This is a genomic window from Nonomuraea typhae, assembly GCF_009760925.1.
In the GTDB taxonomy this organism is placed as follows: Bacteria; Actinomycetota; Actinomycetes; order Streptosporangiales; family Streptosporangiaceae; genus Nonomuraea; species Nonomuraea typhae.
Genome location: NZ_VRLV01000002.1, coordinates 55,907 through 167,522, shown reverse-complemented (window position 1 = coordinate 167,522; position 111,616 = coordinate 55,907). Strand labels below are relative to the sequence as shown.

The 111,616-nt window shown below is 70.9% G+C and carries 107 protein-coding genes, 4 tRNA genes and 1 riboswitch (2 of these 112 cut by a window edge); of the genes, 50 read left to right on the top strand and 61 right to left on the bottom strand.

Annotated elements, in window-relative coordinates; translation table 11 throughout:
* Positions 1-606: the 3' portion of a hypothetical protein gene (locus tag FVE25_RS07345; RefSeq protein WP_157245684.1), read on the top strand. 159 nt of this gene lie to the left of the window's left edge; the window shows 606 of its 765 coding nt (coding positions 160-765); its start codon lies beyond the left edge, outside the window; its stop codon occupies positions 604-606.
* Here the strand turns inward: FVE25_RS07345 and FVE25_RS07340 are convergent.
* The 3 genes from FVE25_RS07340 to FVE25_RS07330 are packed head-to-tail and all read right to left on the bottom strand — an operon-like array spanning position 593 to position 4,082.
* A complete protein-coding gene (locus FVE25_RS07340; RefSeq protein ID WP_157245683.1) occupies positions 593-1,549 on the bottom strand; it encodes an LLM class F420-dependent oxidoreductase in 957 nt (318 codons plus the stop codon). The two genes, FVE25_RS07345 and FVE25_RS07340, sit on opposite strands and share 14 nt — an antisense overlap.
* Positions 1,546-2,652, bottom strand: a complete 1,107-nt coding sequence (locus FVE25_RS07335) for an acetyl-CoA C-acyltransferase (RefSeq protein ID WP_157245682.1) — start codon at positions 2,650-2,652, stop codon at positions 1,546-1,548. The genes FVE25_RS07340 and FVE25_RS07335 overlap by 4 nt, the downstream gene beginning before the upstream one ends.
* Positions 2,649-4,082, bottom strand: a complete 1,434-nt coding sequence (locus FVE25_RS07330) for a carotenoid oxygenase family protein (RefSeq protein WP_157245681.1) — start codon at positions 4,080-4,082, stop codon at positions 2,649-2,651. The genes FVE25_RS07335 and FVE25_RS07330 overlap by 4 nt, the downstream gene beginning before the upstream one ends.
* Positions 4,083-4,186: 104 nt before the next feature.
* Between FVE25_RS07330 and FVE25_RS07325 the strand changes: the two genes are divergently transcribed.
* The 5 genes from FVE25_RS07325 (at position 4,187) to FVE25_RS07305 (ending at position 8,945) form a co-directional block, all read left to right on the top strand.
* On the top strand, positions 4,187-5,692 hold the full coding sequence (locus FVE25_RS07325; protein WP_157245680.1) for a class I adenylate-forming enzyme family protein: 1,506 nt from the start codon (positions 4,187-4,189) through the stop codon (positions 5,690-5,692).
* Positions 5,689-6,915 carry an acetyl-CoA acetyltransferase gene (locus FVE25_RS07320; protein ID WP_157245679.1) on the top strand — a complete coding sequence of 409 codons (1,227 nt, stop codon included), beginning with the start codon at positions 5,689-5,691 and terminating at the stop codon, positions 6,913-6,915. Before FVE25_RS07325 ends, FVE25_RS07320 begins: the two co-directional genes overlap by 4 nt.
* Positions 6,916-6,924: 9 nt before the next feature.
* Positions 6,925-7,521: a dihydrofolate reductase family protein gene (locus FVE25_RS07315; RefSeq protein ID WP_157245678.1), complete on the top strand. Its 597-nt coding sequence runs from the start codon at positions 6,925-6,927 to the stop codon at positions 7,519-7,521.
* 99 nt (positions 7,522-7,620) lie between these two features.
* On the top strand, positions 7,621-8,547 hold the full coding sequence (locus FVE25_RS07310) for a sulfite exporter TauE/SafE family protein (RefSeq protein ID WP_157245677.1): 927 nt from the start codon (positions 7,621-7,623) through the stop codon (positions 8,545-8,547).
* Positions 8,547-8,945 carry an RrF2 family transcriptional regulator gene (locus tag FVE25_RS07305; protein WP_181019494.1) on the top strand — a complete coding sequence of 133 codons (399 nt, stop codon included), beginning with the start codon at positions 8,547-8,549 and terminating at the stop codon, positions 8,943-8,945. The genes FVE25_RS07310 and FVE25_RS07305 overlap by 1 nt, the downstream gene beginning before the upstream one ends.
* Here FVE25_RS07305 and FVE25_RS07300 read toward each other — a convergent pair.
* Both FVE25_RS07300 and FVE25_RS07295 read right to left on the bottom strand, forming a co-directional pair.
* On the bottom strand, positions 8,935-10,146 hold the full coding sequence (locus tag FVE25_RS07300; protein ID WP_157245676.1) for a hypothetical protein: 1,212 nt from the start codon (positions 10,144-10,146) through the stop codon (positions 8,935-8,937). The genes FVE25_RS07305 and FVE25_RS07300 overlap by 11 nt on opposite strands.
* A gap of 62 nt (positions 10,147-10,208) precedes the next feature.
* A complete protein-coding gene (locus FVE25_RS07295; RefSeq protein ID WP_157245675.1) occupies positions 10,209-10,673 on the bottom strand; it encodes a hypothetical protein in 465 nt (154 codons plus the stop codon).
* Between the two features lie 107 nt (positions 10,674-10,780).
* On the opposite strand from FVE25_RS07295, the gene FVE25_RS07290 reads away from it, so the two are divergent.
* Positions 10,781-12,619: a preprotein translocase subunit SecA gene (locus FVE25_RS07290; protein WP_181019493.1), complete on the top strand. Its 1,839-nt coding sequence runs from the start codon at positions 10,781-10,783 to the stop codon at positions 12,617-12,619.
* Here FVE25_RS07290 and polX read toward each other — a convergent pair.
* Positions 12,616-14,304 (bottom strand): DNA polymerase/3'-5' exonuclease PolX, encoded by a 1,689-nt coding sequence (gene polX / locus FVE25_RS07285; RefSeq protein WP_157245673.1) that lies wholly within the window; start codon positions 14,302-14,304, stop codon positions 12,616-12,618. The genes FVE25_RS07290 and polX overlap by 4 nt on opposite strands.
* Before the next feature lie 69 nt (positions 14,305-14,373).
* On the opposite strand from polX, the gene FVE25_RS07280 reads away from it, so the two are divergent.
* Positions 14,374-16,815: a M14 family zinc carboxypeptidase gene (locus FVE25_RS07280; protein ID WP_157245672.1), complete on the top strand. Its 2,442-nt coding sequence runs from the start codon at positions 14,374-14,376 to the stop codon at positions 16,813-16,815.
* 230 nt (positions 16,816-17,045) lie between these two features.
* On the opposite strand, the gene FVE25_RS07275 is transcribed toward FVE25_RS07280, so the two are convergent.
* Together FVE25_RS07275 and FVE25_RS07270 are read right to left on the bottom strand one after the other, a co-directional pair.
* Entirely contained in the window at positions 17,046-18,014 is a 969-nt protein-coding gene (locus tag FVE25_RS07275) for an aldo/keto reductase (protein WP_157245671.1), read from the bottom strand.
* 160 nt (positions 18,015-18,174) lie between these two features.
* Positions 18,175-18,918, bottom strand: a complete 744-nt coding sequence (locus FVE25_RS07270; protein ID WP_157245670.1) for an SDR family oxidoreductase — start codon at positions 18,916-18,918, stop codon at positions 18,175-18,177.
* A 59-nt stretch (positions 18,919-18,977) separates the two neighbouring features.
* On the opposite strand from FVE25_RS07270, the gene FVE25_RS07265 reads away from it, so the two are divergent.
* Both FVE25_RS07265 and FVE25_RS07260 read left to right on the top strand, forming a co-directional pair.
* The gene (locus FVE25_RS07265; protein ID WP_157245669.1) at positions 18,978-19,442 is read left to right on the top strand and encodes an RrF2 family transcriptional regulator; all 465 of its coding nucleotides are present in this window, start codon (positions 18,978-18,980) and stop codon (positions 19,440-19,442) included.
* A gap of 72 nt (positions 19,443-19,514) precedes the next feature.
* Positions 19,515-20,153, top strand: coding sequence for a maleylpyruvate isomerase family mycothiol-dependent enzyme (locus FVE25_RS07260; protein WP_157245668.1), 639 nt, complete (start codon positions 19,515-19,517; stop codon positions 20,151-20,153).
* Here FVE25_RS07260 and FVE25_RS07255 read toward each other — a convergent pair.
* Positions 20,150-21,364 carry a M20/M25/M40 family metallo-hydrolase gene (locus tag FVE25_RS07255; protein ID WP_157245667.1) on the bottom strand — a complete coding sequence of 405 codons (1,215 nt, stop codon included), beginning with the start codon at positions 21,362-21,364 and terminating at the stop codon, positions 20,150-20,152. The two genes, FVE25_RS07260 and FVE25_RS07255, sit on opposite strands and share 4 nt — an antisense overlap.
* Before the next feature lie 125 nt (positions 21,365-21,489).
* On the opposite strand from FVE25_RS07255, the gene FVE25_RS07250 reads away from it, so the two are divergent.
* Positions 21,490-21,948, top strand: coding sequence for an Lrp/AsnC family transcriptional regulator (locus FVE25_RS07250; protein ID WP_157245666.1), 459 nt, complete (start codon positions 21,490-21,492; stop codon positions 21,946-21,948).
* On the opposite strand, the gene FVE25_RS07245 is transcribed toward FVE25_RS07250, so the two are convergent.
* Entirely contained in the window at positions 21,945-22,970 is a 1,026-nt protein-coding gene (locus FVE25_RS07245) for a zinc-dependent alcohol dehydrogenase family protein (RefSeq protein WP_157245665.1), read from the bottom strand. The two genes, FVE25_RS07250 and FVE25_RS07245, sit on opposite strands and share 4 nt — an antisense overlap.
* A 1-nt stretch (position 22,971) precedes the next feature.
* Positions 22,972-23,802: a helix-turn-helix transcriptional regulator gene (locus FVE25_RS07240; protein ID WP_157245664.1), complete on the bottom strand. Its 831-nt coding sequence runs from the start codon at positions 23,800-23,802 to the stop codon at positions 22,972-22,974.
* 103 nt (positions 23,803-23,905) lie between these two features.
* Between FVE25_RS07240 and FVE25_RS07235 the strand changes: the two genes are divergently transcribed.
* From FVE25_RS07235 to FVE25_RS07225, 3 genes are all read left to right on the top strand, one after another.
* Positions 23,906-24,613: an SDR family oxidoreductase gene (locus FVE25_RS07235; RefSeq protein WP_157245663.1), complete on the top strand. Its 708-nt coding sequence runs from the start codon at positions 23,906-23,908 to the stop codon at positions 24,611-24,613.
* 34 nt (positions 24,614-24,647) lie between these two features.
* The gene (locus FVE25_RS07230; protein WP_157245662.1) at positions 24,648-26,036 is read left to right on the top strand and encodes a glutamate-cysteine ligase family protein; all 1,389 of its coding nucleotides are present in this window, start codon (positions 24,648-24,650) and stop codon (positions 26,034-26,036) included.
* A gap of 78 nt (positions 26,037-26,114) precedes the next feature.
* Positions 26,115-27,137 (top strand): hypothetical protein, encoded by a 1,023-nt coding sequence (locus tag FVE25_RS07225; RefSeq protein ID WP_157245661.1) that lies wholly within the window; start codon positions 26,115-26,117, stop codon positions 27,135-27,137.
* On the opposite strand, the gene FVE25_RS07220 is transcribed toward FVE25_RS07225, so the two are convergent.
* Positions 27,127-27,846 carry a PaaX family transcriptional regulator C-terminal domain-containing protein gene (locus FVE25_RS07220; protein WP_246266764.1) on the bottom strand — a complete coding sequence of 240 codons (720 nt, stop codon included), beginning with the start codon at positions 27,844-27,846 and terminating at the stop codon, positions 27,127-27,129. The two genes, FVE25_RS07225 and FVE25_RS07220, sit on opposite strands and share 11 nt — an antisense overlap.
* A 28-nt stretch (positions 27,847-27,874) precedes the next feature.
* Here FVE25_RS07220 and FVE25_RS07215 point away from each other — a divergent pair, with 28 nt between their 5' ends.
* The 3 genes from FVE25_RS07215 (at position 27,875) to FVE25_RS07205 (ending at position 31,566) form a co-directional block, all read left to right on the top strand.
* Positions 27,875-29,515 carry an acyl-CoA dehydrogenase family protein gene (locus FVE25_RS07215; RefSeq protein ID WP_157245659.1) on the top strand — a complete coding sequence of 547 codons (1,641 nt, stop codon included), beginning with the start codon at positions 27,875-27,877 and terminating at the stop codon, positions 29,513-29,515.
* 66 nt (positions 29,516-29,581) lie between these two features.
* Complete coding sequence (locus FVE25_RS07210) at positions 29,582-30,322, top strand: crotonase/enoyl-CoA hydratase family protein (protein WP_157245658.1); 741 nt, start codon at positions 29,582-29,584, stop codon at positions 30,320-30,322.
* A gap of 32 nt (positions 30,323-30,354) precedes the next feature.
* Entirely contained in the window at positions 30,355-31,566 is a 1,212-nt protein-coding gene (locus FVE25_RS07205) for a DNA polymerase domain-containing protein (RefSeq protein ID WP_181019492.1), read from the top strand.
* A gap of 19 nt (positions 31,567-31,585) precedes the next feature.
* On the opposite strand, the gene FVE25_RS07200 is transcribed toward FVE25_RS07205, so the two are convergent.
* The 5 genes from FVE25_RS07200 to FVE25_RS07180 all read right to left on the bottom strand — a co-directional run bounded on the left by FVE25_RS07200 (position 31,586) and on the right by FVE25_RS07180 (position 37,205).
* The gene (locus tag FVE25_RS07200; RefSeq protein ID WP_157245657.1) at positions 31,586-33,001 is read right to left on the bottom strand and encodes an NAD(P)/FAD-dependent oxidoreductase; all 1,416 of its coding nucleotides are present in this window, start codon (positions 32,999-33,001) and stop codon (positions 31,586-31,588) included.
* A gap of 46 nt (positions 33,002-33,047) precedes the next feature.
* Positions 33,048-34,190: a galactonate dehydratase gene (dgoD, locus tag FVE25_RS07195; protein WP_157245656.1), complete on the bottom strand. Its 1,143-nt coding sequence runs from the start codon at positions 34,188-34,190 to the stop codon at positions 33,048-33,050.
* Positions 34,187-35,245, bottom strand: a complete 1,059-nt coding sequence (locus FVE25_RS07190) for a Gfo/Idh/MocA family protein (protein ID WP_246266762.1) — start codon at positions 35,243-35,245, stop codon at positions 34,187-34,189. Before FVE25_RS07190 ends, dgoD begins: the two co-directional genes overlap by 4 nt.
* A 75-nt stretch (positions 35,246-35,320) precedes the next feature.
* Positions 35,321-36,172: a polysaccharide deacetylase family protein gene (locus FVE25_RS07185; protein WP_157245655.1), complete on the bottom strand. Its 852-nt coding sequence runs from the start codon at positions 36,170-36,172 to the stop codon at positions 35,321-35,323.
* Positions 36,173-36,206: 34 nt separating this feature from the next.
* Positions 36,207-37,205, bottom strand: coding sequence for an iron-siderophore ABC transporter substrate-binding protein (locus FVE25_RS07180; protein ID WP_157245654.1), 999 nt, complete (start codon positions 37,203-37,205; stop codon positions 36,207-36,209).
* Between the two features lie 56 nt (positions 37,206-37,261).
* Here FVE25_RS07180 and FVE25_RS07175 point away from each other — a divergent pair, with 56 nt between their 5' ends.
* Positions 37,262-38,293 carry a FecCD family ABC transporter permease gene (locus tag FVE25_RS07175; protein WP_246266760.1) on the top strand — a complete coding sequence of 344 codons (1,032 nt, stop codon included), beginning with the start codon at positions 37,262-37,264 and terminating at the stop codon, positions 38,291-38,293.
* Between the two features lie 158 nt (positions 38,294-38,451).
* Positions 38,452-39,663: a FecCD family ABC transporter permease gene (locus tag FVE25_RS07170; RefSeq protein ID WP_246266758.1), complete on the top strand. Its 1,212-nt coding sequence runs from the start codon at positions 38,452-38,454 to the stop codon at positions 39,661-39,663.
* On the opposite strand, the gene FVE25_RS07165 is transcribed toward FVE25_RS07170, so the two are convergent.
* The 24 genes from FVE25_RS07165 to FVE25_RS07060 all read right to left on the bottom strand — a co-directional run bounded on the left by FVE25_RS07165 (position 39,660) and on the right by FVE25_RS07060 (position 55,487).
* On the bottom strand, positions 39,660-40,334 hold the full coding sequence (locus tag FVE25_RS07165; protein WP_157245652.1) for an endonuclease V: 675 nt from the start codon (positions 40,332-40,334) through the stop codon (positions 39,660-39,662). The genes FVE25_RS07170 and FVE25_RS07165 overlap by 4 nt on opposite strands.
* Before the next feature lie 22 nt (positions 40,335-40,356).
* Positions 40,357-41,172 (bottom strand): MFS transporter, encoded by an 816-nt coding sequence (locus tag FVE25_RS07160; protein ID WP_157245651.1) that lies wholly within the window; start codon positions 41,170-41,172, stop codon positions 40,357-40,359.
* Positions 41,173-41,346: 174 nt separating this feature from the next.
* A complete protein-coding gene (locus FVE25_RS07155; RefSeq protein ID WP_157245650.1) occupies positions 41,347-42,027 on the bottom strand; it encodes an HAD family hydrolase in 681 nt (226 codons plus the stop codon).
* Positions 42,028-42,228: 201 nt separating this feature from the next.
* Positions 42,229-42,471 carry a site-specific integrase gene (locus tag FVE25_RS07150; protein ID WP_157245649.1) on the bottom strand — a complete coding sequence of 81 codons (243 nt, stop codon included), beginning with the start codon at positions 42,469-42,471 and terminating at the stop codon, positions 42,229-42,231.
* A 107-nt stretch (positions 42,472-42,578) separates the two neighbouring features.
* Positions 42,579-43,229 (bottom strand): HAD family hydrolase, encoded by a 651-nt coding sequence (locus tag FVE25_RS07145; RefSeq protein ID WP_157245648.1) that lies wholly within the window; start codon positions 43,227-43,229, stop codon positions 42,579-42,581.
* Positions 43,230-43,261: 32 nt separating this feature from the next.
* Positions 43,262-43,726, bottom strand: coding sequence for a hypothetical protein (locus FVE25_RS07140; protein WP_157245647.1), 465 nt, complete (start codon positions 43,724-43,726; stop codon positions 43,262-43,264).
* A complete protein-coding gene (locus FVE25_RS54310) occupies positions 43,723-44,931 on the bottom strand; it encodes a site-specific integrase (RefSeq protein WP_219825370.1) in 1,209 nt (402 codons plus the stop codon). The genes FVE25_RS07140 and FVE25_RS54310 overlap by 4 nt, the downstream gene beginning before the upstream one ends.
* Positions 44,932-45,921: 990 nt before the next feature.
* Positions 45,922-46,122, bottom strand: a complete 201-nt coding sequence (locus FVE25_RS54305; protein ID WP_219825369.1) for a hypothetical protein — start codon at positions 46,120-46,122, stop codon at positions 45,922-45,924.
* Positions 46,123-46,124: 2 nt separating this feature from the next.
* A complete protein-coding gene (locus FVE25_RS54300; protein WP_219825368.1) occupies positions 46,125-47,090 on the bottom strand; it encodes a hypothetical protein in 966 nt (321 codons plus the stop codon).
* A 101-nt stretch (positions 47,091-47,191) separates the two neighbouring features.
* On the bottom strand, positions 47,192-47,644 hold the full coding sequence (locus tag FVE25_RS54295; protein ID WP_219825367.1) for a hypothetical protein: 453 nt from the start codon (positions 47,642-47,644) through the stop codon (positions 47,192-47,194).
* Positions 47,644-49,143, bottom strand: a complete 1,500-nt coding sequence (locus FVE25_RS07125) for a site-specific integrase (protein WP_219825366.1) — start codon at positions 49,141-49,143, stop codon at positions 47,644-47,646. Before FVE25_RS07125 ends, FVE25_RS54295 begins: the two co-directional genes overlap by 1 nt.
* A 67-nt stretch (positions 49,144-49,210) precedes the next feature.
* The gene (locus FVE25_RS07120) at positions 49,211-49,768 is read right to left on the bottom strand and encodes a tyrosine-type recombinase/integrase (RefSeq protein ID WP_157245646.1); all 558 of its coding nucleotides are present in this window, start codon (positions 49,766-49,768) and stop codon (positions 49,211-49,213) included.
* A gap of 96 nt (positions 49,769-49,864) precedes the next feature.
* Positions 49,865-50,257 (bottom strand): hypothetical protein, encoded by a 393-nt coding sequence (locus FVE25_RS07115; RefSeq protein ID WP_157245645.1) that lies wholly within the window; start codon positions 50,255-50,257, stop codon positions 49,865-49,867.
* Between the two features lie 78 nt (positions 50,258-50,335).
* Entirely contained in the window at positions 50,336-50,557 is a 222-nt protein-coding gene (locus tag FVE25_RS07110) for a DUF397 domain-containing protein (protein ID WP_157245644.1), read from the bottom strand.
* Between the two features lie 211 nt (positions 50,558-50,768).
* Positions 50,769-50,972, bottom strand: a complete 204-nt coding sequence (locus tag FVE25_RS07105; RefSeq protein WP_157245643.1) for a hypothetical protein — start codon at positions 50,970-50,972, stop codon at positions 50,769-50,771.
* A gap of 64 nt (positions 50,973-51,036) precedes the next feature.
* Positions 51,037-51,261: a hypothetical protein gene (locus tag FVE25_RS07100; RefSeq protein ID WP_157245642.1), complete on the bottom strand. Its 225-nt coding sequence runs from the start codon at positions 51,259-51,261 to the stop codon at positions 51,037-51,039.
* Between the two features lie 64 nt (positions 51,262-51,325).
* A complete protein-coding gene (locus FVE25_RS07095; RefSeq protein ID WP_157245641.1) occupies positions 51,326-52,174 on the bottom strand; it encodes a helix-turn-helix domain-containing protein in 849 nt (282 codons plus the stop codon).
* A 24-nt stretch (positions 52,175-52,198) separates the two neighbouring features.
* Positions 52,199-52,645 (bottom strand): DUF6879 family protein, encoded by a 447-nt coding sequence (locus FVE25_RS07090; RefSeq protein ID WP_219825365.1) that lies wholly within the window; start codon positions 52,643-52,645, stop codon positions 52,199-52,201.
* A 40-nt stretch (positions 52,646-52,685) separates the two neighbouring features.
* The gene (locus FVE25_RS07085; RefSeq protein ID WP_157245640.1) at positions 52,686-52,934 is read right to left on the bottom strand and encodes a hypothetical protein; all 249 of its coding nucleotides are present in this window, start codon (positions 52,932-52,934) and stop codon (positions 52,686-52,688) included.
* Positions 52,935-53,176: 242 nt separating this feature from the next.
* Positions 53,177-53,251 (bottom strand) — tRNA-Val (locus FVE25_RS07080).
* A 20-nt stretch (positions 53,252-53,271) separates the two neighbouring features.
* Positions 53,272-53,343 (bottom strand) — tRNA-Gly (locus tag FVE25_RS07075).
* Between the two features lie 49 nt (positions 53,344-53,392).
* Positions 53,393-53,463, bottom strand: a tRNA-Cys gene (locus FVE25_RS07070).
* A 15-nt stretch (positions 53,464-53,478) separates the two neighbouring features.
* Positions 53,479-53,550, bottom strand: a tRNA-Gly gene (locus FVE25_RS07065).
* Between the two features lie 89 nt (positions 53,551-53,639).
* Entirely contained in the window at positions 53,640-55,487 is a 1,848-nt protein-coding gene (locus FVE25_RS07060) for an N-acetylmuramoyl-L-alanine amidase (RefSeq protein ID WP_157245639.1), read from the bottom strand.
* Positions 55,488-55,694: 207 nt separating this feature from the next.
* Here FVE25_RS07060 and FVE25_RS07055 point away from each other — a divergent pair, with 207 nt between their 5' ends.
* The 3 genes from FVE25_RS07055 (at position 55,695) to FVE25_RS07045 (ending at position 58,274) form a co-directional block, all read left to right on the top strand.
* On the top strand, positions 55,695-55,964 hold the full coding sequence (locus tag FVE25_RS07055; RefSeq protein ID WP_246266752.1) for a hypothetical protein: 270 nt from the start codon (positions 55,695-55,697) through the stop codon (positions 55,962-55,964).
* Positions 55,965-55,979: 15 nt separating this feature from the next.
* On the top strand, positions 55,980-57,800 hold the full coding sequence (gene glmS / locus FVE25_RS07050) for a glutamine--fructose-6-phosphate transaminase (isomerizing) (RefSeq protein WP_157245637.1): 1,821 nt from the start codon (positions 55,980-55,982) through the stop codon (positions 57,798-57,800).
* 69 nt (positions 57,801-57,869) lie between these two features.
* Positions 57,870-58,274: an SAM-dependent methyltransferase gene (locus tag FVE25_RS07045; RefSeq protein ID WP_246266750.1), complete on the top strand. Its 405-nt coding sequence runs from the start codon at positions 57,870-57,872 to the stop codon at positions 58,272-58,274.
* 7 nt (positions 58,275-58,281) lie between these two features.
* On the opposite strand, the gene FVE25_RS07040 is transcribed toward FVE25_RS07045, so the two are convergent.
* Complete coding sequence (locus tag FVE25_RS07040) at positions 58,282-59,658, bottom strand: alpha/beta hydrolase family protein (RefSeq protein WP_157245635.1); 1,377 nt, start codon at positions 59,656-59,658, stop codon at positions 58,282-58,284.
* A gap of 79 nt (positions 59,659-59,737) precedes the next feature.
* Between FVE25_RS07040 and FVE25_RS07035 the strand changes: the two genes are divergently transcribed.
* The 7 genes from FVE25_RS07035 (at position 59,738) to FVE25_RS07005 (ending at position 67,667) form a co-directional block, all read left to right on the top strand.
* Positions 59,738-60,307: an ArsR/SmtB family transcription factor gene (locus tag FVE25_RS07035; RefSeq protein ID WP_157245634.1), complete on the top strand. Its 570-nt coding sequence runs from the start codon at positions 59,738-59,740 to the stop codon at positions 60,305-60,307.
* Between the two features lie 99 nt (positions 60,308-60,406).
* Positions 60,407-61,333, top strand: a complete 927-nt coding sequence (locus tag FVE25_RS07030; protein WP_157245633.1) for a tripartite tricarboxylate transporter substrate-binding protein — start codon at positions 60,407-60,409, stop codon at positions 61,331-61,333.
* A gap of 24 nt (positions 61,334-61,357) precedes the next feature.
* Positions 61,358-61,559, top strand: a riboswitch (cobalamin riboswitch).
* Between the two features lie 110 nt (positions 61,560-61,669).
* Positions 61,670-63,826, top strand: coding sequence for a ribonucleoside-diphosphate reductase subunit alpha (locus FVE25_RS07025; RefSeq protein WP_246266749.1), 2,157 nt, complete (start codon positions 61,670-61,672; stop codon positions 63,824-63,826).
* A gap of 38 nt (positions 63,827-63,864) precedes the next feature.
* The gene (locus FVE25_RS07020; protein WP_246266747.1) at positions 63,865-64,821 is read left to right on the top strand and encodes a ribonucleotide-diphosphate reductase subunit beta; all 957 of its coding nucleotides are present in this window, start codon (positions 63,865-63,867) and stop codon (positions 64,819-64,821) included.
* 62 nt (positions 64,822-64,883) lie between these two features.
* A complete protein-coding gene (locus FVE25_RS07015; protein WP_157246539.1) occupies positions 64,884-65,969 on the top strand; it encodes a mechanosensitive ion channel family protein in 1,086 nt (361 codons plus the stop codon).
* A 307-nt stretch (positions 65,970-66,276) separates the two neighbouring features.
* Complete coding sequence (locus tag FVE25_RS07010; protein ID WP_157245630.1) at positions 66,277-67,065, top strand: alpha/beta fold hydrolase; 789 nt, start codon at positions 66,277-66,279, stop codon at positions 67,063-67,065.
* A gap of 38 nt (positions 67,066-67,103) precedes the next feature.
* Positions 67,104-67,667, top strand: coding sequence for a helix-turn-helix domain-containing protein (locus FVE25_RS07005; protein WP_157245629.1), 564 nt, complete (start codon positions 67,104-67,106; stop codon positions 67,665-67,667).
* A gap of 5 nt (positions 67,668-67,672) precedes the next feature.
* Here FVE25_RS07005 and FVE25_RS07000 read toward each other — a convergent pair whose 3' ends face one another.
* Positions 67,673-68,455 carry a DeoR/GlpR family DNA-binding transcription regulator gene (locus FVE25_RS07000; RefSeq protein ID WP_157245628.1) on the bottom strand — a complete coding sequence of 261 codons (783 nt, stop codon included), beginning with the start codon at positions 68,453-68,455 and terminating at the stop codon, positions 67,673-67,675.
* Between the two features lie 49 nt (positions 68,456-68,504).
* Here FVE25_RS07000 and FVE25_RS06995 point away from each other — a divergent pair, with 49 nt between their 5' ends.
* From FVE25_RS06995 to FVE25_RS06965, 7 genes are all read left to right on the top strand, one after another.
* Positions 68,505-70,433, top strand: a complete 1,929-nt coding sequence (locus FVE25_RS06995) for a DUF5107 domain-containing protein (RefSeq protein ID WP_219825363.1) — start codon at positions 68,505-68,507, stop codon at positions 70,431-70,433.
* Positions 70,434-70,624: 191 nt separating this feature from the next.
* The gene (locus FVE25_RS06990) at positions 70,625-71,911 is read left to right on the top strand and encodes an ABC transporter substrate-binding protein (RefSeq protein ID WP_157245626.1); all 1,287 of its coding nucleotides are present in this window, start codon (positions 70,625-70,627) and stop codon (positions 71,909-71,911) included.
* Positions 71,911-72,852, top strand: coding sequence for a carbohydrate ABC transporter permease (locus FVE25_RS06985; protein WP_181019490.1), 942 nt, complete (start codon positions 71,911-71,913; stop codon positions 72,850-72,852). Before FVE25_RS06990 ends, FVE25_RS06985 begins: the two co-directional genes overlap by 1 nt.
* Entirely contained in the window at positions 72,849-73,679 is an 831-nt protein-coding gene (locus FVE25_RS06980; RefSeq protein ID WP_157245625.1) for a carbohydrate ABC transporter permease, read from the top strand. The genes FVE25_RS06985 and FVE25_RS06980 overlap by 4 nt, the downstream gene beginning before the upstream one ends.
* 22 nt (positions 73,680-73,701) lie before the next feature.
* Complete coding sequence (locus FVE25_RS06975; RefSeq protein WP_157245624.1) at positions 73,702-75,165, top strand: right-handed parallel beta-helix repeat-containing protein; 1,464 nt, start codon at positions 73,702-73,704, stop codon at positions 75,163-75,165.
* A 26-nt stretch (positions 75,166-75,191) separates the two neighbouring features.
* A complete protein-coding gene (locus tag FVE25_RS06970; protein ID WP_157245623.1) occupies positions 75,192-77,144 on the top strand; it encodes a DUF5107 domain-containing protein in 1,953 nt (650 codons plus the stop codon).
* A complete protein-coding gene (locus FVE25_RS06965) occupies positions 77,141-78,091 on the top strand; it encodes a Gfo/Idh/MocA family protein (RefSeq protein WP_157245622.1) in 951 nt (316 codons plus the stop codon). The genes FVE25_RS06970 and FVE25_RS06965 overlap by 4 nt, the downstream gene beginning before the upstream one ends.
* Here the strand turns inward: FVE25_RS06965 and FVE25_RS06960 are convergent.
* The 4 genes from FVE25_RS06960 to FVE25_RS06945 all read right to left on the bottom strand — a co-directional run bounded on the left by FVE25_RS06960 (position 78,045) and on the right by FVE25_RS06945 (position 82,675).
* Positions 78,045-79,043, bottom strand: coding sequence for a hypothetical protein (locus FVE25_RS06960; RefSeq protein WP_157245621.1), 999 nt, complete (start codon positions 79,041-79,043; stop codon positions 78,045-78,047). The genes FVE25_RS06965 and FVE25_RS06960 overlap by 47 nt on opposite strands.
* A 127-nt stretch (positions 79,044-79,170) precedes the next feature.
* Positions 79,171-80,793, bottom strand: coding sequence for a type 2 periplasmic-binding domain-containing protein (locus FVE25_RS06955; RefSeq protein WP_157245620.1), 1,623 nt, complete (start codon positions 80,791-80,793; stop codon positions 79,171-79,173).
* A gap of 14 nt (positions 80,794-80,807) precedes the next feature.
* Positions 80,808-81,707, bottom strand: coding sequence for a carbohydrate ABC transporter permease (locus FVE25_RS06950; protein ID WP_246266745.1), 900 nt, complete (start codon positions 81,705-81,707; stop codon positions 80,808-80,810).
* Positions 81,704-82,675 (bottom strand): ABC transporter permease, encoded by a 972-nt coding sequence (locus tag FVE25_RS06945; protein WP_157245619.1) that lies wholly within the window; start codon positions 82,673-82,675, stop codon positions 81,704-81,706. The genes FVE25_RS06950 and FVE25_RS06945 overlap by 4 nt, the downstream gene beginning before the upstream one ends.
* A 136-nt stretch (positions 82,676-82,811) precedes the next feature.
* Here FVE25_RS06945 and FVE25_RS06940 point away from each other — a divergent pair, with 136 nt between their 5' ends.
* Positions 82,812-85,562, top strand: coding sequence for a glycoside hydrolase domain-containing protein (locus FVE25_RS06940; RefSeq protein WP_157245618.1), 2,751 nt, complete (start codon positions 82,812-82,814; stop codon positions 85,560-85,562).
* Here FVE25_RS06940 and glgC read toward each other — a convergent pair.
* The gene (glgC, locus tag FVE25_RS06935; RefSeq protein ID WP_157245617.1) at positions 85,531-86,766 is read right to left on the bottom strand and encodes a glucose-1-phosphate adenylyltransferase; all 1,236 of its coding nucleotides are present in this window, start codon (positions 86,764-86,766) and stop codon (positions 85,531-85,533) included. The two genes, FVE25_RS06940 and glgC, sit on opposite strands and share 32 nt — an antisense overlap.
* 88 nt (positions 86,767-86,854) lie before the next feature.
* Between glgC and glgA the strand changes: the two genes are divergently transcribed.
* Positions 86,855-88,030 carry a glycogen synthase gene (gene glgA / locus FVE25_RS06930; RefSeq protein WP_181019489.1) on the top strand — a complete coding sequence of 392 codons (1,176 nt, stop codon included), beginning with the start codon at positions 86,855-86,857 and terminating at the stop codon, positions 88,028-88,030.
* Here the strand turns inward: glgA and FVE25_RS06925 are convergent.
* Positions 88,027-88,395, bottom strand: coding sequence for a PH domain-containing protein (locus FVE25_RS06925; protein ID WP_157245615.1), 369 nt, complete (start codon positions 88,393-88,395; stop codon positions 88,027-88,029). The genes glgA and FVE25_RS06925 overlap by 4 nt on opposite strands.
* A 104-nt stretch (positions 88,396-88,499) precedes the next feature.
* On the opposite strand from FVE25_RS06925, the gene FVE25_RS06920 reads away from it, so the two are divergent.
* Complete coding sequence (locus FVE25_RS06920) at positions 88,500-89,978, top strand: Nramp family divalent metal transporter (RefSeq protein ID WP_157245614.1); 1,479 nt, start codon at positions 88,500-88,502, stop codon at positions 89,976-89,978.
* Between the two features lie 94 nt (positions 89,979-90,072).
* Here FVE25_RS06920 and FVE25_RS06915 read toward each other — a convergent pair whose 3' ends face one another.
* Positions 90,073-90,477: a nitroreductase family deazaflavin-dependent oxidoreductase gene (locus FVE25_RS06915; RefSeq protein WP_157246536.1), complete on the bottom strand. Its 405-nt coding sequence runs from the start codon at positions 90,475-90,477 to the stop codon at positions 90,073-90,075.
* Between the two features lie 141 nt (positions 90,478-90,618).
* Here FVE25_RS06915 and FVE25_RS06910 point away from each other — a divergent pair, with 141 nt between their 5' ends.
* The 6 genes from FVE25_RS06910 to FVE25_RS06885 are packed head-to-tail and all read left to right on the top strand — an operon-like array spanning position 90,619 to position 97,908.
* The gene (locus FVE25_RS06910; protein ID WP_157245613.1) at positions 90,619-91,614 is read left to right on the top strand and encodes a LacI family DNA-binding transcriptional regulator; all 996 of its coding nucleotides are present in this window, start codon (positions 90,619-90,621) and stop codon (positions 91,612-91,614) included.
* On the top strand, positions 91,611-92,873 hold the full coding sequence (locus tag FVE25_RS06905; RefSeq protein WP_157245612.1) for an extracellular solute-binding protein: 1,263 nt from the start codon (positions 91,611-91,613) through the stop codon (positions 92,871-92,873). The genes FVE25_RS06910 and FVE25_RS06905 overlap by 4 nt, the downstream gene beginning before the upstream one ends.
* 2 nt (positions 92,874-92,875) lie before the next feature.
* A complete protein-coding gene (locus FVE25_RS06900) occupies positions 92,876-93,754 on the top strand; it encodes a carbohydrate ABC transporter permease (RefSeq protein ID WP_219825362.1) in 879 nt (292 codons plus the stop codon).
* Positions 93,751-94,572 (top strand): carbohydrate ABC transporter permease, encoded by an 822-nt coding sequence (locus FVE25_RS06895; RefSeq protein WP_157245611.1) that lies wholly within the window; start codon positions 93,751-93,753, stop codon positions 94,570-94,572. The genes FVE25_RS06900 and FVE25_RS06895 overlap by 4 nt, the downstream gene beginning before the upstream one ends.
* Before the next feature lie 12 nt (positions 94,573-94,584).
* Complete coding sequence (locus FVE25_RS06890) at positions 94,585-96,093, top strand: glucoamylase family protein (protein WP_157245610.1); 1,509 nt, start codon at positions 94,585-94,587, stop codon at positions 96,091-96,093.
* Positions 96,094-96,111: 18 nt separating this feature from the next.
* On the top strand, positions 96,112-97,908 hold the full coding sequence (locus FVE25_RS06885; protein ID WP_157245609.1) for a GH39 family glycosyl hydrolase: 1,797 nt from the start codon (positions 96,112-96,114) through the stop codon (positions 97,906-97,908).
* 94 nt (positions 97,909-98,002) lie between these two features.
* Here FVE25_RS06885 and gnd read toward each other — a convergent pair whose 3' ends face one another.
* Both gnd and FVE25_RS06875 read right to left on the bottom strand, forming a co-directional pair.
* The gene (gene gnd, locus FVE25_RS06880; protein WP_157245608.1) at positions 98,003-99,016 is read right to left on the bottom strand and encodes a phosphogluconate dehydrogenase (NAD(+)-dependent, decarboxylating); all 1,014 of its coding nucleotides are present in this window, start codon (positions 99,014-99,016) and stop codon (positions 98,003-98,005) included.
* A gap of 36 nt (positions 99,017-99,052) precedes the next feature.
* On the bottom strand, positions 99,053-99,667 hold the full coding sequence (locus FVE25_RS06875; RefSeq protein WP_157245607.1) for a TetR/AcrR family transcriptional regulator: 615 nt from the start codon (positions 99,665-99,667) through the stop codon (positions 99,053-99,055).
* Between the two features lie 41 nt (positions 99,668-99,708).
* On the opposite strand from FVE25_RS06875, the gene FVE25_RS06870 reads away from it, so the two are divergent.
* A complete protein-coding gene (locus FVE25_RS06870; RefSeq protein ID WP_157245606.1) occupies positions 99,709-100,116 on the top strand; it encodes a RidA family protein in 408 nt (135 codons plus the stop codon).
* A 188-nt stretch (positions 100,117-100,304) separates the two neighbouring features.
* Here FVE25_RS06870 and FVE25_RS06865 read toward each other — a convergent pair whose 3' ends face one another.
* From FVE25_RS06865 to FVE25_RS06850, 4 genes are all read right to left on the bottom strand, one after another.
* Entirely contained in the window at positions 100,305-100,745 is a 441-nt protein-coding gene (locus tag FVE25_RS06865; protein WP_157245605.1) for a hypothetical protein, read from the bottom strand.
* A 77-nt stretch (positions 100,746-100,822) separates the two neighbouring features.
* The gene (locus FVE25_RS06860; protein WP_246266743.1) at positions 100,823-101,398 is read right to left on the bottom strand and encodes a class I SAM-dependent methyltransferase; all 576 of its coding nucleotides are present in this window, start codon (positions 101,396-101,398) and stop codon (positions 100,823-100,825) included.
* A gap of 19 nt (positions 101,399-101,417) precedes the next feature.
* A complete protein-coding gene (locus FVE25_RS06855; RefSeq protein WP_157245604.1) occupies positions 101,418-101,972 on the bottom strand; it encodes a GNAT family N-acetyltransferase in 555 nt (184 codons plus the stop codon).
* Positions 101,973-102,014: 42 nt separating this feature from the next.
* Positions 102,015-102,785 (bottom strand): sirohydrochlorin chelatase, encoded by a 771-nt coding sequence (locus FVE25_RS06850; protein WP_425489477.1) that lies wholly within the window; start codon positions 102,783-102,785, stop codon positions 102,015-102,017.
* A gap of 179 nt (positions 102,786-102,964) precedes the next feature.
* Here FVE25_RS06850 and FVE25_RS06845 point away from each other — a divergent pair, with 179 nt between their 5' ends.
* Positions 102,965-104,269 (top strand): MFS transporter, encoded by a 1,305-nt coding sequence (locus FVE25_RS06845; RefSeq protein ID WP_157245603.1) that lies wholly within the window; start codon positions 102,965-102,967, stop codon positions 104,267-104,269.
* A 171-nt stretch (positions 104,270-104,440) separates the two neighbouring features.
* Here FVE25_RS06845 and FVE25_RS06840 read toward each other — a convergent pair whose 3' ends face one another.
* On the bottom strand, positions 104,441-104,851 hold the full coding sequence (locus FVE25_RS06840; RefSeq protein WP_157245602.1) for a helix-turn-helix domain-containing protein: 411 nt from the start codon (positions 104,849-104,851) through the stop codon (positions 104,441-104,443).
* Between the two features lie 82 nt (positions 104,852-104,933).
* Here FVE25_RS06840 and FVE25_RS06835 point away from each other — a divergent pair, with 82 nt between their 5' ends.
* Positions 104,934-105,821, top strand: coding sequence for an SAM-dependent methyltransferase (locus tag FVE25_RS06835; protein WP_157245601.1), 888 nt, complete (start codon positions 104,934-104,936; stop codon positions 105,819-105,821).
* On the opposite strand, the gene FVE25_RS06830 is transcribed toward FVE25_RS06835, so the two are convergent.
* Together FVE25_RS06830 and FVE25_RS06825 are read right to left on the bottom strand one after the other, a co-directional pair.
* Positions 105,796-106,353, bottom strand: a complete 558-nt coding sequence (locus tag FVE25_RS06830) for a GNAT family N-acetyltransferase (RefSeq protein ID WP_157245600.1) — start codon at positions 106,351-106,353, stop codon at positions 105,796-105,798. The genes FVE25_RS06835 and FVE25_RS06830 overlap by 26 nt on opposite strands.
* 104 nt (positions 106,354-106,457) lie before the next feature.
* Positions 106,458-107,756 (bottom strand): MFS transporter, encoded by a 1,299-nt coding sequence (locus FVE25_RS06825; RefSeq protein ID WP_181019487.1) that lies wholly within the window; start codon positions 107,754-107,756, stop codon positions 106,458-106,460.
* 85 nt (positions 107,757-107,841) lie between these two features.
* Between FVE25_RS06825 and FVE25_RS06820 the strand changes: the two genes are divergently transcribed.
* Positions 107,842-108,522: a GntR family transcriptional regulator gene (locus tag FVE25_RS06820; protein ID WP_219825361.1), complete on the top strand. Its 681-nt coding sequence runs from the start codon at positions 107,842-107,844 to the stop codon at positions 108,520-108,522.
* Between the two features lie 9 nt (positions 108,523-108,531).
* The gene (locus tag FVE25_RS06815) at positions 108,532-108,891 is read left to right on the top strand and encodes a DUF2203 domain-containing protein (protein WP_157245599.1); all 360 of its coding nucleotides are present in this window, start codon (positions 108,532-108,534) and stop codon (positions 108,889-108,891) included.
* Between the two features lie 578 nt (positions 108,892-109,469).
* On the opposite strand, the gene FVE25_RS06810 is transcribed toward FVE25_RS06815, so the two are convergent.
* Together FVE25_RS06810 and FVE25_RS06805 are read right to left on the bottom strand one after the other, a co-directional pair.
* Positions 109,470-111,119 (bottom strand): M28 family metallopeptidase, encoded by a 1,650-nt coding sequence (locus FVE25_RS06810; RefSeq protein WP_246266739.1) that lies wholly within the window; start codon positions 111,117-111,119, stop codon positions 109,470-109,472.
* A 158-nt stretch (positions 111,120-111,277) separates the two neighbouring features.
* Positions 111,278-111,616, bottom strand: partial view of an IS110 family RNA-guided transposase gene (locus FVE25_RS06805; protein WP_157245598.1) — the 3' portion only. The gene runs 888 nt beyond the window's last position; the window shows 339 of its 1,227 coding nt (coding positions 889-1,227); the start codon falls outside the window, past its right edge; its stop codon occupies positions 111,278-111,280.

The following is a 111,616-nucleotide window of genomic DNA, read 5'->3' as shown; positions in this document are numbered from 1 at the left end:
GGCTCCCAGGTGGACCTGGTGAGCCGTAAGGGCGCCTTCGCGCTCGGCAGGAAGAGCGTCGCCGCCTCCGACCTGACCACCAAGCCGATCTCCCCGACGCTGCGGCTGAAGGACGACCGCAAGCCCGAGCGGGTGATCAGCATCGGCAAGGACATCTACGTCGGCGGCGGGCTGTGGGCGGGGGAGCTGCCGAAGGGCAAGTCCTGGGTGAAGACCAGGGCCACGTTCCTCAAGGGCGGCGTCTACGGCAGGTACGGCCAGCCGATCAACCCGGCCGAGCCCGCCACGCTGGCCGCCCTCCTCAAGCGGGCCGAGCAGGCCGGCGGCGCCTACACCGGCACGGTCACGCTCCGGGAGCTCGCCAAGATCTCGCCGTGGTTCTCCGGCACGAGCCAGATCGGCCGCGACGAGACCCAGCTCACCTACAGGATCACCGTCACGTCCGCGGGCGTGGTGAGCAAGGTGAGCAGCACCATGCCCGCGGACAGGGTCACCGGGCAGCCCGGCTTCGACGACGAGACGGTCACCGTGGTCAGCGCCTTCACCGGCTGGGGCAAGAAGGTGTCGATCAAGGCGCCGGACCCGTCGACGGTCACGACCAAGTAGCAGGGCCGAGCGCCTTGAGCGTGGCGGCGCCGGCGGGGTCGCGATCGGTGCTGACGGGCACCAGCGCGACCTCGTCCACCCCCGCCGCCGCGTAGGCGGCCAGCCGCGCCCGGACCGCGGCGGCGTCGCCGAGCAGCGAGACCGAGGCGGCCAGCTCGTCCGGCACCGCGGCGAGCAGGTCGCGGGGATGCGGCCCGGTCCGGGCGAACGCGACCACCTCGCCGAACCCGGCCTCGGCGAACATCTCCCCGTAACCGGGCGCGGCGAGATAGCCGGTGACGGCCCGCCGGATCCGCTCCAGGGCCTCGCGATCGGGGTCCACGGCGGCGATGACCCAGGCGGCCACGGTGACCTCGGGATTCAGCGCGCGCACCGCGCCGGCCAGGCGGGCGGCGGAGGCGGGGGTGACCAGGTTGAGCACCATCCGGCCGGCCCCCGCCGCGGCGCGCACGGCCGCCGCGCCGAACGCCGCCACCGTCAGCCGCGAGCGCGGCGCGGGCAGCCGCAGCCGGTAGCCGTTGCTCGCCAGGCACTCCCCGGTGAACGCCGACCGCTCGCCGTCGAGCAGCGGACGCAACGCGGTGACCGCCTCACGCAGCGCGCGGGCCGGGCGGGCGCGCGGGCGCCCGTGCCAGCCCTCCACGACGAGCGGGCTGGAGGTCCCCACGGCCACGTCCACCCGCCGTCCGGTGAGCGCGGCCACGGAGGCCGCCCCCATCGCGATCGTCATCGGATCCCGTACGGCTACCGCCAGCGGCCCCACGGTCAGCCCGATCCGCCGGGTGGCCGCGCCGATCGCCGTGGCCAGCGCGAAGGCGTCATACGTGGCCATCTCCCCCACCCAGAGCTCGGGGTAGCCCAGGTCGTCGGCGGCCCGCGCGGTGTCCAGGGCCTCCTCGGCGGGCCGGTCCTGCCACAGCCCGAGCGACACGCTGAGCCTCATGGCCGCTCCAGGAGGATCGCCGACCCCGACCCGGCGGCACCGCTGACCGCGGCCACCCCGTAGCGCGCGCCGCGCCGGTGCATCTCCCCGGCGCAGGCGGCGACGAGCAGCGCCCCGGTGGCGCCGAAGGCGTGGCCCATGGCGATGGTGCCGCCGTTGACGTTGAAGCGGTCGTCGCCGACCCCGAGATCGCGCTGGAACTTCAGGCACAGCGCCGCGAACGCCTCGGCGAACTCGTACACCTCCACGTCCGCGGCGCTCAGCCCGGCCTGCGCCAGGACCTTCTCCACGGCCGCCTGCCCGGCGGTGAGCATGGTGACCGGGTCGGCGGCGGCGGTCGCGCTCCCGGCGACGCGGGCCAGCGGTTCCAGGGGGAGGCCGCTGCCGACGAGGACCAGACCGGCGGCGTCGCACAGGCTGGGCGAGGTGCCCCGCGTGTGCAGGTGCCGGACCCCGGGGACGAGCGGGTGTCCTTCGGGGAAGGCGGGTTCGAGGGCGGCCAGCGCCTGCAGGGTGAGGCCGGGCCGTACGTGCTCGTCGTGGCCGAGGCCGTTCAGCGGGACGAGGAAGCGGGTGTAGCGGCCTGCGGCCCAGGCTTCGGCGGCGAGGGTCTGGGTACGCAGGCCGTACCTGTCGAGCTCCTCGCGCGAGAAGCCCTCGGCCGTGGCGACGGCGTCGGCGGCCACACCCATGTGCAGGGAACCGGCGGGCAGCGACCACAGCGGGCCGCGGTCGGAGAACATCGGCACCCGCGAGACCGACTCCACCCCGCCCGCGACCACCGCGCGGGCCCCGGTGGCGACCAGCGCGGCGGCGGTGCGCACGGCGTCGATGCCGGAGGCGCAGTAGCGGTTGAGCGTCATGCCGGGCGCGTCGAAGCCGGTGGTGAGGGCGGCGGTGCGGGCGAGGTTGCCGCCCTGCTCGGCGTGCTGGGTGGCGCAGCCGACGATGAGGTCGTCGGCCCCGCTCAGCCCGGTGCGCCGCCCGAGCGCGCCGAGCAGGGTTTCGAGCATGGCCAGCGGGGTGACGCCGGCCAGGCCGCCGCCGGGGCGGGCCTTGCCGCGCGGGGTCCTGACGCAGTCGTAGACGTAGACGCCGGTCATCGCAGCTGCTCCGCGCGCACCCAGGTGGCGTGGAAGCCGAGCGGCACCCGCTGCGGCAGCAGCACGCGGGCGACCGGGCCGTCGGCGATCCGGGAGGCGTCCAGGATCTGCACCTCGGAGCGGTCCTCGCGCTCGTCGGTGACGAAGCTGACGAGGTAGCCGTCGTCCTCGCCGGTGGAGCCGTCGCGGGGGGCGAAGGGGGCCTCGCTGCCGTAGACGCCGGGGCCGTAGCGGTAGGTCTCCTTGCTTCCGGTGACGTTGTCGTAGCGGACCAGGCCGTCGAAGAGGTTGGTCTCGGCGTCGGCCACGGAGACGTTGTAGGCGTAGCGGGTGCGGTACCCGGTGGCGCGGGCGTCGATCGAGGGGAACTCGGTGTTGTGACCGGCGTCCACGTACGCCTCGGAGGTGGCCCCGGTGCGCAGGTCGAAGCGGTAGCGGTACATGCGGGCGTCGAGCTTGAGGTAGGAGATCATCCGCGACAGCGGCGAGCCGTTGCCCGCCGGCGCCGGGCGCGAGACCCGGCAGACGTCCATGACGATCTCCTCGCCCTCCTCCCAGGCGTTGACGACGTGGTAGATGTAGCAGGGCCTGGCCTCGAACCAGCGCGCCTCGTGCCCCCGGCGCGGGATCACGCCGAAGCGGGCGGGCAGCTCCCTGTTGAAGGTGAGCTTGTAGCGCCCCTGCCGCGCCGCGTCCGGGTCCTGGTAGAGCGGCAGGTCCATGAGGATCGCGTGGTTCTCGGTGATGGCCATGTCGTGCGGCAGCCGGGCCCCGGGCAGGTCCAGCTCCACGCAGTGCTCGACCCGCCCCGAGGCGCCGACCACCCCGTAGCGCAGGTACGGCGGGCGCGGCCCGTAGTCGAACCAGAACAGCTCCCCGGTCCGCTCGTCCACCTTGGGATGGGCCATGAAGTCGCCGTTGAGCGTGCCGAGGAAGGTTTCGGCGCCGAGCGTCTCCAGCGACAGCGGGTCCAGCCGGTACGGCGAGCCGCACAGGTACCAGGAGGCCAGCACCCGCCCCCGGTGGAAGATCAGGTCGGTGTTGGCCGTGTCCTTGAACGGCAGGCCGCGGGCGTTGCCGAAGGGGTTGGCCTTGGGGCTCTCCATGACGCCGCTCCACAGCGCCCGCCCGGCGGCGGACTCGGCGTCGAAGGCCCGGGTGCGCACCCAGCGGTTGCGGTAACGGGCGCGGCCGTTCTCGAAGTGCATGGCGTGCACCATGCCGTCGCCGTCGAACCAGTGGTAGCGGCCCTTCATCGGGAAGCGGGCGTTGGGCCCGTTGCGGAGGTAGACGCCGTTGAGGTCGGCGGGGATGCGCCCGATCACCGTCAGCTCGCCGGCGGTGATCTCGTCGTGGACGGGCGCGTAGAGGCCCAGCAGGTAGGGGTTGCGCTCGCCCGACTCGTCCATGATCACGACACGTTCGGCCATGCCTGGAAACTACGATAGGCGAAGTCAGGCAGTCAACACCCGGGCCGTTGACGACCTGACTTCTGCTTTCGTAGTGTTGCGGCCATCCCCCTCTAGGAGTCGCGATGACGCATATCGGCCAGCTCCTCAGGACCCACGTTGACACCCGCCCCGGCGACCTCGCCATCGTGGACCCGGCCAACAAGGCAGACCACCTCGACGGCCCGGTCAAGCGGCTGACCTGGGCACAGCTCGACGCCGAGATCTCCAGGACGGCGGGCGTGCTGCACGCCCACGGGATCGGGCCCGGCGACGTGGCGGCCGTCCAGCTGCCCAACAGCGTCGAGCTGGCCGTCACCTTCCTGGCGATCCTGCGCCTCGGGGCGGTGGTGACGCCCTTCCCCGTGCAGTACCGCGCGTACGAGCTGGGCCTGCTCCTGCCGCTGTCGGGCGCCAAGCTGCTCGTCTCGGGGCGTGAGTCGCGGGCGCCCGCGGGCACCCCCGTGCTGACCTGGCCCGGCGACCTCGGGACGGCCACGGCCGCGCCCGCCCCGCCGTACCGGGCCGATCCCGGCGACCGCGTCACCATCTGCTGGACCTCCGGCACCGAGGCCACCCCCAAAGGCGTCCCGCGCTGCCACCACGACTGGCTCGCGGTCGAGGAGCTGTGCACCGCCGCGCCCGCCCTCACCCGCGACGACGTCATCCTCAACCCGTTCCCCATGGTCAACATGGCCGGGATCGGCGGCGTCTTCCTGCCGTGGCTGCGCTCCGGAGCGGTGCTGGTCCAGCACCACCCCTTCGACCTGCCCACCTACCTCGGCCAGATCGCCGCCGAGAACGTCACCTACACCCTCGCCCCGCCCGCCCTCCTCACGCTCCTGCTGCACAAGGAGGTGCCCATCCCGCCCTCGCTCACCAGGATCGGCTCCGGCTCGGCGCCGCTGCCGCCGTCCATGGTCCGCGGCTGGCAGGAGCGGCACGGCATCGCCATCATCAACTTCTTCGGCTCCAACGAGGGCATCACGCTGCTGTCGGACCCCGAGCACATGCCCGACCCGGAGATCCGCGCCCGCTACTTCCCCCGCCCCGGCGCCCCGGGCGCGCCCGCCCTGCTCGACCGCGTGCGCACCAAGCTCGTCGCCCACGGCGGCGAGGAGATCACCGAACCCGGCGTCCCCGGCGAGCTGCGCATCAGCGGCCCCACGGTCTTCGCCGGATACCTGCCGGGCACCGCCGCCGCCGACCCCTTCGACGAGGACGGCTACCTCAGGACCGGCGACCTGTTCGAGCTGGCCGGAGAGCACGGCCAGTACCTGCGCTACGTGGACCGGGCCAAGGACCTCGTCATCCGCGGCGGCATGAACATCGCCCCCGCCGAGCTGGAGGCGCTCCTGGCCGGGCACCCGTCCGTGGCCGAGGTGGCGGTGGCCGGGTACCCCGACGAGGTGCTCGGCGAGAAGGTCTGCGCGGTCGTCGTGCCCAAGGGCGCGATCACGCTGGAGTCGGTCGTCGCCTTCCTGCGGGACAAGGGCATCGCCTCCTACAAGCTGCCCGAACGCCTGGAGGTCGTCGAGGCGCTGCCCCGCAACCCCGTCGGGAAGATCCTGAAAAGGGAGCTGAAGCTGTGATCCGCATCCTGGGCGGCTACCAGACCGACTTCGCCCGCACCGGCTCGAGCCTGTTCGCCATGCTCGAGGAGGCGTCGCTCGGCGCGCTGGAGGACGCCGGCGTGCCCGCCCGGGACGTCCAGGTCGCGCACGTCGGCAACCTGGCGGGCGAGCTGTTCGCCGGTCAGGCCCACCTCGGCGGCATGATCGCCACCCTCGACCCCGCCTGGGCCATGCTTCCCGCCTCGCGCCACGAGGCCGCGTGCGCCTCCGGGTCCATGGCGATCCTCGCCGCCATGGCCGACCTGGAAGCCGGGCGCTACGACGTCGCGCTCGTCGCCGGCGTCGAGCTGATGCGCAACGTCGGCGCCAAGGAGGCCGCCGGGCACCTCGGCTGCGCCGCCTGGGCCGGGCGCGAGGCGCAGGGCGCCGACTTCCCCTGGCCCGCGTTGTTCGCCGAGATCGCCGACGAAGTGGACCGCAGGTACGGCCTGGCCCACGAGCACCTGGCCCGCATCGCCGAGATCAACCACGGCAACGCCCTGCGCAACCCGCTGGCCCAGACGCGGGCGTGGAGCTTCCCCGAGGGCTGCTTCGGCGCCGACGACACCCTCAACCCGGTCGTCGCGGGCCGCCTGCGCACGTACGACTGCGGCCGCATCACCGACGGCGCCGCCGCCGTCGTCCTCGCCTCCAGCCGGTACGGCGGGCCCGGCCCGGCCATCTCCGGCTGGGGGCACCGGACCGCCCCGATGCTCCTGGAGACGAAGCTGGCCGGGCGGGAGCCGTACCTCTTCCCGCACCTGCGGCGGGCCGCCCTCGACACCTACGCGCGCGCCGGACTCGGCGGGCCCGGGGACGTGGACGTGATCGAGACCCACGACTGCTTCACGATCACCGAGTACGTCGCCCTGGACCACCTCGGGCTGACCGCGCCCGGCAGGTCGTGGGAGGCGATCGAGTCCGGCACGATCGAGCCAGGCGGGCGGCTTCCGGTCAACCCGTCCGGAGGGCTGATCGGGCTCGGGCACCCGGTCGGGGCCACGGGGGTGCGCATGCTGCTCGACGCCGCCCGCCAGGTGGCGGGGACGGCGGGGGAGTGCCAGGTGGAGGGGGCGCGCACCGCGCTGACGCTCAACATCGGCGGCAGCTGCACCACGGTCGCGATGTTCGCCGTGACTTCTTCCCGGGACCGTGTCGAGAACGCGGTGGTGGCTCCGACTAGGGGGCAAACAGCGGGATAGGAGAATCAGATGAGCAAGGTCACCACCGACATGTCCATCTCCGTCGACGGGTTCGCCGCCGGGCCGAACCAGAGCCTGGAGAACCCGATCGGCGAGGGCGCCGAGCCGCGGCTGCACCGCTGGATGTTCGAGCAGGCGGAGCAGCACGCCGAGGCGCTGGCCAAGATCACCGATGCCGGGGCCTTCATCATGGGCCGCAACATGTTCGGCCCCGGCCGCGGCGCCTGGGACCTGGAGTGGAGCGGCTGGTGGGGCGAGGAGCCGCCGTACCACGCGCCGGTCTTCGTCCTCAGCCACCACGCCCGGGCGCCGATCACCATGAAGGGCGGGACCACGTTCACGTTCGTCACCGACGGCATCGAGTCCGCCCTGGCGCGGGCGCGGGCGGCCGCCGGGGAGCGGGACGTGGCCGTCGCCGGGGGCGCGCACACGGTCAACCAGTATCTGGCGGCCGGGCTGCTCGACGAGGTCCGCCTGCACATCGCGCCGGTGATCCTGGGCGCGGGGGAGCGGTTGTTCGCCGGAGTGGGCGACCCGGGCCTGGAGCCCGTCGCCGTCTCGGGCACGGACCTGGTCACCCACGTCACCTACCGGGTCAACCACTGACCTCGGTACGTTTCGCTCGCTCCGGTACTTGACCTCGCATCGATCAGCATTCATGATTATTCCTACGCATAAAGTAGGAAAAGCGGGAAAGGGGATGCGGTGCGAGCGCTCATACTGCTGGCCTTGGTCGGCTTCGCCGCCCAGCTCGTCGACGGCAGCCTGGGCATGGCCTACGGCGTCACCTCCACCACGTTGCTGCTGGCGGTGGGCACCAACCCGGCAGCAGCCTCCGCCACCATCCACCTCGCCGAGATCGGCACCACGCTGGCCTCCGGCGTTTCCCACTGGCGCTTCAACAACGTCGACTGGAAGGTCGTCGCCAAGATCGGCATCCCGGGCGCGATCGGCGCCTTCGCCGGGGCGACCTTCCTGTCGAGCCTGTCCACCGAGAGCGCCGCGCCCGTCATGTCGCTCATCCTCCTCACGCTCGGCGCCTACGTCCTCATCCGCTTCACCGTCGCCGGCCTGCCGCGCGAGAACCTGGGCAAGCCGCTGCGCAAGCGCTTCCTGGCCCCGCTCGGACTGGTCGCCGGCTTCGTCGACGCCACCGGCGGCGGCGGATGGGGCCCGGTCGGCACCCCCGCCCTCCTGGCCAGCGGCAGGATCCCGCCCCGCAAGGTGATCGGCTCGGTGGACGCCGGCGAGTTCCTCGTCGCCGTCGCCGCCAGCGCCGGATTCCTCATCGGCATCGGCTCCGAGAAGATCGACTTCGCCTGGGTCGGCGTGCTGCTGCTCGGCGGCGTGATCGCCGCGCCCATCGCCGCCTGGCTGGTCCGCCACATCCCGCCGCGCATCCTGGGCTCGGCCGTCGGCGGCATGATCATCTTCACGAACGTCCGCACCCTGCTGCGCAGCGACTGGATCGCCGCCTCGGCGACCGTCCAGAGCCTCACCTACGTCGTGGTCGCCGTCGTCTGGGCCGCCGCCATCGTCTACTCGGTGCGCGCCTGGCGCCGGGACAAGGCGCTCGAAGCAGAACTCAAGCCTCTCTCCGCCGCCGAGCAGGAGCCGACCCCCGCCGCCTGATGCGAATCTCCGCCCGCACCCACTACGCCCTGCGCGCCATGGTCGCCCTGGCAGCCGCCGACGGGATGATGCTGCACGCCGGTGAGATCGCCGCCGAGCAGCACATCCCCCGGCGCTTCTGCGACAACATCCTCCTGCACCTGCGCCGCGCCGGCCTGATCCACAGCCAGCGCGGCCCGGAGGGCGGCTACCGCCTGGCCCGCCCCGCCGAGAAGATCTCGCTGGCCGACGTGATCGAGGTGACCGAGGGCATCGAACCGCCCCTGGACGACTTCCCCGGCGCCGCCGCCCCCCTGGCCGAGGTCTGGGCCCTGCTCCACGCCCACGAGAACGCCCTGCTGCGCGACATCACCCTCGCCCAGGTCATCGACCGCGACCTCAGACCCATCACCGGCTGACCCGCCCACCCGGCCGGCCCCGGTCACCGGCCCCGTTAGGCGGCCCCGTTAAGCGCAGCCGCCCGGCCACTTTCCGGGCCACCGGCGCGAGCCTGGCACAGCTGGCCTGGGCGTTCACGGCGGACACCTGCTTGGTCGCGTACATCGTCAGCGTCGCCAGGAACCTCCCCTGGCGGAACACCAGCGCCCCCGCCGACCTGGCGTACTTGCGCGTCACGCAGTACGCGCCCGCGCCCACCCCCGCCACCGGCCGCCCGCCGTCCACCCCCGCCCCGAAGGCCATGGCGTGCTCGGGCGCCTTGGGCGACTGGTAGCTGTCCACCTCCAGCTTCAGCACGAGCTGGTCGTAGGCGTCCTCCTGGATCGTCACCCGGCGGCACGTGGTGCCCGTGTAGGCGTACTCGCGCCTGTCCGCGATCGCCGTGCCGATGCTGTAGTCGATCACGCCGACCGCCGTGCCGATCTCCTCCTCCACGTACGGCGAAGCCGCCTTGCCGTACACCGACCGGAACTCCTCCGGGCCGTACAACCGGCAGGCGAACACCGGCGCGGCGGGCATCAGGGGGCTGGAGAAGCCGAGCCCGGGCAGCCCGGCGCGGCCCGCCTCCAGGTTGGCGGCCACGGTCCGGAGCAGGGGCCGGATCGCCTTCGCCCGGCCGGGCAGGTTCGCGCGGACGACCGCCGGCACGTTGCCCAGGCGCAGCGTGAAGCTGTCACCCTTGTCGCGGCCGGTCACCCTCACCCGTCCGATGGGCGCCCGGGGCTTCCAATCGCTGAACTCGTAGCGCATGGCGCCCGGGTTGGCGTAGGCCGGCTGGTAGACCTCGACGTCCACCGAGCCGCGCGGCCGTACGACGTACTGGCAGGCGTTGGGCGGCGTCGAGGCCAGGAACAGGTCGCTGGCCCTGTCCACCGGCCCGGTGCCCCGGCCGTCGAAGTAGTTGCGCTTGACCACGCCGGGCAGCGGGTTGGGCTGAAGGCGGAGCCCCGCCTTGCCGAGCGCGGCCACGGGCAGCAGCGCGCGGGCGTTGACCACCTGCGCCCCCGCGTACCTGCGCGGCGTGGCGGCCCCCTTCTCGACCAGCGGCGCGGGGTCGGCGATGCCCGCCTCGTCGACGTCGGCGTACCCGTCGCGCGGGACCTTCTTCAGGGTCGGCTCCTCGACCGGCTTCGGGATGCCGCGCCGGGCAATCTTCCACACTTCCCCGCAATCCCGCCATGTAGCTGCCGGTCACCCGGATCACGACGGGTCCCGCGCGGCACTCAGACGGTCTCGCCCAGCTGTTCGGCCACCCGCTCCAGCCCGTCCTTGACGAGCCGCCCGTACGCGTCGTCGCCCAGCGCGCCGATCCCGTCCCGCGCCTGCCGGAAGTGCTCACGGGCGCGACCGAGATCGCCCAGCTTGCGGTAGCACTCGCTCAGGTTCAGGTGCAACGACGGATACAGGCCGGCCACCGAAAGCGGTACCCCGGCCTCGGCCACCCGCCCCTCGGTGATCAGGCAGGCGGCGGCCAGCGCCCGCAGATCCCACGTCAGCTCCTGGTGCACGTCGTCCTGCACGTCGGCCATCGAGTGGGCGAGGACGCAAACGTGCAGCGGGTCGCCCCGCTCGCCGCCGATGTCCGCCCAGATCCGAGCGAACAGCTCGCGAGCCGCTTCACGCTGCCCCCGCTGGTGATGCAACTCCACCGCCTGGCCGATCCGGGCCATCGTGGGGTCGGCGGTCATGAGCGGCTCCTTCCGGCCGGCCCAAGGGATCTCGACCCTCCCATCCCGCGTTCGGGAGTTGCAAGATGGGCTCATCGGGTCATCTGCCGCGCCGGGGGAGTCGTGCCATGCGGAAAGCCGATCGGTTACGCCGTTCCATCGAGCGCCTGCCGGACCAGGAGCTGAAGGCGCGCACCGGGGTGCTGCGCGCCCGCCTGGCCGAGGGCGGCGCCGTACTGACCGACGCCTTCGCGGTGGCCCGTGAGGCCGCCTGGCGCGTGCGCGGCCGCCGCTACACCGCCGACGACCTGCGCGCCGCCCACGCCCTGCACCGCCGCTCGGTCGCCGAGATCCAGGACGGCACGGCCGCGGTGACCCTGGCCGCCTATCTCGGCGCGCTCGACGGCCGGGGCCTGCACCTGATGACCGACGGCCAGGCGGCCGAGACGAGCGCCGTCTGCCGCTTCCTCGGGCTGAGCGTGGCCACGCTGACCGGCGACCAGGACGACGGCGAGCGCGAGTCCGTCTACGCCGCCGACGTCACGGTGGGCCCGGTGAAGGAGTTCGCCTACGACTACCTGTCGGACAACCGCTGCTCAGGCCCGGGCGAGCGCCTCCAGCGGGAGCTTCACCGGGCCGTCGTCACCGACGCCGACCTCGTCCTGCTCGACCAGGCATTCGACCGGCTCATGGTGAGCAGGGACGACGTGCCCATGGCCGCGATCACCGTCGGCGAGTACCTCGCCCTGTACGAGCACCTCTGCGGCGTGAGCCCGGTCGCCGCCACGGAGGCCGGGCTGCTGTCGGCCTGCTACGGCCTCAAGGTCACGGTCGTCGGTACGGCCCGGCGCGGAACCCGGCGCGACCACCCAGACCTCATGTACGCGAACGCCGAGTCCAAGCTGCGCGCCATCGCCGAGGCGGCCGCAGGGTACCGGGAGGAGGGCCGGCCGGTCCTGATCCACGCCGGTGAGCCCGAGCTCGCCGACCGGCTGCGCGACCTCCTGACCGGGCACGGGATCACCCCGGCGCCCGCGCATCCGCGCCGCCCGCTCGCCCGCGCCGGGGAGGCGGGTGCGGTGACGCTGATGCGGGAGTTCGGGCACGAGTCGAAGGTCGTCCTGGGCGGTGACCTCGACTGGCTGGCCGAGGAGAAGGTGCTGGCCTCCGGGCTGGACCCCGTGCTCACCACCGCCGAGGCGTGGGAGGGCGCGGTGGCCGCGGCCCGGCGCAGCCTGCTGCCGGCGTGGACCGCCAGCCGCCGCCGGGCGGCCGAGGCCGGCGGCCTGGTCATCCTGGGCGCGCAGCGGCTGCTCTCCCGCCGCCTGGAGCGGCGCCTGCGGGAACTCGCCGGTCAGCAGGGCCACACGAGGTTCCTCGTGGCCGCCGACGAGGACTGGCTGGCCGCCCTCGCCCGGGCCGTGCGCGGGGTGATCGACGACATCGAACCCATGGGCGGCCGCCTCATGGGCTACACGATCAACCGCATCCAGCGCGGGCGCGAACGGGGCAACACCGCGTTCCGCCAGACGGCCTTCGAGTGCTACGCCGTACGCTCCGGCTTCCAGCAGGCGGTGTACGGCCTGCGCAGGGATCTGGTCGAAGGCCCGCATCCGCTGGCCGCCCTGCTGGCCATGGCCGGCGAGGAGCACGCCGCGCCCCTGCGCGCGAGCGCGGCGGGACGCGGCGCCCAGGCCCGCGCCGAGCTGATCCGCGAAGCCGTCGACGAGGCGTGGGCCGCCTTCCAGGCCGAGCTGCAGACCATGCTGGACGAGCTGTGGGAGGCCACCTTCCCCGACCCCGGGGTGGCCGCGTTCAAGGACACGGCCACGCGGCGCTTCGAGGAACTCCAGCAGGAGCTGCGCACTACGATCGTGCGGCGCCTCCTCGAACGCCCCGCTTGGTACACCCGGCCCGCCGGCGGCGCCCCCTGGACGCGGGCGCCGGACCACCCGGGCCTCAGCTAGGGCCGGATGTAGGCCAGGAGCCGATCCAGGGGCCAGGTGTTGACGACGTCGTCGGTCGTGAGCCAGGCCCGCTGGGCGATGCCGACGCCGAACCGCTGGTTCTTCAGGTGCGGCACGGCGTGGGAGTCGCTGTCGATGGAGAACTTCACGCCGTGGTGGCGGGCCAGGCGCACCAGGTCGGCCGGCAGGTCGCTGCGATCGGGGTAGGCGTCGATCTCCATGACCGTGCCGGTGCGGGCGGCGGCGGCGAAGACGGCGTCCCAGTCGGCGTCCACCGGCTGCCGCTTGCCGATCTTGCGGGTGGTGGGGTGCCCGATGACGTCCACGTACGGGTTCTCGCAGGCGGCGATGAAGCGCCGGGTCATCTCCTCCCGCGACTGGGTGAAGTGGGAGTGCACCGAGGCCACGCAGACGTCGAACCCGGCCAGGATCTCCTCCGGCCAGTCCACCGAGCCGTCGGGGGCGATGTTCAGCTCGCTGCCGTGCAGCAGCCGCATGTCCGGATAGGACTCCTGCAGCTTCCTGATCTGCTCGCGCTGCTCCAGCGCCTTCTCCAGGGTCATGCGCTGCATGGTCAGGTCGGGGGCGTGGTCGGTGATCGCGTAGTAGGAGTAGCCGAGGGCGTGGGCGGCGGCGACCATCTCCTCCAGGGGGGCGATGCCGTCGGTCAGGTTGGTGTGGGTGTGCAGGTCGCCCTTGAGGTCCTCGAGCCCGACCAGCGCGGGAAGCTCGCCCTTCAGGGCCAGCCGCACCTCGCCGCCGTCCTCGCGCATCGGCGGCGGGACGTACTGCATGCCGAGCGCGGCGTAGATGTCCTCCTCGGACTCGGCGGCGATCACCCGCTCGCCCTCGAACAGGCCGTACTCCGACAGCTTCCAGCCCTTCTTCACCGCGATCTCGCGGACGGTGACGTTGTGCTCCTTGGAACCGGTGAAGTACTGCATGGCCGCGCCCCACGACTCGGCCGGGACCACGCGCAGGTCCACCTGGACGCCCGCCGTGGTGCGCACCGAGGTCTTCTTGTCACCGGCCGCGATGACCTCTGCGACGTACGGCCGGCCGCGGAAGCGCTCCATGATCTCGACCGGCGCCACCGCGAGGATGTCGATGTCGCCGATGGTGTCCTTCATCCGGCGCAGCGAGCCCGCATAGGCGATCCTGTCGGCCAGGCCGGCCAGCGAGCCGATGACCTGCTCGGCCAGCGCCATCGCGGTGCCGATGTGCACGCGGGCGCCGGCCTGCTCCATCTGCTCGATGCCCTTGGCCAGGTTGGCCAGCGTCTTCGGGCCCAGGCCCTTGACCCCGTCGAGGCGGCCCGCGGCGATCGCCTCGGCCAGCGCGGCGGGGGAGTCGATGCCGAAGTCCTCGAAGAGCATGATCGCGGTCTTCGGCCCCAGCGTCGGGACCCCGGTCAGCCGGCGCACCCCGTCGGGCACCTTCGCGCGCAGGGCGTCGAGCTGGCGGAAGCTGCCGCGCTCCAGGAACTCCTCGATCTTCAGCGCGATCGCCTCGCCCACGCCGGGCACCTTGCGGACGTTCACCTGCGCGATGTCCTCGGGGAAGCCGGCGATCGCCTTGACCGCCTTCTGGTAGCTGCGCACCCGGAAGGCGTCGCCCCCGGTCAGCGCGAACAGCTCTGCGTACTCCTGAAGAGCGGCGGCCGCCTGCTCGTTTGCCCGTGCCATGAGCACAGCTTAGGAGGTGCGGCCGACACTTCCTCTCGCCTTCCCGGCGCGGACATGTCACGCTCGACCATGCGCAGAAGCACCCTGTTAGTCCTGTTATCGGGCCTCCTCCTGCCCGCCGGTACGGCTGCCGCCGCTCCCGTCACGACGCCGCCCCCGGCGGTCCGGGATTTCGGCAACGGCCCGGAGCGCAACGAGGAAGCCGCCCTGATCGGTGAGACCGCGAGCCTCCGGAGCGCCGACGCCGCGGCCGCGCCGTACCACCACGACAGAACCCGCGGCTACCCCCGCAAGAACCAGATCCCCGCACCTCCGGAGAACCCCGCCGACGCCTCGATCAAGCTGGGCCTGATCCCGCACCACGCGATCGCGGCGAAGCTGAACGCGCTGCAGGCGCTCGGCGACCGGGTGAGCGCCGAGGTGATCGGCAGGTCGGCGGGCGGGCGCGACCTGTACTTCGTGACGGTCACCGCCCCGGAGAGCGCCTGGGAGGTCCGCGAGCAGGAGCGCCTCCGCCAGCAGATCGAAGCCGGCCGAAAAATCCCGAAAAATCGCTACAAGGTGCCGATCTACGTCAACGGCAACATCCACGGCAACGAGTGGGAGGGCACCGACGCCGCCCTGAAGGTGATCGAAGAGCTGGCCACCAGCCCACAGGCGGCCGAACTGCTCAAGCGCACCCGCCTGTACTTCAACATCACCGCCAACCCCGACGGCCGCGTCCTCGGCCAGCGCCAGAACGGCAACGGCTTCGACCTCAACCGCGACATGATCACCGCCTCCCAGCCCGAGGCCAGGGCCATGCGGCAGATCATGATCGACCGGCAGCCGGTCGCCATGCTGGACCTGCACGGCTACGTCAACGGCACGCTCATCGAGCCGACCACGCCGCCGCACGGCGCCAACTACGAGTACGACCTGTTCATCACCAACACCTACGCCAACGGCCTCGGCATGGAGGCGGCCGTCAACGCGCTGGGCTACACCCCGGACAAGGACGGCGTGCACCCGGTCCAGATCCCCTTCCGCGACTCGGAGGAGGGCTGGGACGACTGGCCGCCGATCTTCACCCCGCAGTACGCGCCCTTCCACGGGGCGGTGGCCGCGCACACGGTGGAGATCCCGCTGCGCGTCAACGGCTCCGACTACACCAACCTGCCGGTCGAGGAGCTGCGCCGCCGTTCCAGGATCAACACCGAGGTGGGCGCGGCGGCCGTCCGCGCCACCTACGCCCACGTGCTGGCCAACCGCGACAAGATGATCGCCGACCAGATCGAGGTCTTCCGGCGCGGCGCCGCGGGTGAGCCGTCCAAGCAGGTGCCGCTCGGCATCGTGCCCGGCTTCGGCCCCGAGGACGTCTACACCACCACCTACCCGCGCGCCTACCTGATCCCGCCGGGCAGCCCCGCCGCCGCGCGCCTGGTGGACCACCTGATCGCCAACGACGTGCGGGTGGAGCGGGCCACCAGGCCCTTCCGCGGGCACCCGGCCGGGACGTACGTGGTCGACATGCGCCAGCCCAAGCGCGGCCTGGCCAACGTGATGCTCGAGGCGGGCGCCGACATCAGCCCGCGGGTCGATGCGATGTACGACATCTCGGGCTGGAGCCTTGGCCTGCTCTGGGGCGCCGGCGTCAGCGCGGTCCAGGACCTGCGCGTGCCCACCGAGCCGGTGCGCGCCGCCGCCCCCACGGGCACGGTCCCGGCCGGTCGCGGCGCGCTCGCCCTGAAGGTCACCGACGGCAGGGACGCGCGGGCGCTCAACGACCTGCTCGCCCGCGGAGTCGAGGTCACCTGGGCGGACGGCACGGCCATCGTGCCGCCCACCGCCCGTGAGGCGGCCCGCGAGGTGGCCGCCCGCTACGGCGCCCGCTTCGCCCGGGCGGCAACGGCGACGGGGACCAGGCTGGCCCCGGTCAGGATCGCCGCCGCGGCGGCGGCCGACGAGCTGTACTCCCTGCGCGAGATGGGCTTCACCGTCACCCCGGTCTCCACGGCCCTGGCCAACGCCGGGTTCGACTGGAACACGGCGGACGTCCTGTACGTCTCCAGCGGCCTGTCCTACACCGCGCTCAACCCGGCGGCCAAGGCCGCGCTCGACGCCTTCCTCGCCAGGGGCGGCGTCGTCACCAGGGGCGCCACCGGAGCGACGTTCAACACCGCGGCCGCGCTGCTCACCGTCACCCCGGTCGCCGGGCGCGGCGACGCCAACGGCGTGGTCAGGATGTCCTCGGGCGAGCACGGCTTCGTGTACTCCCCGCGCTGGTTCACGGGCCTGGGGGCGGAGGTGAAGGCCGAGGAGCGCTACGACGCCTTCGTCTCCGGCCACTGGCGCCCGAACCCGGACGGCACGGGCGGCCCGGACGCCGCCAAGGGCCAGGCCGCCGTGGTCAGCGGCCGCGACGAGCGCGGCACGCGGGTCGTGCTGTTCGGCACGGAGCCGCTGTTCCGCAACCACCCCAAGGGCCTGTTCGCGCAGGTCGCCCGCGCCCTCTACAGCACCGCTCGATAGCGCCCCGCCGTACCGGCCTCGGCCGAGGTACGGCAGGCCGGCACAACGCCACCCGCCGACGCCGGCGGGCGCCGATCGTGGGGATCGCTTCTCACGTCGGACGGGGCCGGGCGCCGTAACGGCGCCCGGCCACCGGGCACGGGGACCCAAGGGATCCCGCAAGCGCTCCCTCCGGGCGTTCCGCGGAGCCCGCCGGGCCCGGCACATGGGAACCGCCGGCTAACCGCGCCTCACATGCGCACGTCGCGAGGCGTGTAAGCCTCGCCCAGGAAGGCCAGGTCCTTCTCCGACAGCTCGACGTCCACGGCGGCCACCGCGTCGTCGATGTGCCGGTCCTTGGTGGCGCCCACGATGGGGGCCGTCACGGCGGGCTGACGCAGCAGCCAGGCCAGCGCCACCTGGGCGGCCGGCAGTTCGCGCTCCCGGGCGATCTGGGCCACGCGCTCCAGGATGACCTGGTCGTTCTCCGGCTCGTACAGGTAGTCGATGCGCCCGTCGGACTCCTGCCGGGTGGTCTCCTGCGCCGTCCCGGCCCTGGCCAGGACGCCGCGGGCCAGCGGGCTCCACGGGATGACGCCGACGCCCTGGTCGAGGCAGAGCGGCAGCATCTCGCGCTCCTCCTCGCGGTAGAGGAGGTTGTAGTGGTTCTGCATGGAGACGAACTTCGTCCACCCGTTGAGCTCGGCCACGTGCTGGGCCTTGGCGAACTGCCACGCCCACATGGACGAGGCGCCGAGGTAGCGGACCTTGCCGGAGCGGACGACGTCGTGCAGCGCCTCCATGGTCTCCTCGATGGGCGTCTCGTCGTCCCAGCGGTGGATCTGGTAGAGGTCAACGTAGTCGGTGCCGAGCCGCTCCAGCGAGGCGTCGATCGCGGCCATGATGTGCTTGCGCGACAGCCCGCGGTCGTTGCGCCCCTGGCCCATGGGGAAGTAGACCTTGGTGGCCAGCACGTACTCCTCGCGGCGCGGGAACAGGCGGCGCAGCACGTTCCCGGTGATCACCTCACTGGCCCCGGCGCTGTAGACGTCGGCGGTGTCGAAGAAGGTGACGCCCGCCTCGGCCGCCCGGCGCACGATGGGCTCGGCGCGTTCCTCCGGGAGGGTCCACTCCATCTTCTCGGGGTCGCCGTAGCTCATCATCCCCAGGCAGATCCGGGAAACCTGAAGCCCCGTGGTACCAAGTCGCGAGTATTCCATGAGGTCAGCTTATGAGGAGAAATGTCGTGTCCGCAGGTCGGGCCGGGGCGGGTCTCCCGCACGGTGTCCATGCGCAGGACGCCGGTCCGGTGCGAGGAGCCCCCGGAGCGCTGGGGTGCCGAGCGGGAGGCCCGCGAGCTGTGGCGCCGGGCGGGAGGGGCTACTTCTGCTCCGCCAGCCACTCCTCGAACGTCGTCGGCGCGATGCGCGCGCCCGGCCCGGGCAGCAGCACCTCCCCGGCCATCGACGGGCCGAACACCGCGGACCACGTCGGCACCAGCTCGACCGCCCGCCCGCGCTTCTGGTGGGTACGGCGGGCCATGTCCACCAGGTCCTGGGTGCCGGGCCCGGCGACGTCCACGTACCGGCCCGCGGGGGCGCCGGTGGCCAGTTCGGCGAGGACGGCGGCCACGTCGGCGGGGGCGATCGGCTGGATGAGGAGCGGGGCGATCCGCGCGACGCCCTCCTTCTCCGCCCCGTCGGCCACCATCTCCGCGAAGTCGTGGAACATGGTGGCCGGCACGATGGTCCAGGGGACGGTGCCCTCGCTCACCAGGCGTTCCTGCTCCCTCTTGCCCGAGTAGTGGGCGTTGCCCTCGACCCGGTGCAGCCCCGCGATGGACAGCAGCACGTGGTGGCGCACGCCGGCGCGTGCTTCTGCGGCCAGGAGGTTGCGGGTCGTGGCGCCGAAGAACGCGATCGTCTCGTCCAGGCCCATGGCGGGGGCGTTGACGGCGTCCACGACGGCGTCGACGCCGGTCAGCGCCGCGTCGAGGCCGTCGCCCGTTTGCAGGTCCACGCCGAGGGCGCGGCTGATGCGGACGACCTCGTGGCCGTCGCGTTCGAGGGCGGTGGCGGTCAGGGCGCCGATGTTGCCGGTCGCGCCGGCTACTGCGATCCGCATGATGGTCTCCTCAATTAGGGACTTAGCGGGTCCATAATAGCTGCGATAGACTCCGGTGTGTGAAACTGCCCGCCAGCACCGAATGGGTCCTGCACTGCGCCACCGCGTTGGCCCAGCTGGAACCGGGGGTGAGCGCGTCGGCCGGGCAGCTCGCCGAGTACTTCGACCTGCCCCTGCCCTACCTGGCCAAACAGCTGAAGGCCCTGGTCAAGGCGGGGCTGCTCACCGCCTCCACCGGGCCGAAGGGCGGGTTCCGGCTGGCCAGGGCCGCCTCGGAGATCACGTTGCTGCAGATCGTCGAGGCGGTGGACGGGGCGGCCTCGCCGTACGAGTGCAGGGAGATCCGCAGCCAGGGGCGTGGGGCGCTGCCGCAGGAGGAGTGCCGGACGCCGTGCATTCTCGCGGCCAAGATGGGCGAGGCGCACCGGGCGTGGCGGCGCACCCTGCGCGAGGTCAGCCTCGCCGACATCCTCGCCGATCTGCCGCCGCACGCACCCGAGCGCACGCGCAGACGGCTTTCGTAGGCGCGGGACTGTCGATTTCCCGCAGGCCCGCGCGTCATGGGACGTGACCTCCCATCGGAGAAAGGCGATCCCATGACCGACATCCACGCGGCCGTCGCCGCGGAACGCCGTGACCTGGCCGACCTCCTGTCCGGGCTGACGCCCGAGCAGTGGCAGGCGCCCTCGCTCTGCGCGGGCTGGCGGGTGCGCGAGGTGGCCGCGCACCTGACGATGGCGTTCAGGTACGCGATGCCGCGGGTCGTCCTGTCCATCATGCGCGCCCGCGGCGACTTCAACCGCGCCGCCGACCGGCTGGCCAGGCGGGACGCGGCGGCCATGAGCACCGGGCAGCTCGTGGCGGCCCTGCGCGACAACGCCGGGCACCCGTGGACCCCGCCGGGCGGCGGGCCCGCGGAGGCGCTGCGCCACGACATGATCCACGGCCTGGACATCACGGTCGCGCTCGGGCTGGACAGGAAGGTGCCCCCGGACCGCCTCCACCTCGCCATGCCCGGCAGCCTCAAGGCCAAGAGCATCGCCTTCTTCGGCGCCGACCTCGAAGGGGTCTGGTTCACCGCCGACGACCTCGAGTGGAGCGCGGGCTCGGGCGCGCCCGTGCGCGGCTCGGCCCAGGACATCCTGCTGGCCGTCACCGGCAGGAAGCTGCCGCCGGGGCGGCTGTCCGGGGTGACGGCCGTGCGCTTCACCCGCGGGCCGGCGGAGAGCCGCTAGGCCAGCAGTTCGCCGGCGTAGCGGGCATACACCGCGGCGCACCGGCGCATGGCCGCCTCGTCGACGTACTCCTCCGGCCCGTGGGAGACGTCCAGGCGGCCGGCGCCGTACCCGAAGGCGGGGATGCCGAGCTGGGCGTACCAGCGGATCTCCAGGATGCCGGCGCACATCTCGAAACGGACCGGCGCCCCCGTGACCTCGCCGGCCACGCGGGCCAGGGTGACGGCCGCCGGATGGCCGGGGTCGGTGGCGGCGGAGGGCTGGAGCTGGGTGGTGCGCACCGTGACGGCGGCGCCGATCTCGCCCGCGGCCTCCTCGATGAGGCCGGTCAGGCGCTTGTGCTCGGCGTCGAGGTCCTCCTCCGGGTTGAAGCGGCCGTCGATCGTGAAGGAGGCCGAGCCGGGCACGACGTTGAAGTTCGACCCGGCCGCGGCCTCGCCGCCGACCACGATCATGCTGCCGGGGGCCTCGCCCGGCCGCATCGGGTACGACGTGTGGCGGGCGGCCAGCTCCTCGGCGTACCGCTCGGCCGGGCGGGCCACGTGGAGCATGTGCAGGAACGCGTTGACGCCGCGGTCGGCCATGCCGACGTGGGCCTCGCGACCGGCCACGTCCACGCGCAGGGAGACGGCGCCGCGGGCCGCGTTCCAGATGCCGCCGCCGCTGGGCTCGGCGGTGAGCATCGCCAGCGCCCCGGGATCGATCAGGTCGTGGCGGCGCAGGTGACCGGCGCCCGCGACGCTGCCGGTCTCCTCGTCGCAGACGAGGTGGACGACGATCCTCCCGCCGTCCAGCAGGCCCAGCTCCTGCGCCGCGGCGGCGCCGTACAGCATGCTGACGATGCCGCCCTTCATGTCGGCGGTGCCGCGGCCGAAGATCCGGCCGTCGCGGCGCTCGGCGGTGAACTGGCGGCGGTCCTGGGCGGGCACGACGTCGAAGTGGCCGTGGAAGTAGACGATCTTCTCGCCGGAGCCGGCGGTGCCGCGGACGACGCACGGCTCCTCGAGGCCGGGTTCGGCCCCGGTGACCTCGATGATCTCGGGGGACAGGCCGAGGCGGGCCATCTCCTCGCGCAGCACCCGGGCGCAGCGGCCCAGCATGCGGCCGGGCGGGTTCTCGGTCTCCACGGCCACCAGGCGCTCCAGCAGCGCGGCCATGTCGCCGGCCCGCGCGTCCAGCCAGGATCGGACCGCTGTGGCGGAGGTCTTCATGAGCCGTCCCCTTTCTTCGGGCATGCAGATGTACGGCCCTGCGCAGGCGAGGTGTGGTGTATATCCGCAATCCTAGGCCGGAGTCGGCCTCATGTGGTTTCCACTTATGCCGATAAAGTGGGGCAGTGAGCAATAAATACACGCTCGATGCGCTTGATCGTGAAATATTGTTTCATCTGCAGCACGACGGCCGGTTGAGCAACGTCGAGCTGGCCCGCCGCGTCGGCCTCACCCCGCCCCCCTGCCTGCGCCGGGTCAAGCGGCTGGAGGAGCTCGGGATCATCAGCGGCTACCGGGCCACGGTCAACCACGAACTCCTCGGCGGCGGCCTGGAGGTCATCGTCTCCATCGAGGTGAGCGTGAGCGACCTGAAGACGCTGGAGGAACTGGAGAAGACGATCGCGGCCTACCCGGAGGTGGTCGAGTTCCGCCGCCTGTTCGCCACCCCCGACTACCACCTGCGCGTGGTCGTGGCCGACTACGCCGCCTACGAGGCGTTCCAGACCGGCAAGATCATCGGGATTCCGGGCGTGGCCCGGGTGATCTCGCAGCCGACCATGAAGAAGATCAAGGTGCTCGGCTAGGGCACGATCATCGTGACGCCGGGCACCGTGCCGATCGCCGCCAGCGCCTTCCCCGCCTCGGCCAGGCCGATGGTGCGGGTGACGAGCTGGTCGGGGTGCAGGACCCCGGCCCTGATCAGCTCCAGCATCCTGGGGTAGGCGTGCGCCGCCATGCCGTGGCTGCCCAGGAGCTGGAGTTCGTGGGCGACGACCCGGCCCATCGGGATCGGGGTGGCGCCGCCGGGCAGCAGGCCCACCTGCACGTGCCGGCCGCGGCGGCGCAGCGACTCGACCGAGGCGGCGCAGGTGTCCGGGCTGCCCAGGGCGTCGATGGAGACGTGCGCGCCGCCCCTGGTCAGCTCACGGACCTGGGCCGCGGCGTCACCGGCGCCGGCGTTGACGAAGTGCGTGGCCCCGGCCCGCTCGGCCAGGTGGAGGGCGTCGGTGCTGATGTCCACCGCGACCACCCTGCCGCCCGCGGCGGTGGCGATCATGATCGCGGACAGGCCCACCCCGCCGCAGCCGTGCACGGCCACCCACTCGCCCGGCCGTACGTCCCCCACCTGGGTGACGGCGCGGAAGGAGGTGGCGAACCGGCACCCGAGCCCGGCGGCCGTGGTGAAGGCCATCTCCTCGGGGACGGCGATGAGGTTGACGTCGGCGTGGTCGACGGCGACGTACTCGGCGAACGATCCCCAATGGGTGAAACCCGGCTGGGTCTGGCGTTCGCACACCTGCTGCTCACCGGCCGCGCAGGCCGGGCACGAGCCGCACGCGCAGATGAACGGGACGGTCACCCGGGCCCCCTCGGCCCAGCGGGTGACCAGCGATCCGGTGGCGGTGACGACCCCGGCCAGCTCGTGGCCGGGAACGTGGGGCAGCGCGGTGATGTCGGGGTCGTGGCCCTGCCAGCCGTGCCAGTCGCTGCGGCACAGGCCGGTCGCCTCGACCCTGATCACCGCCCCGTGGGGCGCGGGGGCAGGGTCGGGTAGCTCGCGCACGTCAAGCTCGCCACCGAAGATGTCAAAGGCAACCGCTCGCATCTCATGAGCTTAGGGTCACCTGCCGCAACTTGCGCAAGGCCCGGTGAGAGGGCGAACCGGGTTCGGTGGTGTAGAGGACCACGCGCAGGTCGTCGCGATCGGGGACCCGGATCACCTGGCAGATCACGTCGATCGGGCCGAGCGCCGGATGAAGGAACCGCTTGCGCTGCTGGCGCCGGACCCGGACCTCGTGCTCGGCCCAGAGCCGGGCGAAGTGCGGGCTGCAGCCCAGCATCTCGGCGACCAGCGCCTGGATCTGAGGATCGTCGGGATACGTGCCGGCCGCCCAGCGCAGGTCGGCGACGGAGGACCGGGCGAAACGTCCCTTCTCCTCGTCGCCGAGATGCCGGGCGATCTCCGGCGAGCGGAAGATCCAGCGGATGACGTTGAGATCGTCGCGCGGCCGGGCTTCCAGGTCGCCGATGAGGGCGCTGGCGGAGGGGTTCCAGGCGAGCAGGTCGTACCTGGCGTTGAGCACGTAGGCGGGCACGTCCTCCAGGAAAGCGATCAGCTGAAGGGTGCCCTCCGGGACGTCGTCGCGCAGCCGGGGCGGCCCCAGCGGCTGGCCGGCCAGGTGGAACAGATGGGCGCGCTCGTCGCTGCTCAGCATGAGCGCCCTGGCCAGCGCGCTGAGCACCTGGCGCGAGGGGTGCGGGCCGCGGGCCTGCTCCAGGCGGATGTAGTAGTCGATCGACATGCCGGCGAGCTGCGCCACCTCCTGGCGGCGCAGGCCGGGCGTACGGCGCCGCCCGCCGTCGGGCAGGCCCGCCTCGCGAGGGGTGAGACGGTCACGCCTGCTGCGCAGGAACGCCGCCAGCTCTTCCCGGTTCATGCCCTTCATCCTGCGGCACCCGGCCGGGTTCAGGGTGGTATCGCCGATCCCAGTCTCACGCGGTCTCTCCCCGCGGCCACGCGCCGCCGGAACCGTGGAGCGCATGACAACAGCACTCATCACCGGCGCCAACAAGGGAATCGGCTTCGAGGTCGCCCGCCTGCTCGGCGAGCGCGGCGTCACCGCAGTGATCGGGGCCCGCGACGAGGAGCGCGGACGGGCCGCCGCCGTACGGCTCGGCCAGCCGTACGTGCGCGTGGACGTGACGGACCAGGCCAGTGTGCGGGCCGCGGCGAAGTGGCTGGAGGCGGAGTACGGCTCGCTGGACATCCTGGTCAACAACGCCGGAGTCGCCGCCTGGCCGGAGGATCACCGGCCCAGCGGCACCGACGTGGCGATGCTGCGGCGGGTCTACGAGACCAACGTGTTCGGCGTGGTCACGGTCACCAACGCGATGCTGCCGCTGCTGCGCCGCGCGCCCGCCGCCCGGATCGTCAACATGTCCAGCGAGCTCGGCTCGATGACCGGCCAGCTCGATCGGGACGGCAACGGCTGGCAGCACACCTACCTGGCCTACAACTCCTCCAAGGCGGCGCTGAACATGATCACCGTGGCCTACGCCAAGGAGCTCGACGACACCCCGATCAAGGTCAACGCCGCCAATCCCGGCTACTGCGCCACCGACCTCACCGCCCAGAGCGGCCACCGCGCCGCCGAGCAGGGCGCGGCCATCGCCGTCCACCTGGCCACGCTGGACGCGGACGGTCCCACCGGCGGCTTCCTCCAGGACGACGGCCCGCTGCCCTGGTAGGTGTGGAAGCCAGCCGAGAGGACAGAAGGGAGGGATGGGACGCGACTTGGACAAAGAGCGGTTTTCCGAGGCGGAGTACGCCCGCTTCGGGGAACGGCTCGAGCAGCAGCTCGGCACTCTGCGCGAACTGCTCGGCAGGCCCGGCTTCGGCCAGGGGCCCACGACGCTCGGCGCCGAGCTGGAGCTCTTCCTCATCGACGAGAAGGGCCGCCCCCTGCCGCGCAACCAGGAGGTCCGCCAGGCGCTGGACGACCCGCGCGTGGTGCTGGAGCTGGGCCGGTTCAACCTGGAGGTCAACCTGACGCCGCTGCCGCTGGCCGGGCGGCCCTTCGCCGGCCTGAGCGGGGAGATCCGGGAAACCCTGCTCAAGGTGGACGGCGCGGTCGAGGGCGGCGGCGCGGTGCCGATCGGCATCCTGCCCACGCTGGGCACCGGCGACTTCACCCGGCAGGCGATCAGCGACGAGAACCGGTACCGGGCCCTGAGCAGGGGCATCAGGCGGCTGCGCATGGAGCCGTTCCTCGTGGTCGTCGACGACCTGGAGCTGGAGGTCGAGGACGTCATCCTGGAGGCGGCCAACACCTCCTGGCAGGTGCACCTGCGCACGCCGCCCGAGCGCTTCGCCCGGCTGTTCAACGCCGCGCAGCTGGCCACGGGCCCGGTGCTGGCCGCGTGCGGGAACTCGCCGCTGTTCCTGGGCCGGACCCTGTGGGAGGAGACCAGGATCGCGCTGATGGAGGAGGCGGCCGACGATCGCGACATCGAGCGCCGCTTCCGCCGGGACGGGCGGGTCACGTTCGGCTCCGACTGGGTGCACGAGGGGGCCTACGAGCTGTTCGAGCGGTATGTGCGTGACTACGACCCCATCATTCCGGATATGTCATCAGATGCGGAGCTGGCCGAGCTGCGGCTGCACCAGGGCACGGTCTGGCAGTGGAACCGCCCCGTCTACGACCCCGCCGACGGCGGCCACCTGCGCATCGAGATGCGCGCCCTGCCCGCCGGGCCAAGCTGCGCGGACATGGCCGCCAACACCGCCTTCCTGGTCGGCCTCACGCTGGCCTGCGCCGAGCGCGACCTGACCGGCTACCGCTTCGCCGAGGCGTACCAGAACTTCTACCGCGCCGCCCAGAAGGGCCTGGAGGCGCCCCTGTCGTGGCCCGGCAGGGAAGGCGAGGTGCCCGCCGCCGACCTGGTGCTCTCCCTGCTGCCCGAGGCGCGCGCCGCCCTCCTCGGGGCGGGCGTCGTGCCGGGCGACGCCGACCGGGCGCTCGGGGTGATCGCCCAGCGTGTACGGCTGGGCCGTACCGGAGCCGTGTGGCAGCGGGAAGCGCTGGCCCGCTACGACGGGGACGTCGAGCGGCTGGTGCGGCGCTATCGCGAGCAGGTGCTGACCGGGCAGCCGGTGCACGTGTGGCGTTGAGTGCAACCTCCCGCCCCTCTCGCCCGTCAAAGACTGGCAAAGAGACGGGAATGCGAGGGGATTATGGCTTCCACGGGGATGGTTCCGGTCGACGCGGCGCCCTTCACCTTAAGATCGGCGCCGGGGGCCCTGGCCGAAGGGGCGGCCAAGCTCGCCGGTGACCTCGGCGCGACCGGTGTCGAGGCGCTGCTGGCCCAGGCCAACCGGACGGCGGCGCGCAAGGGGGCCGCCGCGGCGATGGGCGCGATGAGCCCGCGGCCGCAGGAGTGGTACGCCTTCGACGCCAAGGACCAGGACACCGCCGACTGGTACCCGCAGGGGCTGACCTGCGGGGAGGATTCGGGCGAGACCGGAGTGCCGGTGTTCGCGGTGAGCTGGTACTTCAAGCCCGAGCCGCCGGCGGCCGAGCGCGGGATCCGGGTGACGTTCCTCAGCCCGTCGACGCTGAAGTACCAGCACGTGCTGCTGGTCGAGGCGAAGCCCGACGGGTCGTACGGGCCGATCGACATCCACGCCGGGGGCATCGCGTGGTACGGCGACCTGCTGTACGTGGCCGACACCAAGCGGGGGCTGCGGGTCTTCGACGTCAACCGGCTGCTCGACCTGCGGACCGCGCAGAACGATCTGGGTGATGCGAAGCGAGTAGGCCGCCATGACGGGAAATTTCATGCTTTCGGGTACCGATACGTGCTCCCGCAGACCGGCTTCTGGCGGGTCGCGACGGCCGGAGCCCGCTTCTCGTTCGCGGCCGTCGACCGCAGCGCCGGCCCCGACCTGCTGATCGCCGGCGAGTACGACGAGAACGGCACCACCGGCCGCGCCGTCCGCTACGAACTCCGGGGCGACGGGATCGGCGCCCCCGTCGACTGCTTCCAGCTGGGCGCCGCCAAGATCCAGGGCGCGGTCTCCAGGAACGGCACCTGGTACCTCAGCCAGGCATTCGACGCCAGGACCAACGGCAAGCTGCTGGTCGCCGGCGGCGGCAAGGTGAGCACCCGGCCCTTCCCGATCGGCCCGGAGGACCTGACGATCCAGGACGGCAAGCTGTGGAGCGTCACCGAGTTCCGCAACAAGCGGGTGGTGTTCGGCGTCAGTCTCTGAGGTGCTTCATCAGCACCTGGCGATAGCCGCGGTCGAAGGCGTTGTAGCGCTCGCGCAGCTCGGCGCCCGGCCAGCCGGCGGGCAGCAGCTCGGCCGGCAGCAGCGGGTCCTTCAGCAGGTGACGCAGGACGGCGGCGGAGACGATGAACCCCTCCGCCAGCCCGTCGGCCGTCTCCAGGGCCCGCTCCAGCCGCCGCGCCTCGGCCGCCCACCCCTCCAGATCCCACAGCAGCGGCGTGGGATCGCGGCGCGGCCTGCCGTCGATCCTGGTGCACTGCGCGCTCACGCTCTCCGGCCACTCCCGCAGCAGGTTGGCCGGCCGCATCCAGGTGCCCTCGCGCAGCTCGGCCAGCCGCAGCGTGCCCATGGCGTGCCGGAAGGCCGCCCGGTCGGCGGGGGCGCGCCGCTCGGCGGTCACCACGGCGACCTCCCACATGCCGTCCCACCGGCGGGGATGCGGGTCGCAGCTCTCGTCCTGCCTCGCCTGCCGCTCGATGAGCCGCTCCGACAGCGTGTAGCGCCCGTCCTGCTGCACCAGGTCGCCGGCGGCGACCATGCGCGAGAGCGCCACCCGGACCGTGCCCTCGGCGATGCCGAACAGCTCGCCGATGCGCACGAGGTGCCGGGCGGCCAGCCGGGGCGGGTGGCTGCCGAGCAGCGCGCTGAGTACGGCGGAGCGGGCGCTGAGGGTATTACGCTCTTCCAACACGCATCCAGGATATGTAACACTTCGATGCATGGGCCGCTATCTCAACGAACCGTTCGACAGCAGTGACCGCTACGCCACCGAGCGCTACCAGGGCGCCGCCGGCCGCGACTGGTGGGCCATCGACCCCACGCTGCAGCTGCTCATGCGCCACTACCTGGGCGACGGTTACGCCTGGGCCGAGCCGTACCTGCGTGAGCTCGGCGTCGTCACCGGCGGCGTCGTGGCCGCCTGCGCGGAGGAGACCGACCGCAACCCGCCCCGCCTGGAAAAGTACGACAAGTGGGGACGCGACATCAGCCGGGTCGTCATGCCCCCGTCCTTCCACACCGCCCGCGCCGCGATGATGGAGCACAACTTCCTCGCCCCCGCCTTCGTCCAGGAGGCCCTGGACCACGGCGCCGGCCCGGCGGCCCTGGGCGCCGCCTGGACCTACCTCCTCAACCAGGCCGACGTCGGCATGGGCTGCGCCCTCGGCACCGGCGGCGACATGGTCGTGCAACTGGCCGAGAAGCACGCGCCCGCCGACGTCCGCGACCGGGTCAGGGAGATCTTCGCCAACGGCTTCTACTCCGGCGAAGCCGCCCAGATGTTCACCGAACGCACCGGCGGCTCCGACCTGGCCGCCCTGGAGACCACGGCCGAGCCCGACGGCGAGTCCTGGCGCCTGGACGGCTTCAAATGGTTCGCCTCCAACGCCAACGGCTCCGCCTTCGTCGTCCTGGCCCGTCTCCCGTCGAGCGAGGTCAAGCCCTTCCTCGTCCTGTGGGAGCGCCGCGACGGCACCCGCAACGGCGTCCGCATCCGCAGGCTGAAGGACAAACTCGGCACCCGCTCGGTGGCCTCCGCCGAGGTCGAGTTCACCGGCGCCGAAGCCTTCCTGTTGTCCGGCGAGGGCTCCGGCTCCGGCCTGGGCACGATGATGAAGCTCACGAACGCCTCCCGCCTGGGCGTCGCCATGATGGGCGTCGGCGTCGCCCGCCGCGCCCTGGTCGAATCCGTGTGCTACGCCCGGGCCCGCGAAGCCTTCGGCAAACCCCTCATCGCCCACCCCCTGATGCGCCGCAAGCTGTCGGAACTCATCGTCGAGGTCGAGGCCGCCCAGGCCATGGTCTTCGACGGCCTCGTCAACCGCCTGCGCCTCGGCCCCGCCGTCATCAAACTCCGCACCGCCCGCCTCGGCGTCACCGCCGCCAGCGACGCCATCGAGGTGCACGGCGGCAACGGCTACATCGAACAGTGGCCCGTCGCCCGCCTCCTGCGTGACGCCCAGGTCAACCCCATCTGGGAGGGCGGCGACAACATCCTCTGCCTGGACGTACGGCGGGCCATGCTGAAGGAACAGGCCCACCTGCCCTTCCTCGACCGCCTGCGCCGGGCCGCCACCTCCCCGCTGGTCCAGGAGCGCATCGAGGACCTGGCCAAGGCAGTAGAAGCCTGGCACGGCGCCCCCGACGAGGCCAGGTTGTACCCGCTCGCCCAGTTCATGGCCGACGTCTACGCCGCCGCGCTGCTGGAGGAGCAGGCCACGTGGGGCCTCGACGACGAACGCAAGGCGCTGGTCGCCCGCCTCTACGCCGAAGCCCACCTGGCCGACCGCGGCCCCCTGCGCGGCCTGGACGCCCCCGCCCCCGACCACCTGGACACCCTGCTGGCCGGGGCCGTTGGCTGACCGCCGCCGGGACGTACGCTGGGGGATGTTCCTGGACCCGGACTACGGATCACGGAGGCGAGCGCCATGACCGTCCGCGTGGAACGCGAGGGCCCGGTGACCACGGTCGTGCTGGCGCGGCCCGAGGCGCGCAACGCCGTGGACAGGAAGACGGCCGACGCGCTGGTGGCGGCGTTCACCGAGTTCGAGGAGTCGGACGCGGCCGTCGCGGTGTTGTGGGGCGAGGGCGGCACGTTCTGCGCGGGCGCCGATCTCAAGGCGCTGGACAATCACGTCGGCGAAGAGGGCGACGGTCCCATGGGGCCGACGAGGATGCGGCTGTCCAAGCCGGTGATCGCGGCCGTGGCGGGGCACGCGGTGGCGGGCGGGCTGGAGCTGGCGCTCTGGTGTGACCTGCGGGTGGCCGAGCAGGATGCCGTGTTCGGGGTGTTCTGCCGCCGCTGGGGCGTGCCGCTCATCGACGGCGGCACGGTACGGCTGCCGCGGCTGATCGGGCTGTCGCGGGCCATGGACCTCATCCTCACCGGCCGGCCCGTCGGCGCCGAGGAGGCGCTGGGCATGGGGCTGGCCAACCGGGTCGTGCCCGCGGGCGAGGCGCGGCGGGCGGCCGAGCGGCTGGCCGCCGAGCTGGCCGGGTTCCCGCAGACCTGCATGCGCGGGGACCGGCTGTCCGCCCTCGAGCAGGACGGCCTGGACGAGCGCGCGGCCATGGTCAACGAGCTGCGCCACGGCATGACCTCGCTGGGCGACGCCCTGGCCGGGGCGCAGCGGTTCGTCGCGGGGGAGGGGCGGCACGGGCGGTTCTGAGCCTTGTCAGGGGCAGCACGTATGTTGAGTTCATGGACGTGGACGTGGCCGGACGCGAGGTTCGCATCACCAATCCCGGCAAGGTGGTCTTCCCGGAGACCGGGCACACCAAGCTCGACCTGATCCGCTACTACCAGGCCGTGGCCGGCGGCGCGCTGCGCGGCGTCTCCGGGCGGCCGATGATCCTCAAGCGGTTCGTGCACGGGATCCAGGAGGAGGCGTTCTTCCAGAAGCGGGCCCCGGCCAAGCGGCCCGACTGGATCGAGGTGGCCGAGCTCAAGTACCGCTCCGGCCTGAGCGCCGCCGAGGTCGTCGTCAGCGACCTGGCCCAGCTCCTGTGGGTGGTCAACCTCGGCTGCGTCGACCTCAACCCGCACCCGGTGCGCTCCGGCGACCTGGCCAACCCCGACGAGCTGCGCATCGACCTCGACCCCATCCCGGGCGTGCCCTTCCGCGACGTGCTGGCCACCGCGCAGGTGGCCCGCGAGGTGCTGGAGGAGCACGGGCTGACCGCCTGGCCCAAGACCTCGGGCTCGCGCGGCTTCCACGTCTACGCCCGCATCGAGCCGCGCTGGCCCTTCGCCCTGGTGCGCAAGGCGGCCGAGGCCGTCGCCCGCGAGGTCGAGCGGCGCGCCCCCGACCTGGCCACGGCCCGCTGGTGGAAGGAGGAGCGCGAGGGCGTCTTCGTCGACTTCAACCAGAACGCCTACGACCGCACGGTCGCCTCCGCCTACTCCGTGCGCGCCGTCCGCGACGCCCGCGTCTCCACGCCGCTGACCTGGGACGAGGTGCCCGGCTGCCGCCCGGAGGCGTACACCATCGACACCGTCCCCAAGCGCTACGCCGAGCTCGGCGACCCGTGGGAGGACCTCGACCTGCACGCGGGCGCCCTCGACGGCCTGCTGGAGCTGGCCGAGCGGCTCGGGCCCGCGCCCAAGCAGCCCAGAGGGCAGAAGACGATGCCGCTCGTGGAGATCGCCCGCGCCGAGCACAAGGAGGAGGCGCTGGCCGGGCTGGAGCGCTGGAAGGAGCGCCACCCCGGCGTGGCCGCGCTGCTGCAGCCCGCCGACGTGCTGGTGGACGGCATGCGCGGGCGCAGCAGCGTATGGTACCGCATCCGGGTCAACCTCCAGCACGTGCCCGAGGACGAGCGGCCCGCCCAGGAGCCGCTGGAGTCCGACTACGACCCGTGGGAGGGCGTCGACTGGGCCGCCGTCGCGCGCCGGCGTGACGAACACGCCTGACGGCCGGAGGCGAGCACGCCTACCGGCCCGAGATGAGACCGGCCAGCCGGGCGTAGGCGGAGGTGCGGGCCAGGCGCTCGTTCTCGCGGCGGTCGGCCGTCCTGAACAGCGTGTAGATCGTGCGCACCCCCAGCCAGCGCAGCGGCTCCGGCTCCCACTGCCGCACCCGCCTGCCCACCCACGGCAGCGCCGTCAGCTCGCTGTCCCGCCGCAGCACCAGGTCACGCAGGGTACGGCCGGCCAGGTTGGTCGTCGCGACCCCGCTGCCCACGTAGCCGCCCGCCCAGCCGAGGCCGCTGTCGTGGTCCAGGTGGACGGTCGAGCACCAGTCACGGGGCACGCCGAGCACGCCGGACCAGGCGTGCGAGACCCTGGCGTCGGCCGCGGCGGGGAAGAGCCTGACCAGCATGTGCCACAGCTGGGCGGCCGTCCTGGTCTGGGTGGCGCCCCGGTCGTCGGTGCGTGAGCCGTACCGGTAGGGGATGCCGCGCCCGCCGAGGGCGATGCGGCCGTCGGCGGTGCGCTGGGCGTAGACGTAGGCGTGCGCGTGGTCGCCCAGGAGTTCGCCGCCCGCCCAGCCGATGTGCTTCCACACGTCGGCGGGCAGCGGCTCGGTGACGATCATCGAGCTGTTCATCGGCAGCCACTGGCGGTGCCGGCCCTCGAGGGAGGCGGTGAAGCCCTCGGTGGCGCGGATGACGTACTCGGCCGAGACGATGCCGCGGCCGGTGACGGCCTGTGCCTTGCCGTCGCGGCGGGGGCGGATCTCGGTGACGGTGGTGTTCTCGTAGACGTCCACGCCGAGCGCGGCCACGGCGCGGGCCAGGCCGACGGCGAGTTTGGCGGGCTGGATGCGGGCGCAGTGGGGGGAGTAGGCGGCCTCGATGGTCCCGGCCACCTGGATGCGGTCGCGCTGCTCGTCACGGGTGAGCAGGTGGAAGTCGGCCTCGCCGTACCCCCATCTGCGCAGGTCGGCGACCTCTTCGCGCAGGCGGCGGCGCTGGGCGGGGTTGGTGGCCACGTGCAGGACGCCGCTCTTGTGCACGTCGGCGGCGATGTCTTCGGCGCGGGCCACGGCGATGACCTCGTCGACCGTGCGGAACATCTCACGCTGGAGGTCGATCATGGCCTGTTTGCCGCGGGCCCTGGCGTGGCGCTTGCGCGATCCGGCGAACTCGGCCGACAGCCAGCCGCCGTTGCGGCCGGAGGCGCCGAATCCGGCGAACTCCTTCTCCAGGACGGCCACCCGCAGGTCCGGCTGGGCCTTCTTGAGGTAGTAGGCGGTCCACAGGCCGGTGTAGCCGCCGCCGACGATGGCCACGTCGTAGTCACGGGCTCCGGGCAGGGGCGCGCGGCGATCGGGCAGGCCGATCTCGCGGTACCAGTACGACACGCCGCCGTTGGCGTAGTCCCGGGTCTTCGGGAGGCGGTTCATGGTGCGGCACGGTATCGCATGACCTTTGTGGTGGTTTATCCCGGTGTCACCATTCGGCGAGGGATCCGTCGGGATGACGAAGGATCGGGTTGCGCCAGGTGTGCCCGCGCTTGGCCGCCTGCCGTACCGCCCGCTCGTCCACCTCCACGCCCAGGCCCGGTCCGGACGGCGCGGCCACGAACCCGTCGCGGAAGGCGAAGACGGCCGGGTCCAGCAGGTAGTCCAGCAGGTCGGCGCCGGTGTTGTAGCCGATGCCCAGCGACTGCTCCTGGATGAGGAAGTTGGGCGTGGCGAAGTCCACCTGGAGGCTGGCGGCCAGCGCGATCGGGCCGAGCGGGCAGTGCGGCGCCAGCGCCACGTCGTGGGCCTCGGCCAGCGCGGCGATCCTGCGCACCTCCGAGATGCCGCCCGCGTGCGAGACGTCCGGCTGCGCGAGCGCGATGCCCGTCGCCAGCACGTCGCGGAAGTCCCAGCGCGAGTAGAGGCGCTCTCCCGTGGCGATCGGCACCGACGTGCTGCGCACGACCAGGCCCAGGTCGCGGGAGAACTCCGGCAGCAGCGGCTCCTCGGCGAACAGCGGCAGGTACTCCTCCAGCAGCGGCAGCACCCGGCGCGCGGCCGCCGTGCTGAAGCGGCCGTGCAGGTCCACGCCGATGTCCAGCTCGACGGCCTGCCGTACGGCCTGGACCCGCTCCGCCACCGCGCGCACCTCGGCCGCCGACGGCAGCGCGGGCAGCGGCCCCTCGCAGGCCAGGAACTTCACCGCGGTGAACCCCGCCTCGGCCTTGGCCCGCGCGTCCTCGGCCAGTTCCTCCGGGCTGGAGCCGCGGATCCAGGTGTAGACCCGGGCCCGCTCCCTGACCGGGCCGCCGAGCAGCTCGTACACCGGCACGCCCAGCGCCTTGCCCTTGATGTCCCAGAGCGCCTGGTCGATCCCGGACAGCGCGCTCGACAGCACCGGGCCGCCCCGGTAGAAACCGCCCTTGGCCATGACCTGCCAATGGTCCTCGACCCGGCGGGGATCGGCGCCGGCCAGGCCCTCCATGAGCGTGCGCACGCAGGCGGCGACGGTCTCGGCGCGGCCCTCGACGACCGGCTCGCCCCAGCCGCTGACGCCCTCGTCGGTGTCCACGCGCAGGAACACCCAGCGTGGCGCGACGAGGAAGAGCTCGAAGCCGCTGATCTTCACAACGCGATCTCGAGGCTCGCGTAGAAGGGCGTGCCGGGCCCGATCTGCCCGCGTCGCACGGTCTCGCCGGTCTGCGCCGCGCGGTACATGGCCGCGATCAGCTCCAGCGTGCGGCGGCCGTCATCGCCGCTGGCCCGGGGGCGCCGGCCCGCCCGGTAGTCGGCGATCAGGTCGCGGAGCTGGCGCAGGTGGGTGCTGGCCGCGTTCTCCGCCGGCGGCCACGGGACCTTCTCGGCGCCCTCGGCCGGGGTGTAGGTCCAGTTCTCGTTGGCGTAGCCGTACAGATGAGTGAGCTCGAACGTGCCCCCGGCCAGGTCGAGCCGCAGATGGCTCACCTGGCGGGCGGCCAGCGAGGTGTTGACCACGGTGGCCAGCGCGCCCGACTCGAAGCGCACCAGCGCGGTGGTCACGTCGTCGGTCTCGATCTCCCTGCCCAGGCGCGCGGCCATCGCGCGCACCTCGCGCCATTCGCCGAGCAGTTCGAGCAGCAGGTCGAGCTGGTGGATGCCGAGTCCCATGGCGGGCCCGCCGCCCTCGCTCGCCCACCTGCCGCGCCACGGCACCGCGTAGTAGGCGGCGTCGCGGTACCACGTGGTCTGGCAGTGCGCCACGTACGGCGCCCCGAGCGCGCCCTCGGCGATCAGCCGCCTGAGGTGCTGCGCGGCCGAGCCGAAGCGCTGCTGGAAGACGATCGAGGCGTACGGCCCGCCGTCGTGTTCGGCGGCGGAGACGGCGTCGTACTCCGCCAGCGACAGGCAGGGCGGCTTCTCGCACCACACCCAGGCGCCCGCGCGCAGGGCGGCCACGGCCTGGGCGCTGTGGAGGGCGGGCGGGCTGGCGATGTCCACCAGGTCGGGCCGGACCTCCTCCAGCATGGCGGCCAGGTCGGCGCCCGCGTAGGGGATCCGCCAGCGGCCGGCGAAGGACTCGGCCAGCTCGCCGGTCGCGTCGACGACGGCCACGACCTCGATGTCGTCAGGCAGCTTCCGGAAGGCCGGCATGTGGACGGCGTCGGCGATCTGGCCGCCGCCCACGACGGCGACGCGGATGGGCACCGGGGGACCTCCCACTGTGGAAAGCGCTTGCCGCGAGCGTATTCCGGCTGCGTGCGCCGCGGCAAGGCCCTCCCGTCACCCGCGCAGGTAGTGCTCGGCGATCTCGTCGGCCGTGGTCAGCCAGATGTCCGGCTGGGCGGCCAGGAACTCGAGGGCCTGGTCCACGTACTTCGCCCGGAACGCCTGCCCGGTCACGAACGGGTGCAGGGCCACCGCCATGACCCGCCCGCTGTCCTGGGAGTCGGCCAGCAACTGCTCGTACTGATCCTTGACGATCTGCACGAACTCGGGCCCGGTCGTCCCCCTGGCGAGCAGCCCCAGATCGTTGAGCTCGACCGTGTACGGCACGCTGATCAGGCCGGGCACGTTCAGCCGGTACGGCTGGTCGTCGTTGGTCCAGTCGAGCAGATACCGCACCCCCAGCTCGGCCAGCAGCTTCGGCGTGTTGAAGGTCTCGGTCAGCGCGGGCCCCATCCACCCCTGGGGCCGCTTGCCGGTGGCCTCGGCGATCGTGTCCAGCACCTCGGTCAGGTAGGCGCGCTCCTCCTCCGGCTCCATCCCGGTGTTCAGGATGGAGTTGGTGCGCCCGTGCCCCAGCCACGCCCAGTTCCGCTCCACGCCCGCCGCGACGATCTGCGGGTAGTGCTTGACCACGTCGGAGTTGAGCAGCACGCTGGCGCGCACGCCGTGCCGGTCCAGGCTCTCCATCGTGCGCCAGACGCCCACGCGCACGCCGTAGTCGCGCCAGCCGTAGTTGAGGGCGTCGGGGGTGAGCTCCGCGGTGCCCGGCCAGATGCTGGTGGAGGGCCGGTCGAGGAGGAAGTGCTCTACGTTGAGGCCGATGTAGGCGGCCACCTTCTTGCCCTCGGGCCAGGTCAGCCGGGGGCGCTCGGTGATGGGGCTGTAGTCAAACGGTGTGTTCGTCATGCCGGAACCGTAAGACCTCACACCGGTGTCAGGTTCAACCCTTGAGCAGCGGGACGACCTGCTCGATCGCGTACGGGATGCTCAGCGCGGTGTTGAACGACAGCGCCGCCCCCACCGGCGGATCCTGATATGTCAGGAAAAGGTGACGGTTCTCCTTCGCCACCTTCAGCTCCTTGTACACCGGATCCTTCTTGATCCGCTCCCACGGCTCCTTGCCCGTGGTCAGCCAGACCAGGCGATCCACCTCCAGCATGTTCAGCCCCTCCGAGCCGAACTCGGCCACGTTCGACGTGCCCGCCTGCTTGGTGATCTGCTCGGGGATGGTGAAGCCCAGCTCGGCCAGGAACGCCGACTTCGGATCGCCCTTCTGGAAGGCCGAGTAGGTGCCGGCCTTGAAGCTGTCGGCGGCCACCGCCGTCTTGCCCGCCCACTGCGGGTTGTCCTTACGCGCCCGGGCGAACGCGTCCTGGATGCCGCTCACCAGTTGCTTGGCCTCGGCCTCCTTGCCGAGGGCGCGCCCGGCCAGCAGCTGCATCTCCTGCCACGGGGCCGCGTACGGGTCGAAGCCCTTCGGCTGCGCCACCACCGGGGCGATCTTGGACAGCTGGTCGTAGGTCTCCTTCTTGATGCCCGAGTACATCGCGAAGATCAGGTCGGGCTTGAGCGCGAGCAGCTTCTCCATCTTCACGCCGTCCTCGCGCAGGCCCAGCACGGTCGGCTCGGTGCCGCCCCACTTGTCCTTGGCCCACGGCCAGTCGCTGAACGGGCTGCGCTGGAACCAATCCACCACCCCGACCGGCTTGAACCCGAGGGCCAGCACCGGCTCGTGATCGCTGAGCCCGATCGTCACGATCCGCTCAGGCCGCTTCGTGATCTCCGTGGTCCCGTACAGGTGCTCGACCTTCAGAGGGTACGGCCCGGCCGCCGCGGTCTCGGCGGCCTTCCCCGCAGGGGCTGCCCCGCCTCCGCAGGCGGTCACAAGGCTCAGGGTCAGCGCGGCGAACGACACCGTCAGGCGTCGGGAAACATCCATGAGACCGGGATAGTAAGGTAAGCCTCGCCTATTCTTCAATCTCCGATCGGATACCGGTGACACGCCAGAGAACCATGCTGATCGCCGGAGCGGCGGCCGGACTGATCGTCCTGGTCCTGCTCTCCCTGGCGGTGGGCAGCCGGGCCATCCCCCTGACCCACGTCGTCACCGCCCTCGTGGACCCCGCGAACGCCGACCCGGAGACCGCCGCCATCGTCCGCGGCACCCGCCTCACCCGCACGATCGTCGCCATCCTCGCGGGCGCCGCGCTCGGCCTCGCCGGAGCCGTCATGCAGGGCCTGACCCGCAACCCGCTGGCCGACCCGGGCCTGCTGGGCGTCAGCGCCGGCGCCGCCTTCGGCATCGTGGCCGCCTCCACCGCCCTGCCCCTGCTCACCGGCGCCGCGCTCGGACCCGGCACCACCGCGCCCGGCCTGCTGACCACCGTCTGGTTCGCCTTCGGCGGCGCCGCCCTGGCCGCCGTCGTCGTCTACTTCCTCGGCAGCCGGGGCGGCGCCGCACCCGTCAAACTCGCCCTGGCCGGCGTCGCCGTGACCTACCTGCTCGACTCCCTGACCAGCGGCCTGGCCCTGACCAACCCCGAGGCCCTGGACCGCTACCGCTACTGGTCGGCCGGCTCCCTCAGCGGCCACTCGCCCGAGATCATCCTGACGGTCCTGCCGTTCCTGGTCGCCGGCGCGGTGCTCGCCCTCGGCACCGCCCCGGCCCTCAACAGCCTCGCCCTCGGCGACGACGTCGCCCGCACCCTGGGCCGCCGCCTCGGCGCCACCCGCGTCCGCGCCGCCGTGGCCGTCACCGTCCTGACCGGCGCCGCCGTCGCCGTCACCGGCCCCATCGTCTTCGTCGGCCTGGCCGTACCCCACCTGGTCCGCATGGTCACCGGCCCCGACCACCGCTGGCTCCTGCCCGGAGCCGCCCTGCTAGCGCCGTGCCTGCTGCTGGTGGCCGACATCCTGGGCCGCGTCGTCGCCCGGCCTCAGGAGATCGACGTGAGCCTGGTCGCGGCATTGCTGGGGGCGCCGTTCTTCATCGCGTTGGTACGGCGGCGCCGGGTGGCCGAGCTGTGAAGCGCGCACGAAAGGCCGCCGGCGAGGCCGGTGGGATGCCTGGCGAGCCGGCTGGTGGGGCGTCCGGTGAGTTGGCCGGTGGGGCGTCTGGTGAGTCGGCCGGTGGGGCGTCCGGGATGTCTGGTGGGCGGGCTGGGATGTCTGGTGGGCGGGCTGGGGTGTCCGGTGGGCGGGCCGGCGGGGCGGCCGGTGGACAGGCGGTTTCCGGCGAGCGGCGGGCCGGGGTTTGGCCGGCCGGGCGCCTGCTCGCCTTCCGGCTGCCACGCCCGGCCGTTTCGGGGCTCGTGCGCCTGCGCGTCCTCCTGGTCTGGCCGGTGCTCGCCCTCCTGGCGTTCGCCGTCTTCTGCCTGGCGGTGGGAGCCGGGGCCGGGGACATCACGCTGACACCCGGTGAACTGCTGCCCGCGCTGTGGGGCCGGGGCGAGCCCGCCACCCTCTTCCTGGTCCACGAACTGCGCCTGCCCAGGGCGGTGGTCGCGGCGCTGGCCGGGGCCGCGTTCGGCATGGCCGGCGCCCTCTTCCAGGCGATCACCCGCAACCCGCTGGCCAGCCCCGACATGCTGGGCATCACCCAGGGCGCGGGCACCGCGGTGGTGGCCGCGATCGTCCTGGGCACCGGCCAGGCGGCTTCCGGCACCGGCACGGCCCAGGCCGTCTCCGGCGCGGGCCAGGCCGCCTCCGGCGGGTTCCTCTCCGACCTGGGCGCGCTCGGTGACCTCTTGGCCGGCCTGAGCACGCAGGCGCTGGGCCTCATCGGCGCACTGGCCGCCGGTCTGCTCATCTACGCGCTGGCCTGGAACCGCGGCACCACCGGCTACCGGATCGTGCTGGTCGGCATCGGCGTGAGCTGGATCTGCGTGAGCATCACCTACTACCTCCTCAGCCGCGCCGAGCAGTACCAGGCGGCCAGAGCCCTGGGCTGGCTGGTCGGCAACCTCAACGACCGCGGCTGGGCCCACGCCCGCCCCCTGGCCCTGGCCCTGGTCGTGCTGGTACCCGCGGCCCTGCTCCTCACCCGCCACCAGCGCACCCTCCAGCTGGGCGACGAGGTGGCCCGCAGCCTGGGGGTGCCGGTGCAGCGTGCCCGGATGGCGCTGCTGCTGTGCGGCTGCGCGCTGGCCGCGTTCGCGACGGCCGCCGCGGGCCCGGTGCTGTTCGTCGCCCTGGCCGCCCCGCAGGTGGCCCGCCGCCTGACGGGAGCCCCGATGCCGCCGCTGACCGCCTCGGCGTTCACCGGCGCGACCCTGGTCGTGGTCAGCGACCTCGTCAGCCAGCGCCTGCTCACCGACTCGGTGCTGCCCGTGGGCGTGGTCACCGGCGTGCTCGGCGCCCCGTTCCTGCTCTGGCACCTGTCCAGGGCCAAGGTTTAGGGCAGCCGGGACAGCCGGTCCGCCTGCCGGATCGGCTCGGGCACCCGGTAGGCGGGCGACAGGCGCAGGACGTGCGCGCAGGCGTTCTCCAGCCCGGCCCGGTGCCCCTGCGAGACGAAGACCGGCTTCACGCCGCCGCGGGTACGCAGGGCCCGGCCTGCCACGTCGCCGTCCAGCAGGATCTCCGACCAGGAACCCCGTTCCGGCGGCGGGTCCTCGTGCGTGCCCACGAACGCCGTCTTGGCCACGCCGACAGTCGGCAGCCCGGTCAGCACCCCCAGGTGGCAGGCCAGGCCGAACCGTCTCGGATGGGCCACGCCGTACCCGTCACACATCAGCAGCTCAGGCAGGACGGTCAGCTTGTCCAGGGCGGCCAGCAGCGGCGGAAGCTCGCGAAAGGCGAACAACCCGGGCACATACGGGAACCGGGCACGCTGCCGGACCGTGGCCTGATCCACGACCTCCAGAGTGGCGGCGTCCAGCACCACGACGGCGCCCACGACCTCCTCGTCGTCGCGGTACCCGACATCCAGCCCGGCGACCAGCCCGGCCGACGCCGGCCCGGGGTCGTCGAGGTCGGCCAGGGGGCGAAGGCGGTCCTGCTCGGCCTCGGCCGCGGCGACGGTCGCGGGCCAGCGGGGCTCATGGACGAGGGAGATCACCGCGGCCATTCTGCCACCGCACCGGCCTTCGTCATCTCTGAGAAGACCGGAGGTCCCGGCGAACGCGGCCAGGAGACGACCGAGCGCCCCGGCAGAGCCGGAGATCCGGTAACGACCCCAGGCTGCCGAGCTGGGCCACGATCCCGTTGCCCACGTCGGCGTGCTCCAGCCGCTCCAGCGTGGCGGGCAGGCCGGCGAAGACCACCGCCACCAGCAGCCCGTTGCCCAGCGAGATGAGCCCGCTGCCGGCGAGCGCCGTCCATAACCCGCCCCCGTCGGCGAAGGCCACCCAGGCGGCGGGGACGGTGATCAGTCCGAGGACCGCCAACGGCCGCAGCCGGACCCCGCGGTGCAGGGCCATGCCGACCGCCACCCCGCCGGCCACGCTGAGCAGGGAGATCACCGAGGTCAGCAGCCCACTGTCCACCGGCGCCACCTGGTGCGCGGCGCCGAGGCAGGTGGGCAGGAGCACGATCACGGACAGGGTCAGCAGCGAGATCACGCAGAAGGCCGTGGCCAGGAGCGCCGGCCGTACCAGAGCCCGAGGGCGCGGCAGGGCCAGGCGCGTGGCGGCCTCGGCCCGGGCGGGGATGATCAGCCACACCAGGACGGTCAGGGCCAGCGTGACCGCGGCGACGGCGCCGGCCCAGCCGCGCCAGCCGGCCAGGGCGGCGAGCGGGCCGCCGGTCAGCGTGCTCAGCCCGATCCCCACGGGGACGAACGTTCCCCAGATGGACAGCGCGGCCGGCCGGTCGCGTTCCCCGGCGAGCCGGGTGATCAGGGCGGGGCAGGAGACGATGACGAGCAGACAGCCGGCCCCTTCGGCGAGCCGGGAGGCCAGCAGCATCCCCGGCGGCCGTGCCCAGCGCCCCGGACACGGTGATGACCGCCAGGCCGCCCGCGAGCGCGCCGGTCGCACCTGGCCGAGTGGTCATCCATGCTCCTGTCGCGTAGGTGGCGTAGGTGGCGTAGGTGGCGTAGGTGGCGTAGGTGGCGTAGGTCGGGTTGACGGGGTTGGCGGTCAGAAGTGGTCGAGCAGGGCGGTGATCGGGCTGAGCCGCAGGCACCGGCCGCCGAGGTTGGGGAGCGGGGCGTGCTCCAGCGACCACGTCATGGGGTGGGGGACGAGCACCGCGCCGAGCCCGGCCTCCAGCGCGGGCAGGACGTCGGAGCGCGGCGAGTTGCCGATCATCCAGGTGGACCCGGCGTCCAGGCTGAACGTCTTGACCAGGTCACGGTAGGTGTCCGCGCCCTTCTCCCGGACGATGACGATCTCTTCGAAGAATCCGGCCAGCCCCGAGGAGCCGATCTTCCGCTGCTGCTCGGCCGGCTCGCCCTTGGTGCACAGGTAGAGCCGGTGCCGGAGGGCCAGTGACCGCAGCGTCTCGGGGACGCCCGGCAGCAGCTCGACGGGCTCCTCGCGCAGCGCCCGGCACAGGCCGGTGATCCAGGCGCGCTCCTCGCCGGTCAGGGGGTACGGCTCGCGCAGCCGTTCCATGCACTCGGCCAGGCTGCGCTCGAAGACCGCGCTGCCGTACCCGTGCGCGTGGCTGTTGGCCCGCTCGATCGCGTCCAGGACCGCGCGGATCCCGGAGCGGCCGCGGCCGTTCCGGGCCATCGCGTCGATGAATGCCTCGATGATGCTCTCGAACAGCACGTTGTTCTCCCACAACGTGTCGTCGGCGTCGAAGATCAGGTTCATCGCGCACTCCACGGGGCGGGGCGGTCACCGTCAAGCCCCATCCTTGATCGGCCGGCACGCGAACCGCAAGATCAAAGGCCGGTCACCCCGATGGGATGCCCGGCCTCGATGGTGGACGATATTGGGATGGTCGTTTGGGGAGCAAAACCCCCCGTTTTCTGGGGCCTGGACGGTTTTGGGTCATCACAACGTCAGCACCGATCATGCCGCTTGGGCGGCTGGGGTGGCTGGGGTGGCTTCCCGGTAGGCGGCGTCCAGGACCTTGGCGGCCTTGGCGTACTCGTCCGGCAGGAGATGGGCGTACGTCTTATAGGTCTCGTTGATGTCCTTGTGGCCGAGCCGGCGGGCGACGGCGTCGATGCGGACACCGTCAGCGAGGGCGCGCGAGGCGAAGGAGTGGCTTGTGTCCGCAGTGGCCGTGTGCAGGTGGTTTTGTGTAGTCATTGAGCAGCATCGTTGTGAATGCTGCGTTCGCCATGCCGATTCCGGGGCGTGTTGCATTCGACTGTTCCCTATGTGATGCGGATCACAACGCGCGAGGTCATGGTCAGTCAGGCTCCTGCGAGCAGTCCCGGGAGTTTGCGCATGTCGTCGAAGACCGTTGTGTTCGGTCCTTCGAGCCATTGCGCGGGTGTGAGTCCGCCGGTGTATCCAAGGGCGCGCATGCCGGCTGCGCGGGCTGCCTGGATCCCGTATTTGCTGTCCTCGACGACGATGCAGGCCGACGGGTGGACGCCCATCTGCTTGGCGGCGTGCAGGAACAGGTCGGGGGCCGGTTTGCCGTGGGCGACCTCACTGGCGCTGAAGATGCGGCCTTCGAAGTATCGGTAGATCCCGGTGTGGCCCAGGGTGTGGCGCATCGTGTCGTGACTGCCGCCAGAGGCGACGCAGTTGGGAAGCGTGAGGGTGTCGAGCACTTCGAGGATGCCATCGACCGGGGTGAGTTCGGCATCGACGGCCGCGCGGTGGAGTTGCTCGAATCTCTCCAGCCAGAGCGTGGCCCGGCTCGGGCCTACTCGGGCGGTGATTTGCTCTCCGTTGGAGACGATCGACCGGCCGATGAACTTTTCGATCACCTCGGCTTCGGTCAGCGGCCAGCCCAGCTCGGCGCCCACGGCGACATGGACGCGCACGGCAATGCGTTCGCTGTCGATGAGCACGCCGTCGCAGTCGAAGATGACGAGTTCAATCGGATTGATCATCTGGACAGCGTAGGGACGAGTGGTCGCCCGCGTCAGCCGCATGGTCCGATGGCCGACGCGTGAGGGCTGGGGAGCCGGGCGACGCGAGCGGAGGCATCGGCGACGGTTCGGAGCCTGACGATCTCTTCATGTTGCGCGGCCAGCCGGGCCAGGGCCTGGCTGCGGAAGTCGGTGAGCTCTGTGTTGGCCTGCTCTGCTTGCGCGAGTCGTTCCTTGAGTTTGGCGTTCGCTGCCTTGAGCCGGATGATCTGGGCCTCGCGCGGGTCGGGGGTCTCGCCGGTTTGCTGCTGCAGGGTCCGGAGGCGGCGCTCGAACTCGGTGCGGAGGTGAGCGTAGGGGCGGGTGCCGTAGAAGGCGGTGCGGTCGACGTCGGCTTCGCGAGCGAGGGTCTTGATATCGCACTTGCCGCCGGGCTGGAGTTCGCCGCGCAGGAGGCGGTCCATGGCGGCTCGGATGCGGGTTTCGTTCTCGGTCCGCTGGGCTGCGGAAATCCTCATGCGGACTCCTCGGTGTCGGTGATGCTGGCGGCGTCGATCTCCGCGATGACGCGGAGGGCCCGGTCGTGGTCGGCTTGGAGCCGGGATCGTTCGGTCTTGCGGGTGGAGCCGAGCTGGCCGAGGAAGGTCTCGGTCCGATCGGCGTGCTCGGCCCAGACGGGACGGTGGCAGGGGTGGTGGGTGGCCTGCGGGCAGCGGGCCGAGTCACACATTCCGATCAGAGGCCGTTCGGCGGTGGGCGTGCCAGCCAGGCGGAGGCAGAGCGCCCGGGAAGGGTCGGTGAACCAGCAGTAGTTCGCCGCGCCAAGGTGCAGAACCTTGGCGCGTTTGCTGAGCAGGTTGAGGATGTCGCGGTCGTTGTTGTGGGTCTTGGGTGCGGCCAAGACCTTGGTGTCCAAGGTGGCGTCAACGCTGGCGAAGAACGCGGTCAGGTCCCGGGCAGCTGGTCCGGCGGGCAGGATGCCCTGCTGGTAGTTGCGGAACTCGGCCAGGATCAATTCCAGGTTGCGGTCGGCCTCGTGCTTGTTGACCTCGGCAAGTAGTTCGGCCTGGGCGCCTCCGGGACGGGAGGCGTAGCCCTCGGTGGTGGCGACGGCGATGTGCTTCAGGTGGATCTTGGCGGCGAGGACGCCGCCGGGACGGTAGGCCATCTCCAGCGCGAGAGTTCTTCGCAGCGCCCTGAGCGTGACCGGCCACTCGGGGATCGGGGCCAGTCCAAGACGCTGTCCGGCTGGGGAGTTGATCCAGTTCCGGAACCAGATGTAGCGGAAGTAGAAGCTGAAGCGGCCGAACAGCAGGGCGCCGTGCTGTGGGTCCTCGTGTAGTTGCTCGGCGAGTTCGACGGCCTGATAGGCGGGCTCGATGACGACCCATTCGTCGTCGGTGCCGCCCAGCGGCTGGCCTTTGACGACCTTGCTGGCGATCCGCAACCGCCGCATTCCGGGAATCGGCTCCTCGATCGGGCGTCGGCAACCGACGCGCAGTTCCATCAGCTCACTGGCCCGCATCCCCGAGACCGCGGCCAGCACGATGATGGCCGCGGTGCGGACGAACCCAATCAAGGCGACGGCCTGGGACCGGTGCAGCGGAAGAGTCCACGGCAGCATGCCCGAGCCGTCGGCGGCCGGGACTTCGGCGGCGTCGCCGGCGAACTGCTTGCCCACTCCCACCAAGGCCACCGCCTCCTGGAGCGGACCACGCAGCATCGGCATCCATCGGGTCCAGAGCTGGGTGTAGCCGGCCTGTCTGGCCAGGACCCCGGGTGGCCACCGCCAGCAGCGGGTCGTCGCAGGCCCAGCCGGCGGCCAGCCTCGGCTCGCGATCATGGTCCTCGATCATCGGCAGGGCGGTGCCGGTGGCGACATAGTCGGCCAGCACAACCTTGATGTCTTCGACGGCGGTCGGTGCGCTATGGCGAAGACCTGCGGCCTTGAGCGAGGACACCTTGCCGATTTCGCGTACTTGCCGGTGTAGCGCGACCGCGTGCGGGCCGAGCACCGTGACCAGGTGCAGGGCCGCGGCGAGCATCGGCTGCAGGATCTCGTTCGGAACCGGCGCGGTCTTGTTTCCTTCCCGGCCCGAAGGCATCTCCGCCACCGCAGTGGCGGAGGCGCCACCCCAGGGCCGCAGGTCGGGCGGGACCCGGTCGGCGGTGAACAGCTCGCGATAGTCGATCAGATCGATGATGGCCTGCGCGGCCGCGCGTCGGACGCCGGGGCTTTGCTCTCCGACGACGGCTCCGGCGTTGTCGAGAACGAAGCGCCGGTGGGCCAGATAGGCCTCGCAGCCGGTCGTGTCGAGCTGCGCCAGGCTGGTGATGCCCCGCTGTCGAAGCCAGGTGAAGAACCGGACGAGTTCGTCCAGCCGGGCCGCGCAGCTGCGCAGGTGCAACGGCGTGCGGTAGGCCCGCGGCAGCAGGGCGACAGCTGGGTGGTGTGGGGCCAGCTTCGCCAGCACCAGCTCCTTGGCGACCAGCCGCCAGCCGGGGTGAGTGATCGCGGTGAAGTCGAAGCGCCGCTGGTGGGGAGGCATCTGGACGGGCAACCCGATGACGTGGGTGAAATCCCACAGATCATGGCCGAAGGCAGGGCGGGTAGCGTCGTCGGGGAGAGCCAGACCAGCCTGGCGGCAAACGTCGGCGCCGGCGAACGGCGAAGCCGGGGCCTCGGTGAGGTGGTGGGCGGCGGTCGGCGCTGTCATGCCGTCTGCTCCTCGGGGCGTAGGGGGATCTCCTCATCGGTGCCGGCGACCTTGGCGGCCGCCGAGACGAGTACGGCGGGGTCGAATCGGTTCAGCACCTGGTCGACCCGGGCGACATAAGGGCCGAAGACGGCCATGAAGTGCGCGGCGGGCATCTGCTGCCACTGCCGGGAGAAGAACGCTTTGAGCCGAAGCACGTTCACCGCATGGCGTGGAGCGAAGATCGCCAGCGGGCAGAGGAGGCAGACCCAAGGGCGGGCCGGACACGGCTTGCCGACGGGCCGTGCAGTCCCGACAGTTGGTCGCCGCAGGCCGCGGTGAACACATCCCTCGCCCCGCCGACCAGTTCGATGATCGCCGCGTCATCCAGGCCCAGGTCCGCCATCAGCTGCGGATAGTTCTCGGCCAGCACGGCCGCGTCCGCCTCGGTGATCACCGTGGGTGGGTGAGCGCGGCGCAGGATGTCGTACTGAGCGTCCTCAACGATCGTTTCGATGTTGTGCCGTTGGGCGGGGGTCGTGGCAGTCAGGTAGTGATCACCTTCGACGGCCGGAGTGTGGTTCGGGTCGATTGTGGCCCGGGCGCTGCCGGTCCAGGTGCTCTTGTCGCGCATCGACTGGTGGGTGGTGCGGATCCGCGCTCGGTGGATCTTCATGGGCTGGCCGTCCTCGTCCAAGACGTTGAAGCGGCGGACCCAGCGCTGGACGGCGACGCGATCGATCTCACGGACCAGGCGTGCGTTGCCGACCTGGCTCAGCCCCAACCAGAGTTTGCTGCGTTCCGGCGCCGGCACGAGGCTGCGCAGCAGTGCCGAGTGGGCCAGCCACTGTTCCAGCAGCCGCACCGCCGGGCGCGGAAGATTCAGGCTCTCGGCCGCGGTTCGGCCTTTGACATAGGACAGCAGGATCGTGGAATCCCCGGCCCAGTCGACGTCCTCGACACCGAGGTCGGCGATGCCGTCCGGGACGATCCCGGAGTAGGCGCCGAACAGCAGCCGGTAGGCGATGAGCGTGTCCAGGTGCGGGAAGACGGCCTGCATCGCCTCATGAAGGTCGACGGTGCCACCGCGCTTGTGAAAGACGTTGACGGTCACGCCGACGGCCTGGGCGAACTGCGGTGTGCCGACCGGACCAGTTCGGGCCAGCAGCCAGCAGAAGTTCTCCACCCGCCACCCGCCCTCAGCCGGATGCCGCCCGGCGGCGACGGCTGCCAGCGCCTGCCGATGGGCGGCATAGGCTTCGTCGATCAGCCTTCGGCAGACCCCGGTCAGCCGCTCCCATTCGGCCTCCGGTAGGGCGGCAGTGCTTGCCGAAAAGGTTGGATGTTGAAATGCCGGCCGGCAGCCAGCTCCAGCACCCCCTCGCCCAGAACGCCGCCGGAACGGGCGAAACCCTCCACTAGGCTGCGGGTCATCGCTTCCAAAGGCGCAGGTCCGGCCATCCAGAACTGCGCAAGCTGGCCCCGCCGAAGATCACCGGCGCCGCCGCCGAAGCCTTGTCCCGCCAGGGACTTGACCATGGTTCGCAGGGACCGAACATAGTGGTGGACCGAGCCTGCCGCATCGACGCTGCCGTGTGGGTGAATCAGCTCCACCAGGCCGACGGCCAGATCACGGGCCAGGAACGGATTGGGCAAGCCGTCTAAGCCGAACTCGGCCCGGCTGCCGTCGCTGAACACGCAGACGATGCCCAACGGCTCTTCAACGACCATCGTCGGCATCAGGTACCGCCCACACTCTCCAATTCGCCCTCGAATTCCTCGTCCGCCTCCTGCTCGGCGGCTGTCTCGGTGAGGAACCCGGCAGCTGCCCCCGCAGCCTCGTAGGCCTGCCGGTAGATGCGCGTGGTGTCCAGCCGGCGCAGGTACTTCTCCGTCACCAAGACGGTGCTGTGGCCCAACAGGTCGCGCAGGACCAGCAGTGGGTCGGCCTTGGACAGGTAGAACACCAGCGCGGCGTCCGCGTCGGTCTCTGTCACGAGCTTCGCGGCCTGCCGGTAATGTCCGGTGACCAGGTATTCCAGGGTTCGCATCGAAAACGTGTGGCGGAGGCGGTGGGGCCAGACATGCGGGAAGCGGGGCTCGAACCGGGTCCGGAGCCGCTCGGAGGTCCGCTCGAAGACGGTGGCCCAGGCAGTGAACGGGCCGCCGCCGCTCTTCACCGCCACCAGGCACGAGCCGCCCTCCGGGGCCACCAGGCGGCGGCGCTCTGCTGGGCTGAGCGAGCCCCACGAGCGGCGCACCCCGTTGACCCGCCCGCCCCGCGCGTCGGGCTCGGTGACCTGGAACCGATCGCCCCACCTTCGCGGCGGTCTCCATCCCGAGCCCTCGGTGGTGGCCGCACGGTCCAGTTCCAGATAGACGTGCACCCCGGCGAGGGCCTCGTAGGAGATCCAGGTGGTGCGGAACTTGCGGCCCTTGGTCACCCCCGCCGGGACCGGGAACGGTATCGGCACCGCCGTCGGCTCTGGCGGAAGCGCAGGGATCTCCCATCGCAGCAGGTAGGTGAACTCCTGCAGCCGCAGCCCAGTAGCCAGCGCCAGGTCCCCGACCGCGGCGTTGCGGACGAGCTCGCGGCCGTTGAAGGCGGTGTCCTGCGAGCCGTCTGGGGCCAGCCCCCGCAGCCCCTTGCGCAACAACTCGGTGAAGTCCGGCTCCAGATACTTGATCGTCACGTGCGGCTTCGGCGTGCGGCGAACCGCCAGATTGACCTTCACCTCCCGACCGGTCCCGGCGAACAGTGCCCGCGCGGAACGGTAGGTGAACGGCTCGGCCGCCGCGTATCCCTCGCTGATCGCCCACCCGTAGAACAACGACAGGATGCTCATGTGCTGGCCCCAGGTCGTCGCCGCGAACCTGGCTTCGACCGGTCCCGCGGCGCGGTGCTCGGCATACCGGCTCAGCCCAGCTTTCAGCCGCCCTCGCGAGTCGAACAGCGCCACTCCGTGCTCGGCCAGGAACTCCATCCACTGCTTCAGAACCCGCGCGTAGTTCTCCCACGAACTCGGCGCTGGAGCCCCGCTGGCTGGGAGCTCCCGTAGCCAGCGATTCACCACCGCGGCCGGACGCGGCGCAGCCGCGCCGTCCTCGAACAGCAAGTCATCGTCGACCAGCACCGGCATCCCCTCCGGGATCACCGGCCGGTGCTCAACATCCCAGGACTCCCAGCCCCGGGACGAGAAGAAGCTCATGATCACGGGCACCGACAGTAGAAATACCACACAGGTCAGCGCAACACTCAAACAACCAGGTAGGGCCCCGCTTCAGGCACCAATCGCAACACGAGAACTAAGCGAAGACAATGTGCCTTAGGTCGTGGGGCGTGAAGCGGGTCTTGATACCTGCCTTCTTAACGGCGTCGGTGAAGCGGTTACGGAAGGTGTCGTCCACGACGAACGTGGACTTCTCTCCGGCGAACAGGTAGCCGTCTGAGTGGGTGCCGTGGGTGGCCATGTGGTCGGTCAGGATGTCGCGCAGGTAGGCCGGGAGGGGCATGTACCGGCTCTCGCCTTCCTCGCGGTGCTTGAGCGGGGTCAGGCCGTCGCGGCGGTCGTACTGCTGGTGGATGCGTAGCCGGTCGGGGCGGATGCAGGTCTTGTGGAAGGCAAGGGATTCGTCGATGCGGAGCCCGGCTCCGGCCATCAGCCACACGATCGCCCGCCACCGTTCGGGCATCGCGTCGGCGATGGCCTTCACTTGGGTCCAGGTGGGGACGTTGAGTTCCTTGCGGGGCGGGGGCTTGGGGGTGGCGATGTCCTGGAACGGGGTCTCGGCGATCAGGCGCTTTAATACGGCGGGCTCGAAGAGTCGCCGCAGGACGGAGACGACTCCGCGTGTGACCGACACCGAACATACAGGTGCTTCCGGAGCATCGGGGGTCTCCTTCCATGGCTGTGACCAGGGCTGATGATCAGCGGGCAGTTTGCCGGCCGCTACCGGCCGTCACCGCCTCAAGGGGCACGGATGAGGCACGTGCCGGTTGGGGCAACAGATCATGCTGACCTTGGCGAACCGCCCTCCTGGCAGCCACGTGGACCACTCGACATCCACCCCTCGCGGCAACAGGTCGTACGCGTCGCTTCGACGATGAGACACGGGTATCGAGTCGTGCGCCGAGGCGGGCGCGTACGCCGCCCGCATCCACTCAATGGCCTTGTCCACGTCGTCGAACGTCTCGGCGATGCGTGATGTGGGTTTGGCCAGCCATTCGCCGGTCCGCATCGGCGGCAAGACAGAACTAAAGAAGTCCGGCGACGTCGGTCGCCGTTCACCTTCACGGGCCAAGTCCTGCCCGTTGCCGTTCCAGGTGTAGCCGTGCCAGTGCAGCTTCTCCAACGGAGTCCCCCGTACGGTCGGGTCGGACGGCTCCCCGCCCCTTCCTCAAAGACGGGGAGCCGTTGACGGCTGGTGGTGCTAGATGGTGGCTGCCTGGAAAGCGCGAAGCTCGGCACCGGTGAAGCGGAGCGTCCCGGCACCGGGGTACTTCGAGTCACGCAGGGCGAACGCGTCGTCCACGCCCGCAAGCGGGGCGATCTCCACGCAGGACTCGCCTTCCCCGTCCTCGTTGTTGCTGCCGCCGCACACGCGGCGGAACTCCAACGGCCTCAGCTCTCTGGCGTACAAGTCCACGGACATGCTGAACAGACCTCCTGACAGTGGTTGAAGGGTTGTGGTGGCCCCCGCCGTGACGTCACAGACGGGGACCACCGCACGACCAGCCCTGACACGGGATGTGTTCCGATCGCGAGCCCGTGTCTCCGAGTGCCCCAACGTCCCGGAACGGGCTAAGGCCGTGCCCACGCCCGACGTCTAGGGGGCGTGCCGCCAGCCGTGCGTCTGCGGGCGCTCAGCGCCCGGTGAGTTGGGTTTGTTGCTCCAGCCGGGGTTCAAGTTCGGCCAGATCACCGGCCAGCAGCACCAGGAGCACACCACGCCGGTACTCCTCATCGGACAAGATCCGGTGGCGGCGGGCGGCGGCTACGCCGTTAGCCAAGTTGGGGAAGAACTCCCACACGCCCCCGTACCTGGCTTGCAGTTCTGCGAGTGTCATCCGGCTCAGCTCCTGCACAACTGGCACAGGCCGCTAAAGTGCACCCGCCGAGCGTAGATGCGCTTCATGAGCGCCCCAGCTCGGTGGCACGCCGCCTCAGCTCCGGCAGGTCATCGCCCAGTACGAACTCGTCGTAACCGCTGCGGTCATGAACCGCCCGCAGCCCCCGCTCCTCCCGCGTCACCGTGAAGCCGTCGATGACGGCCACGGCCTGACGCGGTTTGGAAGGCCCGTCGTTGCAGGCGAGCGGCTTCGCGTACCGGCGGCGTGTTCTGTGTTCGAGGGCCATGCATCGACGGTAGGAGCGGCTACGAGCCAGGCTCAACGAGTGTGGCAATGTGTGGCATGCGAGTTCATTGCATATCGGCCAGGGCTTTGGTGATGACTGAGCGCGCCTCAGATCCAGTGACCGCCATGCTGGCCAGTAGCTCGAACTCACGGCGGTATTGATCGATCTCGGAAGGCACAGTGACGTTAATGGCGGCTGTCAGCAGTTCGATGCGCACTTCGGCTTCGTCGTAGATGTTGAAGTTGCCGAGTGCATGCGTCTTACGTGCCCTGCTGAACGGAATCACCATGAGCGAGACGGATGGCAAAGCCATGACCATCAGGAGGTATCCGAGCTGCCCGGCCATGACCGGAGGGCCGCCGATTTGGTAGCGCAGGACGGACTCTTCCAGGATGAATGCGAAGCGATGGCCACCTTCCCGCAAGAGCCGGGCGCGCTTCATACGCGCAGCAACGGCGGCTTCAACGTCATTGGGAAGCTTGTTGCGTACAGCGACTGCCGACAAGATCGCAGTCGCGTACTCCGGCGTCTGTAGTAGACCGGGAATCACTTGGGAGGCGTAGCTCCGAAACTCCTGAGTCTGCTCGAACACCGCAGTCCGCTGCTCCTGGAGCCGGCGTAGGCCCCTGCGCTGGAGTCGCTTCCATTCCTGATACATGCCAGTGACGGCGCGCAGTGCAGCCAGGAGGTCATCAGTTTGATCTTCGGCTCGGCAGAGCCGACACCAGGTCCGGATGTCGGCCACGGATGGGGATCGGGCTAGGTGCTCAATCTTGCTGATCTTGGTTCGTTCCCAACCGGCCAACCTCGCCAACTCGATGGCGGTCAGCTCTGCTTCCTCGCGCATAGCGCGTAGCCGACTGGCGAGCGCTCTACGCGCTTCTTGGACCGAAGGCGAGGGCGAGGTAGGCACGATGGTGCTCTTGCGGGCTGACGTCTACAGAGGCTTGTACTCTGCGTGGTCGATTGCCCGTAGCCAGACCGCCTCAAAGGCTGACTGGCAGAGCTGGATGACAGCAGGCTCTGTACGCAGTTCCTTGCCAGTTACGGAACCGTCTCCGGCGAAGTGGCCGAACCTGACGAGATGATCGTCAAACACCCAGAAGTCGTTCCCCGGCAGGCATAGATCAGATGCCTGACTCCGAGGGAGCCAGCGCACGCGTTCCCCTGCGACGATGTTCATGGAGTCCGTTACCGAGTGCTCAAAGCGGATGTAGTCGGTGATGGGTTCAGAGACGATCCGGGCACGACGGACCGTGACGCCTCTAGACACGGCACTGCCGATGATGTCCCTCCATTCGCGTTCCCGCTGCGTGCGGTCGAAGGGCGGTCCGCCCAGAAACGCGATGAACGATGGGTCGTCGGGCGTATAGACATCACGCATCTCTAGATGCACTGCGCTGTGGGAGGCTCCTGCGATCAGCTCAGGGAAGGGTGGAACTGTCGTCGAGTTCACGCAGCGCCTCCAGGATGTGCTTTCTCATGCGGGCCGGGATGATGATCGCCGTCTCGCAGGACTTTAGTCCCGTACTCGCCTTGATGGCGGCGAGGTCGGAAGGGTCGGTGATCGTCTCGCCGATGACGGCGAGATCGCCCGTCTCTTCGTCGAGGTGCAGGGCGGGGCAGTCGTCGCCGTCAGTGTCAGGATCGATCACGAGGAAGCGTAGCCGCATGGATTCCTCCCGGATTGGACTGTGTCGGACTGTGGCGCACTTGAAGCCTGAACGCCCGTCAGATTGGCGTCAAGTGCCAAGGCCAGCGCGTAGATGCCACACATCAGCACATTGTCAGCACCGTACTGACAACCGTCGCGAACAACCACAAACAACAAGAAGCCCCAGACTCTCGGCATAGGCCGTGAGCTGGGGCTCTGTCTCCTGTTTTGACCAGGTCAGCCCTGATCTGCTATGGAGCGTGGTGGACGATACTGGGATTGAACCAGTGACCTCTTCCGTGTCAGGGAAGCGCTCTCCCGCTGAGCTAATCGTCCAAGAATATGAAGTTGTTCCGAGCGGAAGACGGGATTCGAACCCGCGACCCTCACCTTGGCAAGGTGATGCTCTACCACTGAGCCACTTCCGCATGGCGCTCGCACTACTTTAGCGGATCCCGAGGGTCCGCCGCACAACCGAGGTGGAGACGGGATTTGAACCCGTGTGGACGGCTTTGCAGGCCGCTGCCTCGCCTCTCGGCCACTCCACCAGGAGTAACACTCCGAGCGGAAGACGGGATTCGAACCCGCGACCCTCACCTTGGCAAGGTGATGCTCTACCACTGAGCCACTTCCGCGTGCGGCCGGGGTTTCGAGCGCCGGCCACGGGAAAACCATATCGCCTCCGCGGAGTGCCCGTGCGCAACGATCGCCTCTCCGGAGAATTTCATCCGATCACGCGCACGTCCTTGGCCTTGACGAACATCAGCCGGTGGCCGAGCTGGATCTGGTGGTAGCGCAGGGCTCCCTTGACGAGGTCGTGGTGGGCGGGGTTCATGGAGTCGGCTCTCTGGAACGTTCCCGTGACCGTGCTGCCGACGGAGTAGGACTGGCCCTTGCGGATGACGTACTTCAGCGGGACGTGGCGCTGGAATCGGGTGCGGGAGGCCCGGTAAGCGGATTTTTCGGGGTACGCCCGGCCGTACACCCGGACGGTGTTCTTCACCGGCGTCACCAGCGGGCCCCCGGCCGGGATGGCGGTCGGCGCCGAGGCCGGGTTGTGGAACCACGCCTTCTGGCCCAGGTACCAGATCGCGGTCCAGTCGCCCGACCGTCCGGCCACGGCGTACCGCTGCCCGGTCGAGGCGCGGGCGCTGTGGTCGTAGACGCTGTACGTGCTGCCCGCGCCCACGCGCTTGCCGATGTCGTCGACCAGGGGCGCCTGCGCGCTCGGGGCGGTGTGCAGCCACACGCTGGAGGAGCCGTGGGGCTTGCAGTCCTTGGCCGGGCGCCCGCCCGAGCAGCCGGTGTAGCGCGGCTGGTGCCGGTCGTAGGCGGGGCGGATGATCACCGAGGAGCCGGCGCCGGACGGCTTCAGATGGGCGCCCATCATGGCGAAGAAGCGCCCCCAGTCCCAGTACGGCCCGGGGTCCTCGTGCATGCCCGCCACCGTGGACGGCGTGGTGCCGGGCACGTTGTCGTGGCCGATGACGTGCGCCCGGTCGATCGGCACGTTGTACACCGTGGCCAGGTGCTTGACCAGCCGGGCGGAGGAGCGGTACATCGCCTCGGTGTACCAGGTGCCGCCCCGGGCCAGGTAGCCCTCGTGCTCGATGCCGATGGAACGCGCATTGATATCCCAGTTACCTGCATGCCACGCGATATCGCGATTTTTCACGTGCTGGGCGACATGGCCGTCGCTGGAGCGGATGGTGTAGTGCCAGCTCACATACCGGGGATTGTTGACCATGGAAGGAATGCCCTGGTACGAGCCCTCCGTGTCGTGGATCACGATGTAGTCGATGCGCCGGGAGCCGTTCACCCGGTCGTGGTTCCCGTAGTCCCTGTGCTTCTTCTTGCCGAACCTGGCGTAGGCCGCGGGCATCCACTCGCACGCGAGCGTGGCCGGGCAGTCGGTCCTGCCCTGCGCCCTGGCCGCCGGCTCGTCGGCGCGCCCCAGCATCGGCGTCCGCGCGGGCGGCGGCGGCACCGCGTCGGGCGCGGGCACCAGTCGCACGTAGGAGCCGTCGTCGGTACGGCGGGCCGCCCCCTCCCTGATCACCGTGAACACCTCGTCGGCGAACCCCTTCGAGCCCGCATACCGCACCACCGCCTCATACCAGTCCCGGGGCTCCCCGCCGGGCCGTACCCGATGGGAGGCGAGCAGCGCGGCGCCCGCCCGGATGTTGGCCCGCGGATCCCGCCGCACCAGCGCCACGCTCGTCCCGCTGAGCCGCGCGGCCGGCCGGAGCGTGTCCTCGGGCGCGCGCGGCGGCTGGGGGAGCGGCCGCAGCAGCGGCCGGGAGTCGTCCCCGCGCGGATCCCCCTCGTGATGGCCCCCCAGGGGTACGGCGGCGCCGTCCACCAGGTGCATCGGCCCGTAGCCGCCGGACACGCTCGGCTGCCCGCCGTGGTCGTCCCATCGCGAGTGCAGGTACGAGACCGCGAGCAGCACGCTGAGCGGGACCCCGAACTCGCGTGCTGCCTCGATGAAGTCGTTCTGCCGGCCCGGCTGGCTGGTGGTGGGTGCGGTGAGGAGTCCGGCGGTGAGGGTGAGTGCGATCCAGTGTGGCATGACAACTCCCACGGAAAGGCAGCATAGAGCTACATAGAGTAATCATGCCCTGTGAGAAGAGTGTCACCCGGGGTGTGTGATGCGAATGTGGTCCGATTTCGGGGGATCGTCAGCAAAGATCAGTCCAGAAAGCGTGGATTCCTGCCCGATTTCGGGCAGGAAGTTGTTTGAACCCGCTCCAGATGCGTAATGTCCTCGACTGTGTCCATGGCACGGCATCCCTACGAAGAGCTCATCGCGCACCTGACCAGAACCAGCCCGCTGGGTCCCGGTGAGGCGGCGCGGGTGATCGCCGACGTGCTGGCGTACTTCTCCGAGCCGGTCGAGGAGTTCGTACGGCGGCGCCACGGCGAACTGAAGGCCCGCGGCCTGACGAACGACGAGATCTTCCCCAGGATCGCCGCGGAACTGCCCGGACGCCGGGTCGCGGCCCCGGAGCTGTCCCTGCGACAGCTGCGCCGCATCGTGTACGGCTAGGAGAGGACGTCGGTTATGTGCGGAATTGTCGCCTACGTTGGGCCGAAGGACGCCGCCCCCATCCTGCTGGAGGGCCTCCAGCGGCTGGAGTATCGGGGCTACGACTCGGCCGGAGTCGTCGTGTCCAGCAAGGGGCTCAAGGTCCGCAAGGTCAAGGGCCGGGTCGCCGACCTGGCGAAAGCCGTACCCGCGCGCTTCAAGGGGACGCTCGGCATCGGTCACACGCGGTGGGCCACCCACGGCGTGCCCAGCGACGAGAACGCCCACCCGCACCTGTCCGCCGACGAGCGCATCGCCGTCGTCCACAACGGCATCATCGAGAACGCCACCGAACTGCGCGCCAAACTCGAAGCCGACGGCGTCGTCTTCAAGTCCGAGACCGACACCGAGACGCTGGCCCACATGATCGCCCGCACCGTCGAGGAGACCGCCAGCCTGGAGGAAGCGGTCAGGAAGGCGCTGAAGAGCGTCGTCGGCACGTACGGCATCGCCGTCATCGACGCCGAACGGCCCGGCGAGGTCGTCGTGGCCCGCAACGGCAGCCCGATCGTGCTCGGCATCGGCGAGAAGGAGATGTTCGCCGCCTCCGACGTCGCCGCCCTGGTCCGCTACACCCGCCAGGTCGTCCACCTGGAGGACGGCGAACTGGCCGTGCTGAAGGCCGACGGCTTCCACACCTTCGCCAGCGGCGGCCTGGAGACCGCCAAGGAGCCGCTGACCGTCGACGTCGAGGCCGGCCACTACGACACCGGCGGCTACGAGCACTACCTGCTCAAGGAGATCTCCGAGCAGCCCGAGACCGTCGCCCGCACCCTGCGCGGCCGCCTCGACGACCGCTTCCACATCGCCCACCTGGGCGGCCTCAACATGGACGCCCGCGCCACCCGCTCCTTCCGCCGCGTCAAGATCATCGGCTGCGGCTCCGCCTACTACTCCGGCCAGATCGGCGCCCAGCTCATCGAGGAGCTCGCCCGCATCCCCGCCGACGCCGAGCCCGCCTCGGAGTTCCGCTACCGCAACCCGGTGGTCGACCCCGACACCCTCTACGTAGCGATCAGCCAGTCCGGGGAGACCTACGACACGCTGGCCGCCGTCCAGGAGCTCAAGCGCAAGGGCGGCCGCGTCATCGGCATCGTCAACGCCGTCGGCAGCGCCATCGCCCGCGAGGTGGACGGCGGCATCTACCTGCACGCCGGACCCGAGGTCTCCGTCGCCTCCACCAAGGCGTTCACCTCCACCGCCGTCGCCTTCGCCCTGCTCGCCCTGCACTTCGGCCGCGTCCACGACCTCTCGCCCGCCGACGGCCGCCGCATCGTGGACGGCCTGGCCAAACTCCCCGACCAGATCGAGGAGATCCTCAAGCAGGGCGACCGCATCCGCGAACTCGCCCGCAAGTACGCCACCCACCCGTCGCTGATGTTCGTCGGCCGGGTGCGCGGCTACCCCGTCGCCCGCGAGGGGGCGCAGAAGCTCAAGGAGATCTCCTACATCCACGCCGAGGCATACCCGGCCAGCGAACTCAAGCACGGCCCCCTGGCGCTGATCGGCCCCGAGATGCCGACGGTCGCGGTCGTGCCCGACGACGAACTGCTGGACAAGAACCTCACCACGCTCGGCGAGATCCGCACCCGGGGCGGAAACGTGCTCATGATCGGCCACCGCGAGCCCGAGGCCAAGCTGGCCGACGACGTGATCGTGGTGCCCAAGAACGAGATCGAGCTGGACCCGATTCTGCTGACGATTCCGCTGCAACTGCTGGCCTACCACGCGGCGGTGGCACTGGAGCGGGACGTGGACAAGCCACGCAACCTGGCCAAGAGCGTGACGGTGGAGTAGGCGCTAGCCGGGCGGGCGCCTGTCGTTTGTCACACGCCGCCCCATGAGCCCAACTGTCGCATGCGGGTGGTGCGCAGCCTGACCGGGGCGGGGATCCGGCAGTTCCTCGACCTGGGCAGCGGCCTGCCCACGCAGGGCAACGTGCACGAGATCCGCCCGGAGGAGTACCTGACCAGCCCCGGGGTGACCGGGTTCCTGGACTTCGACGAGCCGGTGGCGGTGCTGCAGGTGTCGATCCTGCACTTCGTCCAGGACGCCGCCGACCCGGCCGGGGCGCTGGCCCGGGTGCGGGAGGCGCTGGCCCCCGGGAGTTACCTCGCGCTCACCCACGCGGTGCCGACGCTGGGTGAGACAGAGGCGGAGGAGGAGGCCAAGAACGTCTACCGGCGCTCGTCGGCCGGCGGAGCCGTGGGCGAGGTACGGCTGCCGCCCTACCTGCGGGCGGGTGTCGCGCGAAAGCCGGACCCCGCCTGACGCAGCCTCACGGCAGCAGGACGCCCCAGTACAGCGCCCAGAGCAGGAAGACCACGGCGCCGGTCAGCAGGGCGCCGAGCCGTACCCGCTCGGACCTGCGCGCCCGGCGCGCCACCGGCACCAGGAACGCGGCGGCCACCAGCGCGGCCACGGCCAGGACCTGGAACAGGAGCCAGATCACCGGGCGCCCGGCCACCACCGGACCGGGGGAGGCCAGCTTTCCGCCGCTGATCACCGAGTACATCAGGTACGCGACCGCCCCGAAGGCGGACAGCGGCGCCCCCAGGGCCAGCACCCGGGCCGGCCAGACCCCTTGCACGCTGCGCCCGCGCACGCGCCGGACCAGCGCCCACACCGGGTAGCCGGCGAAGGCCACGAGGAACACCACCAGCGCCAGCACCTGCACGAACGCCGACTCCCAGAACGCCGCGGGCGGCACCGGCACGGTCAGGGACGCCTGCCGGGGCAGGTCGCCGACGGTCTCGGCGCTGGGCAGGTCGCCGGAGGTGACGCGCTTGACCCAGGTCCCGACGGCCTCCGGGTATCCGGGGGCCAGGCGCGGGTCGCGGGTCACGCCGCCGTCGAAGGTGAGGTGGGCGGCGTGGTCGGCGCCGGGGAAGTAGCGCAGCGTGTAGCGGTCGTGCTTCAGGCCGCGGGCGAGCAGGCCCGGGGTCTCCTGCGGCGGGGTGAGCAGGTCGTGGGCGCCCCAGATGCCGAGCATCGGCTGGCCCACCTTCGCGAGTACGGCTTGCGCGTCGTGCCAGGGCATGGGGAACATCCCGGCGCCGGCGAGGAACCGGTAGAAGGCGGGGACGCCGCGGTCGGGCACCTGCCCGGTCACTCCGGCCTTGCGCAGCCCGGCGGCGACGGCCCAGGTCTGCTGGCGCAGGGGTTCCATGGCATTGCCGCCGACGATCACCACGAACGCCACCTGCTTCGAGCGTGAGGCGGCCAGCGGCGCGACCCAGCCGCCCTCGCTGAGGCCCCAGATGCCCACCTTGTCGGGGGCCACGCCGGGGGACGAGCGCAGCGCGGCGTGCGCGGCGAGCGCGTCGTCGGCCAGCTCGCCGTAGTCGCGGCGGGTCAGCGAGTAGCCCTCGGCCCGCTTGTCGTAGATCAGCACCGCCATGCCCTGCCGGGCGAACGCCTCGGCCTCGGTCCGCAGCTTGGCCCGCGGCGTCCCGGCGCCGGAGCCGTGCACCAGCACCATGCCGGGCAGGGGGCCGGTCGCGCCGGCGGGGGTGAGGACGGTGCCGCGCAGTTCCAGCCCGCCGCCGCCGCGGAAGGTGACCTCGGCGCTGCGCAGCTCGTCGGCGGCCAGCGCCGGGGCGGCGGGCAGGAACGAGCAGATCAGTGCGATCAGGACGGTCAAGGTTCGTCTCATGCCGCCGAAGATAGTCTGCAGAGAAGTGTCGGCAAAGAGATGTCTGCAGAAATCCTCCGGGAGAACTATGCTCGTCCTCATGAAGGATGAGCCGCCGCTGTACCTCGACGATCCGGAGCGGCTGAAGGCGCTCGCCCACCCGATGCGCCGGGCCATGCTCACGCACCTGAACGTGCACGGCCCGGCCACCTCCACCACGCTGGGCGAGCTGCTCGGCGCCAAGACCGGCACCACCAGCTACCACCTGCGCCAGCTCGAGAAGTACGGCTTCATCGAGGAGATCCCGGAGCGCTCGACCGGCCGCGAGCGCTGGTGGCGCAGGGTGGAGGGGCCGCGCGACATCCGCACGCCCGACTTCGGCCGGGTCGATCCGGCCGCGCGGGCGGTGCTGCAGGAGTTCCACCGCATCGGGATGGACGAGGACCGCCGCCTCCTCGAGAGCTTCCCGGCCGCCTACCGGCGCGACCCCGACTGGGCCAAAGCCTCGCGCGGCTTCGGCCGCATGACCAGGCGGGAGTTCGAGGCGTTCTTCGAGGAGTACATCGCGCTGCTGTTCAAGTACAGCCACCGCGCCTCCGACGCGCCGCCGGACGCCCGGCCGATGTACATCAGGCTCTTCGCGCTGCCCGCGGATGAGCCGCCGGAATAGCGAAGAGTACCCCCCGATGTGTAACACGGTGTGATCTGTCAATAACCTGAGGTAATGGGGGATCTGGCGGAGCTCGCGGAGCTCGGGGGAGGGGGCGCCATGCGTCGCCGGCGGTTCTTCGCACTCGGGCTCGGCGTGGCGGCCTGCGCGGCCGGATGCGGCACCGCGCGCAGCGGTACGGCCGGCGATCTCGGCACCATCTCGGTCCTGCCCGCCGGTGAACGCTGGTCCCCGGTCGCCCAGGCCCTCTATCGCACCCTGCGCAGGACCGGCCACCCCGTGACCGGCACCGGCGGCGCCACCACGCTCACCGTCACCGGCCTGGCCGCGCTGGCCGCCGGCGAGATGAGCGGCCTGCGCCCCCTGCACCTGAGCAGCACCCCGCTGGCCAGGCTCACCGGCCACACCGAGGCCGTGTTCGTGCCGGCCGGCTCGCGCCTGCCCGACTTCGCGGCCTTCGCCGCCCACCTCCTGGCCCGGCCGGAGCGCACCTACCTGGCCGGCGGGCCGCTGGGCGAGCCCGACCACCTGCTGTTCGGCCTGATCGCCCAGGGGCTCGGCGCCGACGTCCGGAAGATCGACTACACCGGGTACCCGGGAGCCGCCGAGGCCGCCGCGGCCATGCTGGGCGGCAAGGTCGCCGCAGCCGCGGGCCGGCTGCACGACTGGCGCCCGCGCGTCGACTCGGGCAAGGTGCGGGTGCTGGCCGTCTCCTCGGCCGCCCGGGTACCCGGCCTCGACGCGCCGACGCTGCTGGAGTGCGGGGTCCGGATCGACTTCGCCGACTGGTGCGCGGTGGTCGGCCCCGCGATGACCGGTGACCGGCGCGGCGCGGCCGTACGCGTGGTGGAGGAGGCGATCGGGTCGGCGCCGTGGGCGCAGGCGTGCCGCGACCGCGGCTGGGAGACCATCCCGCTGACCGGCGACGGCTTCGCCACGTGGCTGGCCACCGAGGGGGAGCGCACCAGGAAAGTCCTGCGCGAGCTGGGCATGCTCGACACGCCGAGCACAACATACCGGGGATAGTTGCGGGATCGGCCACTAGATGTAGGATCCTGCACTGTCGCTGGTTCGCCCCCGCGGGGGCGGAGCAAAAGGGAACCTGGTGTGATTCCAGGGCTGCCCCGCAGCGGTAAGCGGGAACGACCGCCGTCATCGAGCACTGGACGCATGTCCGGGAAGCGACGGCCAGTAGGACTCACGCGTTGAGACGCCCGCGAGCCCGAAGACCTGCCAGCGGTTGTCTTGTCCATGGGCCTCGAGGGAGGGCCCGGGGGCTGCGCGGCCGGGGGTCTGTACTTTGCCGTGTGCGCTCTCGCGTGCCCTCGCAGGGGGATAGCTCGCTCGCGAGGAGTGTTGCACGTGACGCAGATCGTTGAGACGGATCGGCGGCTGGCCATCGAGGAGGCGGCGGCGCGGGTGATCGCCGACCCGGCCAACTCCCGGGTGGCCGCGCGGCTGCTGGCCGAGGAGATCGCCGACGAGGCGGCCGGCCACGGTGTCCACGCGTTCTCGGACTCCATCGCCGCCACGCACGCGGCCGGGCTCATCCAGGACCAGCTCGCCGACTTTGTCGCGAAAAATCGTGATGAGCTGGATGCGCTGATCGACCCCGAGGCCGACGGCCGGTTCGAGTACTTCGGCCTGCGCACCGTCTACGACCGCTACCTGCTGCGCCACCCCGAGACCCGCAAGGTCCTCGAACGCCCGCAGCACTTCATGCTCCGCGTCGCCTGCGGCCTGTCCCAGACGGTCGCCGAGGCCGCCGAGCTGTACGCGCTGATGTCCACGCTGTCCTACCTGCCCTCCTCGCCGACGCTGTTCAACTCCGGCGCCCGCCGCCCGCAGCTGTCGTCCTGCTTCCTGCTGGACTCGCCCCGCGACGAGCTGGAGTCGATCTACGACCGCTACGGGCAGGTCGCCCGCCTGTCCAAGTACGCCGGGGGCATCGGCGTCTCCTGGACCCGGGTCCGCTCCCGCGGCTCGCTGATCAGGGGCACCAACGGCCACTCCAACGGCATTGTGCCCTGGCTGCGCACCCTGGACTCCTCCGTGGCCGCGGTCAACCAGGGCGGCCGGCGCAAGGGCGCCGCCTGCGTCTACCTGGAGACCTGGCACGCCGACATCGAGGAGTTCCTGGAGCTGCGGGAGAACACCGGCGAGGACGCCCGCCGTACCCACAACCTCAACCTCGCCAACTGGGTGCCCGACGAGTTCATGCGCCGCGTCGAGGCCGACGAGGCGTGGTCGCTGTTCGACCCCAAGACGGTCCCGCACCTCACCGACCTGTACGGCGAGGCGTTCGACACCGCCTACCGCACCGCCGAGGCGGAGGGCCTGGCCATCCGGCAGCTCCCGGCCAGGACCCTGTACGGCCGCATGATGCGCACGCTCGCCCAGACCGGCAACGGCTGGATGACCTTCAAGGACGCCGCCAACCGGGCCTCCAACCAGACCGCCCGGCCGGAGAACGTCATCCACCTGTCCAACCTGTGCACCGAGATCCTCGAGGTGACCAGCGACGGGGAGACGGCGGTCTGCAACCTCGGCTCGATCAACCTGGCCGCCCACCTCACCGGGACCGGCATGGACTGGGAGCGGCTGGCCGGGACCGCCCGCACCGCCGTACGCTTCCTCGACCGGACCATCGACCTGGGCTTCTACCCGACGCCCGAGGCCGAGGCGGCCAACAAGCGGTGGCGGCCGATCGGGCTCGGCGTCATGGGGCTGGCCGACGTGTTCTTCGCGCTGCGGCTGCCGTTCGACTCGCCGCAGGCGCTGGCGCTGTCCACCCGGATCGCCGAGGAGATCGCGCTGGCGGCGTACGCGACCTCGGCCGATCTGGCCGTCGAGCGCGGCCGGCACCCGTCCTACGCCGACACCCGCGCCGCCCAGGGCGTGCTCCACCCCGACCACTACGGCGTCGGCGCCACCGAGCGCTGGGACGCGCTCCGCGCGAAGATCGCCGGGACCGGGCTGCGCAACTCCCTCATGATCGCCATCGCGCCCACGGCGACGATCGCCTCGATCGCCGGGTGCTACGAGTGCATCGAGCCGCAGGTGTCCAACGTCTTCAAGCGCGAAACGCTGTCGGGGGAGTTCCTGCAGGTCAACCGGTACCTCGTGCGTGACCTGCAGGAGCGCGGCCTCTGGACGCAGGAGATGCGCGACGCCATCAAGCGCGCCGACGGCTCCGTCCAGGACGTCCCCGGCATCCCCGACGAGCTCAAGGTGCTCTACCGCACCGCCTGGGAACTGCCGCAGAAGGCGCTGATCGACCTGGCCGCGGCCCGCACGCCGTACATCGACCAGTCGCAGTCGCTGAACCTCTTCATGGCCACGCCCACCATCGGCAAGCTCTCCTCGATGTACGCCTATGCCTGGAAGAAGGGCATCAAGACCACCTACTACCTGCGCTCGCGTCCGGCGACCCGGATCGCGCAGACCACCGTTGCCGTCGTCCAGGAAGCGGTCGCCTGCTCCCTGGAGAACCCCGAGTACTGCGAGGCGTGCCAGTAATGCTTCTTGACCCCGGAATGGACCTGACCCTCCGGCCGATGCGCTACCCCGACTTCTACGAGCGCTACCGGGCGGCCATCCGCAACACGTGGACGGTCGAGGAGGTGGACCTGCACTCCGACCTGGCCGACCTGGGCAAGATGTCGCCCCAGGAGCGCCATCTGATCAACCGCCTGGTCGCCTTCTTCGCCACCGGCGACTCGATCGTCGCCAACAACCTGGTCCTCAACCTGTACCAGCACGTCAACGCCCCCGAGGCGCGCCTCTACCTGTCGAGGCAGCTGTTCGAGGAGGCGGTGCACGTGCAGTTCTACCTGACGCTGCTCGACACCTACCTGCCCGACCCGGACGAGCGGGTCAAGGCGTTCGCTGCCGTGGACAACATCCCGTCCATCCGCGACAAGGCCGAGTTCTGCTTCCGCTGGATCGACTCGCTCTCCGACCTGCAGCGCCTGGAGACGCAGGAGGACCGGCGGACGTTCCTGCTCAACCTCATCTGCTTCGCCGCCTGCATCGAGGGGCTGTTCTTCTACGGCGCCTTCGCCTACGTGTACTGGTTCCGCTCCCGCGGCCTGCTCGGCGGCCTGGCCACCGGGACGAACTGGGTCTTCCGCGACGAGTCCATGCACATGGAGTTCGCCTTCAGCGTCGTGGACACCGTACGGGCCGAGGAGCCCGAGCTGTTCGACGACAAGCTGGGCGAGCAGGTCACCCGGATGATCGAGGAGGCGGTCGCCGCCGAGCTGGCCTTCGCCCGCGACCTGTGCGGCGACGGCATCGGCGGCATGAACGTCGAGCACATGCGCGAATACCTCGAGTACGTCGCCGACCAGCGCCTGACCCGCCTCGGGCTCAAGAAGCGGTACGGCACCGCCAATCCGTTCGCCTTCATGGAGTTGCAGGACGTCCAGGAACTGGCCAACTTCTTCGAGCGCCGGGTCTCCGCCTACCAGGTGGCGGTCGAGGGCAACGTGTCCTTTGACGAGTCGTTCTGAGATGTCCGGCACCATAGAGAGGAGAGTGATTTTTCCCGACTCGTGAGGAGTGACCCGTGTCGATGTGGGCGATCCTTGCCCTCTCGCTGGCCGGCGCGATTCTTCTGGTGGAGGTGGCCCGGCGGATGCTGGCCAGGGCCGGGAACAAATGGAGCCTGCCCCGGCACCTCGTCGAGCACTGCACGTGGGCGGGCTTCGCCACCGCGGTGGTCATCGTGGTGAACCTGGTCTTCAACCCCGGCCAGTTCGGCACCACCCCGCGCGACCTCTCCCGCGACGCCGCGATCGACCACGGGCTGGGCCTGGTCACCATCGCCTGCGTCACCTGGCTGATCGTCGGGGCCGCCTACGCCGTCACGGACGTCATCCTCGACCACCTCGTGCTCGTCGAGGGCGAGCAGAACCGCCGCGCCCGGCGCATCATGACGCAGATCGCGCTGGTCCGCCGGGTCGCCACCGCGGTCATCGTGGTGGTGGCCCTGGGCGCGATGCTCTTCTCGTTCCCGCAGGTCCGGGCGCTCGGCGCCGGTCTGCTCGCCTCGGCGGGCATCGCCGGCGCCATCGTCGGCATCGCCGCCCAGTCCACCATCGGCAACATGCTGGCCGGGCTCCAGCTCGCCTTCAGCGACGCGCTGCGCCTGGACGACGTGGTCGTGGTCAACAACGAGTGGGGCCGCATCGAGGAGCTCACGCTCACCTACGTGGTCCTGCGCCTGTGGGACGAACGGCGGCTGGTGCTGCCGGTGTCCTACTTCACCCAGAACCCCTTCGAGAACTGGACCCGGCACGGCAGCCGCGTCCTGGCCGTGGTCTACCTGCGGATGGACTGGTCCGTCCCGGTGGACGCGCTGCGCGAGGAACTGCACCGCTACATCCAGGAGAATCCCCTGTGGGACCAGAAGGACTGGACCATGCAGGTGACCGACGTGCTGCCGAACGGCCTGGTCGAAGTACGCGCCCTGATGAGCGCCGCCGACTCGGCCTCCGCGTGGGACCTCAAATGCGACGTGCGCGAGCACCTGGTGGGTTACGTCCGGAAGAACCACCCCGATGCGCTGCCCCGCTTCCGCGTGGACCTGCCGACCGGCCCGGTCACGGATACGGCAGCGTGGGCAGGGGATTCTCCGGCCCCGCGGCCCGAAGCCTGACCCCGCCGGCCAGACGATCGTCATTCCGGCGGCCCACTAGCGGATGAGCGTCCGTCCCGGATGCCTCATCCACCCGCTCCGGCATTAATGAGTGGAGACCGGATGTGCCCTGGGGCTACAAATGGTGATCGAGGGCCTTCGGTCTGACCGGCGGGAATGGCGCCCCCCGGTTGGACATGGCCCCCGGGCGGGCCTACGCCAGCTCACCCCGGGGGCCCGAATCACCATGACGCGACATATCTTGACCGGGTCTTAAGTCGCGATATATCGTCTCTCGTGACGGCCCCACGATCGAGGTGATCGCGCTATGGCACAACTGGCTTCAGCGGATGGCACGCAGATCGGTTTCGAGAGCATCGGCACGGTTCCCGGCCTCGTCGTGCTCGGCGGGGGCCGGGTGACCGGGCGGGTCTACCGGGACCTGGCCTGGCACCTGGCCGACGCCTTCACCGTCCACCTCGTGGACCGCGACCTCCGCCTCGACGACTACACCCTCGACCTGGTCTGCGACGACGTGATCGCGATCATGGCCGAGACCGGCGCCACGCGGCTGTTCGGTCACAGTTCGGGCGGGCTGGTGGCGCTGGAGACCGCGTTACGGCATCCGGTGGCGAAGGTGGCGGTCTTCGAACCGGCCGTCTCCATCGACGGCGGCCTGCCCTCCGGCTGGCTGCCCGCCTTCGAACGGGCCGTGGCGGCCGGCCGTACCCTGGACGCGCTCGCGATCCAGGCCGGGGGACTGCAGGTGGCGGGGCCGGGCACGATGCCGCTGTGGCTGCTCAAGGCCCTGATCCGGCTCACGCTGACCGGGGAGCGGCGGCGGGAGTTCGTCGAGGTGCTCCCGCGGGTGGCCGGGGAGATGCGTGAGGTGCTGCGGCTCGACTCCTCGGGCGCGCGCTACGGGGGCGTGCACGCCGAGACCCTGCTGCTGACCGGCGAGCGAGGACCCGGATACCTGCGGGAAGTCGCCGCCGCCCTGCACGCGGTCATCCCGGGCGCCCGCCTCGTGGACCTGCCGAAGCTGGGGCACGACGCGCCGCGCGGGCGCGGAGCGGCGCAGGTCGCCCATGCGATGCGGGACTTCCTGCGGGACTAGCCGGCAACGGGGGTTGCCGGTTCCGGGATAATGGGACGGTGGACGACGTCATCGCCCAAGTAGGCCCCCGGCTCAAGCGGCTGCGCACCGATCGCGGGGTCACGCTGGCCGCGCTGGCCGAGGCCACGGGCATCTCCAAGAGCACCCTGTCCCGCCTGGAGTCCGGGCAGCGGCGGCCCAGCCTGGAGCTGCTGCTGCCGATCGCGCAGGCCCATCAGGTCCCGCTGGACGAGCTGGTCGGCGCGCCCGAGGTGGGCGATCCCCGGGTCCGGGTGGTCGCCCGCAACGTCAACGGGCGCACGGTTCTCCCGCTGACCCGCCAGCCCGGCGGCCTTCAGGCGTACAAGATGGTGATCCCGGCCGACCAGTGCGAGCCGGAGCCGCGCACCCACGAGGGCTACGAATGGATGTACGTGCTCTCCGGCCGCCTGCGTCTGGTGCTGGCCGACCACGACCTCGTGCTGGGCGCGGGGGAGGCGGCCGAGTTCGACACCCGGCTGCCGCACTGGTTCGGCAGCGCGGGCGACGGGCCGGTTGAGATCCTCAGCCTGTTCGGCCGCCAGGGCGAGCGCATGCACGTGCGGGCCAAGCCGAAGAAGTAACCGGCTCACACCTGGACGATCCGCACCCCCGACTCGGTGAAGCGGGCGGCCAGCTCGGCGGGGGCCGTGGAGTCGGTGACCAGGACGTCGATCTGCGCCAGCGGGCAGATCCGGGCGAAGGCCCGCCTGCCCAGCTTGGAGCCGTCCGCGACGATGATCACCTGGCGGGCCTTGGCGGCCATGAGCTGGTTGATCGCGGCCTCGCCCTCGTTGTGGGCGCTGGCGCCGTGGTCGGCGTCGATGGCGTCCACGCCGAGCACGGCCACGTCCAGCGCGATGCGCTCCAGCATGCCGGTGGCGACCGGGCCGACCAGCTCGTAGGACTGGGCGCGGGCCGAGCCGCCGGTCGTGACCACGTGCAGGTGGGGGCGGACGACCAGTTCGTGGGCGATGTTCAGGGCGTTGGTGACCACGGTGAGCGCGGGGCCGCGCCGGTCGCCGCCCAGGTCGCGCACGGCCAGGGCGCGGGCCACCTCCGTGGTGGTGGTGCCGCCGTTGAGCCCGACGGTGGAGCCCTCCGGCACCAGCGCGGCGGCGGCGGCGCCGATGCGCTGCTTCTCCGGCGCGTGCTGGGCGACCTTGTAGCGCAGCGGCAGGTCGTAGGAGACGCTGTGCGCGATGGCGCCGCCGCGGGTCCTGGTCAGCAGCTGCTGCGCGGCCAGCTCGTCGAGATCCCTCCTGATCGTCGCGGTGGACACGTCGAGCCTTCCGGCGGTCTCGACAACGTCGAGCTGCCCGGTCTCGGCGACCATCTCGAGCAGCACGTTCCAGCGTTCGTACCGGTTCACCTGCCCAATCATGCAGTTCTTGCGTGATATGTGCAAAGATGTGCCGCAAATGCTGAGCATCTCCTCTGTCCGCCTCCCGGTCTCGCCGCTCGGACCGGAGAACCCGCTGCCGCCGCTGCACACGCTGCCCGACCCGCGAGGCGGCCTCGAGACGACCGCGGCCGACGCCGAGATGGCCGCCCAGCTGGCCTACGGCCACGCCGGGTCGCTGCTGCCGTACACCTTCCAGGACGGATACGGCCGCGAGCGGACCGAGCGCGAGCTCAAGACCGCGGTGCTCGACAACGGCGTGCTGCGCGCGGAGTTCCTGCTGGAGTACGGCGGGCGGCTGCGCTCGCTCGTGCACCAGCCGACCGGACGGGAGCTGCTGCACCGGCCGCCGCACCTGCAACTGGCCAACCTGGGCCTGCGCAACGCGTGGTTCGCCGGGGGCGTGGAGTGGAACCTCGGCACGTTCGGCCACACCGCGCTGGCCTGCGCGCCCCTGCACGCGGCCCGGGTGACCAGGCCCGACGGGGTGCCGGTGCTGCGCATGTACGAGTGGGAGCGGATGCGGCGCCTGGTCTACCAGATCGACGCCTGGCTGCCGCCCGGCTCGCCGGTGCTGCTCGTGCACGTGCGCGTGCACAACCCGTTCACGCAGGACGCGGCGGTCTATTGGTGGTCGAACGCGGCGGTGCCGCAGACGCCGGGCACCCGCGTGCTCGCCCCGGCCGAGCGTGCCTACCACTTCTCCTACGACGGCCGGCTGCGCCGCGTGCCGGTGCCGCACTGGCAGGACGCCGACCAGTCCTACCCGGGGCGGAACGAGCAGGCGGCCGACTTCTTCTACGAGATCCCGGACGGCGAGCGCCGCTGGGTGGCGGCGATCGACGAGTCGGGCGCCGGGCTGGCGCAGGTCTCCACCGACCTTCTGCGCGGCCGCAAGCACTTCCGCTGGGGCACCAGCCCGGCCGGGCGCAACTGGCAGGACTGGCTGTCCGGCCCCGACCGCCCCTATCTGGAGATCCAGGCGGGCCTGGCCCGCACCCAGCTCGAACACGTCCGCCTGGCCGCCCGCTCGGCCTTCTCCTGGACCGAGGCGTACGGCCTGGCCGAGGCGGCCGGCGGGCACGAGGGGTGGGCCGAGGCCGTCTCCCGCGCCGGGGAGGCGGTCGAACGGCTGATCCCGCGCGACCGCCTGGCCGCCGAGCACGAGCAGGCGGTACGGCTGGCGGCAGCCGTACCGGAGGAGACGCTGCACGTGGGCAGCGGCTGGGGCGCGCTGGAACGGCGGGCCCTGGCCAAGCGGCGCAGCAGGGCGCTGAACCTGCCGGCCACGCCGTTCGCCGACGCCACGATCGGGCGTGACCAGCAGTCCTGGCTCTCGCTGGTGCGCAAGGGCACGATCCCCGCGCCCGCGCCGGCGCTGCCGCCGTCCTCCTACACGGTCGGGCCGGAGTGGCGGGCGCTTCTGGAGGCGGCTGAGCCGACCTGGTTCACGCTGTTCCACCTGGGCGTCAACCTCTACCACGACGGCGACCGCGAGGGCGCGCGCGAGGCGTGGCGGCGATCCCTGGAGTGCGCGCCCAACGCCTGGGCGCTGCGCAACCTCGCCGTGCTGGAGGCCGACCCCGGCGTGGCGGCGGAGCTGTACCTGCGGGCGCACGCGCTCTCGCCGCGGCTGCGGCCCCTGACCATCGAGACCGTCTCGGCGCTGCTGGCCGCGGCCCGGTACGGCGACGCCCTCGCCCTGATCGACAAACTGGGCCCGGCCGACCGCTGGCACGGGCGCGTCCGGCTGCTGGAGTGCCGGGCCGCGCTGGACGGCGGAGACCGGGCGCGGGCCCGCCGGATCCTCGACACCGGGCTGGTCGTCGACGACCTGCGCGAGGGGGAGGACTCTCTCGACGCGCTGTGGTGGGACTACCACGGGCAGCCGCACACGCACGCCTCGCGCCTGCCGTGCCGCTACGACTACAGCGTCAAGCAGTACTAGCACCCGCGCGTTCCCTCTTCCGACACCCCCAGTGCATCTTTTCTCGCACTCCTTGCAGGAGTGTGCAGATTTATGCGCAAAAATCGTCGCTTAGTGCATGATGTGATCAAAGCGTTGCATGGACTGCCTTGTTTGCGGCTTTGGCGCGGTTCTAGGGTGCGGCCACAGGTAATTGCGAAAGGTGAACTGATATGCGCGCACCCAAAGTCCTGGCGGCCGGTGTCGTGGCCGGTCTCGCCCTGACCGCCTGCGGCGGCGGCACGGGCTCCAAGGAGGAGGCGAAGGGCGGCCAGTTCACCTACTGGTCGATGTGGAAGGAGAACGAGCCGCAGGCCAAGGTCATCAAGGCCGCGATCGACAAGTTCCAGAAGGAGACCGGCACCAAGGTCACCGTCGAGTGGCAGGGCCGCGACATCCGCACCAAGATCGGCCCGGCCATCGCCGCCAACAAGGCGCCCGACCTGGTCGAGAACGGCTTCGACGTGATCAGCTCGCTGCTCGCCGCGACCGGCCAGGCCAGGGACCTCACCCCGGTCTACGACAGCGAGGTGCCCGGCGAGGGCAAGAAGGTCGCCGACGTCATCCCGGCCAAGTACCTCGACGCGATGCCGAAGGACCCCGAGGGCGTCACCCGCTGGATCGTCCCCTACGTCCTGAACTCGGCCACGTACTTCTACAACAAGGCCGACGCCGACCTGGCCACGACCCCCGCCACCTGGGACGAGTTCGTCAAGCTCTGCCAGACGCTCAAGGCCAAGGACAAGGCGTGCGTGGCCTCCGACGGCGACAACACCTGGACCAACTTCCTGCTCATGGACTACCTGCTCGTGCGCGACAACGGCGCCGGGACCATGGGCAAGATCTTCAACGACAAGACCGGCGCCGCCTGGGGCCAGCCGGGAGTGCTGGAGACGGCCAAGCGGATCGAGGCGTTCGTCAAGGCCGGCTACATACTCAAGGGCTACGACGCCAGCAAGTACCCAGCCCAGCAGACCAACTGGGCCACCGGCAAGGCCGCCTTCCACCTCGACGGCACCTGGGTGCCCAGCGAAGCGCAGAAGAACCTGGCCAGTGGCTTCAAGATGGGCGAATTCGCCGTACCGGCCACCAAGGGCGGCAACACCGAGGTCAACACCATCCCTCTCGGCTTCGCCATCCCGAAGCGCGCCAAGAACCCCGAGCCGGCCCAGAAGTTCATCGCCTACTTCCTGAAGAAGGACAACATCTCCGGCATCTCGACGGAGGCGAAGAACATCACCCCGCGCGCCGACGTGCCCGCCCCCGACGAACTGCTCGACGCGCAGAAGCTGCTCAACGACAACCCCAGCCGCCTGCCCATCGACGGCGTCTCCGGCGACTACCTCGACAAGGCGCTCTTCCCCGCCTTCAGCGAGTTGTGGCTGGGCAAGGCCACGGCCGAGCAGTTCATCGCCAAGGCCAAGGAAGGCCACCTCGCCTACTGGAAGGCCAACGGGTAGTGGCCGTCACCACCCTCGCCGCGCCCCGGCGGGCCCGCGCGGCCCGCGGGGGCCCGTTGGAACGGCAGGCCACCCGGCTGTTCTGGCCGTTCGTCGGCCCGGCGCTGGCCTTCTACGGCCTGCTGTTCCTGGCGCCGATCGCCTACGCCGCCTGGACCAGCCTGTACAAGTGGGACGGCATGGGCGCCATGCAGTGGCGTGGCCTGGACAATTACCGCTTCCTCCTGGACGACGGAGCCTTCCACTACGCCATCGGCAACACGCTGAAGATCCTCGTCCTGGGCGGCGTCGCCACCTTCGCGATCAGCTTCCTGCTCACGCTGGCGCTGCGCGAGATGGCCGGCAAGATGTTCGCCCGGTCGGTGCTGTTCTTCCCCTGCCTGGTCAACGCGCTGGTCTTCGGCATCGCGGCCGGGTTCCTGTTCGGGCCGAACGGGCCGGTCAACAAGGTGCTCAACCTGCTGGGCGTGGACGCGGTGCCCAAGTGGCTGTCGATCGACAACCTGCCCGCGATGATCATCGCGACCATCGTGTGGACCGCGACCGGTTACTACACCACGATCATCATGGCCGCCGTGGACCAGATCCCCACCTACCTCTACGAGGCGGCCGAGTTGGAGGGCGCCACCGCCTGGCAGCGTTTCCGGCACATCACGCTGCCGCTGTCGTGGGAGGTGGTCAGCGTGTGCGCGGTGCTCTGGACGGTCAGCTCGGTGAAGGTCTTCGAGATCGTGCTGCTGTTCGGCGGCGGTGCCACGGTCAGCAGCGCGCCCATCCAGACCTGGACCACCGCCATGTACGTCTACTACTCCGCCTTCCCGCAGAGCTCGGTGCCGAAGCTGGGCCTGGCCGCCGCGGCGGCGATCGTCAGCCTGGTCATGGTCGGCCTGCTCGTGGTGATCCTGCGCCGGCTCATGCGCAGGGAGCGGGTGATGATGTGAAGCGCGCTCGGCTTTTCCGGGTGGGCCACGGCATCGTGTGGCTCCTGGTCGCGGCCGACTTGGCGCTGCTGGCCTGGATCTTCGTCACCTCGCTGCGCGACACCCAGTCGATCTTCAGCGAGCCCTTCGGCCTGCCGGTCCCGCCCCAGGGCGGCAACTGGGCCAAGGCGTGGGCCGAGGGCGGCTTCGGCACCGCCGCGCTCAACAGCGTCATGGTCGCCGCGCTCTCCTCGCTCGTCGCGGTCGCCCTGGCCGCGCCCGCCGCCTATGCGCTCGCGCGCCGCCGTACCCGCACCTCGAACGCGCTGACCATGACCTTCGCCCTCGGCCTCGGCGTGCCCGGGCAGGTGCTGCTGGTGCCGCTGTTCGTCGGGCTGGCCGCGGTCGAGCTGACCGACAGCTTCATCGGCCTGACCGTCGTCTACATCGGGCTGGCCATGCCGTTCACCGTCTACCTGCTGACCGGCTTCTTCGCGGGGATCCCCGTGGTGCTGGAGGAGGCGGCGGCCATCGACGGCGCCTCCGGGCTGCGGGCGTTCGTGCGGGTGGTGCTGCCGGTCGCGCGGGGCGGGCTGATCACCGCGTTCCTGCTGCAGTTCATCGGCGCCTGGAACGAGACGTTGTTCGCGATCGCGCTCATGACCAGCGACGAGAAGATCACGCTGCCGGTGGCGCTGGTCAACTTCGTCGGGCTCCAGCAGTACGCCGGACGGGACTGGGGAACCATGTTCGCCGGCATCTGCATCATCCTCGCCCCCATGGTCGCGCTCTTCTCGTGGCTGGGCACGCGGATCATCCAGGGGATGACCGTTGGCATCGGGAAATAAAGGAAATAGAGGGAAATTTCGTATGAAAGCTGTGCTTGCCGGGTTTGTCGTCACAGGGCTTACCCTGACCGCCACCCCCGCCCTGGCGGGCAGCGCCCGGGCCGTCCACGTCGACTGCCAGTCGGCCAAGACGCCCAAGGGCACCGTGGGCCACCCCCTCACCTCCCTGGACCAGGTCAACAACCTCACCCTGCGCCCGGGCACCCGGGTGCTGTTCAAACGCGGCACCACCTGCGCCGGCACCCTCGCGCCGAAGGGCTCCGGCGCGCCGGGCCGCCCCATCGTCATCGACGCCTACGGCCGCGGCGCCAAGCCCCGCATCCAGGGCGGCGGCGCCGAGGACGCGATCAAGCTGCACAACCAGCAGTACTGGGAGATCGCCGGCCTCGACGTGGCCAACACCGGCGCCGCCGCCGGCAAGCGCCGCGGCGTCCGGGTCAGCGCCCGCGACGCCGGCACGCTGCGCCACATCGTCCTGCGCGACCTCGACGTGCACGACGTCAACGGCGACGACACCAAGGACGAGTACGGCTCGGCCGGCATCACCATGTGGGTCGAGGGCAACACCGTGCCCACCCTCTTCGACGACGTCCGCATCACCGGCAACACGGTGACCGGCGTGGACCGCTCCGGCATCTTCCTCTTCTCCACCTGGAACACCTCCGGCTGGGGCAAGGAGCCGGGCAACCGCCACATCCCGTGGACCGGGGTGAAGGTCAGCGGCAACACCGTCACCGACGTCGGCGGCGACGGCATCGTCCTCGGCAGCGTCACCGGCGCGCTGGCCGAGAACAACCGCGTCCACGGCTTCCAGCGCCGCTCCAAGGGCTACAGCGCGGGCCTGTGGACGCACAACTCCGACAACGTCGTCATCCAGTTCAACGAGGTCAGCGGCGGCGAGACCACGCGCGACGGCATGAGCTTCGACGTGGACGAGAACGGCTTCGGCACCGTCTTCCAGTACAACTACAGCCACGACAACCAGGGCGGCTTCCTGCTGCTCTGCAACGCCGCCGGCAAGATCAAGGACGCCGTCGTCCGCTACAACCTCAGCGTGAACGACCACTTCCGCGGCGTCGAGAACTGCAGCGGCGGCGTAGAAAGCGCCGCCATCTACAACAACACGTTCGTCATCGGCGACGGCGTCACCCAGACCGTCGTCAACGAGAACAACGCCAACCGCCGCAACGTCCTGTTCGCCAACAACGTCGTCTCGGTCACGGGCACCGGCAGGGCCTCCTTCAACCTCCGCTCCGGCGGCTACACCCTGGAGAACAACCTCCTGAACGGCCTCGCCGTACCCGCGGGGGCGACCGGCACCGTCACCGGCGACCCGCTCCTGAGCGCGGACGGCAAGCTGCAGCCCGGTTCTCCCGCGCTGCAGAAGGGCAGGACGATCGAGAACAACGGCGGCCGCGACTACTTCGGCAACCCCGTCACGTGCACGCCCGACCTCGGCATGCACCAGCTGACCCCCTGCAACTGACGATCGAGCACCTCGGGGACCACCACATGACCAGCACCCTGCGCCGCGCCACCCTGCGCCTGCCCGCCGCCGCCCCGCCCGCGGCCGGTCCGCTGCCGATCCTGCACGGCACCGGCGTCCGCCCCGGCATCAGCGGCGCGGACGCGGAGATGACCGCGCAGATCGGGTACGGCCAGCCGCACGCGCTCCTGCCCTACACCCCGCAGGACGGCTACACGCGCTCGCGCCGCGAACGCGAGCTGCCGGTGGTGGTCCTCGAGAACTCCCAGCTCCGAGCCACCTTCCTGCCGGGGTACGGCGGGCGGCTGTGGTCCCTGGAACACCTGCCGACCGGCCGGGAGCTGCTGCACCGCAACCCGATCCTGCAACCGGCCAACCTGGCGCTGCGCGACGCCTGGCTGGCCGGCGGCGTCGAGTGGAACCTCGGCGCCACCGGCCACTGGCCCCTGACCTGCTCCCCGCTGCACGCCGTCGCCCTCACCCGGCCGGACGGTACGTCGGTGCTGCGGATGTACGAGTTCGAGCGCATGCGGCGGCTGGTGGTGCGGCTCGACGCCTGGCTGCCACCGGACTCGCCCGTCCTGCTGGTGAAGATCACCCTGCACAACCCGTCCCCGGCCGAGACGCCGGTGTACTGGTGGTCCAACATCGCCGTCCCCGAGGGCCCCGGGATCCGCGTGGTGGCACCCGCCGCGCAGGCCCACCACTTCGACTACACCGCCGAGCTGCGGGTCGTCGACTTCCCGGTGCTCGACGGCCGCGACCGCAGCTACACCGAGGGGGTGCCGCGCGCGGCCGACTACTTCTTCGAGATCCCGGCGGGCGAACGCCGCTGGATCACCGCCCTGGACGCCGAGGGCCGCGGCCTCGTCCAGACCTCCACGGACCTGCTGCGCGGCCGCAAACTCTTCCACTGGGGCACCGGCCCGGGCGGCCGCCGCTGGCAGGAATGGCTCAGCGGCCCCGGCTCCCGCTACCTGGAGATCCAGGCGGGCCTGGCCCGCACCCAGCTGGAGCACCTCCCGATGCCCGCACACGCGACCTGGTCGTGGGCCGAGGCGTACGGCCTCCTGGAAGCCGACCCCGGCCGGGTGCACGGCACCTGGACCGAGGCCCGGGCGGCGGCGGCCGAGGCACTGGACCGGCTGGTCCCGCGCGCCGCCCTGGACGCGGCGCTGAACGAGGACCTTTCCGGCGAGGTGGAGAGGCTGGCCCACGGCTCCGGCTGGGCCGCGCTGGAGGCCGCCGCCGGACAACTGCCCGAGCCGGACGGCCTGCCGTACGGGGAGATCGGCGACGAGCAGGCCCCCTGGGCGGAGCTGCTGGCCACGGGAAGGCTCCCGCTCTGCGACCCGCCCGCCGCCCCGGTGACCGGCCCGAAATGGCGGGCCCTGCTGGAGGACCATCCGCCGGACTGGCACGCCCGCTACCACCTCGGCCTGGTCCGGTACGCGGACGGCGACCTCGACGGAGCCCGCGCGGCCTGGCAGGAGTCCCTGGCGCACGAACGCACCCCCTGGACGCTGCGCTGCCTGGCCGAATCCCGCCGCCTGGAAACGGGCACGGCCCCCGGCGAGGTGGCCGGCCTGCTGTCCGAAGCCCACGCCCTGGCCCCGCACGTGCCCGAGCTCACGGTGGAGACCCTGCGCGCCCTCCTGGCCGCGGCCCGCCCGGAGGCGGCCCTCACGATCATCGACACTCTCCCCGCCGACCAGCGCACCCGAGGCCGCATCCAGCTCATCGAGACCCAGGCCGCCCTGGACGCCGGCGACCTGGAGCGCGCCGGCGGCCTCCTCACCAGCGGCATCGAGGTGGACAATCTTCGCGAAGGTGAGATATCCCTAGACGCCGTCTGGTTCACCTACCACGAGCGCCGCCTGGCCGGACCCGATCCGGTCACCCCGGACCTGGCCGAACGGGCCCGCCGGGAGAACCCGCTGCCCAGCCGCTACGACTTCAGGATGCAGGTGTCCGATTGAGATGGGGTATCGCCGCCACCGGCGGAATCGCGCAGACCGTCGGCAGGGTGATCGCCGGCGAGCCGGGGATGCGGGTGTCCGCGGTGGCGTCGCGGTCCAAGGAACGCGCGGCCGTCCTGGGCCGGGAGCTGGGGGCTGAGCTGGCCTTCGGGTCCTACGCCGAGTTGTGCGCCGCCGACGAGGTGGACGCCGTCTTCGTGGCCACGCCGCATGCCCAGCACCTGGAGGTCGCCGAGGCGGCGATCGCCTGCGGCAAGGCGGTGCTGTGCGAGAAACCGCTCACCGGCCGGCTGGACGAGGCGGAGCGCATGGTCGCGCTGGCCCGCGAGGCCGGGGTTTTTCTCATGGAAGCGATGTGGATGCGGTTCAATCCGCTCATTCAGCGGGTCGCCCGGGACGAGCGCTTCGGTGAGATTCTGGGGGTGCGGGCGGAGTTCGGGTTCCATCAGCCCTACGATCCGGCCCACCGGCTCTGGGATCCGGCCTTGGGCGGCGGGGCGCTGCTCGACCTGGGTGTGTATCCGTTCGCGCTGGCCCAGTTGCTGCTCGGGACGCCGCTGGACATGCACGTGACCGGGTCGCTCGGGCCGTCGGGCGTCGATGCCGAGGCGAGCGTGCTGCTGGCCTATCCGGGTGACGCGCGGGCCACGCTGGAGACCTCGCTGCTCAAGCCGCTCTCCAACACCGCCACCGTGATCGGTTCCGGCATGACCGCCGAGATCGACGCCTCGTTCTGGGCGCCGCGCCGCATCGTGCTGACCAGGCCGGGCGCCGAGCCGGAGGAACTGCTCCTGGAACCGGGCGAGGACGGCTACCGCGGCGAGGTCCGCGAAGTCGCCAGGGCGGTCGCCGAAGGCCGCACCGAGAGCACGATCATGCCGCTGGACGAGAGCCTCGCGGTCATGCGCCAGCTGGAGGAGGCCCGGCGCCGTCTCGGAGCACGATGATCTTCTCGGCCGCCCGCCGCAACCTCGGCAGGAAGGCCCGTACCTCCTGCGCCCGCGCCTCCAGCGAGCCGATCCGCAGGTCGGCCAGCAGTTCGTGGAAGGCGGGCGTGTCGGTGCCGAGGACGAGCAGGCTGCGCACGTGGGTGGCGGTGATCCAGAACATCGCCTCCCGGTGCAGCCCGCGCTCGATGAGCTCACGGCAGCCGTCCACCGCGATGTGCCGGGCCTGCGGGGAGATGTCTGAAGCGAAGGGGTACGGCGCGCCGTCCACACCGGCCGCCGCGTCGAAGGCCCGGGTCATGGCGGCCAGATGCCGCTCGACCCGCCCCGGGCCCAGCCGCTCGCTGCCCAGCAGCTCCAGCAGCGCCTCGTACAGCCTGGCCCGGCCGTACGGCATGAGCAGCCGCCGCACCTCCGGGTAGCGCAGCCGCACGGTCGGGTTGCGCAACCCGGCGGTGAGCAGCACGTGCGTGGTGACGCCCGTCGCGAACAACCACCGCAACACCGCCATCGGGTACGGCTCGGCCGCCGCGGCCCCCGCCAGCCCCTTGAGGATGCGTGACTCGGCGTGCTCGCACCGCCTGCGCACCCAGTCCGGAGCCGCCCAGGCGGGCCCCACCTCGGACTGGAGCTCCCGCAGCCGCCCGGTGGGGTCGGCCAGCACGTTGTCGCGGCGGAAGGCGCCGGCCAGGTGATAGTGGCCGAGGATCGCCGCGGCCGACGGGATCTCGTCCCAGGTGAGGTAGGTGGCCTCCAGCAGGACCCCTTCGTACGGGAACTTGCCGAGTTTGGGGTGTTGCTCCCCGGCGACGAGGAAGACGTCCACGTCCGAGGACTCGGGCAGGTCGTCGCCGTCGTCGAGCCAGGTCACCGACCCGGTGAGGAACGCGCCGTCACAGGCGACCCCCGCCACCCAGCGCGCCGCCGCCTCGCGCGCCTCTTTCACCTTCACGTATGTGTCCTTACATCCCGGGACCGGGCACTCTACCGATTCGGCGGTAAAACAGGGAGGGTTTCGGACGCCTTTTCAACTTCATGCAAAAGGGCCGGTGCGGCACACCGGCCCCGCGCGGGGAAGGTCAGCCCCTCTTGGCGATCGACTCCTCGAACTCCTTGCGGATCTTGTCGCCGCCGCCGCTCTTGAACTCCTCCACCACCGACTTGAACTCGGTCAGGGACCGGCGGCCGGTGACCGCGTCGTCGACGAACTCGTAGACCTTCGAGGTGAGCGACTGGCCCTTGTCGATGTTGGTCTCCGAGTAGTGGCCGAGGATCGGGCTCGGCTGGGAGATCTCCAGGAGCTGCTGCTGGGCGGTGTGGATGGCCTTGGTGGTCTCGTCCATGCCCGGGTAGAACAGGAACTCCGGCGACTGGTTGATGAACTTCAGCTGGTTGGTGAAGGCCAGCTGCGTCTCGCCCTCCTTGGTCTTGACGGGGGCGTCCTTCTCCATCGTGTGCTGCGCGCCGGCCACGCCGTAGTTGAGGAAGAACCACTCCTCGCTGCCGAACGGCGCGGCCAGATAGTCCAGCACCTTGAGCAGCATCTTGGTCTTCTTCTCGTCGTTCTTGTTGCTGATGCCGGTGAACCCGACCGAGCCCCTGGCCAGGTTGTGCACGCCCTTGCCGCCGTCGTGGCCGAAGGGGATGAGCGTGGTCAGCTCCCAGGCGCTGCCGTACCCCGGCTGGTTGGGGACGCCGACCCAGCCCGCGCCCGACAGGACCTGCGCGGCGACGGTGCCCTGGGCGACCTTCGAGGCGATGTCGGTGATCTTCGGGTCGGGATAGAAGACGCCGGCCTTGAATGCCTTGATCCCCATTTCGAGGGCCGAGACGTACTCCAGGGTCTCGAACATGTGGACGAGCTTGCCGCCCTCCAGCCGCCACACGTTGGCGCCGCGGAAGATCTGGTTGAACTGGGCGACGGCGTTGATGTAGGCGGGCTCCAGCGCCCAGCGGCCGGCCTTGGCGTCGGTGAGCTGCTTGAACTTCTCGATCAGCTCGTCGGGGGACTTGGCGGAGAAGCCGTCGACGGAGTCCCAGGACTTCTTGTTGCCCACGTAGGTCTGGCCGAAGAAGCTGTAGGGCACCGGGACGCCCCAGATCCGGCCGTTCATCACCGCGGCCTGCCAGGTCATCTCCTGGAAGTTGGCCAGGTTCGGGTATTCCTTGACCGCGTCGCCCGAGAGGTACGGGGTCAGGTCGACGAACTTGGCCTCGGCCAGGTCGGCGACCTTGGTGATGCCCTGGTTCGGCGCGACCCACATCAGGTCCTTGAGGTCGCCGCCGGCCACGGTCGTGTTGAACTTCGTCGGGTAACCGTCGTCGTTGCCGGTGTCGAGCTGGAAGGTGACGCCGAGGCGCTTGTTGACCTCCTGCCAGAAGGCGTTGGCGTCCATCTGGGGCACGATCGGGCCGTCGTAGTAGGTCAGGCCGGTGATCGTGGAGCCGTCGCCGGGGACCGCCTTGACCGTCTTGACGGGGCTGGCCGGGAACTTGAAGTAGCCCGGGTCCAGGCCCTGCGCGTTTCCGGGCAGGTCGGGGGTGGGGCCGGCGAAGGGCACGTAGGTCGGCATCTTCAGCGGGCCGCCCGCGGCCCCGGCCTTGGAGCCCGCAGTGCCGCCGCCCGAGGAGGAGCAGCCGGTGACCACGGCGGCCGCGGTCAGTCCGGCCAGGCCCAGGAAGGAACGCCGGTTCAGGTTCATGGTGCAGGCTCCTTTTAGCCCTTGATGGCGCCCGTGAGGACACCCTTGACGAAGTACTTCTGGAGGAAGGGGTAGACGCACACGATGGGGGCCACGGCGCAGACCAGGACCGCCATCTTGATCGCCTGACCCGGAGGCAGGTGGGCGATGCCGAGGTCGCCGGCGTTCATCTCGCCGGCCTCGATGATGTAAGAGCGCAGGACCATCTGGAGCGGGTACTTGTCAGGTTGGACGTAGATCATCGCGTTGAAGAAGGCGTTCCAATAACTGACGGCGTAGAACAGGCCGACGACCGCCAGCACCGCCTTGGACAGCGGGAGGATCACCTTGCGCAGGATCGTCATGTCGCCGGCGCCGTCCATGCGGGCGGCGTCCAGCAGTTCGTTCGGCACGTTCATGAAGAACTGCCGCACGACGATCACGTTGAAGGCGTTGAGCAGCACCGGCAGAACCAGCGCCGCGTAGGTGTTGAGCAGGCCGAGTTCCTTGACCAGCAGGAAGCTCGGGATGATTCCGGGCGCGAAGAGGAAGGTGCCCAACATCATGAGCACGATCCACCGGCTGCCGAACGCGCCGGGGCGGCTGGTGCCGTATGCGAGCATGATGGTGGCGATCATGCTGAGCGCGGTGCCGATCACAGTGACGCCGATCGACACGATGGCGGCTTTGGTCACCACGCCGCCCGAAAGCAGGACCTGGTAGGCGTCCAGCGTCGGCTTGTCCGGGATGAGGACCCAGCCGCCGCGCTCGCGCAGTTCGTCGGCCCCGGCCAGGCTGGTGCCGACGGCCAGGACGAACGGATAGAGGACGAGCACGCAGATGATCGCCAGTGCGACGCCTTTGGTGGCGCGGCCGAGGACCGTGGGCTTTTCCATCCACGGCGGCATCGGCGGCAGCGCGAACGGATTCCTCATCGGCTGTAGACCCCTTGCTCTCCGAACTTGTGCGCCAGCTTGTTCGCGGCGATCATCATCGCGGCGGCGACGATGCCCTTCATCAGGCCGGCCGCGGTGCTCATCCCGTACTCACCGTTCATGAGGCCGTTCTGGAACACGTAGGTGTCGATCACCTCAGAGGCGTTGGCACCGACGAATTTTCGTTGCAGCAAGATCTGCTCGAAGCCGACCGAGAGGATGTCGCCCAGGCGCAGGATGAACAGCATGATCAGCACGGGGCGGATGCCGGGCAGTGTGACGTGCCACAACCTGCGCCACCTGCCACCTCCGTCCACGGCCGCCGCCTCGTAGAGGTTCTGGTCTACGGCGACCAGCGCGGCCAGGAACATGATCGTTCCCCAGCCGCAGTCCTTCCAGATGATCTGGCTGGTCATCAGCAGGGAGAAGGTGTCGGGGTTGTTCATGATGCTCAGGACGCCGATGTCGTTCTGGCGCAGGAACATGTTGAGTGAGCCCGCACCGCCGAGCACCTGCTGGAACATCGACACGACGATGACCCACGACATGAAATGCGGCAGGTAGACGACCGTCTGCACCAGGCGCTTGAGGTAGTTGCCCAGCATGCTGTGCAACAGCAGGGCCAGCCCCAGGGGTGCTGGGAAGAACAAGATCAGCTGGAGTGTCGTGATCTCCAGCGTGTTGACCACTGCCTTCCAGAAGGAGTCATCCCCCAGCATCGCCGTGAAGTTCTCGAACCCGACGAACGGGCTCGCGAGGAACCCCTTGAACGTCGAGTAGTCCTGGAAGGCCACGACGTTGCCGAGCAGCGGGATGTAGAAGAACAACACGAACCACAGCGCTCCCGGCAGTGCCAGGAAGAACAGTGTCTTGTCCCTGCGCCAGCGCCCGGCGCGCTTCCCGCTCGCCTCGCCCTCGGTACGGCGTTGCCCCTTCGCGGGGCGCACTGCCGACTCGACCGTCGTCACGTCTCACCTTCGTCCGGATTAATGGGGGATTGATCCGACATCGTGCGAGATGCCAACCATCCTGGTCAATAGTGTTCGCAGTATTTATGAAAGAGACATCTTTAATCATCCGTGTGCACACGTTAGCGTGGCTGCCATGCTGCAACCCCACGAGGCCGTCTCCTCCTGGGCTCCCGAGGAGCTCGGCAACCACCGCGTGATCGTCCAGGTAGAGACGGAAAGCCCGCTGGTGAAGGTGCCCGTGCCCTGGCTCACGCCCCAGCACCACGGAGGAGCCGGCCTCGTGCGCACATCCACGGGCGAGGAGGCCGGCCGCGCGCACGCGGTGCCCGGCGGCTACGCCTTCGCCCCGGTCAAGGGCAGAGGACGCTACGTTCTCTACTACACTCCCTACGAGAACGCGGCGACCCCGCAGTACCCGCAGGACGAGTACCTCCAGCCCGCCGGTGACCTGCCGGAAGGCCCGATGGCCACGTGCGTCGTGGAAGCCTACGAGGCCCGCACCGAGCACGACCGCTACACCGACCTGGAGCGCCCGGCCCCGCCGCAGGAGGGCTTCTTCGCCTTCGGCGAGAGCCGCGAGCACCCCATCCGCATGCGCGCGCTGCCCGCCCGCTGGCTCGAACGCGCCCCCGGCCCGGTGCGCCTGCGCGCCGACCGCGGCGACTACCTCGTCTTCCAGATCGGCGTGTACGGCTCCCGCCCGCTCCGCGACGTCCGCGTGACCTGCGACGCACCGGACTTCACCTGTTTCACCCTCGGCGGTGTGGACTACCTCGGCCGGGCCTTCACCCGCCGCCTGGATGTGGCCGAGCACACAGTGCAAGCGCTCTGGTGCGGAATGCGCATTTCCGAAAGGGAGTTCACTGTCCGGGTGATCACGGAGGGTGAGGGTGAACGCGCGGTCGACTTCGTGGTGGAGCTCACCGATCGGACCTCTGACGATCACACGGATGACGACCCGGCCAAGCTGTCCCGGCTGCGCTGGCTCGACTCACGCCGCTTCGCCGACGACACCGTGGTCCGCCCCTACACCCCGGTCACCGTGGACGGCGACCGGCTCGGCGTGCTCGGCCGTACCGTCACCCTCGGCCACGACGGGCTGCCCGCCAAGCTGACCTCGTACTTCACCCCCGAGGTGACCGCGATCGGGCAGACGCCTGCCGAGGTGCTGTCCGGGCCCGTCTCCTTCGAGGTGCCCGGGCACGACTGGGCGCACGACGGGTGGCGGATCACCGCACACACCGCGGCCGCCGTCACCTGGGTCTCCCGGTGGCGCTCCGGAAAGCTCACGCTCGACCTGGACGGCCGGCTGGAGTTCGACGGCACCCTGGACTACCGGCTGGAACTGTCCGCCGAGGCCGGCGCCGACCTGGACGACACCCGGCTCACCCTGCCGCTGGCGGCGCTGCCGTACCAGATGGGGCTGGGGCGGCCCGGCGGGCGGCGCGCGGACCTCGACTGGCGCTGGGACGTCACCCGCAACCAGGACGCGCTGTGGGCCGGCGCGGTCAACGCCGGGGTGCAGGTCAGGCTGGCCGACGAGCATTACGTGCGGCCGCTCAACACGAACTTCTACCACCAGCGCCCGCTCGTGCTGCCCGGCTCGTGGCACAACGGCGGGCGCGGCGGCGTGCGGCGCGACGGCGACCGCTTGCGCTGCTACGGCGGGCCGCGGCGGATGGCCGCCGGGGAACGGCTGCGCTTCGACGTGCGGCTGACGCTGACCCCGTTCAAGCCGATCGACACCGGCGCCCACTTCCGCGAGCGGTACTTCCACGCCTACCGGCCCGCCGCCGAGATCGCGGCCAGCGGCGCCACCGTGGTCAACACCCACCACGCCACCGAGGTCAACCCCTACATCAACTACCCGTTCCTGACCGTGGACCGGCTCAGGGAGTACGTGGACACGCTGCACGAGGCGGGGCTGCGCAGCAAGATCTACTACACGGTGCGCGAGCTGACCACGCGGGCGCCGGAGCTGTGGGCGCTGCTCAGCCTCGGGGACGAGGTGCTGGCGCCGGGGCCCGGCGGCGGCGGCGCCTGGTCGCGTGAGCACGTGGGGGACGGGCGGCTGCCGGCCTGGTTCGCCACCGGCGTCGGCGACTCCTCGCTGGTCACCGGCGGGCAGTCGCGCTGGCACAACTTCTACGTCGAAGGGCTCGACTGGCTGGTGCGCCACGTCGGGATCGACGGGATCTACCTCGACGATCTCGGCTTCGACCGCGAGGTGATGAAGCGGGTGCGCCGGGTCCTGGACCAGCGCCCGGCGCCGCTGGTCGACCTGCACTCCGCCAACCAGTTCAACGCCAAGGACGGCTTCGCCAGCAGCGCGAACCTCTACCTGGAGCACCTGCCGTACGTGGACCGGCTGTGGTTCGGGGAGTACTTCGACTACGACGCCGAGCCCGATCAGTGGCTGGCCGAGACGTGCGGCATCCCGTTCGGCGTCATGGCGGACATGCTGCAGGACGGCGGGCACCCCTGGCGGGGGCTCGTCTACGGGATGACCAGCCGGATCTACCCGGGCGGGAACCCCCGCGCCATGTGGCGGCTCTTCGACGAGTACGGCGTGCCGGACGCCGACATGTACGGCTACTGGTCACCGTCCGCGCCGGTCCGATCCGGGACGGATACGGCGAAGGCCACCGCCTACGTGGGCCGCAACGGCACCCTGATCGCGCTGGGCGGCTGGCAGGACGGGCCGGTCACGCTGGAGATCGACTGGGACCGGCTCGGGCTCGACCCGCGCACCGCCACTTTGCGCGCCCCGGAGATCGAGGGCCTGCAGAAACCGGCCGTGCTCTCGCTGCACAAGCCGGTCCCCGTGGACGGCGGCGGCCGGATCGTGTGGCTCAGCGGTCCACGATCTCGTTCTTCCCGATGATCACGACGCCGGCCCGGGTCACCGCGAACCGGGTCCGGTCGTAGTCCAGGTCGAAGCCGATCCGGGCGCCGTCCGGGATGATCACGTTCTTGTCGACGATCGCCCTGCGCACGATCGCGCCCCTGCCCACCTTGACGTTGTCCATGAGCACCGAGTCCTCCACCAGCGAGTGCGAGTGGAGGACGACCTTGGGCGACAGGATCGAGCGGCTGGCCGTACCGCCGGAGACGATCACGCCGGGGGAGACCAGCGAGTCGATCGCCCGGCCCACCCGGTCGCCGTCGTTGTGCACGAACTTGGCCGGGGGCAGCGGGTCGTGTCCGGTGAAGATGGGCCACCGGTCGTTGTACAGGTTGAAGACCGGGTGCGCCGAGATGAGGTCCATGTGGGCCTCGTAGTAGGCGTCCAGGGTTCCCACGTCGCGCCAGTAGCCGCGGTCGCGCTCGCTGGAGCCGGGCACCACGTTGTTGGCGAAGTCGTAGACCTCCGCGCCACCCGTCTTCACCAGCATCGGGATGATGTTGCCGCCCAGGTCGTGCTTGCTGGAGGGGTCCAGGGCGTCCTCGCGCAGCGCGTCGATCATCGCCTGCGTCCTGAACACGTAGTTGCCCATCGAGGCGTACACCTCGTCGGGCGCGTCGGGCAGGCCCACCGCGTCCTTCGGCTTCTCACGGAAGGCGACGATCTTCCGCCCCTCGGGGTCGGTCTCGATCACCCCGAACTGGTCGGCCAGCGACAGCGGCTGCCGGATCGCCGCCACGGTCACGTCCGCGCCCGACGCCTCGTGCTGCGCGACCATCTGCCGAGGGTCCATGCGGTAGATGTGGTCGGCGCCGAAGACGATCACGTGCTCCGGCATCTCGTCGTAGATCAGGTTGAGGTTCTGGAACAGCGCGTCGGCCGAGCCCGAGAACCACCGCGGCCCGAGCCGCTGCTGCGCCGGGACCGGCGTCACGTAGTTGCCCAGCATCGCCGAGAGCCGCCACGTGCGCGAGACGTGCCGGTCGAGGCTGTGGTTCTTGTACTGAGTCAGCACCACGATCTTCAGGTAGCCGCCGTTGGCCAGGTTCGACAGCACGAAGTCGATCAGCCGGTACATCCCGCCGAAGGGCACCGCCGGTTTCGCCCTGTCGGCCGTGAGCGGCATGAGCCGCTTGCCTTCGCCGCCGGCCAGCACCACCGCGAGAACCCTGGGGGACGTCATGACCAGGAAGCTACCCCGAAATCCGGCAAGTACGAACAACCCATTCGCCGCGGCGGGGCCGGAATGATCTCACGTTAGGGTGGGGTCCGTGCGCGTCGATCTGCTCAGCCGTGAGTATCCGCCCGAGGTGTACGGCGGTGCCGGGGTCCACCTGGAGTATCTGGCCCGCGAGCTGCGCAGGCTGGCCGACGTCCGGGTCCGGTGTTTCGGGGCGGCCCGGGAGGAGCCGGGCGTATCGGCCTACCGGGTGCCGGGCGGGCTGGAGACGGCCAACGCCGCCCTGCAGGTGCTGGGCGTGGATCTGGAGATGGCCGCCGCCTGTGAGGGCGCGTCGGTCGTGCACTCGCACACGTGGTACGCCAACTTCGCCGGGCACATGGCCAAGCTGCTGTACGGCATGCCGCACGTGGTCACCACCCACAGCCTGGAGCCGTTGCGGCCGTGGAAGGCCGAGCAACTGGGCGGCGGCTACACGGTTTCGTCGTGGGCCGAGCGGACCGCGCTGGCGGCGGCCGACGCGGTGATCGCGGTGTCGGCGGGGATGCGCCGGGACGTGCTCGCCGCATATCCCGAAATTTCGCCCGATCGGGTGAGCGTCATCCACAACGGCATCGACACCGCCGAGTACGCCCCCGACGCCGGCCAGGACGTCCTGGCCAAGCACGGCATCGACCCGGCGCGGCCGTACGTGATCTTCGTGGGCCGGATCACCCGGCAGAAGGGCCTCGTGCACCTGCTGCGCGCGGCCCGCTCGTTCGCGCCGGGCGCGCAGATCGTGCTGTGCGCCGGCGCGCCGGACACGCCCGAGATCGCGGCGGAGGTGGCCGGGCTGGTGGAGGGGCTGGCCGCGGCCCGCGACGGAGTGGTGTGGATCTCCGAGATGCTGCCCAAGCCCGAGGTCATCCAGCTGCTCACGCACGCGCGGGTGTTCGTCTGCCCGTCGGTGTACGAGCCGATGGGCATCGTCAACCTCGAGGCCATGGCCTGCGAGAGCGCCGTGGTGGCCACCGCGACGGGCGGCATCCCCGAGGTCGTGGCCGATGGCGAGACCGGGCTGCTCGTGCCCATCTCCGCCGGGGCCGACGGGGAACCCCACGATCCCCGACGGTTCGCCGCCGACCTCGCCGAGCGGGTCAACGCCCTGCTCGAGGATCCCGCGCGGGCGAAGGCCATGGGCGCCGCCGGTCGCGCCAGGGCGGTGGAGCACTTCTCCTGGGAGAGCGTGGCCCGCCGTACCCTCGAGCTCTACGCCTCGCTCGGCTAGGGCTTCGAGATGTAGTGCAGGATCACGTTGTGCACGTGGTGGGCCTTGTTGTCGCCGCGGAAGTCGACCTCGTAGGTGTGGGTGCCGACGTGGACGGCGATCGCGCCCGAGGAGAAGAAGCTTCCGGCGATCGACTTGTTGCTGACCACGCTCACCGCCGAGATCTTGCTGTACGGGATGCTCGTGATCGCCACGCGCTTGCCGACGAACGACTTGTCCTGCACGATCACGCGCCGGTCGGTCAGGCCCAGGAAGCCGGTGCCCGCCCCGATGGCGTCGTAGACAGCGATGATCTTCTCGCCGGGCAGCAGGCCGCTCTCGATCTGCTTGAGCTGCTCTTTCCGGTCATAAGGGATGTCCGCCATGTCCGGGTAACGAACGGCACGGCGGCGGCGGTTCCTTAAGGGGTCTTGCTGACTTCCGCCTCCGGGATGACTCTGAAGTCGGATCGCCGGAAAGCGAGGCCGTCATGACACACCCCCTCGGAGTCAGCCGCCCCGATCTCACCGTCACCGACCTGCCCAGCCCGGAGGAGGTCTTCAAGGTCTCCCGCATCGGGCCGAAGGAACTGGTCAAGTACGCCCTCGGGCCCAGCCTGATCGCGCTCGGCATCTCCATCGGCAGCGGCGAATGGCTGCTCGGGCCGCTCAACGTCGGGCAGTTCGGCTTCGTCGGCGTCGGCTGGGTGATCCTCGTCTCGGCGCTGCTCCAGACGTTCTACAACGTCGAATGCTCCAGATACGTGCTGGCCACCGGGGAGACGCCGGTCGTCGGATGGGGCCGGGTGCCGCCCGGCTGGCGCCTGTGGGTGCCGCTGTCCGTGCTCGTCGTCATCTTCGCCTTCATCGCCGGAGGCTGGGCCGCCTCCGCGGGCCAGGGCGTCTACGCGCTGGTCCACGGGACCATCGCCCCGGCCGGAGCCGAGGAGCCGCGGCTGTGGGCCATCGCGCTGCTCGTGCTCGTCTTCGTCATCGCCGCCTCCGCCCGGCGCATCAGCCGTGCCCTCGAACTGGCCAACTGGGTCATGGTCAGCGCCATCCTGCTCGGGCTGCTGGCCATCGACCTGTTCGTGGTGCCCTTCCCGCTGTGGTGGGAGGGCGTCAGGGGCTTCTTCACCCCGGCGGCGCCGCCGTCCGGCATCACCGCCACCCAGCTCGGCGCGCTGGCCGGGTTCACCGCGCTGGCCTCCGGGCTCAACTGGTACGTGATGGGGCACTACCGCGACAAGGGGTACGGCATGGGCTTCCGCGCCGGGTTCATCTCCGGGCTGCGCGGCGGCCGCCAGGAGATCCTGGCCAGCGGCGTCACCTTCCCCGACGACGAGCGCAACCGGAACATGTGGCGGCGGTGGTACCGGCTGCTGCTGACCGACATGTGGGGCGTCTTCTTCGTCTGCGCCATGCTCGGCATGCTGCTGCCCACGATCCTCATGGCCCAGGCGGTCAACCTGTCGGGGGAGAAGCCGACCCGGGCGAACGTGCCGACCTTCGTCGCCGCCGCCCTCGGCGACGAGTACGGCCGGGCCATGTTCTACGCGGCGCTGGTCATCGGGGTCCTGGTGTTGTTCTCCACCCAGCTCGGCATCTTCGAGGCCATGGTCAGGGTGACGACCGACGCCGCCCACGCCACCAGCCCCCGCCTGCGCGCCCTGATCGAGGGCGACCCGCGGCGCTTCTACTACCCCTTCATGATCGTCCTGCTGGTGGTCATCTCGGTGGTCATCCATCTGGCGCTGCCGGTCGGGCTCGTGGAGTGGTCGGCCAACATGTCCAACCTCGGGGCGCTGATCTATCCGTTCCTGCTCATCTACCTCAACGGCAAACTGCCCCGCCCCGCCCGGCCGCGCCCCTGGCACTACGTCATCCTGATCCTCAACGTCCTGTTCTTCGGGTTCTTCTTCGTCAACTTCGTCGCCGACACGATCGGGGACCCGCTGATCACGTTCTGATCGCCTGCGGCCACCGGCCCGTGGCGAGCGTGGTTCCGGACGGTGAGCCGGCGCGCTTTCTGCCGGGTGGCCGCGCCGGCCGGGGAGCACGGGGTCAGGTGATGCGTTCCAGGACGACCACCGGGATCGGCCGGTCGGTCTTCTGCTGGTAGTCGTCGTAGTCCGGCCAGGTGCGGGTCATCAGGCCCCACAGTTCCGGCTTCTCCTCGTCGGTGGCGGTCCTGGCGCGGGCCTTGAACCGATCCGCCTTCACCTGAACCTCGACCTCGGGATCCGCCTGCAGGTTGGCGTACCAGTCGGGGTCGTTCGGGTCGCCGCCCTTCGAGGCCACGATGACGTAGTCGCTGTCGTGGGGCTGGTAGATCAGCGGCGTGGTATAGGGGCGGCCGGAATTGCGGCCGCGGGTGGTCAGCAGCAGGACGGTGGTGCCGTTCCAGTCGTGGCCCTCGGCGCCGCCGGTCTGCTGATATCTCTCGACATGTTCCTTGCCATACAGCATGAACACGCACCTACCCTGTCTGGCGTGACCTCACCGTTACACCCGGGGGCCTGTACGGGAAGTTGACGTGGCTGGCATGCTCCTTTTGTGTAAGCGGTTACACACGATGTGGTGTAACCGCTTACACCTAGGGGAGTACGGATGGACGTAACGATTTACGAGGTGGCCCAGCGGGCCGGGGTGTCGATCGCGACGGTTTCGCGGACCCTGCGTGGCACCGGGCCGGTGGCGTCGAAGACCCGGGAGAAGGTCCTGAAGGCCGTCGAAGAGCTGAACTTCACGCCGAGCCGGCTGGGTGTGAGCCTGGCCGAAGGGCGCCACGCCGCCAACGGGATCGTCTTCCCCAGCCTGTCGGGGCCTTACTACACCGAGGTGCTGCTCGGCTACGAGGAGGTCGCCGCCGAGCTCGGGCGCTCGGTGCTGATCCTGTCCACCGCCGGCCGCACCCGGGTCCGCGACCTGGTCAAGGACCTGGCCGGGCGCGTGGACGGGCTGCTGATCTTCGGGCACACGGCGCCGGACGACGTCGTGACCGAGCTGGTGCAGGTCGGCATGCCCCTGGTGTTCGTCTCCCGGGAGCCGCTGGCCGGCGCCGACACCCTGCGCAGCGAGAACACCGCCTCCGCGCGGCTGCTGGCCGGGCACCTGCTGGAGCACGGCTACGAACACTTCGCCTACCTCGGCGCGCCCCTGGTCTCCGGCGACGACGTGGACGAGCGCTGGCAGGGCGTGCGCTCGGTGCTCGGCGGGGCGATCGAGGCGGTGGCCACCGGCCAGTACACCGTCGAGGACGGCTACGACGCCGCCCTCCGGCTGCTCAGGCGGCAGCGGCCCCAGGCGCTCGTCTGCTCCGACGACGAGGTGGCGCTGGGCGCGCTGCTCGCCGCCGAGGAACTCGGCCTCGCCGTACCCGACGACCTGGCCGTCACCGGCTGGGACGACATCATGGCCGCCCGGCACGCCCGCCCGGCGCTGACCACGATCCGCCAGCCCATGCGCGAGCTCGGCGCCCGCGCGGCCCGCGCGCTCGACGAGCTGATCACCGGGGCGCGCTCCACCCCCAACCACCTCACGCTGACCACCGAGCTGGTGATCCGGGCCAGCTGCGGTATCCACCCCCAGGAGGAACCCCCATGAACACCACCACCAGGCGCGCGGCCGCCGGGCTGATCGCGCTCGCGGTCCTGGGCACGGCCTGCGGACGCGGCGCGGGCACGGCGCCGCAGCAGGCCGCGGACGTCACGACGGGCAAGCTGTCGGGCGAGGTCACGGTCTGGGCCATCGGTGAGGAGGGCAAGGCGCTGGGCGCCTTCGCGAAGAAGTTCGAGGCGGCCAACCCCGGCGTGACGATCAACGTGACGCCCATCAGCTGGGAGGTCGCGCACGACAAGATCACCTCGGCCATCGCCGGGTCCGCCACCCCCGACGTGAGCATGATCGGCTCCACCTGGGCCGGGGAGCTGTCCAAGACGGGCGCGCTGGAAGCGACACCCGGCAACGTCGTGGACAAGGCCGCGTTCTTCCCCGGCGCGTGGCAGACGGTCGACGTCAACGGTACCGCGTACGGCGTGCCCTGGTACGTCGAGACCCGCGTCCTCTACTACCGCAAGGACCAGGCGCGGAAGGCGGGCGTGCAACCGCCGGCGACATGGGCGGAGTGGAAGACGTTCATCCAGGCGCTCAAGGACAAGGGCGGCGCCGGGAAGGGCTACAACCAGGGCTACATGGAAGGCTCCTGGCAGGAACTGCTGCCGCTCATCTGGCAGGCGGGCGGCGAGATCGTCAAGGACGGCGCGTACACCTTCGACACGCCCGAGGCCGTGGCCGGGCTCAAGCAGTACGCCTCCTTCTTCCAGGAGAAGCTGGCGCCCAGCGACACCCCGAGGGGCGCCTTCCCGCAGAACTTCATCAAGGGCGAGGTCGGCGCGTTCGTCTCCGGGCCCTGGATGGCCGGGGTGCTGGAGAAGGACGGCGGGGCCGGGTTCGCGGGCAGGTTCGGCCTGGTGACCTACCCGAAGGGCCCGAAGAGCGGCACCAGCTTCGTCGGCGGCGCCGACCTGGTGGTGTTCAAGAAGGCGAAGAACCGCGACGCCGCCTGGTCGTTCGTCCGGTGGTTGAGCGAGCCCAAGGTGCAGGCGACGTGGTATCAGGCGGTGAAGGCGCTGCCCGCCGTACAAGCCGCCTGGCAGGAGCCGGAACTGAGCGCGGACCCGCAGCTGAAGGTCTTCGGCGAGCAGCTGAAGGACGCCAAGACGCCGCCGCCGTTCCCGACGTGGGAGCAGCTCGCGCGGGTGATCGAGGGTGAGCTGGAGAAGATCGCCCGCGGCCGGACCACGCCCGAGCAGGCGGCCAAGGCCATCCAGGCGCAGGCCGACACGTTCGGCACCGGCCTGTGATCGTGGGGCACGCGCGGAGAGCGGGGGTCGGCTGGGTGTTCGTGCTGCCCTTCCTGCTCATGTTCGTCGTGTTCTACCTCGGGCCGCTGCTGGCGGGGCTCGGGATGAGCTTCACCGACTTCCGCAGCACCGACGTGGCCGACGTGCTCGCCGTCGACCCGGTCGGGGTGGAGAACTACATCCGGCTGGCCCAGGACGCCTCCATGGTCAGGGCGGCGCTCAACACGCTGGTCTTCGTGCTGTTCTGCCTGCCGCTGACGATCGGGCTGGGGCTGGCCGCGGCGGTCGCGCTCAACTCGGGCATCGCCCGGCTGCCGGCCGCGTTCTTCCGGCTCGGCTACTACCTGCCGCACATCACCAGCATCATCGGCATCGCCGTGGCCTGGAAGTTCCTGCTGGAGCCGGAGGCGGGGCTGGTCAACCGGCTGCTGGAGCTCGTGGGCGTCGCCGGCCCAGCCTGGCTGCAGGATGAGCGTACGGCGCTGCCGTCCATCATCGTCATGACCGCCTGGCGCGGGTTCGGCTTCGACATGGTCGTCTTCCTGGCGGCGCTGCAGGGGATCCCGCGCGAGTTCTACGAGGCGGCGGAGGTCGACGGCGCGAGCCGGTGGCAGCGCTTCTGGTCGATCACGGTGCCGCAGCTGCGGCCGGTGATCCTGTTCTGCACCGTCTACAGCACCGTCGGCTTCCTGCAGTTCATGGAGGAGCCCCTGGTCATGACCGGCGGCGGGCCGCTCAACTCGACGCTGTCGGTCTCGCTGGCCATCTGGAAGCAGTTCGGCGTCGGCAACTACGGCTACGCGGGGGCCGCGGCCACCGTGCTCTTCACGGTGATCATCGCGCTGGCGGTGCTGCAGCTCAGGATCGGGAGGCGGCGATGAGACGCACCCGCAGGCAGCACCTGCTCACCTACGCCGGCCTCGCGCTCGGGCTGCTGCTGGTCACCGGGCCGTTCCTGTGGGCCGGGCTGAGCTCGCTCAAGCCCGAGCCGGAGATCCGCCGCGACCCGCCGACGTTCCTGCCGGAGACCTGGACGCTGGGCAACTACGCCGAGCTGCTGGAGCGCGTGCACATCGGGCAGGCGTTCGTGAACTCGGTGATCGTGTCGCTGGCCGTCGTCGCGGGCAACCTGCTCTTCTGCTCGATGGTCGGGTACGGCTTCGCCAAGCTCCGCTTCCGGGGAAAGAACGCGGCGTTCGCGCTGGTCCTGGCCCAGATGGCGGTCCCGGCGATCGTGCTCATGATCCCGCAGTTCGTGCTGATCTCGCGGCTGGGCCTGGTCAACACCTTCCTCGGCATCATCCTGCCGGGGCTGATCGCGCCACTGGGCGTGTTCATGATGCGGCAGTTCATCGCCGAGCTGCCCGACGAGCTCATCCACGCCGCCCGGGTCGACGGGGCGGGGGAGTTCCGGATCTTCTTCCGGATCGTGCTGCCCCTGTGCAGACCGGCACTGGCCACGCTGGGGCTGATCACCTTCCTGAACGCGTGGAACAACTTCCTCTGGCCCGCGGTCGTGGCGCAGTCGGAGGACGTCTACACGCTGCCGGTCGCCCTCAACATCCTCAACGGACAGGAGACCACCCACTACAACCTGCTGGTCGCCGGCGCGATGATCGTGGTCGCGCCGATCTTGATCCTCTTCGTGGTCTTGCAGCGCTTCTTCGTCCAGGGAATCGCCACCTCCGGCCTCAAGTAAGGAGTGCCGTCCATGCTGTTCAAGACCCTGCTGATCGGCCTGCTCGCAACGACACCGGTATCAGCAACAGATCCCGATTTATCGCTCTATAGGTATGCGAAGGACACGTGGCGCTCGATGAGCGCCATGGTCGAGCCCGCCACCGGCCTGCCCGCCGACAAGGTCACCGGCGACCTGCGCACCCGGGCCAAGGTCACCTCGCCCACCAACGTCGCCACCTACGTCTGGAGCACGCTCACCGCCCGCGACCTCGGCCTCATCAACGCCGGCGACGCCGCCGGGCGCGTGGGCCGGGTCCTGGCCGCACTGGAGAAGATGGAGCGCCACGCCCCCACCGGCCAGTACTACAACTGGTACGACCCGGCCACGCTCGCGCTCGTCCGCGTCTGGCCGGAGAGCGGCGACCCGGTCCGGCTCTTCGCCTCCAGCGTGGACAACGGCTGGCTGGCCACCGCGCTGATGATGCTGCCCAAGGCCATGCCCCAGCACGCGGCCAAGGCCACCCGCCTGGCCCGCTCCATGAACTTCGCCTCCTACTACGACCCCGCCGCCCGCCCCGACGCCGGGACCGGCCTGATCCGCGGCGGCTTCTGGCCGGAGAAACCCGAAGGCTGCTCGGTGGAGACCGACTACCCCGGCACCGGCACGATCGTCTACTCCACCTGCCACCACTACGGCGCCCCCGCCGAGACCCGCATCGCCACCTATGTCGGCATCGCCCTCGGCCAGATCCCGCGTGAGCACTACTTCGGCATCTACCGCACCTTCCCCGACGCCGGCTGCGACTGGGCCTGGCAGGACCAGAAACCGGCCGGCTCCTGGAAGGAGTACCTGGGCGTCAAGGTCTGGGAGGGCACGTACGGCTACCGCGGCATGCGCTACGTCCCCAACTGGGGCGGATCGATGTTCGAGGCCCTGATGCCCGACCTCGTGGTGCCCGAGGCGGCCTGGGCGCCCAGGAGCTGGGGCCGCAACCATCCGGTCTTCGTCCAGGGCCAGATCCAGCACGGGCTGGACGAGGCGAAATACGGCTACTGGGGCTTCTCGCCGGCCAACGACCCGCACGGCGGCTACCGCGAGTACGGCGTGGACCCGCTGGGCATGGACGCCCCCGGATACACCTCCGACAGGGAACGCACCCAGACCGACCCGGGGTACGAGGGCTGCCGCCCCGCCCAGCCGGAGCCGGCCGCCTTCGGCGACGGGGTCGTCACGCCGCATGCCTCCTTCCTGGCTCTGCCGTACGCGAAGAAGCAGGCGATGGCGAACCTGGCCAAGCTGAAGCGGGACTTCGACGCCTACGGGCCCGGCGGCTTCTACGACAGCGTCGCGGTCAGGTCGGGCACCGTGTCGCGCTGGTATCTCGCGCTGGACCAGGGCATGGTCATGGCCGCGCTGGGCAACCTGCTGGCGCGCGGCAACATGCACCGCTACTTCGGCACGCCCGCCGTCGAGGCCAGGCTCCGTCCGGTGATGGGGCTTGAATCCTGGGACGTCGTCCCACCCGCCACCACCCGATAGAAAGGGAAATTTCACACGATGAGTAGGGCCGATGCCGCACGGCGTGACTGGCAGGAACGTATCCACCGGGCCTCGGGGGAGGTCATCCCGGTCAACCGGCTCGAGCTACCGGCCCCCGAGGGGCTGCGGGCCGAGCCGGGCGCCGGGCACGTGACGCTGACCTGGGAGCCGGTGCCCGGCGCCATCGGCTACCTGGTGCACAGGGACGGCCGGCCGGTCACCCAGCCGGACGTGGACGTCCCCGCGGTGCCGTCCTGCCGCTTCGTGGACACCGGCCACGGCCCGGCCGCCTACGCGGTGGCCGCCGTGGCCAGCATGGAGGTGACCGGCGCCTTCTCGGCGCCGGTCCACGCCGGGCCGTTGGACGGGCCGGCGGGCGTCGTCGTGCGGGTCGATCCGGGTACGGTCACCCGCCCGTTGCCCAGGCCGTGGCAGTTCATGATCGGCTCGGAGCACCTGTCGCACATGCTCAGCGAGGACCACACCGGCGGCCGCCCGATCGGGCCGGAGCTGACCGCCGCCCTCAGGAGGGTGCGGGAGGAGCTCGGCGTCCAGACCGTGCGGGCGCACGCCATCCTCTGCGACGACCTCGGCGTGTACAAGGAGGTGGACGGGGCCCCGGTCTACGACTTCAGCGGGGTGGACCGGGTCTACGACACCATCATGGAGTTCGGGCTGCGGCCGGTCGTGGAGCTCGGGTACATGCCGCGCGACCTGGCCGCCGACCCGTCGAAGACGGTCTTCGGCTACCAGGCGATCATCTCGCCGCCCAAGGACTTCGAGGCGTGGGGCGACCTGGTCAGGGCGCTGGTGGAGCATCTGGCCGAGCGCTACGGGATCCAGGAGCTCGTGGACAACTGGGCCTTCGAGGTGTGGAACGAGGCCAACCTGGCGGTCTTCTGGTCCGGCACGCCATCCGAATATTTCCTGCTTTATGACGTCACGGCGGCGGCGGTGAAGAACGTCCACCCGGACCTGCGGGTGGGCGGCCCCGCCTCGGCGGCCAACGGCTGGGTCGAGGAGCTGCTGGCCCACGTGGGCGAGTCCGGCGCCGCGCTCGACTTCGTCTCCACCCACACCTACGGCAACGCCCCGCTCGACTGGCGCCCCGCCCTCCAGCGCCACGGCCGCGCCGGAACGCCGATCTGGTGGACCGAGTGGGGGCCCACGCCCACCCACTTCCACAGCATCGGCGACGGCCCGTTCGGCGCCGCCTTCCTGCTGCACGGCATGAAGGCGGCGGCCGGTCGGCTGGAGGCGCTGGCGCACTGGGTGGCCTCCGACCACTTCGAGGAACTGGGCCGCCCGCCCCGCCTGTTCCACGGCGGCTTCGGCCTGCTGACCGTCGGCAACCTGCGCAAACCCCGCTACCACGCACTCGCCCTGGCCGCCCGCCTGGGCCCGCAGGAGCTGGCCGCCGAGGTGAGCGGCGACCCCGGCGGCGTGGAGGTCTGGGCCGCCCGCCACGACGACGGCCGCGTCGGCGTGCTGCTCTGGAACGGCACCCTCAACCACGCCCAGGCCGGCGGCGATCCCGGCCTGGCCCGCACGGTCACCCTGGAGATCCCCGGCCTGGAGGGCGAGCACCAGCTCACCCACCACCGCATCGACGAGCGGCACACCAACATCGAGGCGGTCTGGCAGGGGATGGGCGGCGGCGACTGGCCCGCGGCCGGGCAGTGGGCGGAACTGGCCGCCGCCGACGGCCTGGCCGAGCTGGCGCCGCCGGTGCGCGTGCGGGGGCCGGTGCGGCTGGAGTTCCTGCTGCCCATGCCGGGGGTGTCCTTCGTGGAACTGACCAGACTCCAGCCATGACCCCGGCCGCCGCATCCCGGCGGCGGCCGTCACGCTGCGGCGGCCGTCAGGATGGGGCGGCCGTCAGGATGGGGCGGCCGTCAGGATGCGGCGGTCAGTCCTTCTCCTCGTGCCCGCCGAACCCCTTGCGCTGGGCCGACTGCACCCTCCCGGCGAACGCCGCCGCCCCCTGCGAGGCGAAGCGGCTGTAGAGCGCGGCGGTCAGCACCGGCGCCGGCACGCCCTCCTCGATGGCCGCGATGCCGGTCCAGCGCCCCTCACCGGAGTCGGAGACCCGCCCCGCGAACCGATCCAGGCCGGGATCGGCATAAAGGGCGGCGGCGGTCAGGTCCAGCAGCCAGGATCCGATCACGCTGCCGCGCCGCCACACCTCGGCGACCTCGGCCAGGTCGATCCCGTCGTACTGGTAGTACTGCGGCTCACGCAGCGGCGCCGTCTCCGCGTCCGCCTCGCGCCGGTGCCGGCCCGCCCCCGCCTCGCGGATCACGCTCAGCCCCTCGGCGTACGCGGCCATGATCGCGTACTCGATGCCGTTGTGGACCATCTTCACGAAGTGCCCCGCACCGGGCGGCCCGCAGTGCAGCCACCCCTGCTCGGCCGGGCTGGGCTCGCCGGTCCTGCCCGGGGTACGGCCGGCCGCCCCGATCCCGGGCGCCAGCGCCACCAGCACCGGCTCGACCAGCTTCACCGCCTCGTCGTCGCCGCCGACCATGAGGCAGTAGCCACGCTCCAGCCCCCAGACCCCGCCGCTGGTCCCGGCGTCCACGTAGTGAATCCCGCGCTCCCGGGCCGCCTGCGCCCGGTCCACGTCGTCGCGGTAGTAGGAGTTGCCGCCGTCGATCACCACGTCGCCGGCCTCCAGCAGCCCGAACAGCGTCTCGGCGGCCTGCCCGGTGACCGCGGCGGGCAGCATCAGCCAGACGGCCCGCGGCGCCGGCAGCGCCCGCACCAGTTCCTCGAGCGAGCCGGTCCCGCGGGCGCCCTCGGCGGTCAGCGCCGCGACCGCCTCCGGCGACCGGTCGAACACCACGCACTCGTGACCGGCGCGCATGATCCGGCGCACCATGTTCGCGCCCATGCGGCCGAGTCCCACCATTGCGATTCGCATACCGGACACCTTCCCCGGGGCCGGGTAATGCGACAGTCATTCGGCTGCCTGATTCCACCCGGTTTCCACGGACACGCGGCACCGTTCCGGCTCGTCACCGGCCGCGACGAACAACGCCGTCAGCAGGGGTACGGCGTGGCCGAGCGCTGCCCGGGGCAGCGGCCCGGTGGCGACCAGCGCGGTCAGCCCGTGGCCGGCGACCCAGCTCCGCGTGGCCAGCTCCAGGGCGTCCACGTCGTCCCGGAACCTCCCGAGGGCTTTGGCCCGCTCGACGTTCGTGACCAGCGCGTGCAGGGTGTCGTCGGCCGCAGCCGCGTCCTCCAGCTCGAAGGCGGCCTCGAACATGACCCGGTACAGATCCGGGTTGTCCAGCGCGTTGGCGGTGTAGGCGGCGCCGAGGGCGGCGAGGTCGCGGACCGGGTCCTCGCTCAGCGGGACGCGGGCCAGCCGGGCGGCCAGCCGTACGAAGCCTTCCTGACGCATCGCGCTCCACAGCCCGTCCATGCCGCCGAAGTGGGTGTAGACGGCCATGGTGGAGACCCCGGCGCCCTCGACCAGCGCGCGGAGCGTGACCGGCTGCCGGGTGCGCAGCATGTGGGCCGCCCGGTCGATCAGCAGGGTGCGGACCGCGGGGTCCTTCGTGCGTGCCATGGCCCCTAGAATACATAACATAGCTATGTTATGTTTTGGGTATGGCTGTGACCCTGCACAATCCCGACGGGCTGCCGAAGCCCGATGTTTACCGCCAGCTCTCGGTCGCGACCGGGTCGAAGCTGGTCTTCCTGGCCGGGCAGGTCGCCCGCGCCGCGGACGGCTCGAAGGTGGGCGAAGGCGACCTCGCCGCCCAGGTCGAGCAGTCCTACCTCAACGTCGCCACCGCCCTGGCCGGCGTCGGCGCTACCTTCGCCGACGTGGCGAAGCTGACCGTCTACGTCGTCGACTGGACGCCGGACAAGATGCCACTGCTGGGCGAGGGGGTGAGCCGGGCGGCGGCCAGACTGGGCATCGACCCGGTCAAGCCCATCACGCTGCTGGGCGTGTCCGCGCTGGGCGAGCCCGACCTGCTGGTGGAGGTCGAGGCCACGGCCGTCGTGGAGTAACCGGACGCGCCTGCCCTGCCACTCCGGGGAGCCGCGCCCTCGCCCTGGGCCGCCACCCCTCTCGGGGGAACCCCGCCGCCTGCCCGCCCTTCCTGACCGGGGAGCCGCGCCACTCGTCCGCCTTCCGGCCCTGGGCTCGCCACCCACCCGCCTTCCCGCACCGGGAGCTGGGCTGCTTGCCTGCCGGGTCAGAGGTAGGCGCGGGTGGCGGTGACCAGGTCGGGGGTGGCGTCGCGGGTGTCGACGTAGAGGGCCGTGTCAGGGGTGCGCTCGTGGATGTCGCGTTCCCTGATGGCCAGGACCGCAGGGGCGGCGGCGCCGGCGCCGTAGCGGGCGGCGATGGCCGAGGTGGCGGCCCGCCGTACCGTTGTCACCACCTCGCGCGTCTCGTGACCGGAGCCCGAGGCGGCGACGTAGCCCAGCATCGCGGCGAAGCGCAGCTCGGTCTCCGCGGCCGGGCGCTGCTCGGGCAGGACGGGGCGGTCGAGCCAGAAGACCCGGCCGGCCAGGAAGGCGTCGAAGGGCAGGGTGCGGGCCGTCTCCGCGAGGAGCACGCCGAACTCGGCCAGGTCGGCATCCGGCGGCAGGTCCGTCGTGACGAGCAGGGGCACGATCAGCGAATCGAGCATGAGCAGGCATCCCTCCGTGAGGTCGCTCATCGTAGAGGGCGGCACCGACATTCTCCGGCCGGGCGTGGCGGTGTTGGCTACGGTTTGGTCCAGACGAGGGAGTACCGCCACAGCAGATGGCGCCGCCACCTGGCCCCCGGCAGCAGGGTGAGAGCCTGGCGGCGCACCTGTGACCAGGTCATCGTGGGCTCGGCCGTGGGAGCGGTCTGTACGGCGCCGCCGTACATCCTGGAGACGATCTGATGCTTGATCACGCTGCCCGCGTCGATGACCCAGTCGCCGGGGGTGGCGTTCCTGCCCAGGCCGATGACGACCAGGCGGCCGCCGGGGCGCAGCAGGCCGGCCATCTTGGTCAGCGCGGGGGCGAAGGGCAGGTGGTGCAGGGTGGCGACGGTGCACACGAAGTCGTAGGACCGCTCGGGCAGATCGCCGGTCATGAAGTCGGCCTGGAGGTAGGCGGGGGCGCCGCCGGCGGCGCGGGCTTCGGCGATCATCTCGGCGGAGACGTCGACGCCCGTGACACGCTGCGAGGTCTCCGACAGTTTCCGGGCGAGGAGCCCGTCGCCGCAGCCGACGTCCAGCGCATGCTCGCACCCCCGCGGCACCTGGGCGAGGATCAGCGGATGGAAGGCGATGTTGTGATTCCAGTGCACCGTCGCCACGGTAACAAGATCACAAGAAGAGGGAGTTCCATTCGTCCACAATGGCCGAGTGGACGATGGAGTCCCGCCAGCCTTCCGGCGCCAGCACGTGGTGCCGGATCCTGCCTTCCTCGATCATCCCCGCGGTCAGCATCGCGAGCTGGGCGGGGATGTTGGCGGGGGAGCGTGCCCCCCAGATGCGGTGGAGTCCGAGGGAGCGGAAGCCGAAGCCTAACAACAGGCGGATGAGGTCGGTTCCGATGCCGCGGCCCCACTGGTCGGGGCGCAGGCCGAGGCCGATTTCCGCGCTGTGCGGATGGTCGGCCTCGACGTGCAGGCGCGCCACCCCGATCACGTCGTGCTGGTCGGGATCGGTCACGGCCAGGAGGTAGAGGCGCCGGGGTTCGGCCGCCGCCGCGGCCATGGCTTCCTCGACGATCCCGGCCACCTCGTCGAGGGAACGTGGATTGAACGGCAGATGCTCTGTCGCCGCACGGTTGCCATAGATCGCGTGCAGCGCGTCGACGTCGGACAGAGTGACGTCCCGTAAGCCGAGACGCTCGCCGACGACGTTTACGCAGTGCATGCGCTGACGGTAACGCCTATATAGTGATCTTTACAAGTCTTGTCAAGATGCTAGTTGACTTCCGTAAGCTCGCGCGACAAGTTCGGCGATGGCGCCGTGCGCGCCGAGGGGGCCGGCGTGGCCCGCGCCGATGGCTTCGGCGGCACGTTCGACCAGGCCGTCGGGTGTGTCGATGGAGCAGACGGCGATCGCCAGGCGCTCGGCGCCGGCGGCGCGCAGGCGCTCGGCGGCCACGGCGACGCCCGGCTCGCTGTCGAGGGAGGCGGCCACGACGGGCATCGTCAGCCGCGAGGCGAGCAGGACGGCGGTGGGCTGGGCGGCCGCCACGGCCTGCTCGCCGCCGAGGGTGCCGAGGATGACGGCGTCCACGGGGCTGCCGACGTTCAGCAGCCGCACGCGATCGGCCCTGGCCAGGCCGCGCTCGGCCAGGCGGATGTGGAGGGCCTCGGCGAGCAGCGGGTGGGGGCCGAGCGCCTCGGTGACGGCTGCTTCGGCGCCGGAGGCGGCGACGTGCTTGCCGATTTCGCCGAGGACGGCCGGGTCGTCCCAGGTCAGCAAGGGCACGACCACACTGCCCCGCTCCTCGGTCAGGGCCCTGGGGAGTTCGGCGACGGTCGTGAGGCGTACCTCGATCTGCGGGTTGTCGACCCTGACCACGGCCGCGATCTCCGCGGCGGCGCCGTCGACGTCGCCGGGGCAGGCGAGCACGAGCACGGGGGCGTCCGGGGGCAGGGACGTGGGCACCGGGCGCCGATGACGGCCGCCGCCGGGCCGGGGGGAACGTTCGCGTACAGGCAAGCTCACGGCGCGCATTTTATGCGCATTCGCTGATCCATGTAACGAAACCTGGCTGCGATTCGATCACGCCGCGTTCTGTGATCGAGATCACATCGTAATCCCCGCCGTCGTTGACCAAGGACGACGAACGGGAGCAATGTTGGCCCAACTAGAAACGCGTTCTAGAGCGAAGGTTCTACCCCGGAGGACTTGGGATGAAGCCGTTCTATGTCCGCGAACTCCACGTGTATCCGGTCGGCCGCCACCGCATCCGGCTCTTGGCCGTCGCCGTGCTCGCCTCGCTGGTCGCCAACTTCGAGACCACCATCGCCACCATCCTCCCGCTGCTGCGCGAAGACCTCGGGATGAGCCTCCAGACGTACGGGCTCATCGCCGCCGCCTCGGTCCTCGTCGGCGGGCTGTCAGCCGGGTTCGGCGGCATCCTGTCCGACCGGTGGGGCCGCGTCGTCATCCTCGTCCCCACCCTGACCGTCACCGCCGCCTGCAACTTCCTGCTGGCCACCGTCGAGACGACCACCGGCCTCTTCTTCGTCCGGTGCCTGATGTTGTTCATCGAGGGCGCCGGGATCACCATCACCGCCTCGCTCGTGCGCGACTTCTCCCCGCGGGTGGGCCGGGCCCAGGCGTTCGCCTTCTGGACCTGGGGACCCGTCGGCGCCTCCTTCCTCGCCTCGCTGCTCGCCAGCCTCACCCTGCCGCTGTTCGGCAACGCCTGGCAGTCGCAGGCGATCATCATGGGCGTCGTCTCCCTGGTCATGTGCGCGGTGATCATCTGGCAGATCGCCGAGCCGTCCGCCGCCCTGCGCGCCCAGGTCATGCAGGCCGAAGCGGCCGTCGTCGCCGAGGAGAAGATCCATCCGGGCCGGGTCCGCGAGCTGCTGCGCCACCCGCACCTGTGGGCGCACGTGCTCGGCAACACCGGCTGGCAGGTGCTCTACTGGACCTTCGCGATCTTCGGCCAGACCGTCCTGGTCGACGCGTTCGGCATGGACACCGCCGCCGCCAACGGCGTCGTCGCCCTCGGCATCGTCCTGAACGCCCTGGCCGTCATCGCCGTCGGCCGCCTGTCCGACCGCCTGCAGGTCCGCAAGCCGTTCACCGCCGCCGGGACCGTCCTGACCGTCGCGTCCCTCGCCTACTTCGTCGCCCTCATCGGCTCCGGCACCTCCGCCACCCGGGTCACCGTGCTGTTCGCGCTGATGTTCCTGTTCATGGGTGTGGCCTACGTGCCGTGGATGGCCAACTTCTCCGAGAACGCCGAGGACGTCGAATCCCGCCTGCAGGGGGCGGCGCTGGGCATCTGGGGGATGGTCGTGCGCGTGATGATCGTGGCGCTGCTGGTGATCTCGCCCGGCGTTGTGGCAGCGGGCGGCTGGCAGACCTGGCTGGGCGTCGCCCTGGCCGGCCAGGTGATCTTCCTGGCCTCGATGGCCGCCTTCAAGGGCGGCTGGCGCCCTGTCCGCACCCTCCCCCTGCAGAGCTCAAAGGGCCACCCCTAGCCCTGGATCTCGAGGGACCACTTCTAACCCCGGGTCCTGGAGGGCCACGTCTGGCCCCGGGTCCTGGAGGGCCGCTCCTCGCCGCAGGTCCGGGCCGGCCTTTTGGCATAGGTACGGCCCGGCCGTCCGCACCGGTGTGGCCTCCGCGCGGGCGGTTGCCCGGTGCGGTGGTCACAGCAGGAGCTCGGCCAGTTCCTCCAGCAGGTCCGCCGCCCGGCGGGCCTTGCCGGGGTCGGCGACGGCCTGGCCGATCGTCTCGTCGATGCTCCGGCCCGCGCGGCGGGTGATCGCGTGCAACGCGCCGGCGGCGACGCTGACGCGGGTGCGCCGCCCGTCGCCGGGGTCGGTGGTGGTCGTCACCAGCCCGCGCGCCTTGAGCCGGGACACCGAGGCCGACACATGACTCTGCGCGAAGCCGGTGCGCCGGCAGATCTCGCTGATGGATCCGGCCGGGTGCTTGATCACGTCCTCGAGGACGGCGGCCTCTCCCGGTGTCAGCGACAGGTCGCCGGGTTCGCCGGTGACCTGTGCGGACAGCTCGAGCAGGCGCTTGCCCAGCCGGTGCAGTCGTCCTCCATCCATGGCGGAAGATTACATCGCCACCGAAACATCTGTAGCGATGTATCGTTGGCGATGAATAGTCGTCAGAGCGAGGAGGCACACGATGGAGCGAGAACCACTGCAAGGAGTGGAGAAGACGGCATTAGGGGTGGCGGTGGTCAGGGCGCGGGAGAGCCGGAGGGAAGACCGGCTGTTCGACGATCCCTACGCCCGGGCCTTCGTGGACGCCGCGCCCGGGGTGTTCCCCGCCGAACCCGCATCCGCCCGGGACCTCGCCGCGTTCGGGCCGCTGGCCCATCTGGGCGAGCTGTTCTACCTCCACGGGGTCATCCGGACGCGGTTCTTCGACGACCACCTCCTGAGCGCGACCGCGGCAGGGTGCCGCCAGGTGGTCCTGCTCGCCGCGGGCCTCGACGCGCGCGCCTTCCGGCTGCCCTGGCCGGACGGCGTGCGGATGTTCGAGCTCGACCTGCCCGAGGTGCTGACCTTCAAGGACACCGTGCTGACCGGATGCGCCGCCGTACCACGCTGCGAACGCGCCGTCGTGCCGGCCGACCTGCGCGAGGATTGGGCGAGCGAACTGGCCGCGGCCGGATTCGACCGGGGCACGCCCACCGCCTGGCTCGCCGAAGGACTCCTGCTCTACCTGACCGCCGAGGAGAGCGCTCGGCTGCTCACCGGCGTCGGCGAGCTCTCCGCTCCGGGCAGCGAACTCGCCTTCGAGCTCTCCGCTCCGGCCGGCCGGCTCCCCTTCGAGCAGGGCGGCTCCGGGATGCTCGCTCAGGCATGGGAGATGCCGGCGATGCGGCAATACGCCGAGCTGTGGAAGGGCGGCCTGGGTGAGGACGCTCCCGGCTGGCTGAGCCGGTACGGCTGGCGGCCCCAGACACATGACTGGGCCACGGCGGCCGCCTCCTACGGGCGGTCTGCAGCGGCGGCGCCGGAGTCGGCGGGCGGTGGGTTCGTCACGGCCGTCCGGGGCGGTCGCTGACCTCGCCGCGTGTGGCGGTCAGGGTCCGGACGTACCAGTCGAGCAGGTCGTCGTCGCCCGCCTTCGCCCGCTTCAGATAGGCGAAACCGGATCTCCTGGCCACGTTCGCCGAGGCGAGGTTCTCCGGATCCACGGTGATGACCGCCTCGGCCGCGCCGGCGCTTCGCGCGTGCCGGCAGGCGAGTGTCACGGCGCGTGTGGCGATGCCCCGGCCGCGCCATGCCGGGTAGAGCCCGTAGGCGAGATTGACCTGCCCGGGGGCCAGGTAGGGCTGGTGGAAATGCACTTCCATCGTCCCGGCGAGGGTCTCGCGCGCGCCCGCACGCACCCCGAAAGCGTGTACGGACCCGCCGCTCGCCCACTGTTCCATGCAGCGGCGCACGTGCTTCTCGACGGTGGCGCGGGTGCCGGGGCCTCCGTTGAGCCAGCGCACCAGGTGCTCGTCCTCTCCGGCCAGGTGCGCGTCGACGTCCTCCATGCTCAAGGGCGTCAACGTGACCACGCCGTCGGTCAGCCTCACGATCTCCGGCATGGCGCGAGTCTCGCAGCCGCGCCTGGGCGGGTGCCACCGCATTATCCGCAGCTTCGGCCCGGGCGGCGTTGGCAGCCGCCGCCCGGGCCCCTTTCGCGGGAAGGTCAGGCCTTCTGCGGCACGCTCGCCGGCGTCTCCAGGTCGTGCGGGGAAGGGGCGATCGCCAGGCCGATCGCGGTGATGGCCAGGGCGATCACGACGTACACGGAGATGGCCAGCGTCGAACGGAAGGACTCGAACAACGCCACCGCCACGATCGGGGCGATGGCGCCGCCGAGGATGCCGGCCACCTGGTAGCCCATGGAGGCGCCGCTGTAGCGCAGGCGGGTGCTGAACAGCTCGGCGATGAAGGCGGCCTGCGGGCCGTACATCGCGGCGTGGGTGACCAGGGCGACGACGGCGGCCAGCGCGATCAGCGGGAACGACTTGGTCTCCAGCAGCGGGAAGAAGGCGAAGACCCAGACGGCGGCCCCGACGACGCCGCCGAAGTAGACGGTGCGGCGGCCCACGCGATCCGACAGGGCGCCGAAGGCGGGGATGAGCGCCAGTTGCAGGGCCGAGCCGATCAGGACGGCGTTCAGGCCGACCGAGCGGTCCAGCTTCAGGACCGTGGTGATGTAGACCAGGATGTAGGCGGTGAAGGTGTAGAAGGCCACGTCCACGCCGATGCGGGCGGTGAAAGCGGACAGCAGGGCGCGCGGGTGCGTGCGGATGACCTCCACCAGCGGCATCGTGGCCTTGGCCCCCTTGGTGTCCACCTCGGTGAACTCCGGTGACTCGGTGACGCGCCGCCGTACCCAGAAGCCGACCAGCACGAGCACGCCCGACAGCAGGAACGGCACCCGCCAGCCCCACGCCAGGAACGCGGCGTTCGGCATGATCAGCGACAGCAGCGCGAGCAGGGCGGTGGCCAGGACGAAGCCGGCCGGGACGCCCACCTGGGGCCAGCTGGCGTTGAAGCCGCGGCGGCGCGGGTCGCCGTGCTCCATCGTCATGATGACCGCGCCGCCCCACTCGCCGCCGAGGCCGAGGCCCTGGACGAAGCGGAGTACGGCCAGCAGCACGGGAGCCAGGATGCCGACGCTCTCGTAGCCGGGCAGGACGCCGATGAGGAAGGTGGAGACGCCCATCATGAGCAGGGTGACCACGAGGACGGTCTTGCGGCCGACGCGGTCGCCGTAGTGGCCGAAGACGATGCCGCCGAGCGGCCGGGCGACGAACGCCACGGCGTTGGAGGCGAGTGCGGCGATGGTCGCGTAGAACGGGTCCAGCGACGGGAAGAAGAGCTTCCCGAAGACCAGGGCCGAGGCAGTGGTGTAGAGGAAGAAGTCGTACCACTCCAGCGACGTGCCGACCAGGCTGGCCAGGATCACCCGCCTTGTCTGCTGGGGGGAACCAGACATCGCATCGCCTTTCCTAGGGTTTCTCTCAACATAAGGATCGTTGAACAATTCGACAAGGGGTTTGTGGGGTGATTACCTCTTACTTGTGGATAACGCGCTTGCGGATCTCGAACACGAACGGTCCCGGCTGGGTCGCACCAGCACGGCGGAACGAGTGGCCGACATCCTGCGCGACCGCATCATCGAGGGCTTCTTCGAGCCGGGGCAGCGGCTGTCGGAAGAGTCGATCTCCGAGGCGCTCGGCGTCTCGCGCAACACGCTGCGCGAGGCATTCCGGCTCCTCGGGCACGAGCGGCTGCTGGACCATCGGCTCAACCGCGGCGTCTTCGTCCGCGTGCTGTCGGCCGAGGACGTGGCCGACCTCTACCGCGTGCGCCGGGTGCTCCAGGGCGCCGCGGTGCGCCGGCGTCCCACGGGGGCGGCGCTGGCGGTGATCAGGGAGGCGGTGGCCGACGCGGAAAGGGCGGCCGCCGCCGACGACTGGCGAGCGGTCGGCACCGCCAACATCCGATTCCATCAGGCGCTGGTCACCATGAACGGGAGCCCCAGGCTCGACGAGACCATGAGACAGCTCCTGGCCGAGCTGCGCCTCGTTTTCCACGTCATGGAGAACCCGCGTGGCTTCCACGAGCCGTTCGTCGAGCGCAATCGCGAGTTGCTGGAGCTCATCGAAGCCGGACGCGCCGACGAGGCCGCCACGTTCCTCGACGCCTATCTCGACCATGCCGAGCAACTACTCGTTCGCGCCTACGATCCCAGCCGATAGCGTTCGTCCATGGACAGGACCTTCACCCTCGACGAGGCCCGGGCACTGCTTCCGGCGATCATCGAGGAGGCGGGAGAACTCGTCGCGGCCCGCGCCGATCTGGCCGAGATCGCCTTCACCCGGGAGCAGGGCGAAGCCTCCCCGCTGGGCGGGCTGGCCGAGCTGAAAGGGCTGGAGGCCAGAATCGAGGAGATCATCAGCGGCTGGCACGAGCAGGGGCTGCAGGTGAAGGGCATCGCGCCGGTGCTACTCGACTTTCCCTCGACGTTTGATGGGCACCGGGTCTGCCTGTGCTGGATCGAGGGCGAGCGGGAACTGGGCTGGTACCACCGTGACGAGCTGGGATTCGCGGGCCGCAGGCCGATCTGACGGGCGGCAGGCCAGATCTGACCGGCAGAAAGCCGACCTGGCGGACCTCGGGTTGCTCCGGCGGACCTCGGGTTGCTCCGACCGACCCGGCCTGCTCCGACGGACCGGGCCTCGGGTTGCTCCTACGGGCTCGGCGTGCTCTGGCGGGTCTCGGGTTGCTCCGACGGATCCGGTCTGTTCCGACGGACCGGGCCTCGGGTTGCTCCGACGGACCTCCGGTTGCTCTGGCGGACCCGGTCTGTTCCGACGGACCCGGCCTGCTCCGACGGACCGGGCCTCGGGTTGCTCCTACGGGCTCGGCGTGCTCTGGCGGGTCTCGGGTTGCTCTGGCGGACCCGGCGTGCTCCGACGGACCCGGTCTGTTCCGACCGACCCGGCCTGCTCTGAGGGGCCGGGTGCGGCGCGACCACGGGGGGATCGCGCCGCACGGTCTTGGCCGGTCAGCCTACGGTGTCCGACAGTGTCATTTTTGAGGGTCAGTCGACAACGTCCTTGATGAAGGTCAGTCGGCAACGTCCTTCGTGAAGGTCAGCCGACAACGTTCTTCATGAGGTCAGTCGGCAACGTTCTTCATGAGGTCAGCCGATCGTGTCCTTCATGGCGGAGGCCGGGGGCGGTGAGGCCGAGTGGGCTGTCAGGGCTGGGCCCGGCAGGTCGGGGTCCAGGGAGTGGCGGGCTACCGAGTCGGCTACGGCGTCGGCGTTCACGTCGATGGCCGTCATGTTGACGTTGGCCCGCGTGTCGCACGCCTGGTGGTAGCAGACGTCGTAGGCTACCCCCGCCTGCCCGCCGAACAACGCGGCCTCCGCTTCGGTCTTCCTGCCCTCGGCGCCGGTGAACAGGCCGCCGGCCGGGATGCCGTTGGTGATGAACGGCCCGTAGTCGGAGCGCCCGTCGAAGTCGGTGCCGACCGTGGCCAGCCCCTTCTTGGTGAAGAACGCCTCGAAGGTCTTCTCGATCTCGTCGGAGCCGGGCGGCCCGGCGGGGGCGCCGACGCCGTCGGAGTTGTCGCCGTCGTAGACCTTGTAGGCGAAGTTGGGCGAGCCGACCATGTCGAAGTTCAGGTAGAGCGCGATCTTCGCCCGTTCGGCTTCCGGCAGCGAGTTGACGTAGTAGGTGGAGCCGAGCAGCCCGACCTCCTCCGCGCCCCACCAGGCGAACCTGGTGCGGTTGAGCGTCGGGAAGATCTTGGCCTGCAATGCCGTCTCCAGTAGTGCGGCGCTGCCCGAGCCGTTGTCGTTGAGCCCCGGCCCGGCGGGGACGCCGTCCAGGTGCGCCCCGGACATCACGACCTTGCCCGGCCGCCCGAAGCGGGATTCGGCCAGGACGTTCTGCGTGACGATCTTCGTGGTCTCGGCCGCGGTCTTGACGCGTACCGTCGTGGCCGCCGGGTCGGCCAGGTCGGCGCCGGTGGCGAACGAGGTGAAGACGACGGGGATCGACACCGAGTCGTCCGGGTAGCTCACGCTGGCCCCGGTTACGCCGGTACGGCCCGGCTGTCCCTCATTGAAGATGACCGCCGCGACCGCGCCGGCCCGCTTGGCGTTGCGCACCTTCACGTAGTACGGGCAGGTGCCCCGCTGCAGCAGCGCCACCCGCCCGGCGGCGAACCCGGCGAAGTCGCTCTCCTGGCAGCCGCTGGTGGAGGAGTTGGCCACGGGCCCCGGCGGGATCTGCAGGTCGACCGCCTGGATCTGCCCACTGGCCTCTCCCGAGACGGTCCCGGTCAGGTAGCCGACCTCGCTGCCCGGCACGTACGTCTTCGGGTCCGGCGCGGTCTGCTCCAGCACCGGCGGCGCCAGTTCGGTGAAGGCGCCGATGAGCGGGAAGTCCTGGACGGTGACCCGGTAACCGGCCTTGCGCAGCTTGCCGGCCACGTAGTCGCGGGAGGCGGCGTAGCCGGGGGTGTCAAGCGCCCGGGTGCCGCCGTTGGCGTCGGCGATGGCTTGGAGGGCGTCCAGGTGCTTGGCGACGCCCGACGGTTTGACCAGGTGGGTGAGCAGCTTGGCGAAGACGTCCTGCGGGGTGGCGGCCTGCGCGGCGGTGCTCTGTCCGGTGGTGGTTCGCGCGGCGGTGACCGGTCCGGTGGTGGCCAGTCCGGTGGTGGTCCGTGCGGTGGTCGCCTGCCCGGTGGCGGCCAGCGCGCCGGCGGGTGCCGCCGGCGGCAGGGTGAGCACGGCGGCCGCGGCCACCACGGGGAGCGCGCGCCGAGTGATGCGTAAGAGCAACGTCCCTCCTAGGGATCCGGATAAGTCCCCCGAAACGTGCGAGAACCGGAAAATATGCGATCCCAGGCGTTCTGAATAGTGGCCGAGCTGTGATCAACCCAGCCGTCCCGCCACGGATCCAATCCAGTGAGCGAAAGACATCCCAGGAGTTAGCTGTGTCAAGTCGTAGCGTTCTGGTGGTGCGACCAAGCGGTCGCTTCGTCGTAGAACGTGCCGGTTTTGAGGCAGCCGTGCAGGATGCCGACGAGCCGGTTGGCGAGTTGGCGCAGGGCGGTGTTGTAGCCGGCTCCGCGGGCTCGGAGCTTGTCGTAGTAGGCGCGGGCTCCCGGGGAGACACGGATCGCGGTGGAGGCCTGGGTGATGAGGGCGTCGATGAGCCGGTCGTTGTGGACGAAGCGGGCCAGGACGGTCTTCTTCTTGCCGGATGCTCTGGTGATCGGGCTGGTGCCGGCGAAGTTTTTGCGGGCTTTGGCGGTGGCGTAGCGGCTGGGGTCGTC

Coding starts and splice junctions, on each gene's coding strand:
- FVE25_RS07020 (WP_246266747.1), top strand. CDS start 63,865: ATGCGCTACCCCGACTTCTACGAGCGCTACCGGGCGGCCATCCGCAAC.
- FVE25_RS06955 (WP_157245620.1), bottom strand. CDS start 80,793: ATGAACCTGAACCGGCGTTCCTTCCTGGGCCTGGCCGGACTGACCGCG.
- FVE25_RS07255 (WP_157245667.1), bottom strand. CDS start 21,364: ATGAAGACCTCCGCCACAGCGGTCCGATCCTGGCTGGACGCGCGGGCC.
- FVE25_RS06905 (WP_157245612.1), top strand. CDS start 91,611: ATGAACACCACCACCAGGCGCGCGGCCGCCGGGCTGATCGCGCTCGCG.
- FVE25_RS07240 (WP_157245664.1), bottom strand. CDS start 23,802: ATGAACCGGGAAGAGCTGGCGGCGTTCCTGCGCAGCAGGCGTGACCGT.
- FVE25_RS07235 (WP_157245663.1), top strand. CDS start 23,906: ATGACAACAGCACTCATCACCGGCGCCAACAAGGGAATCGGCTTCGAG.
- FVE25_RS07100 (WP_157245642.1), bottom strand. CDS start 51,261: ATGGCCCTCGAACACAGAACACGCCGCCGGTACGCGAAGCCGCTCGCC.
- FVE25_RS07225 (WP_157245661.1), top strand. CDS start 26,115: ATGGTTCCGGTCGACGCGGCGCCCTTCACCTTAAGATCGGCGCCGGGG.
- FVE25_RS07155 (WP_157245650.1), bottom strand. CDS start 42,027: ATGAACCTGATCTTCGACGCCGACGACACGTTGTGGGAGAACAACGTG.
- FVE25_RS06815 (WP_157245599.1), top strand. CDS start 108,532: ATGGACAGGACCTTCACCCTCGACGAGGCCCGGGCACTGCTTCCGGCG.
- FVE25_RS06870 (WP_157245606.1), top strand. CDS start 99,709: ATGGCTGTGACCCTGCACAATCCCGACGGGCTGCCGAAGCCCGATGTT.
- FVE25_RS54295 (WP_219825367.1), bottom strand. CDS start 47,644: ATGCCGACGATGGTCGTTGAAGAGCCGTTGGGCATCGTCTGCGTGTTC.
- FVE25_RS06915 (WP_157246536.1), bottom strand. CDS start 90,477: ATGCTGTATGGCAAGGAACATGTCGAGAGATATCAGCAGACCGGCGGC.
- FVE25_RS06950 (WP_246266745.1), bottom strand. CDS start 81,707: ATGAGGAATCCGTTCGCGCTGCCGCCGATGCCGCCGTGGATGGAAAAG.
- FVE25_RS07270 (WP_157245670.1), bottom strand. CDS start 18,918: ATGCGGATCGCAGTAGCCGGCGCGACCGGCAACATCGGCGCCCTGACC.
- FVE25_RS07245 (WP_157245665.1), bottom strand. CDS start 22,970: ATGCGAGCGGTTGCCTTTGACATCTTCGGTGGCGAGCTTGACGTGCGC.
- FVE25_RS07010 (WP_157245630.1), top strand. CDS start 66,277: ATGGCACAACTGGCTTCAGCGGATGGCACGCAGATCGGTTTCGAGAGC.
- FVE25_RS06875 (WP_157245607.1), bottom strand. CDS start 99,667: ATGGCACGCACGAAGGACCCCGCGGTCCGCACCCTGCTGATCGACCGG.
- FVE25_RS06835 (WP_157245601.1), top strand. CDS start 104,934: ATGGAGCGAGAACCACTGCAAGGAGTGGAGAAGACGGCATTAGGGGTG.
- FVE25_RS06925 (WP_157245615.1), bottom strand. CDS start 88,395: ATGGCGGACATCCCTTATGACCGGAAAGAGCAGCTCAAGCAGATCGAG.
- FVE25_RS07035 (WP_157245634.1), top strand. CDS start 59,738: ATGAAGGATGAGCCGCCGCTGTACCTCGACGATCCGGAGCGGCTGAAG.
- FVE25_RS06970 (WP_157245623.1), top strand. CDS start 75,192: ATGACCAGCACCCTGCGCCGCGCCACCCTGCGCCTGCCCGCCGCCGCC.
- FVE25_RS07060 (WP_157245639.1), bottom strand. CDS start 55,487: ATGCCACACTGGATCGCACTCACCCTCACCGCCGGACTCCTCACCGCA.
- FVE25_RS06995 (WP_219825363.1), top strand. CDS start 68,505: ATGCTGAGCATCTCCTCTGTCCGCCTCCCGGTCTCGCCGCTCGGACCG.
- FVE25_RS07160 (WP_157245651.1), bottom strand. CDS start 41,172: ATGCTGCTGGCCTCCCGGCTCGCCGAAGGGGCCGGCTGTCTGCTCGTC.
- FVE25_RS07110 (WP_157245644.1), bottom strand. CDS start 50,557: ATGTCCGTGGACTTGTACGCCAGAGAGCTGAGGCCGTTGGAGTTCCGC.
- FVE25_RS06940 (WP_157245618.1), top strand. CDS start 82,812: ATGCTGCAACCCCACGAGGCCGTCTCCTCCTGGGCTCCCGAGGAGCTC.
- FVE25_RS07055 (WP_246266752.1), top strand. CDS start 55,695: ATGGCACGGCATCCCTACGAAGAGCTCATCGCGCACCTGACCAGAACC.
- gnd (WP_157245608.1), bottom strand. CDS start 99,016: ATGCGAATCGCAATGGTGGGACTCGGCCGCATGGGCGCGAACATGGTG.
- FVE25_RS06855 (WP_157245604.1), bottom strand. CDS start 101,972: ATGCACTGCGTAAACGTCGTCGGCGAGCGTCTCGGCTTACGGGACGTC.
- FVE25_RS07305 (WP_181019494.1), top strand. CDS start 8,547: ATGCGAATCTCCGCCCGCACCCACTACGCCCTGCGCGCCATGGTCGCC.
- FVE25_RS07040 (WP_157245635.1), bottom strand. CDS start 59,658: ATGAGACGAACCTTGACCGTCCTGATCGCACTGATCTGCTCGTTCCTG.
- glgC (WP_157245617.1), bottom strand. CDS start 86,766: ATGACGTCCCCCAGGGTTCTCGCGGTGGTGCTGGCCGGCGGCGAAGGC.
- FVE25_RS07295 (WP_157245675.1), bottom strand. CDS start 10,673: ATGACCGCCGACCCCACGATGGCCCGGATCGGCCAGGCGGTGGAGTTG.
- FVE25_RS07165 (WP_157245652.1), bottom strand. CDS start 40,334: ATGGCCGCGGTGATCTCCCTCGTCCATGAGCCCCGCTGGCCCGCGACC.
- polX (WP_157245673.1), bottom strand. CDS start 14,304: ATGGCACGGGCAAACGAGCAGGCGGCCGCCGCTCTTCAGGAGTACGCA.
- FVE25_RS06825 (WP_181019487.1), bottom strand. CDS start 107,756: ATGTCTGGTTCCCCCCAGCAGACAAGGCGGGTGATCCTGGCCAGCCTG.
- FVE25_RS07205 (WP_181019492.1), top strand. CDS start 30,355: ATGGACGTGGACGTGGCCGGACGCGAGGTTCGCATCACCAATCCCGGC.
- FVE25_RS06920 (WP_157245614.1), top strand. CDS start 88,500: ATGACACACCCCCTCGGAGTCAGCCGCCCCGATCTCACCGTCACCGAC.
- FVE25_RS07340 (WP_157245683.1), bottom strand. CDS start 1,549: ATGAGGCTCAGCGTGTCGCTCGGGCTGTGGCAGGACCGGCCCGCCGAG.
- FVE25_RS07260 (WP_157245668.1), top strand. CDS start 19,515: ATGACCGACATCCACGCGGCCGTCGCCGCGGAACGCCGTGACCTGGCC.
- FVE25_RS07215 (WP_157245659.1), top strand. CDS start 27,875: ATGGGCCGCTATCTCAACGAACCGTTCGACAGCAGTGACCGCTACGCC.
- FVE25_RS07275 (WP_157245671.1), bottom strand. CDS start 18,014: ATGGAATACTCGCGACTTGGTACCACGGGGCTTCAGGTTTCCCGGATC.
- FVE25_RS06845 (WP_157245603.1), top strand. CDS start 102,965: ATGAAGCCGTTCTATGTCCGCGAACTCCACGTGTATCCGGTCGGCCGC.
- FVE25_RS06990 (WP_157245626.1), top strand. CDS start 70,625: ATGCGCGCACCCAAAGTCCTGGCGGCCGGTGTCGTGGCCGGTCTCGCC.
- FVE25_RS06850 (WP_425489477.1), bottom strand. CDS start 102,785: ATGCGCGCCGTGAGCTTGCCTGTACGCGAACGTTCCCCCCGGCCCGGC.
- FVE25_RS07090 (WP_219825365.1), bottom strand. CDS start 52,645: ATGCGTGATGTCTATACGCCCGACGACCCATCGTTCATCGCGTTTCTG.
- FVE25_RS06975 (WP_157245624.1), top strand. CDS start 73,702: ATGAAAGCTGTGCTTGCCGGGTTTGTCGTCACAGGGCTTACCCTGACC.
- FVE25_RS07200 (WP_157245657.1), bottom strand. CDS start 33,001: ATGAACCGCCTCCCGAAGACCCGGGACTACGCCAACGGCGGCGTGTCG.
- FVE25_RS06830 (WP_157245600.1), bottom strand. CDS start 106,353: ATGCCGGAGATCGTGAGGCTGACCGACGGCGTGGTCACGTTGACGCCC.
- FVE25_RS07230 (WP_157245662.1), top strand. CDS start 24,648: ATGGGACGCGACTTGGACAAAGAGCGGTTTTCCGAGGCGGAGTACGCC.
- FVE25_RS07315 (WP_157245678.1), top strand. CDS start 6,925: ATGAGCAAGGTCACCACCGACATGTCCATCTCCGTCGACGGGTTCGCC.
- FVE25_RS07030 (WP_157245633.1), top strand. CDS start 60,407: ATGCGTCGCCGGCGGTTCTTCGCACTCGGGCTCGGCGTGGCGGCCTGC.
- FVE25_RS06840 (WP_157245602.1), bottom strand. CDS start 104,851: ATGGATGGAGGACGACTGCACCGGCTGGGCAAGCGCCTGCTCGAGCTG.
- FVE25_RS07335 (WP_157245682.1), bottom strand. CDS start 2,652: ATGACCGGCGTCTACGTCTACGACTGCGTCAGGACCCCGCGCGGCAAG.
- glmS (WP_157245637.1), top strand. CDS start 55,980: ATGTGCGGAATTGTCGCCTACGTTGGGCCGAAGGACGCCGCCCCCATC.
- FVE25_RS06890 (WP_157245610.1), top strand. CDS start 94,585: ATGCTGTTCAAGACCCTGCTGATCGGCCTGCTCGCAACGACACCGGTA.
- FVE25_RS06885 (WP_157245609.1), top strand. CDS start 96,112: ATGAGTAGGGCCGATGCCGCACGGCGTGACTGGCAGGAACGTATCCAC.
- FVE25_RS07185 (WP_157245655.1), bottom strand. CDS start 36,172: ATGACGAACACACCGTTTGACTACAGCCCCATCACCGAGCGCCCCCGG.
- FVE25_RS07150 (WP_157245649.1), bottom strand. CDS start 42,471: ATGACTACACAAAACCACCTGCACACGGCCACTGCGGACACAAGCCAC.
- FVE25_RS07140 (WP_157245647.1), bottom strand. CDS start 43,726: ATGAGGATTTCCGCAGCCCAGCGGACCGAGAACGAAACCCGCATCCGA.
- FVE25_RS07280 (WP_157245672.1), top strand. CDS start 14,374: ATGCGCAGAAGCACCCTGTTAGTCCTGTTATCGGGCCTCCTCCTGCCC.
- FVE25_RS07015 (WP_157246539.1), top strand. CDS start 64,884: ATGTGGGCGATCCTTGCCCTCTCGCTGGCCGGCGCGATTCTTCTGGTG.
- FVE25_RS06865 (WP_157245605.1), bottom strand. CDS start 100,745: ATGCTCGATTCGCTGATCGTGCCCCTGCTCGTCACGACGGACCTGCCG.
- FVE25_RS07325 (WP_157245680.1), top strand. CDS start 4,187: ATGACGCATATCGGCCAGCTCCTCAGGACCCACGTTGACACCCGCCCC.
- FVE25_RS07145 (WP_157245648.1), bottom strand. CDS start 43,229: ATGATCAATCCGATTGAACTCGTCATCTTCGACTGCGACGGCGTGCTC.
- FVE25_RS06910 (WP_157245613.1), top strand. CDS start 90,619: ATGGACGTAACGATTTACGAGGTGGCCCAGCGGGCCGGGGTGTCGATC.
- FVE25_RS07210 (WP_157245658.1), top strand. CDS start 29,582: ATGACCGTCCGCGTGGAACGCGAGGGCCCGGTGACCACGGTCGTGCTG.
- FVE25_RS07290 (WP_181019493.1), top strand. CDS start 10,781: ATGCGGAAAGCCGATCGGTTACGCCGTTCCATCGAGCGCCTGCCGGAC.
- FVE25_RS06895 (WP_157245611.1), top strand. CDS start 93,751: ATGAGACGCACCCGCAGGCAGCACCTGCTCACCTACGCCGGCCTCGCG.
- FVE25_RS07105 (WP_157245643.1), bottom strand. CDS start 50,972: ATGACACTCGCAGAACTGCAAGCCAGGTACGGGGGCGTGTGGGAGTTC.
- FVE25_RS07085 (WP_157245640.1), bottom strand. CDS start 52,934: ATGCGGCTACGCTTCCTCGTGATCGATCCTGACACTGACGGCGACGAC.
- FVE25_RS54310 (WP_219825370.1), bottom strand. CDS start 44,931: ATGCTGCGTGGTCCGCTCCAGGAGGCGGTGGCCTTGGTGGGAGTGGGC.
- FVE25_RS07330 (WP_157245681.1), bottom strand. CDS start 4,082: ATGGCCGAACGTGTCGTGATCATGGACGAGTCGGGCGAGCGCAACCCC.
- FVE25_RS07180 (WP_157245654.1), bottom strand. CDS start 37,205: ATGGATGTTTCCCGACGCCTGACGGTGTCGTTCGCCGCGCTGACCCTG.